Annotated in this window: 82 protein-coding genes, 3 pseudogenes and 1 riboswitch (1 of these 86 only partly in view); of the genes and pseudogenes, 62 read left to right on the forward strand and 23 right to left on the reverse strand. The window is 37.0% G+C overall.

All coding sequences use genetic code 11. The annotated features are described in order from the left end of the window. Positions 1-463: 463 nt before the first annotated feature. The 7 genes from B2C77_RS06510 (at position 464) to B2C77_RS06540 (ending at position 7,168) form a co-directional block, all read left to right on the forward strand. Positions 464-1,297, forward strand: a complete 834-nt coding sequence (locus B2C77_RS06510; RefSeq protein WP_077702895.1) for a MurR/RpiR family transcriptional regulator — start codon at positions 464-466, stop codon at positions 1,295-1,297. 15 nt (positions 1,298-1,312) lie between these two features. Beyond that, positions 1,313-2,047 (forward strand): MBL fold metallo-hydrolase, encoded by a 735-nt coding sequence (locus B2C77_RS06515; protein ID WP_077702896.1) that lies wholly within the window; start codon positions 1,313-1,315, stop codon positions 2,045-2,047. Between the two features lie 13 nt (positions 2,048-2,060). Next, entirely contained in the window at positions 2,061-3,602 is a 1,542-nt protein-coding gene (locus B2C77_RS06520) for an ABC transporter substrate-binding protein (protein WP_077702897.1), read from the forward strand. Positions 3,603-3,627: 25 nt separating this feature from the next. After that, the gene (locus B2C77_RS06525; protein ID WP_176087288.1) at positions 3,628-4,572 is read left to right on the forward strand and encodes an ABC transporter permease; all 945 of its coding nucleotides are present in this window, start codon (positions 3,628-3,630) and stop codon (positions 4,570-4,572) included. Between the two features lie 64 nt (positions 4,573-4,636). Beyond that, positions 4,637-5,383, forward strand: a complete 747-nt coding sequence (locus B2C77_RS06530; RefSeq protein WP_077706847.1) for an ABC transporter permease — start codon at positions 4,637-4,639, stop codon at positions 5,381-5,383. 10 nt (positions 5,384-5,393) lie between these two features. Next, positions 5,394-6,374 (forward strand): ABC transporter ATP-binding protein, encoded by a 981-nt coding sequence (locus tag B2C77_RS06535; RefSeq protein WP_254843948.1) that lies wholly within the window; start codon positions 5,394-5,396, stop codon positions 6,372-6,374. Beyond that, positions 6,371-7,168, forward strand: coding sequence for an ATP-binding cassette domain-containing protein (locus B2C77_RS06540; protein WP_077702899.1), 798 nt, complete (start codon positions 6,371-6,373; stop codon positions 7,166-7,168). The genes B2C77_RS06535 and B2C77_RS06540 overlap by 4 nt, the downstream gene beginning before the upstream one ends. A 306-nt stretch (positions 7,169-7,474) precedes the next feature. Here B2C77_RS06540 and B2C77_RS06545 read toward each other — a convergent pair whose 3' ends face one another. From B2C77_RS06545 to B2C77_RS06560, 4 genes are all read right to left on the reverse strand, one after another. Beyond that, on the reverse strand, positions 7,475-8,677 hold the full coding sequence (locus B2C77_RS06545) for an MFS transporter (RefSeq protein ID WP_141130697.1): 1,203 nt from the start codon (positions 8,675-8,677) through the stop codon (positions 7,475-7,477). A 351-nt stretch (positions 8,678-9,028) separates the two neighbouring features. Continuing rightward, complete coding sequence (locus tag B2C77_RS06550; protein WP_077702901.1) at positions 9,029-15,085, reverse strand: lamin tail domain-containing protein; 6,057 nt, start codon at positions 15,083-15,085, stop codon at positions 9,029-9,031. A gap of 356 nt (positions 15,086-15,441) precedes the next feature. Continuing rightward, positions 15,442-17,040 (reverse strand): aspartate:alanine exchanger family transporter, encoded by a 1,599-nt coding sequence (locus tag B2C77_RS06555; RefSeq protein WP_077702902.1) that lies wholly within the window; start codon positions 17,038-17,040, stop codon positions 15,442-15,444. 517 nt (positions 17,041-17,557) lie between these two features. Further along, entirely contained in the window at positions 17,558-18,679 is a 1,122-nt protein-coding gene (locus tag B2C77_RS06560; RefSeq protein ID WP_077702903.1) for a M20 peptidase aminoacylase family protein, read from the reverse strand. A gap of 312 nt (positions 18,680-18,991) precedes the next feature. Here B2C77_RS06560 and B2C77_RS06565 point away from each other — a divergent pair, with 312 nt between their 5' ends. The 3 genes from B2C77_RS06565 to ltrA all read left to right on the forward strand — a co-directional run bounded on the left by B2C77_RS06565 (position 18,992) and on the right by ltrA (position 23,754). After that, positions 18,992-20,410, forward strand: coding sequence for a YfcC family protein (locus B2C77_RS06565; RefSeq protein WP_077702904.1), 1,419 nt, complete (start codon positions 18,992-18,994; stop codon positions 20,408-20,410). Positions 20,411-20,777: 367 nt separating this feature from the next. Next, a complete protein-coding gene (gene menC / locus B2C77_RS06570; RefSeq protein WP_077702905.1) occupies positions 20,778-21,887 on the forward strand; it encodes an o-succinylbenzoate synthase in 1,110 nt (369 codons plus the stop codon). Positions 21,888-22,365: 478 nt separating this feature from the next. Further along, positions 22,366-23,754, forward strand: a complete 1,389-nt coding sequence (gene ltrA / locus B2C77_RS06575; protein WP_077701832.1) for a group II intron reverse transcriptase/maturase — start codon at positions 22,366-22,368, stop codon at positions 23,752-23,754. Positions 23,755-24,150: 396 nt separating this feature from the next. On the opposite strand, the gene B2C77_RS06580 is transcribed toward ltrA, so the two are convergent. Further along, the gene (locus B2C77_RS06580; protein WP_077702906.1) at positions 24,151-25,749 is read right to left on the reverse strand and encodes an aspartate:alanine exchanger family transporter; all 1,599 of its coding nucleotides are present in this window, start codon (positions 25,747-25,749) and stop codon (positions 24,151-24,153) included. A 432-nt stretch (positions 25,750-26,181) separates the two neighbouring features. Here B2C77_RS06580 and B2C77_RS06585 point away from each other — a divergent pair, with 432 nt between their 5' ends. From B2C77_RS06585 to B2C77_RS06600, 4 genes are all read left to right on the forward strand, one after another. Beyond that, positions 26,182-27,273, forward strand: coding sequence for a nitric oxide synthase oxygenase (locus B2C77_RS06585; RefSeq protein ID WP_077702907.1), 1,092 nt, complete (start codon positions 26,182-26,184; stop codon positions 27,271-27,273). Between the two features lie 253 nt (positions 27,274-27,526). After that, positions 27,527-28,372 carry a glucose PTS transporter transcription antiterminator GlcT gene (gene glcT / locus B2C77_RS06590; RefSeq protein WP_077702908.1) on the forward strand — a complete coding sequence of 282 codons (846 nt, stop codon included), beginning with the start codon at positions 27,527-27,529 and terminating at the stop codon, positions 28,370-28,372. Between the two features lie 365 nt (positions 28,373-28,737). After that, complete coding sequence (ptsG, locus tag B2C77_RS06595) at positions 28,738-30,786, forward strand: glucose-specific PTS transporter subunit IIBC (protein WP_077702909.1); 2,049 nt, start codon at positions 28,738-28,740, stop codon at positions 30,784-30,786. Between the two features lie 380 nt (positions 30,787-31,166). After that, positions 31,167-32,465 (forward strand): family 4 glycosyl hydrolase, encoded by a 1,299-nt coding sequence (locus B2C77_RS06600; RefSeq protein WP_077702910.1) that lies wholly within the window; start codon positions 31,167-31,169, stop codon positions 32,463-32,465. A gap of 441 nt (positions 32,466-32,906) precedes the next feature. On the opposite strand, the gene B2C77_RS06605 is transcribed toward B2C77_RS06600, so the two are convergent. Then, positions 32,907-34,301, reverse strand: a complete 1,395-nt coding sequence (locus B2C77_RS06605; protein WP_077702911.1) for an NAD-dependent succinate-semialdehyde dehydrogenase — start codon at positions 34,299-34,301, stop codon at positions 32,907-32,909. 262 nt (positions 34,302-34,563) lie between these two features. On the opposite strand from B2C77_RS06605, the gene B2C77_RS06610 reads away from it, so the two are divergent. The 12 genes from B2C77_RS06610 to htpG all read left to right on the forward strand — a co-directional run bounded on the left by B2C77_RS06610 (position 34,564) and on the right by htpG (position 51,952). Continuing rightward, positions 34,564-34,878 (forward strand): PTS sugar transporter subunit IIB, encoded by a 315-nt coding sequence (locus tag B2C77_RS06610; protein WP_073005838.1) that lies wholly within the window; start codon positions 34,564-34,566, stop codon positions 34,876-34,878. Between the two features lie 16 nt (positions 34,879-34,894). Further along, positions 34,895-36,181 (forward strand): PTS cellobiose transporter subunit IIC, encoded by a 1,287-nt coding sequence (celB, locus tag B2C77_RS06615; RefSeq protein ID WP_077702912.1) that lies wholly within the window; start codon positions 34,895-34,897, stop codon positions 36,179-36,181. A gap of 25 nt (positions 36,182-36,206) precedes the next feature. After that, the gene (locus B2C77_RS06620) at positions 36,207-36,512 is read left to right on the forward strand and encodes a PTS sugar transporter subunit IIA (RefSeq protein WP_077702913.1); all 306 of its coding nucleotides are present in this window, start codon (positions 36,207-36,209) and stop codon (positions 36,510-36,512) included. A 16-nt stretch (positions 36,513-36,528) separates the two neighbouring features. Then, positions 36,529-37,911: a glycoside hydrolase family 1 protein gene (locus B2C77_RS06625; RefSeq protein ID WP_077702914.1), complete on the forward strand. Its 1,383-nt coding sequence runs from the start codon at positions 36,529-36,531 to the stop codon at positions 37,909-37,911. A gap of 430 nt (positions 37,912-38,341) precedes the next feature. Next, the gene (locus B2C77_RS06630) at positions 38,342-40,282 is read left to right on the forward strand and encodes a BglG family transcription antiterminator (RefSeq protein WP_141130698.1); all 1,941 of its coding nucleotides are present in this window, start codon (positions 38,342-38,344) and stop codon (positions 40,280-40,282) included. A gap of 288 nt (positions 40,283-40,570) precedes the next feature. Continuing rightward, on the forward strand, positions 40,571-42,481 hold the full coding sequence (locus B2C77_RS06635; protein WP_077702915.1) for a BglG family transcription antiterminator: 1,911 nt from the start codon (positions 40,571-40,573) through the stop codon (positions 42,479-42,481). A gap of 318 nt (positions 42,482-42,799) precedes the next feature. Next, positions 42,800-44,719, forward strand: coding sequence for a PTS fructose transporter subunit IIABC (locus B2C77_RS06640; protein WP_077702916.1), 1,920 nt, complete (start codon positions 42,800-42,802; stop codon positions 44,717-44,719). A gap of 557 nt (positions 44,720-45,276) precedes the next feature. Next, positions 45,277-46,233, forward strand: coding sequence for a mannose-6-phosphate isomerase, class I (gene manA / locus B2C77_RS06645; protein WP_077706849.1), 957 nt, complete (start codon positions 45,277-45,279; stop codon positions 46,231-46,233). An 871-nt stretch (positions 46,234-47,104) separates the two neighbouring features. Next, positions 47,105-47,932 (forward strand): aldo/keto reductase, encoded by an 828-nt coding sequence (locus tag B2C77_RS06650; RefSeq protein WP_141130699.1) that lies wholly within the window; start codon positions 47,105-47,107, stop codon positions 47,930-47,932. Positions 47,933-48,092: 160 nt separating this feature from the next. Continuing rightward, positions 48,093-48,362, forward strand: coding sequence for a hypothetical protein (locus B2C77_RS06655; RefSeq protein ID WP_077702917.1), 270 nt, complete (start codon positions 48,093-48,095; stop codon positions 48,360-48,362). 623 nt (positions 48,363-48,985) lie between these two features. After that, positions 48,986-49,924, forward strand: coding sequence for a nucleoside hydrolase (locus B2C77_RS06660; protein ID WP_077702918.1), 939 nt, complete (start codon positions 48,986-48,988; stop codon positions 49,922-49,924). 150 nt (positions 49,925-50,074) lie between these two features. After that, entirely contained in the window at positions 50,075-51,952 is a 1,878-nt protein-coding gene (gene htpG, locus B2C77_RS06665) for a molecular chaperone HtpG (protein WP_077702919.1), read from the forward strand. A gap of 449 nt (positions 51,953-52,401) precedes the next feature. Here htpG and B2C77_RS06670 read toward each other — a convergent pair whose 3' ends face one another. The 4 genes from B2C77_RS06670 to B2C77_RS06685 form a co-directional block, all read right to left on the reverse strand. Next, positions 52,402-53,397, reverse strand: a complete 996-nt coding sequence (locus B2C77_RS06670; protein WP_077702920.1) for an aliphatic sulfonate ABC transporter substrate-binding protein — start codon at positions 53,395-53,397, stop codon at positions 52,402-52,404. Positions 53,398-53,467: 70 nt separating this feature from the next. Continuing rightward, positions 53,468-54,232: an ABC transporter permease gene (locus B2C77_RS06675; protein WP_077702921.1), complete on the reverse strand. Its 765-nt coding sequence runs from the start codon at positions 54,230-54,232 to the stop codon at positions 53,468-53,470. Continuing rightward, positions 54,213-55,007, reverse strand: coding sequence for an ABC transporter ATP-binding protein (locus tag B2C77_RS06680; RefSeq protein WP_077702922.1), 795 nt, complete (start codon positions 55,005-55,007; stop codon positions 54,213-54,215). Before B2C77_RS06680 ends, B2C77_RS06675 begins: the two co-directional genes overlap by 20 nt. Before the next feature lie 366 nt (positions 55,008-55,373). Then, positions 55,374-56,468, reverse strand: coding sequence for a branched-chain amino acid aminotransferase (locus B2C77_RS06685; RefSeq protein ID WP_077702923.1), 1,095 nt, complete (start codon positions 56,466-56,468; stop codon positions 55,374-55,376). A 147-nt stretch (positions 56,469-56,615) separates the two neighbouring features. Between B2C77_RS06685 and B2C77_RS06690 the strand changes: the two genes are divergently transcribed. Beyond that, positions 56,616-57,428, forward strand: a complete 813-nt coding sequence (locus B2C77_RS06690) for an HAD family hydrolase (RefSeq protein ID WP_077702924.1) — start codon at positions 56,616-56,618, stop codon at positions 57,426-57,428. A 70-nt stretch (positions 57,429-57,498) separates the two neighbouring features. Here B2C77_RS06690 and B2C77_RS06695 read toward each other — a convergent pair whose 3' ends face one another. The 4 genes from B2C77_RS06695 to B2C77_RS06710 all read right to left on the reverse strand — a co-directional run bounded on the left by B2C77_RS06695 (position 57,499) and on the right by B2C77_RS06710 (position 62,986). Further along, positions 57,499-58,200 carry a hypothetical protein gene (locus tag B2C77_RS06695; protein ID WP_077702925.1) on the reverse strand — a complete coding sequence of 234 codons (702 nt, stop codon included), beginning with the start codon at positions 58,198-58,200 and terminating at the stop codon, positions 57,499-57,501. Positions 58,201-58,336: 136 nt separating this feature from the next. Next, entirely contained in the window at positions 58,337-59,767 is a 1,431-nt protein-coding gene (nhaC, locus tag B2C77_RS06700; RefSeq protein WP_077702926.1) for a Na+/H+ antiporter NhaC, read from the reverse strand. 313 nt (positions 59,768-60,080) lie between these two features. Next, on the reverse strand, positions 60,081-61,667 hold the full coding sequence (gene serA, locus B2C77_RS06705) for a phosphoglycerate dehydrogenase (protein ID WP_077702927.1): 1,587 nt from the start codon (positions 61,665-61,667) through the stop codon (positions 60,081-60,083). Between the two features lie 164 nt (positions 61,668-61,831). Then, a complete protein-coding gene (locus B2C77_RS06710) occupies positions 61,832-62,986 on the reverse strand; it encodes a pyridoxal-phosphate-dependent aminotransferase family protein (protein ID WP_077702928.1) in 1,155 nt (384 codons plus the stop codon). Positions 62,987-63,434: 448 nt separating this feature from the next. Between B2C77_RS06710 and B2C77_RS06715 the strand changes: the two genes are divergently transcribed. From B2C77_RS06715 to sspL, 4 genes are all read left to right on the forward strand, one after another. Then, positions 63,435-64,196 carry an HAD-IIB family hydrolase gene (locus B2C77_RS06715; RefSeq protein ID WP_077702929.1) on the forward strand — a complete coding sequence of 254 codons (762 nt, stop codon included), beginning with the start codon at positions 63,435-63,437 and terminating at the stop codon, positions 64,194-64,196. 113 nt (positions 64,197-64,309) lie between these two features. Continuing rightward, complete coding sequence (locus B2C77_RS06720) at positions 64,310-65,008, forward strand: CBS domain-containing protein (RefSeq protein WP_077702930.1); 699 nt, start codon at positions 64,310-64,312, stop codon at positions 65,006-65,008. A 221-nt stretch (positions 65,009-65,229) separates the two neighbouring features. Further along, on the forward strand, positions 65,230-65,865 hold the full coding sequence (locus B2C77_RS06725; RefSeq protein ID WP_077702931.1) for a 3'-5' exonuclease: 636 nt from the start codon (positions 65,230-65,232) through the stop codon (positions 65,863-65,865). Between the two features lie 79 nt (positions 65,866-65,944). Beyond that, positions 65,945-66,085: a small, acid-soluble spore protein L gene (gene sspL, locus B2C77_RS06730; protein ID WP_073005888.1), complete on the forward strand. Its 141-nt coding sequence runs from the start codon at positions 65,945-65,947 to the stop codon at positions 66,083-66,085. A 510-nt stretch (positions 66,086-66,595) separates the two neighbouring features. On the opposite strand, the gene B2C77_RS06740 is transcribed toward sspL, so the two are convergent. Next, positions 66,596-68,152, reverse strand: a complete 1,557-nt coding sequence (locus tag B2C77_RS06740) for a helix-turn-helix domain-containing protein (RefSeq protein ID WP_077702932.1) — start codon at positions 68,150-68,152, stop codon at positions 66,596-66,598. Between the two features lie 258 nt (positions 68,153-68,410). Between B2C77_RS06740 and B2C77_RS06745 the strand changes: the two genes are divergently transcribed. From B2C77_RS06745 to B2C77_RS06790, 10 genes are all read left to right on the forward strand, one after another. Further along, positions 68,411-69,736, forward strand: coding sequence for a YjiH family protein (locus B2C77_RS06745; protein ID WP_077702933.1), 1,326 nt, complete (start codon positions 68,411-68,413; stop codon positions 69,734-69,736). 79 nt (positions 69,737-69,815) lie between these two features. Next, positions 69,816-70,964, forward strand: coding sequence for a CaiB/BaiF CoA transferase family protein (locus tag B2C77_RS06750; RefSeq protein WP_077702934.1), 1,149 nt, complete (start codon positions 69,816-69,818; stop codon positions 70,962-70,964). Continuing rightward, positions 70,961-72,097 (forward strand): acyl-CoA dehydrogenase family protein, encoded by a 1,137-nt coding sequence (locus tag B2C77_RS06755; RefSeq protein ID WP_077702935.1) that lies wholly within the window; start codon positions 70,961-70,963, stop codon positions 72,095-72,097. Before B2C77_RS06750 ends, B2C77_RS06755 begins: the two co-directional genes overlap by 4 nt. Positions 72,098-72,129: 32 nt before the next feature. Beyond that, on the forward strand, positions 72,130-73,800 hold the full coding sequence (gene hutU, locus B2C77_RS06760) for a urocanate hydratase (RefSeq protein ID WP_077702936.1): 1,671 nt from the start codon (positions 72,130-72,132) through the stop codon (positions 73,798-73,800). 205 nt (positions 73,801-74,005) lie between these two features. Then, positions 74,006-74,968 (forward strand): formimidoylglutamase, encoded by a 963-nt coding sequence (hutG, locus tag B2C77_RS06765; protein WP_077702937.1) that lies wholly within the window; start codon positions 74,006-74,008, stop codon positions 74,966-74,968. Positions 74,969-74,981: 13 nt separating this feature from the next. Further along, positions 74,982-76,262: an imidazolonepropionase gene (gene hutI, locus B2C77_RS06770; protein WP_077702938.1), complete on the forward strand. Its 1,281-nt coding sequence runs from the start codon at positions 74,982-74,984 to the stop codon at positions 76,260-76,262. Positions 76,263-76,420: 158 nt separating this feature from the next. Beyond that, positions 76,421-76,858 carry a histidine utilization transcription antiterminator HutP gene (gene hutP, locus B2C77_RS06775; protein ID WP_077702939.1) on the forward strand — a complete coding sequence of 146 codons (438 nt, stop codon included), beginning with the start codon at positions 76,421-76,423 and terminating at the stop codon, positions 76,856-76,858. A gap of 244 nt (positions 76,859-77,102) precedes the next feature. Then, positions 77,103-78,584: a histidine ammonia-lyase gene (gene hutH / locus B2C77_RS06780; RefSeq protein ID WP_077702940.1), complete on the forward strand. Its 1,482-nt coding sequence runs from the start codon at positions 77,103-77,105 to the stop codon at positions 78,582-78,584. Positions 78,585-79,042: 458 nt separating this feature from the next. Continuing rightward, on the forward strand, positions 79,043-80,026 hold the full coding sequence (locus B2C77_RS06785) for an NAD(P)H-dependent flavin oxidoreductase (protein ID WP_077702941.1): 984 nt from the start codon (positions 79,043-79,045) through the stop codon (positions 80,024-80,026). Between the two features lie 149 nt (positions 80,027-80,175). Next, entirely contained in the window at positions 80,176-81,765 is a 1,590-nt protein-coding gene (locus tag B2C77_RS06790) for a long-chain-fatty-acid--CoA ligase (protein ID WP_077702942.1), read from the forward strand. 368 nt (positions 81,766-82,133) lie between these two features. Here the strand turns inward: B2C77_RS06790 and gltC are convergent, their stop codons facing one another. Continuing rightward, positions 82,134-83,039, reverse strand: coding sequence for a glutamate biosynthesis transcriptional regulator GltC (gene gltC / locus B2C77_RS06795; protein WP_077702943.1), 906 nt, complete (start codon positions 83,037-83,039; stop codon positions 82,134-82,136). 328 nt (positions 83,040-83,367) lie between these two features. Here gltC and gdhA point away from each other — a divergent pair, with 328 nt between their 5' ends. Then, on the forward strand, positions 83,368-84,750 hold the full coding sequence (gene gdhA / locus B2C77_RS06800) for an NADP-specific glutamate dehydrogenase (RefSeq protein WP_077702944.1): 1,383 nt from the start codon (positions 83,368-83,370) through the stop codon (positions 84,748-84,750). 358 nt (positions 84,751-85,108) lie between these two features. Then, positions 85,109-85,462, forward strand: coding sequence for a M20/M25/M40 family metallo-hydrolase (locus B2C77_RS06805; protein ID WP_077702945.1), 354 nt, complete (start codon positions 85,109-85,111; stop codon positions 85,460-85,462). 147 nt (positions 85,463-85,609) lie between these two features. Here B2C77_RS06805 and B2C77_RS06810 read toward each other — a convergent pair whose 3' ends face one another. After that, the gene (locus B2C77_RS06810; RefSeq protein ID WP_164085489.1) at positions 85,610-86,377 is read right to left on the reverse strand and encodes a tyrosine-protein phosphatase; all 768 of its coding nucleotides are present in this window, start codon (positions 86,375-86,377) and stop codon (positions 85,610-85,612) included. Positions 86,378-86,844: 467 nt separating this feature from the next. Between B2C77_RS06810 and B2C77_RS06815 the strand changes: the two genes are divergently transcribed. Next, on the forward strand, positions 86,845-88,602 hold the full coding sequence (locus tag B2C77_RS06815) for a sigma 54-interacting transcriptional regulator (RefSeq protein WP_254843949.1): 1,758 nt from the start codon (positions 86,845-86,847) through the stop codon (positions 88,600-88,602). A gap of 59 nt (positions 88,603-88,661) precedes the next feature. Beyond that, complete coding sequence (locus tag B2C77_RS06820) at positions 88,662-89,153, forward strand: GNAT family N-acetyltransferase (protein WP_077702947.1); 492 nt, start codon at positions 88,662-88,664, stop codon at positions 89,151-89,153. Positions 89,154-89,479: 326 nt separating this feature from the next. On the opposite strand, the gene B2C77_RS06825 is transcribed toward B2C77_RS06820, so the two are convergent. Then, complete coding sequence (locus tag B2C77_RS06825; protein WP_077702325.1) at positions 89,480-90,595, reverse strand: IS4 family transposase; 1,116 nt, start codon at positions 90,593-90,595, stop codon at positions 89,480-89,482. A 426-nt stretch (positions 90,596-91,021) separates the two neighbouring features. Between B2C77_RS06825 and B2C77_RS06830 the strand changes: the two genes are divergently transcribed. The 3 genes from B2C77_RS06830 to B2C77_RS06840 all read left to right on the forward strand — a co-directional run bounded on the left by B2C77_RS06830 (position 91,022) and on the right by B2C77_RS06840 (position 95,151). Then, positions 91,022-92,686, forward strand: coding sequence for an acyl-CoA dehydrogenase family protein (locus tag B2C77_RS06830; RefSeq protein ID WP_077702948.1), 1,665 nt, complete (start codon positions 91,022-91,024; stop codon positions 92,684-92,686). 111 nt (positions 92,687-92,797) lie between these two features. Next, positions 92,798-93,694 (forward strand): NAD(P)-dependent oxidoreductase, encoded by an 897-nt coding sequence (locus tag B2C77_RS06835; protein WP_077702949.1) that lies wholly within the window; start codon positions 92,798-92,800, stop codon positions 93,692-93,694. After that, the gene (locus B2C77_RS06840) at positions 93,691-95,151 is read left to right on the forward strand and encodes a CoA-acylating methylmalonate-semialdehyde dehydrogenase (RefSeq protein ID WP_077702950.1); all 1,461 of its coding nucleotides are present in this window, start codon (positions 93,691-93,693) and stop codon (positions 95,149-95,151) included. Before B2C77_RS06835 ends, B2C77_RS06840 begins: the two co-directional genes overlap by 4 nt. Before the next feature lie 58 nt (positions 95,152-95,209). On the opposite strand, the gene B2C77_RS06845 is transcribed toward B2C77_RS06840, so the two are convergent. The 4 genes from B2C77_RS06845 to B2C77_RS06860 form a co-directional block, all read right to left on the reverse strand. Beyond that, on the reverse strand, positions 95,210-96,244 hold the full coding sequence (locus tag B2C77_RS06845; RefSeq protein WP_077702951.1) for an enoyl-CoA hydratase/isomerase family protein: 1,035 nt from the start codon (positions 96,242-96,244) through the stop codon (positions 95,210-95,212). Between the two features lie 21 nt (positions 96,245-96,265). Next, positions 96,266-97,051, reverse strand: coding sequence for an enoyl-CoA hydratase-related protein (locus B2C77_RS06850; protein WP_077702952.1), 786 nt, complete (start codon positions 97,049-97,051; stop codon positions 96,266-96,268). Between the two features lie 354 nt (positions 97,052-97,405). Continuing rightward, positions 97,406-97,612, reverse strand: coding sequence for a YkvS family protein (locus tag B2C77_RS06855; RefSeq protein WP_073005924.1), 207 nt, complete (start codon positions 97,610-97,612; stop codon positions 97,406-97,408). A gap of 39 nt (positions 97,613-97,651) precedes the next feature. Next, the gene (locus B2C77_RS06860) at positions 97,652-98,098 is read right to left on the reverse strand and encodes a MerR family transcriptional regulator (RefSeq protein WP_176087289.1); all 447 of its coding nucleotides are present in this window, start codon (positions 98,096-98,098) and stop codon (positions 97,652-97,654) included. A gap of 788 nt (positions 98,099-98,886) precedes the next feature. Here B2C77_RS06860 and B2C77_RS06865 point away from each other — a divergent pair. From B2C77_RS06865 to B2C77_RS06900, 8 genes and pseudogenes are all read left to right on the forward strand, one after another. Next, positions 98,887-99,801 carry a hydroxymethylglutaryl-CoA lyase gene (locus B2C77_RS06865; RefSeq protein ID WP_077702954.1) on the forward strand — a complete coding sequence of 305 codons (915 nt, stop codon included), beginning with the start codon at positions 98,887-98,889 and terminating at the stop codon, positions 99,799-99,801. Positions 99,802-99,846: 45 nt separating this feature from the next. Further along, positions 99,847-100,236: pseudogene (locus tag B2C77_RS06870) on the forward strand (RidA family protein). A 379-nt stretch (positions 100,237-100,615) separates the two neighbouring features. Beyond that, positions 100,616-100,819 (forward strand): annotated as a pseudogene (locus tag B2C77_RS06875) (PTS transporter subunit IIBC); the annotation flags it as partial. Positions 100,820-100,957: 138 nt separating this feature from the next. After that, entirely contained in the window at positions 100,958-102,073 is a 1,116-nt protein-coding gene (locus B2C77_RS06880) for an IS4 family transposase (protein WP_077702955.1), read from the forward strand. Positions 102,074-102,214: 141 nt separating this feature from the next. Next, positions 102,215-103,660, forward strand: a pseudogene (locus tag B2C77_RS06885) (PTS transporter subunit IIBC); the annotation flags it as partial. After that, positions 103,657-104,445 (forward strand): endonuclease/exonuclease/phosphatase family protein, encoded by a 789-nt coding sequence (locus B2C77_RS06890; RefSeq protein WP_077702957.1) that lies wholly within the window; start codon positions 103,657-103,659, stop codon positions 104,443-104,445. The pseudogene B2C77_RS06885 and the gene B2C77_RS06890, both read left to right, overlap by 4 nt. A gap of 76 nt (positions 104,446-104,521) precedes the next feature. Further along, positions 104,522-106,189 (forward strand): glycoside hydrolase family 13 protein, encoded by a 1,668-nt coding sequence (locus tag B2C77_RS06895; protein ID WP_077702958.1) that lies wholly within the window; start codon positions 104,522-104,524, stop codon positions 106,187-106,189. Positions 106,190-107,042: 853 nt separating this feature from the next. Beyond that, positions 107,043-107,588, forward strand: coding sequence for a helix-turn-helix domain-containing protein (locus B2C77_RS06900; RefSeq protein WP_303046195.1), 546 nt, complete (start codon positions 107,043-107,045; stop codon positions 107,586-107,588). Positions 107,589-107,965: 377 nt separating this feature from the next. Here B2C77_RS06900 and B2C77_RS06905 read toward each other — a convergent pair whose 3' ends face one another. Beyond that, a complete protein-coding gene (locus tag B2C77_RS06905) occupies positions 107,966-108,514 on the reverse strand; it encodes a helix-turn-helix domain-containing protein (RefSeq protein WP_077702960.1) in 549 nt (182 codons plus the stop codon). Positions 108,515-108,881: 367 nt separating this feature from the next. Between B2C77_RS06905 and pruA the strand changes: the two genes are divergently transcribed. The 6 genes from pruA to B2C77_RS06935 all read left to right on the forward strand — a co-directional run. Then, entirely contained in the window at positions 108,882-110,429 is a 1,548-nt protein-coding gene (gene pruA, locus B2C77_RS06910; RefSeq protein WP_077702961.1) for an L-glutamate gamma-semialdehyde dehydrogenase, read from the forward strand. Positions 110,430-110,702: 273 nt separating this feature from the next. Further along, positions 110,703-111,620: a proline dehydrogenase family protein gene (locus tag B2C77_RS06915; RefSeq protein WP_077702962.1), complete on the forward strand. Its 918-nt coding sequence runs from the start codon at positions 110,703-110,705 to the stop codon at positions 111,618-111,620. A 17-nt stretch (positions 111,621-111,637) separates the two neighbouring features. Next, a complete protein-coding gene (locus B2C77_RS06920) occupies positions 111,638-112,624 on the forward strand; it encodes an ornithine cyclodeaminase family protein (protein WP_077702963.1) in 987 nt (328 codons plus the stop codon). Between the two features lie 162 nt (positions 112,625-112,786). Next, positions 112,787-113,155, forward strand: coding sequence for a VOC family protein (locus B2C77_RS06925; protein ID WP_077702964.1), 369 nt, complete (start codon positions 112,787-112,789; stop codon positions 113,153-113,155). A gap of 78 nt (positions 113,156-113,233) precedes the next feature. Further along, positions 113,234-113,335: riboswitch (purine riboswitch) on the forward strand. 287 nt (positions 113,336-113,622) lie between these two features. Then, on the forward strand, positions 113,623-114,204 hold the full coding sequence (locus tag B2C77_RS06930) for a xanthine phosphoribosyltransferase (RefSeq protein WP_077702965.1): 582 nt from the start codon (positions 113,623-113,625) through the stop codon (positions 114,202-114,204). 1 nt (position 114,205) lies between these two features. After that, positions 114,206-115,343: the 5' portion of a nucleobase:cation symporter-2 family protein gene (locus B2C77_RS06935; RefSeq protein WP_077702966.1), read on the forward strand. Its footprint extends 155 nt past the window's final position; 1,138 of the gene's 1,293 nt are visible here — the first part of the coding sequence; it begins with the start codon at positions 114,206-114,208; the stop codon falls past the right edge of the window.

Here is a 115,343-nt window from a genome sequence, read left to right on the forward strand (position 1 = left end):
CATTGCTTATTAATCCAAATCGATGATGAAGGAAATGCTCCGAAAAATGATGCTATGATACCTTTCCGCCTTTTACCCACAATATAAATGTTATGTGTTATACTATTCAAAAAAGTTGTGGAAGGTTGTTTCCGTTGGATGGATAAAGATATGTGCAAAAAGGTTTTACCAGGAGGAATAACAGGGATACGCCGTATTTGATAAGCAGCGGTAACCAAACTATATGTGAAAGGAATCACCCATCTATTTCTTGCACTATAGAATAAAAGTCTGCTTCGAAAAAAAGTGTTTTAAGTTTTTAAAAACATGGAAGATGTATGCTGGGTAAGTCTAAATGGGATAACATTGGCACACTCTCTTGCGTAAGGCTTTGCACTGTAGAAAAGTATGATACGATAAACGGTCGTTTTCGTCTTAAAGACCTGGTTAACAAGCCAAGTTTTTCCTAAAGGAGCGAGCATGATTGAATAAGTTAATAAACGAAAAATATGAACAATTAAGTGAAGCACAACGAAAGGTCGCTCGTTACATAGTAGAAAATATGGAAGAAGTTGTTGTCTTATCAGCACAAAGAATTGCTTCTTTGTCAGACGTAAGTGAAGCTACAGTTCATCGATTTGCTAAGACACTAGGATATTTTAGTTTTGTTGAACTAAAACAGGACATACATGCAACATTGCGTAAGAACCAACGAGCGCTGAATAATTTCATTACTACAACTGCTGAAAAACCAGATTCTTGGTTAGAAAAACATTTCTTGCAAGAAGCAGACAATATTGTTCGTACAAGTAAAGCAATAAAGGAGCGCGACATTCAAGACGTAGCTAACACACTGCTGCATGCTAATCATATATGGATAGCTGGTTGGCGATTGGGATTATCGATAACTACTTATATGCGATTTGTTTTTTCTTATATGCTTGGAAATACGACGTTAATTCCCCAAGGAGAACTCGCTGAATATAGTGCACATTTTAAAAAAACAGACGTCCTTATCGGAAGTGTATTTCCGCGTTATGATCATAAAACAGTACAAATTATAAAAAAGGCAAAAGAGAAACATGTTCAAACAATTATTTTGACGGACTCGCCTTTATGCCCTGCTTGTAAACATGCGGATATAACTTTGCTTGCGAAAACAAAGTCAAAAGGCTTTTTAGATTCGTATACAGCCGCATTATCTATATGTCAGGCAATTGTAAATGAACTTTCCCATATTGGAGGGGAGCGTGTGAAAGAAAATATAAAGCAAATTGAAAAGAGTTATCCAGACTTTCTAGAAAAAAGCGAATCTTGATAGGAGTGGATGAAAATGAAATTACATACAGTCGGATATTGGGGCGCCTATCCAAACGTGAACGAAGCGACTTCATGTTATTACGTTGAGGATGAACAAACAAAAATTTTACTAGATTGTGGTAGTGGCGCTCTTTCTAAGTTGCAAAATGTAATGGAGTTACAGGATTTAGATGCCGTTTTTATAAGTCATACTCATACCGATCATATGGCGGATATTTACAGTTTGGAATATGCCATGCTTATTTTACAACAACTAGGAAAAAGAAAAGAGCCGTTAGATGTTTATGTATACGCAGAAAATAGGAGTGATCTATCGTTTGAATTTCCTCATGTATTACGTGTTCATCCAATTCACCTAACTGAATCGGTGGTTATAGGTTCACTACAGCTTACTTTTTCAGAAAATGTTCATGAGGTTCCGTGCTGTGCTATGAAGGTAATGAATCAGCAAGGACATGCCTTCATATATTCTGCAGACACAGGTTATACAGAAAAACTCATTCAGTTTGCTCAAAATGTGGATACATTATTGATTGAATGTAGTTTTTATGCTGAACAACAAGGATTAGTAAAAGGGCATTTAGCGAGCTATGAAGTAGCTGACATTGCTAAAAAAGCAAACGTAGCTACCATTATTCTTACGCATTTCCCGCACTATGGTAATATTCAACAACTAAAAGAGGAAGTGACGTCAAAAACAGATCAAGTTGTTCATCTTGCAAAGGAAGGTTTTACCATCACTATATAACGGAGGATTTGATATGAAAAAAAGTAATTTCAAAGCTTTTTTGTTATTATGTGCTGTTTTACTTGCTCTTATAGCTTGTTCCAATGCAAATTCTACTCCAACGAATGAGCAAGAAGTAAACGCCAAGGAAAATAAAGCAGGCGGTACGGTTCGTATAGCAATGAGTACGGAAGTGGATCATTTAGATCCGTATCAATCTGCTGCAACAGATACGATGTCGATGATGGACAATGTATATGATGGTTTATTAGACACAGATGAGTCTGGTGAACTGGTGCCTGCTATCGCAGAATCCTACGATATTTCCGAAAATGGGCGCGTATATACATTTAAATTAAAGGAAAATGTTATGTTTCACGATGGGTCTGAATTAACTGCAGAAGATGTGAAATATTCTTATGAAAAGTTAGCAGGGTTAAGCGGTGACGAGCCAATTTCATCCCAATTTGAAGTAATTGAAAAGGTGGAGACTCCCTCTGATTTTGAAGTCGTCATTACATTAAAAGAAACAAATTCGGCTTTTCTAGCAGCAAATATTCGACCGATTTTACCTGCTGATTATGATAATCATAGCGAAAAACCTATTGGAGCTGGTCCGTTTAAATTTGCAGAATATAAAGTAGGACAAGAGCTGCGCTTAGTGAAATACGAAGACTACTATGATGAAGAAAAAGTACCGAAACTGGATGAAGTGCAGTTTAAAATCATGCCTGATCCAGAATCAGCAATACTAGCGTTGCGATCTGGAGAAATTGATGTCATTCCAGGTATATCTGCTCAAGGCAAAGAGCAATTAGGCGATACCATTGAAACGATAGCTGCCCCACAAAACATGGTACAGTTAATGGCTTTAAACAACCAAGTAGAACCGTTAAATGATCTTCGTGTACGTAAAGCAATTAACTTAGTTATTGATAAAGATATGATTATCGATATGGTAGCTGAAGGAGATGGTGTTAAACTAGGATCAAATTTTAGTCCATCCATGGAATTATATTACCAGGAAGGATTAGAAGATACGTATCAACCTCATCTTGATGAAGCGAAAAAGCTATTGAAGGAAGCAGGATACAAAGATGGGTTTAATTTAGAATTGACGGTGCCATCTGATTATCAATTTCATGTAGATACAGCGCAAGTTATTACAGAACAATTAGGGCAAGTCGGTATTCAAGTAGATATCAAACGCATTGAATTTAGTACTTGGTTGGAAAAAGTCTATAATCAAGCGCAATATGAAAGTACTATTATCGGGTTTACTGGAAAACTAGATCCTTATGAAATTTTACGAAGGTATGTAAGTGACTACAATAATAACTTTGTTCAATTTGAAAATAAGGAATACGATGCACTTATCAAGGAGGCACTTGCGGCTACGGATGAAAAAGCGTTAGCTAATATATATAAACAAGCTCAAACACTCCTGACAGAAAAAGCAGCTTCCGTATTTATTATGGATCCTTATCGTACAGTTGCGATGAAGAAAGGGTTACAAGGATGGAAAATGTATCCGATTCAAAAATTTAATTTAGAAGATTTATATTATACGGAATAACTGTCACGTAAAGGGGATAACTGTTGTGAGGTTTTACTTATATAAATTGTCTATGTTCGGTTTAACATTATTTATCGTTTCCCTCATAATTTTCTTTGTTTTTCAGTTATTGCCAGGTAATCCAGCCCAAATTATCCTTGGGTTGGATGCTGATGAACAACAAATTCATTATTTAGAGCAGGAATTAGGACTGAATAAATCAGCAATCGAAAGATACATCGATTGGATGGCCGGTATATTTCAAGGGGACTTAGGGGAATCTTTGCGTTACCAAGTACCTGTCAGTGACGTGCTTGCCGAACGTATTCCCGTGACGACATCCATAGCGATATTTTCCATGGTGTTAACAGTTATTGTTGGAATACCCTTAGGAATTTTAATTGCTAGAATGAATGGGAAGAGAATTGCTGTTTTTTTATCGATGTTTACACAATTAGGCATTTCCATTCCTTCTTTCTGGTTTGGGTTTATGCTCATTTTATTGTTTTCCGTGACGTTAAATTGGGTAACCTCATTTGAGTACGTAGCGTGGTCAGAAGATTTCTTTGGAGCGCTTCAGGCGCATTTGTTGCCATCGCTAGCTATTGCTATTTCGAATATCGCTGTGGTCATTCGTTATTTAAGAAATACCATATTAGATCAAAGCAAAATGGATTATGTGCGAACTGCAACATGTAAAGGATTATCAGAGCGAGCTGTACTATATAGGCATGTATTAAGAAACGCATTTATTCCTATCATTACGATTATTGGTTTAATTACTGCAGATACATTAGGTGGCAGCATTATCATTGAAAATGTCTTTGCCCTTCCTGGACTAGGGAGTTTACTTATACAATCTATTACGTCAAGAGACTTTCCTTTGGTGCAATCCATGGTACTGTACATAGCTATTATTGTATTAGTCATTAATTTTGTCGTCGATCTTTTATATAAATTTATCGATCCAAGAATAAGGCAAAAGAGGTGATCTGTGATTGAGGAATCGACTCCCCTTTTATATTGGTTTAACTTTTGTAGGATTGCTATTTGTTATGATGTTGATTGGCGTGTTTTATACACCCTATGACCCTAACGCGATTGATGCAACAAATCGACTTGCCTCACCGTCAGCTACCCACTTATTTGGCACAGACAATTTTGGCAGAGATATTTTTAGTCGTGTCATGGAAGGAACCAAGACCGCCTTTTTCATCGGAACTACTGCTGTATCTATCGGTTTATTTTTTGGCTTTCTATTCGGTGCTTTTGCTGGATACTTTGGTGGCTGGATAGACGAGATAACGATGCGTTTTATTGATGCTATGCTAGCCTTTCCTGGGATATTATTAGCAATTATGCTAGTTGCTGTCTTTGAACCAGGCATGAAAAATACGGTAATTGCACTTGGTGTTATGAGTGTTCCTGCATTTGCACGAATTATTCGTAGTACCTTTATTCAGTACAAATCGTATGATTTTGTAAAGGCTAGTATAGCAAAAGGTGGAAGTGCATTGCATATTATGATGAAGCATATTCTTCCAAATGCGTTATCACCAATATTCGTAGCAGCAAGTTTAAGCTTTTCAGGTTCTGTATTAGCGGAATCTGGTTTAAGTTATTTAGGCTTAGGAGTGCAGCCTCCTGATCCAAGCTGGGGAAGAATGTTAAAAGAAGCACAGCCTTATATCGCTACTGCTCCGTGGTATGTCATCATTGTGGGAATAGTTATTACGGTGCTTGTTTTAGGCTTTAATTTATTAAGTGATGGGATGCGTGACATCCATGATAAAAGAGCATAGGAGGGGAAAAGTGAATCAAGCTACCTTAGCAGTTCATGAACTCGATATAACTTTCCACCTTCCTGAAGGTGAATTTTACGCTTTACATAATATTTCTTTTGAAATATTTCCAAATGAAGTAGTTGGCATTGTAGGGGAGTCTGGCTGTGGGAAAAGTCTAACTGCAAAAGCCATTATGGGAACATTACCACAAAATGCGAGCATTACACGTGGAAACATGATTTTTCAGGATCGTCTGCTTCATCAGTTGTTAGATAAGGATTGGCAACGTTTAAGAGGGAATGAAATAACGATGATTTTTCAAGAAGCCATGACTTCTCTAAATCCTGTGTTAACCATTGGAAAGCAAGTTTCTGAAGTATTAAAGAAGCACACAGCTCTTTCAAAAAAAGAAAGAAAGCAACAAGTAATGAAAACATGGGAGGAAGTGGGCTTACCTAGAGCAGAAGCATTATGGAAAGCGTATCCGCACCAGCTTTCAGGAGGGATGCGTCAGCGCGTTGTTATAGCTATGGCAGTTATTGGCCAGCCGCAATTAATTATTGCAGATGAACCGACAACGGCTTTAGATGTAACCACGCAAGCTCAAATATTAGATTTATTTCAATCCATTAAACAAAATTACAAAAATGCTTTGTTATTTATTTCCCATGATTGGGGTGTCATAAGTAGCCTTTGTGATCGGGTGATGGTGATGTACGCAGGAAGAATTGTAGAACAAGGCGATGTAGATAAGCTTATGAATGAACCGAAACATCCTTATACGAAAAGCCTCCTCCAAGCTATTCCTAATGCATCCAAGCGGGGACAACGATTATATACAATTCCAGGAAACGTACCAAGTTTACAAGAGAGAAAAACAGGTTGTCCATTTTATGAGCGCTGTCCGTTAAAAATGAAACAATGTGAAGCAGTTTTTCCAGATACATATACATTTGCACGGCAAACGGTCGCTTGTCATTTATTTGCTAAAGAAGGTGAGCACCATTGAAACAGCCGCTTATAGAAGTAGAAAACCTAAAAAAATTTTATGACCAAAAGCGGGGGAAGTTTTGGGAACAAGCTTTGTATATGAAAGCTGTTAATGGTATATCGTTTACTTTATATGAGGGTGAATCATTCGGATTAGTAGGTGAGAGTGGTAGTGGCAAGTCCACGACTGGTCAATTACTTGTGCAGTTAATACAGCAAACAGAAGGGAAGATTTATTTTAAAGGACAGGATGTATCATCATTCTCTGCTAGACAGTTAAAAGCTTGGAGAAAAGAAGTGCAAATTGTTTTTCAAGATCCATTTTCTTCATTGAATCCGAAGAAAACTGTCCAATGGACGTTAGATGAGCCGCTAGCACTTCATAAAATGGGAAATAAAGCGACCCGCTATAAAAAGATCGTTCAAACATTAGATGACGTCGGTTTAGACAAATCTTATTTATCACGCTATCCTCATGAGCTTAGTGGTGGACAAAGGCAAAGGGTAGCAATTGCGGCTGCCATTATTCTCGAACCTCAATTTATTGTCATTGATGAAGGTGTTTCTGCATTAGATGTTTCTGTGCAAGCACAAATTTTAAATCTACTGAAAGATTTACAACATCAATATCAACTAACCTATTTTTTTATTTCCCATGATTTACATGTTGTGCAATATTTTTGCGATCGCATTGCTGTGATGTATTCAGGAGAAATTGTCGAAATAGGAGAAACAGAAGCAATTATTCAATCGCAGCAGCATCCGTATTCTAAATCTTTATTCACGATAGTAGATCATCATGGCAGTGCATAACACTAGCCCCTATCATAAAAGTGTTTTCTAGCTTTTTGCGGATTTTTAAGTATAGAATTTCTGGGGTTATAATCAAAGTAAAAGAAGGTGTTCCATCGCCATAGACAAGTTTTCTAATACTATAGGAAAGTTATGAAAGTAAAAGTTTAAAGGTTTATAGTATCAGAAAAACGACAGTGTATTTTCGCCATAAGACTTGGCGAAAAGCCAATTTTTTCCCATGTATTTTAAAATTATGGCTGTACATCCAATTTTTTAAATCACGTTAGGGAACCAAACAGTGTGCACGGTTGGTTCCCTAAATCTTTACGAGCTAATTCTTTCACGTTTACGGTGTATAAATGGGGTTCTTTTACCTAAATAATAACGAAATAGCAATATGACTGCCAAAACGATTACCGCATTTAGTAAGTAAAGGTTAGAAAATCCGAAATAAGAAATAATGATGCCCCAAACAAATGATCCGAGAGCCATTCCACCATCGTATAAAATAAAAAATGTACTCGTTGCATGCGCACTTCTATGTTTAGGTGCTGCCTGAACAGCCATTGTTTGAAAGCTAGGTAATAATGTTCCGAATCCTAAGCCAATAAGCGCTGCGGATGTTAATAGCATCCAACTTGAATGCGTTATGCTTAGAGCGATAAGCCCAAGTGAAAAAATGAATAAACATGGTATGATCACATATTTAGGCCCTTTAACATCAAAGGTTCTTCCTAAATAAGGTCTAGAGGTGATCATGACAGCTGCAAAAACAACAAAGAAGTACCCGGCTGTAGATGTAAGTCCTAATACATTACTATAGACAGATATAAAGGACATAACACTAGAATAAGCTAAAGCTATTAGACTACAAATGAATGCTATAGGAAGCGCACGTGTTTCTATAAAATCATGTACCGTCCATTTCTGTTTTTCCTGAACATTCGATTTAACACCTGTTTCATCGATTTGTATCATGGTGGCATGAATGATTGTGACGAGCATGATAATGCCTAATAGGAGAAATAGCTGTTGAAAACTTGTATATTGTAGTACAGTTAAGCCAATAAAAGGCCCAACAACAACAGCCAAATTCATTGCCATAGCAAAATACCCTAATCCAGCCCCACGGCGTGAAGCAGGAATAATATCAGCAGCAATGGCACCTGTTGCTGTAGTGACAACCCCAAATGCTAGTCCATGTAAGAAACGAACGATTAATAGAGGAATAAAAGATTCAATAAACATGTAAAGAAAAGTAATAGCGACAAACATAACAACACTTAAAATAAGTCCTCGCTTTTTTCCTGTTTTTTGCAATAGTAATGCAGAAAAAGGTCTTATAATAATGGCGGCAATTAACATGGAAGTAACTACGAGACCAGCCTCAGCTTCATTTCCATGTAAATTTTGCACAACAAAAATAGGTAATGTAGTTAAAAGTGTATAAAAAGAAATGAAAATTAAGAATTGTGTTAATGAAATACTAATAAAATCTTTTGTCCAAATCTTTGGTTGATGACTCAATATCTATCTCTCCTTATCTTAATAAAAAACTAGGGGGAGTGAGCGTGAAATGAAAAGGGAAGAAAAGCTTGAACAGTGAGGTTAAACAACACCGCTAGCAGTAGAAGGTAATGTATGGAGAAAAACAAAAAGAAGCAACATTTGTTACTTCTATCCATTTAGAATAAAGACACACTTGATCTATTCTATCGTTTCACAACTGTTTTGTAAACAGGATGGTCAATTCGGTGTACAATAAATCAACTTTACTAATGCTATGATTATGGAAAAAGTTAATCAAGCATACGAAGTGGAAATTTATTCAGTGAGGAGTGATTAAACTCCCCACTGATTGGAGATTCCATTTACGTCTTATTCATTTAGTGCCTGCCCTTTTTTTCGATAAAGAAGAATGAGCCATATGCTTGAACCTAATAGTAATAGCGTTATTCCAATAAATAGAGCGTTAAACATATTTGTTGCTGTGTTTGGTAAGGAGGATCCTGCTTGATGAGGCTTTGACGTATTTTCAATCGATGGCATTCTATCGTCAAACTGATGTTTATTTCTTCCCTCTTGATTATCCTCCGAGCTTGGTTGTTGAATGGATGGTTTTCCGTTGCCTTTTTCTCCTGTATTGAAAGCATTCTCATCGGCGTTTTGATCGTTTTGGTCCATGTATCCACCATTGGTTTTATCTTCTCCAGAGGGCTGTTCCGGATCTGTTGGGGAAGTAGGATTATCCGGTTCTTCAGGTACTATAATTTCCCCATCGATGGTTAAAAACCTCCAAATATCGGATCGTGTTTTACCGCCGTATTGGTCGGAAGCTACGGTATGCCAGAAGTATTCGCTATTTGGATCTAATCCTTCCCAAACGATCGCTGCTTTTTCACCACTAGGGACATCTTTTACAGAACCAATTTTTTCATCTGTATACACATTTACTTCTACATAATCTGTAGCCACTCGCTTCGTTTGTGCCGACATATCAAAATCAAACGAAAATGTATCTTTTCCAGGGTATTCCTCTGGGTCATAGTAGTTGTAATCATCTAGATATGGTGAATAAGTCTCTACATCAATTTGATTTGTATCCATATTAAAGTTCAATATCCGTAAATATCCTTGTCCGCCTTCTGGCCCACCTTGGTAGTCTGCTAACATTTGATAAACGGTCCGATCCGTAATCCCATCTCCATTATCATCAATGTCATCTATTAATGTTTGAGCATTATGGTAATGACCGGATAATACAGCGAATACATTCTCATTTGGAATAACAACTTCTTCAAACAATTGATCGCCAGTAGGGCTTCTGCTTCCAGTAGCTAATAAATATTCATGCACATTAAGGATAGCTTTGCGATTTGGATGTGCTTGTAACACTTTATTTAACCATTCAATTCCATCCTCTTCAATCCCCCAGCCAAGATGAACCATAATAAAATCAATTCCATTCACAGACATCAGATCATAGTGGCCGCGGTTGTCTTTAAATGAACCACCATAAAATTGTTTGTCTTTAAAACGGTCTTCACCAAAGAAACGTCCATAATAACTGTAATCACGACTTTTGTTGTTTACATCATGGTTGCCAGCAACAACGCCGTAAGGGATATTAGCCTTATCTAGTATATTCATTGACCGGTTAGCTACATCCCATTGTTCTAGATCGTCGTAAACATCTACTAGATCACCTGAATGAAAGACATACTCTATATTTAAAGCTTCTTTATTCTCTGCAATCCATTCTGTTTGTCTTTCATAAATATGTGGATAACTTTCTGAATAGTATTGGGTGTCCGCCATCCAAACAAAGCTGAAGTTTTCTCCAAGGTCAGCAATTTGATCTTGAACAATAACACTAACTTTTTGGTCTTGCATATACTCTGTTCCTTTTACAGAGCCGATGAGTTCAAACGGATCTGTGCCAGCAATGGTGGATACAAGCGCATCCCACTTGCTTGTCGCATAGTTCCAAGCATACATCGTTACTTTTCGCCCTTCTAAGGAAGAACCATCCCAAACAATTTCTATTTCGTCGTTTGCATCTACTTGTTCATCAACCGTAACGTCAAAACGATGATATGGAAATTGGTAATCAGAGGTCGTATCTATTTGATTGCCATCGATTGTCTGTAAATGCTTCAGCTGTTTTTTTGTTAATCTTTCTTCGCCCTCTGGTAAATAACTTTGCGGCGGTTCTGTTTCTACAGCATTTTGTGAAATGGTGATATTTGGATCATCTGCTGTATACTGGTAGGATTGATAAAAATCAACATCCATGGCATCGTTGGTTGGGTCATGTACGGTAACAGATAAGTTGGCACTTGTGCTATCAGAATTATTCCCTAACCAATTAGGTAGCAGCGGGTGTTCTTCGTCTACGTAAAATGTTACTTTCTTTTCTGTTTGGTTATTTGCTGTATCCGTAGCTTGAAAACTGAGCTCATGTTTCCCAGGCTCTAACAGGGAAGAAGAGGTATTATACGGTAAGGATATATGATCTCCATCTAACTGAGCAGTTATAGATTCAACGTTGCTTGTTGCATCTTTGGCATCAGCGTCAATGGTAAAAGCTCCTTTATATGTTTCACCATTTTTTATAGAAGGCGTGATCGTTGGAGCAGTATTATCTGTAATCACCTGTTTGGTTACTTTTTCATTCTTTAAAACCGTTTTTATTTCATGCTTTCCATCGTCCACTTTGGTTGTATCGAAAACATAAGCTGTCGATGCAAATGCCCTTTCATCCAATGTGAAAGTGAAATCATAGACAGGCTTTTTGCCTGAGCTATCGCCAATGGAGTAATCTTGATTCGGTTTACTGTACGCTGGGTCGTAAATCGTCGTCCCATCGGAAAGCACGAGGCGAATATTTTTAATTGTGAAATCATCTCGGTTCTCTTGAGATGTTGCATCAAAAGGGCTGACTTTATTACCTGCTCGAATGGAGATCGTGTTTTCTCCTTGTTTTAATTTATCAGCAGAAACTGGGACGGTAATCGTAGTAAATTTTGTATGTGTATCATCAAATATGTGGAGTATTTCATCTCTCATAGTCACCCCATTTTTAAAGTGAATATTTGTCTCACGTACATCAAACGCGAAATAAGCGTCCGCTTCCATCGCTTTAAATGTATCTGTTACTTGCTTTTGATCAACAAATAAGCTCGGTTCTACTTCTGTATTGTCAGCGGTAGCTTTTATGACTTTTTTCCCAGAAATAAATTCATTATCTTGTATATTAAGTCTTAGCCCTTCTTGCAGTGTTGGGTTATCAATGGAAACAGTGCTTATAGGAGAAGTAGTTTTGTTTACTCCATCACTCGCTGTAAAGTAATATTCTAATGTATCTTTTCCGATTAACTCTGGCTCATAAATGATATGCTCATAACGGTTAGTTGCTTGTGTCTCCAAATTCGCCTTTCTAAACTCTCCCCCATCTGTACGATAATGAACAGATACGCTTTTGACGTCTGCATTATCGGTAATGGTGGCAGATAATGTAAAAGGCTGTTCCGATGTAATTTCTTTTTTCTTGGTTGTATTTTTAATGACAGGTTTTTCCGTATCTTTAGGAAAGACAACTTTCTTTCTAGGAACTTGTTCTGTTAATACTTCACCTGGTGTAGCATCCCATTCGCCTGCACTTATTTTAGCAGTATGCAAGCCGCCATCTGTCGGGAAACGGTAGAAAATACCTTTATCCGCTGTTGTATCATCAACATCAACTACATCGTTATACGTGGAGTAAGAAAGTTCTTTTCCAGTTTTCGTAGCAACGATGAGTGACCGTTTACTCCCGTTGGCCATTCCATTGTTATACATTTTAAACAAATTTTTACCTTCTGTTAAATGGGACCCATAGTTTGCATTGAAATCGGCTGCAGTTTTTTCTTTATTGCCGTGGTTGATGATCCAAAAAACAACTGTTTCGCCCGGTGGAATGATCACTGTGTCCTTCTCGTTTGGATTCCAAAGTAAATCGTTACCTGCGTCTGTGTTCGGATAGCGATAACGGATCGTATAGTCTTTAAAGTCAATTGCTTCTGTTGTATTGTTATAAACTTCGATAAATTCATAGGCATCAGCACTATTGCTATTCGTCGTATCAGGAGTTATTTCTGTAATGAACAGAGGTGGAACTTGTTGATAGTCTATCTCCTTCGTTGGTAGCTGATAAGAATGAACATCTGTTTTTGTCTCGCCGGCCTCATTGGATGCAGTGAAGTAGTACTTGATGCTGTCACTCCAAATCTCCTCAAGTGGGATAGTTATTGAATAGGTATTTGAACCGTCCTCAGAAGCTTGCGCTTGCCATGTTTGATATGTCGCTTCAGCACTTTGCAAGATAGAAAGACTAGCTCCTAATATTGGTTTGTCTGATTTAATCTCTATTTGAGCGGTTATTCTTTCCTCATCCATGGAAAGTTCTGGCTTGCCAAAAATAGGCTTTTTCGCAGTGTCAGCCACTATGACAGGTTTTTTTGGAACTTGTCCAGGCAGGATAGACAATGGCGTCATCGCTTGTCCTAAACCAGTTTTTATCATGCTTGTCCCTTGATTCGGATAACGGTAAACAATTCCTTGGTTTGGAGATGTATCATCCTTTTCCGTATCATTATACGTAGCGGATACGATTTCGTTGTTAAATTTATCAGCAACGACTAAAGTGCGTTCTCCGCTATTAGCCATGCCAGCATTGTGAATTTCGGTTACATGACTTTCTGGCATATGTAAGCCATACTGTTCATTAAAGTCAGCTAAAGTTAAACGTTGGTTACCTTCATTTTTAATCCATACAACAAAGCTTTCCTGGGGTTTGATTTCTTTATTATCACTTATACCCCATATTTGATCAGGCATATCATCTGGATATTGATAGAATAATTGGTAATCATTCATGTTAATCGTTTGATTTGTATTGTTATAGATTTCAATGAATTCATAGGCATCTTTTTGATTTACGTTTGTCGTGTCGGGAGTAATTTCTGTAATTAACAATGGGGGTATTGTTTGTGTATCATCCGTATCAGTTTGTTTGATCGTAACATGTATAGGCTCCTGTTCAGGATAGGGTATGCTTGTACCATCTTTCGTTTGAGCAACAATTTGATAGTAAAAGTTTGGTGACCACAGTTTTTCTTTAGGAACTGTAACGGAATAGGTAGTGGCATCTTTATCTTTCGTGAATGGCAATTCCTCCATTTCCATTTTATTTGCAGTCTGGAACTGAAGGTTAAGCTCGGTTACTTCATCGGTTAAAGTTGCTGTAATTGTAAGGTCATCTGTAGCTGTCGCATCATAAATGGCTTCATGTTGGATGAACGAATCTGTTGTAACGTTCTTTTCATTTTTCTTGTTATCTAATTCTGTATCTTTTGATTGCTTTTTCTTTTCTTTCGTCACCACGTCTTCATTGGTATTTTTTTCTTTAGAGCTTTCGGGTTGTTCTGCTTTTACTTCCATTCTTTCAGCTGGAACTTGTCCAGGGAAAATCTCACCTGGGTTCGCTTCTGTTGTAAGTCCGCCACCCCGCCCTGTTTTTTGGTCTGTGTAATAGAAAAGCTGCCCTGCCATATTCTCTGTGAAGTGAACATTTCCTTCTGTTACAACTTCATTGGTGCTGTTTTCTATGAATGATAGTTTATTGATAGTGGAAGGAAGTAAAGTTTTATTTACAGCGGTTACTTGTTGTTTATTTGGTTGCATTTCATAGAAGCTATGAAACGTATTCATATCTGCTTCTTCGTTAGCAAACCAAATAATATGACTTTTTCCTGATGCGATCAATAAAGATTGTTCAAAAGAAATTTTTTGGTTCTCTACTTGTAATGAATAATCTTTTACATCAATGGGGTGTGATGAATGGTTGAAAATTTCGATAAAGGGTTGTTCACCAAACCCTACTTCTGTAATCATTATTTTAGGCAGTGCTTGTACATTCGTACTAGTTTGCGATTGTATTGGAACAGTATATGGATCTGTTTTTCCTTGGTCTGTTGCTGACTTTCCCTCAAACCAATACGTTATATGGTCAGACCAAGTTGCTGATTTGGGAATAGCACCAGTGTATTCACCATTGTCTTCTTTTTTCATGTCAATTTCAATCGGTTTAGAAACCTTTGTAGATTGATAAAACAAGCTTACTTTCTCTGCGTGAGGTGCAGTTACTAATAATGAATGCTGTTGCAGACGTTGCATCACTTTAGGTGCAACATGCTGCATAATCAATGTATCATTATTCATAGTTTCAATATCTTGATTTGGTAATTCTTGCTGTTTTTCCTCTTTAGTTTTTGTTGCTTGTTTAGGGGTGGAAACAGTGGCATAAGCAACCGATGTTGGTTGTAAGAAATTGGCGATTATTATTACGATCGCCGTCAATGCTGCTAAAAGCGTGCGAAACTTCTTGTTTTGCATTTTTTATCCTCCCTTTGCATGTATATGTCTAAGTATACGGGAGCAGTTGTTAATAATTGGTTAAAGTAGTGTAAAGATTTACTATAAATATGTGATTTATCACCAATCTCTATGGCTATTGCTTTAGTTATAACTTAGAATTCTATCCTACTCTATAATTTAAACAAAACAAACATAAATACGACTATCGTTTTTACTAGTACTATAGGAAAGCATAAAAGTATAAAGGTGTATAGTATAAGAAAAACTACGCCTTTCGCCAAGTCCTATGGCGAAAGGCGTAAATGCAAGCTAACATATAAGTGCTACGTTCTTTATTAAAATGGCAGAAGATCAAGTTCATTGATGAGCATGAATTACAGAAAAAACATCATTAATTGTGTTGAAATAGCAACAAAAATCAGTGAAAATGGGTAAGCAGCAGCGTAGGCAATAACGGCATCATCGGAATCTATCACTTGATTTAATGCACCTAAAGCAGGAGTGCTCGTCCTACCGCCGCACAGTGAACCAAGTGAGTGCACAATGCTAAGCTTAAATAGTTTTTTTGCTACTAAATAACCGATAAAGAGTGGCACAAGCGTGATGATCGTTCCTCCAACCGCAAGCTTCACTCCTTCTGTTTGTATCACATTTACAAGTCCCTGTCCCGCTGTTGTTCCAGCACCTGCTAGAAATAATACAAGACCTAATTCTCGAATGACATGGTTTGCTGGGGCATAATAACGTACATGTATGGGTCCAATGTTACCGAAATGCCCAACAATCAAAGCAACAAAAAGTGGCCCGCCAGCTATTCCTAGTTTAATTGTTCCTAACCCTGGAATGAAAATGGGGAGCATACCAACAATGATTCCTAATAATAGTGTTATACTGATCGAGAAAATGTGTACATTGGTGACGGCTGGGTTTTTTCGCGAAAATAGTTTTTCAACTTGGTTCAAACGATTTTCCGTGCTTACAATGGTTAAAACATCACCTCGGAGCAAGCGCATCGTAGGATGTTGCTTTAATTCTAGTCCTTCACGTTCAATTCTAGTTACGGTGGCACCATATTTTTTTCTCAATTTTAATTCCTTCATGCTTTTTCCAATAACGGACTCGTCTTCTACAGTGATTTTTTTAAACCGTATATTATCTGGGTTTTCTAGTTGCGTGGTTACTTTTTGTCCGACATAAGTACCAAAAGATTTCAGTTCATCTTCTTCTCCAACAGTAACAAGGTTGTCCCCCATAAGTACAGGAGTATCGCTGAGAGCAATCATCGTATGTCCGTTGCGAATAATTCTGCTAATTACGACATCCTTTTTACTAATCGCAAGCTCTTTTAAGGTTCTTCTATGAAGTTTTGGATTGGTTACTTTAAATGACATCACTTCAGGTGAATGTTCATCTTTAATTGGATTTTTTGATGCCTCTAAATCTTTCATTAAGTCGACTTTACTAAAACGAGGCAAAAGCTGAACAAATAAAATGATTGCTAGCACACCGAAAGGGTACCCAATTCCATAACCGACAGAAGCGATGGAATCATTTGTTGCTTGTAATGCTGCAGCTAAACCAGGAGTACTTGTTAATGCTCCGGTCATTAATCCAATGCTTAGCGCTGCTTCAAGATCAAATGTTTTTGCAACTATAATGGTAGTGATGACTGCACTGGTAACAATACATAAAGAGATACTACAAAATATAATTCCATTAGAACGGATCATTCTGAAAAATCGTGGGCCAGCCTGTAAACCGATAGCTACTATAAATAAGCTCAAACCTAGGTTTTGTACAATTGGCGATACGTTATATCCAAAATGTCCAAAAATCATAGCAACAAGTAAAACTCCGGCAGAACCGAAGCTTAGTCCTTTTAATTTAAGTTGGCCAAGAAAAGAGCCAATTAGTAAAATGGCAAAAACTAAAATAAGTTGTTCGTCTAGTAAATCGTGAAGTAATGTTTCCATTTTCCTCTCCTCTTTCTTTCATAGTATCTATTTTACTACAACGAAAGAAAAAATCTTGTTCTTGGGAAGATTGTTCAAAAATTTTTCAAGCTTTGAATGATTGAAAAACATTGTAATCGCTTTAATATCCTGTTCCAACCATTTTTAAAATATATTACTGAAAGGTGGGTGAGAATCTATGAAATTTATCAGTTGTTGAATGAAGGGGAAAGAGGTAAAAATGTATAGTAAAAGGAATTTTTCAACTTTTAAATGCATTGTGTAACCTCGAAGTTGTAACAAAAGTATTCAGAACAAAGAAAAACATGAACGAGTAGAAGTAGTTCATGCCTCTAAAATGCTCTGCAAAACATGTTGCTTTTCGTAAGTGGTTGGATAGCCCCTCGTGCAGGCACAATGTAGGGGCTCACCAATGCCTTCTTATTACAGTGTCTACGTCTATTTCCTCTGCACACCTTTAGAACGTACAACTTGAGATATAATGAAAATGGAAACCAAACTTTTAATAGAAAATGCTCTAGAATTCATAAACTTGTCGAACTGCTTCCGTTAGAATTTCAACACCGTTGATGAGTGCATCAGAATTAAATGTCATTTGTGGGTGATGTAATCCTGGCGTTAAATCACAACCGAGACCTAGCATAGTCGCTTTTAATTCTGGCTTCTTCATCGTATAGAAGTGAAAATCATCTCCTCCAGGAGTAATTAAAGGGGGCTGAACGGCTTCTTGCCCTAACACATTGGTAATTGCAGTTGTCATTATAGATGTTGCTTCCTTATTTGTTTTGGCTGCAGCAATGCCATGGTTCTCCATAATGTCTATCTTAATTGGGTAAAGATGTTGTATTGAATCAAAAATGGCTCCTACTTGCTTATCTAGCTCATCCATCGCTTCGTTCGTTTGTGCCCGCATGTCGATTGCAAAGGTAGCACTTCCAGGTATAATGTTGGTGCTCTTACTACCAGCTTGGAAGTTCGTCATTTTTACAGAATGGGGGACGGTTGGATCTAAATGAATCTTACTCAGTAATTGTACAATTTGTGCACCAACTTCAATCGCATTCGTATTTAAGTGCGGTCTTGCCCCATGTGCGTCTACACCAATAATCTTCGCTTTGTATGTTTTACATGCTCCATGCACAATAACTGGAGCTGCATCGTGCATCGGTGTCTCTTGTTTTGGTCGTAAATGGACGCCAAATAAATAATCGACATCTTCTACAACACCTTTTTCTACTAATTTTAATGCGCCAGTTCCTGTTTCTTCTGCAGGTTGAAAAATAAACTTTATCGCTACCTTGTCTTGAAGACTGGGGCTTTGTTTTATTTTCCATAACACCCCTAATACCATAGCCATATGTGCGTCATGTCCACAAGAATGATTGGCTTGAAATGTGCCATCTACCTCTTGCCAAAGTGCGTCGATATCAGCTCGAATGGCTACCACTGGTAAATCTTTTTCAAAGTTTCCAAATCGCCCAATAACCCCTGTGTGATCTGTGAATGTATGCACATCACACCCTGCTTTTTGAAGAATGTACTTGATATAGTTGGTCGTTTCTTTCTCTTCCCAACTAATTTCTGCATGGTTATGTAAATGATGGAACGTGCCTTTTATCTTTTGTTCTAAGCTAGTCATGAGAGGTAATCTCCTTTCCTGTTTATAAAGTGTTGTAAGTCTTCCACTTTAAGAATTGAAAGAGATGGGTTGAAAAATCAAAGTCAGCTAACAGCATCTCCATTCCTTTTTTGTAAGAGGGGTGTAGGTCATACCCATAAAATACGAAACAATTAGGGGAGAATGAAAGACTGCCCTAATTGATATTCACTTTACAAGAGTGGAAGTTTAAAAAGTTTTTAAACTATTATTTTAATTTAGTATTGAAATAAATTATATGCTTTATTATAATATCATGCAAGTTAATAAAATTTAGAAAGATCGGAGGAGATTATGAAAAATTCATCAGGATTCACACAAAAAGACAAGAAGAAGCTAGGCTTGCCAGATGCTTATGTTATTTTATTTATGATTTTAGTGCTAGCTGCTATTGCCACGTATATTATCCCAGCGGGGAGTTTTGAGCGGGAAACAGTGGATGACAAAACGATAGTAGTGCCTGATAGTTATCAACAAGCCGAGCAAGAGCCAGCTTCATTTATGGATTTATTTGTATCTATTCAACAGGGAATGATTGATTCAGCAGGACTTATCTTCTTAGTACTTATCATTGGTGGTGCTTTTGGAGTTATTGAGTATACAGGAGCTATCGATGCACTTATTATGAAGACAATTAATAAAACGAAGAATAAGGAATATTTACTGATTATTCTCGTTAGTACGTTATTTTCGATATTTGGAGCATTAGGAATTATAGTAAATGCTGTCATTGCATTTATACCAATTGGGATTATCCTAGCGCGTTCTATGAAATTAGACGCTATTGTTGGCGTGTCCATTATATATTTGGGAGCTTATGCAGGGTTTAACACAGCATTTCTTGATCCGTTAACAACAGGGATGGCTCAGGAAATTGCTCAAGTTCCTCTTTTCTCAGGTATTAGCTATCGAATCCTCATTTATGTAACTGTACTTGGATCTACGATTGGCTATATTTGGTGGTATGCGAATCGAATTAAAAAAGATCCAACCAAAAGTGTATTAGGAGACAACCCATTTCCAAAATCAGAAGAAAAAGCTTTCGAAAGTATTCCTGCACAACTTACCACTGTTCATAAGTTAGTATTAACATGGCTAGCGGTTGGCATAGCTATTTATGTGTTTGGTGTCTTTCAGTATGATTGGTCGCTAAACCAAATGGCCGCTATGTTTATCGTTATTGCAATAGGAACAGCTTTTCTTGCTAGAATGCATCCTAATGAACTCGTTACACAATTTTTTAATGGTTGCCGTGGTTTAGTATATGGAGCATTAATTATTGGAATGGCTCGTTCTATCGTTGTTGTTTTAGAAAACGGTCAAATTTTGGATACGATTGTCCAAGGGATGGCTACAATCATGGACCCATTCTCCAGTGCATTAGGCGCAAATATGATGTTTTTAGCTAATTTTTTGTTTAACATCATCGTTTCCTCTGGAAGTGGACAAGCAGTAATTGTCATGCCTATTATGACCCCTTTAGCAGATATGATGGAAATTCCAAGACAAGTAGCCGTTCAAGCATATAAAATGGGGGATGGATTTTCAAACGTCCTTACACCTATATCAGGAATTTTAATGGCTACCTTAGCAATAGCGGGTGTTTCCTGGGTGAAGTGGGTTAAATTTATTATACCTTTAGTAATTATTTGGTTCATTATCGGTATTGTCTACTTAACTGTTGCAGTATTTATTGGTTGGGGGCCTGTATAGGCTTTACGTGTACCAATATTGCCAAAATCATGAATGAATGGAAGAGAAAGAATATATGTGTAAAATATTTCTTGGTGAGGAAAGCCACGGAGATGAAAATGATTTCGATGTTTCGCTGTTGTGGATTTCCTTGCCCTATGGGAAAGCGTAGTGTTTTTCCGCAGCGGTCATTAGCTACATTTCGCTTAGCTGGAAATATTGAGGTTGCAAAAATGTCGAGAAAAACTTGACATATATGAAAGGATTTGCTGAAAGCATCCTGTAATTATACATGATACTATGTAAACAGGAACCTAAATTTTTCCGAAAGGCTAATAAAGTCCCAATGGTAATTTGTTTTAATAAAGATAAAAGGAGTAGATGACTAGTGGATATTTCAGAAATTATTTTATATCAATTGAAAATGAAAATGAAACACCCATTTACAACAAGCTTTGGTACTGAGCAAGATCGTGATTTTTTATTAGTAGAGGTGAAAGATGCTAGTGGTCGATCTGGCTGGGGCGAAGGTGTAGCTTCCGAACGTCCGTTGTATAGTGAAGAATTTACGCAACAAAGCTGGATGATGCTTGAACAGTTTCTCATTCCAGAGGCAATGAAACAAGAGATAAGCCACCCAAACGATTTACAACATACGTTTAAACCGTATAAAGGCAATTATATGGCTAAATCAGCTTTGGAAGGTGCTATGTGGGATTTGTATGCAAAACAGCAAGAAAAGTCTTTATCTTCCATGCTAGGTGGAATCAAAAAGCAAATCGAAGTGGGGATTAGTTTAGGAATCGAGGAAAATATTGAAGAATTATTAGCGAATATTCAGGAAAAAGTGGCTGAAGGTTATAAACGAATTAAAATAAAAATTAAGCCTGGTAAAGATGTGGATGTAGTACGAGAAGTACGTAAGCATTTTCCAGATATTCCTTTAATGGTAGATGCAAACTCTGCTTATACACTGGATGATATTGACACGTTGAAAGCTTTGGATACGTTCCATTTAATGATGATCGAGCAGCCGCTTGCAGCAGATGATATCCTTGACCATGCTACGTTACAAAAAGAAATTGAAACACCAGTGTGTCTAGATGAAAGCATCCATTCTTATGAAGATGCTCGGAAAGCAATTGCTTTAGGAAGTTGCAAAATAATTAATTTAAAAATCGGTCGTGTAGGCGGATTGACCGAATCAAAACGAATTCATGACCTATGTGAACAAGCAGGGATACCCTTATGGTGTGGGGGGATGTTAGAGTCTGGTGTTGGACGCGCACACAATATTGCTATTGCTTCGCTAGCCAACTTTACACTTCCGGGAGACACAGCGTCTTCTTCTAGATATTGGGAAAAAGATATTATTAATCCGGATGTAGTGGCAGAAGACGGTGTCTTAACAGTAAATGATGCGCCAGGAATTGGTTATAAAGTTTTAAAAGATGAGGTTGAAAAGCATACGATAAGAAAGAAACAGTTTAAAAAGTAATAGAAAAAATCAGTGGAGGTTGCTTTTGTCTCCACTGATTTTTAGGTGCGCCCTGCATGGGCGAAAACTTGGTGGTGAAAGTCCACTACAGGCATGGCAGTAGGAACTGTTAGCGAAAGACAAGGTGGCTATCGCGAGGTAGTGGCTGAAGGAAGTCGGACGCAAACTCCTGAACTGACGAACAGAAACTAGATAGAAGGCTGAATTAGGTCGGATAAGGTTGCCTAACAAACTGAAGTCCAATACTGCCCGAAACCTATACAGTAAATCTAGCAGTTACATGGGAGGAAAGTTTTCGCTCTTACCGGGGGAGGTCTTGTGAGGGTGCAGTGGGAGTTGAATGATAACAAACCAGCACAACCAAGACGATGACGTCTTGGTGAATCACAAGAAGTCAGCAGAGGTCATAGTAATGTTACTTGACGAAACATGAAGGACCGAACAATAGTCGTTTTGAAAGCTCTAGGAGGTGTGTAAGGTGCGACAACTGCAGAAAACAGGAGAATCTGGCTATCGGCAGAGAGATAGTGTGGAACATGAAGGGTATGTCGAAGCGCATAGTGGCTTACATGGTGAAAAGAACAATCAAAATGGTGTATCCAATCTGTTTGAAAGAATCCTGTCAAGGAACAATCTCAATCAAGCTTACCTTCAAGTCGTCAGAAATAAGGGGGCAGCCGGTGTAGACGGTATGACGTGCGACCAACTACTTCCATACTTGAAGGAACATAAAGAGGAACTATTACTCCAGTTATATCAAGAAAAATACAAACCGCAACCCGTCCTGCGGGTTGAAATCCCGAAACCAGACGGTGGAAAGAGAAAACTGGGGATTCCGACAGTCATCGACCGGATGCTTCAACAAGCGATTAACCAAGTGCTCCAACCAATATTTGAACCAAAGTTCTCCGATAATAGTTTTGGGTTTCGTCCAAAACGTAGTGCACATCAAGCCATCATACGGGCAAAGTCATACTACGAACAAGGGTACAAATATGTGGTGGATTTGGATATGAAATCCTACTTCGATACGGTAAATCATGACAAACTGATGTATTTCGTGGAAAAACAGATAGATGATAAGCGCGTGCTTCGCTTGGTAAGACAGTATTTATTGAGTGGAATTATGATAAACGGTATCTTTGAGAAATCGGAAGAAGGAACGCCGCAAGGTGGAAACTTATCGCCGTTACTCAGTAATATTTATCTGAATGAATTAGACCAACGATTAGAAAAGCGTGGTCACAGATTCGTCCGCTATGCGGACGACTGTAATATCTATGTGAAAAGCAGGAGAGCAGGATATCGGGTAATGGATAATATAACGAACTTTCTTGAGAAGGATCTGAGTTTAACTGTTAACCGAGAAAAGAGTGCGGTTGGAAGTCCTTTGAAACGTAAGTTTCTTGGCTTCTGCTTATTAGCTACGAAGAAGGGTGTCAAAATTCGTCCGCATAATAAAGCGAAAGTGACCGTCAAAAGGAAACTCAAGCGGATCACCAAACGCAATCGTGGACGACATCTCGAAGTGATTCTTAAAGAAATCCAACAACTTATGACAGGTTGGATAAACTACTATGGCATAGGGGAAATGAAAGGATTTATAAAGAATCTCAATGGATGGTTGAAGCGAAGAATTAGACAATATCTCTGGAAGCAGTGGAAAAACCCACGCACAAAAAGGAAAAATCTAATTCGCTTAGGTATCGATAAACATAAAGCTTATGAATGGTCGAATACAAGAAAGGGCTACTGGGTTATATCCAGTAGTTATGTACTCCATCGTTCATTAACAGATAAAGAACTGGCATCGAGAGGATATAAAGACATCGCTCTACAATACCAGTTCGTACACTCAAACTATTGAACCGCCGTATACCGAACGGTACGTACGGTGGTGTGAGAGGGGCGTAAAGTTACTTAACTTTTCCCTCTACTCGATTAGCTCAAGCGTATTACTTTAATACTTCTTACGAAAAAAGACATAGGTAATGTTATCACCCATGTAGACTTTTTACATCTTCTAATTAGTAAAGTAGGAGTCTTATAAAAGTGCTTGGTTGCATTTAAATAAACTACATTAAGCTTTTCGTCATTAAGAATGGAAGATAAGCCAAGTATGATCATCATCACTTTTCTCATGGGAATTTGCGGTCATTCAAGTTTTCTATAAACGTGAACTTTGTTTTAACATGTTAACAGATGATGATCATTTGTGAAAAAATGTACAAATAGAGGTTGCAATATCTTGGTCCCTATTTTTTTAGAAGAAAACTAACACAAATTGAGCGGCAACCGTACCAAAAATAAGTGAAAAAGGATAAGCCGCAGCATAAGCAATGGCTGGTTCTTCAGAATCTATTTGTAAATTTAAAGCACCGAGTCCAGGCGTACATGTTCTACCACCACATAAAGTACCTAGAGAGTAGACAACGCCGAACTTGAACAGTTTTCTTGCTGCAAAATATCCGCATAAGATGGACACAGTCGTTATAATAGTTCCACTAACAACTAATACGACACCTTGCTTTTGGATCACATCAATTAAACCTTGGCCTGCTGTTGTTCCAGCGCCTGCCAAAAATAAGACAAGACCTAATTCGCTTATAACGTGAATAGCTGGACCGTAATATCGTACATGGATGGGACCGAGTTTTCCAAAGTGCCCAATGATTAAAGCAACAATTAAAGGGCCTCCTGCTAGCCCAAGTTGCATCGTTCCTAATCCTGGTATAGGAATTGGAAGCATTCCAACTAAAATACCGACTAAAAGCGTGACACTGATGGATAGGATGTGAATATTTGTTACAGATAGTTTTTTACGAGAAAAGAATTTTTCTATTTCTTCTAATCGATTTTCACTACTTACCATCGTTAAAACGTCTCCACGAAGTAAAGGAGTATTTGGATTTTGATTTAGCTCGATTCCATCTCGTTCAATTCTGGTTACGGTTGCCCCATAATCTCTCCTCAGTCTAAGTTCTTTCATATTCTTACCAACTAAATCTTCATCCTCAACCGTAATCTTCCGTAATTGTATATTATCAGGGTTATCCATCGTTGCATTGACTGGTTCACCAACATGTTCTCCAAAAGCTTTCAGTTCATCAGCTTCACCAACGGAAACGAGGTAATCTCCTAATAAAATAGTAGTGTCGTGAAGTGCAATCATGGTATGAACTCCTCGGATAATCCGGCTGATTACGACCGAATTACGACTAAAACCGAGCTCGCGTAATGTTTTTTTATGCAATTTTGGGTTCGTTACTTTAAATGTCATTACTTCTGGCGAGTGTTCTGTTTTTATCGGGCTGTTTGTTTTTTCTAAATCTTTGGCAAGATTTATCTTCCCAATACGCGGTAAAAGCTGAACGAATAGTATAATAGCAAGCACGCCGAATGGATAGGCAATCCCATAACCAACAGATGCCATCGGGTCATTGGTTGCTTGCAGGGCTGCTGCTAAGCCTGAGGTATTTGTTAATGCTCCTGTTAATAACCCAATAGCTAGTGCTGTTGGCAGGTCGAAAATTTTAGCAACAACAACAGAAGTTACAGCTGCACTAATGACGATAAATAGAGAAATGAGACAAAAAACGATACCATTAGAACGCATCATACGGAAAAAACGCGGCCCCGCCTGTAGACCGACAGCAACTATGAATAAGCTAAGTCCCAAATTTTGTACTGCTGTTGATACTTGATAGCCAAAATGTCCAAAAAGCATCGCAATTACTAAAACGCCAGCTGATCCTAGACAGATGCCTTTCATTTTTATTTGTCCTAATAATGATCCTAAAAACAAAATAACAAAGACTAAAATAAGCTGTTCATTAAGTAAATCGTGTAGTAAATCTTCCATTTTAATCTCCCTCTTTTATTCTACCCAATCTATCTTACTACATCTAGATTGAAAAAACGAAAGAACTGATAAACGTTATTAATTTTTTACAATACAGTAGAAATCATTCTCGTTCACATAGAGCGAGTGACTATTTATCTTATAAATAAAACAAAGGCTTTTGCCATGTTTTCTCACGAACTCACGTGGCGACGCTACATCATCACCAACAAAAGTATATATTTTAAAAGTTTTATAGTAAAGGAAAACTACAGTTTCCGTTATAAGGTTTCGGAAAAGCCAAGTTTTTCTAAAGAGTAATGGGGTGATGATTATGTGAAAGGAAAATAAATTATAAATTAGAACATTGCACCAGTTGTTGAAAGTTTGTCACACATGAAGGAAAATGGCTTTGATAAACTATAAAAGAGTTCAAACATCGGAGGATAATATATGCATTATAATCAAAAGCAACTATGGGCAGAAGCTGTACACTTTTTGCAACTGTATCACAATGAATGTGGATTAGAAAAAGAGCTTGAATACCGACTACAAGAGGTACAACGTGAAATGGAACAAACAGGCACTTATGAGCATACGTATGGGGAATTAACCTACGGGGCGAAAGTAGCTTGGAGAAATTCTAACCGTTGTATTGGTAGGTTGTTTTGGGAGCGTATGGAAGTTATTGATGCGCGTTCTGTGAACAAAAGCCAACATGTTTTTGAAAAGTTATTGCATCACATTCGTTACGCTGGAAACAGCGGGAAAATTCGACCGTTAATTACGATATTTTCACCAACAAAAAATGGACATGCTCCAGTAAAAATATGGAACCATCAGTTGCTTCGCTACGCTGGTTACCAATCAGAGAATGGAGTGATAGGTGATCCTAATTCGATTACTTTTACACAGCAATGTCAAAAACTTGGCTGGAAAGGGGAGGGAACTCCTTTTGATTTGCTCCCATTAGTCATCCAAGTTGATGATGGGGAACTAGAGTGGATGGAGATTCCTAGCGATATTGTTTTAGAAATTCCCATCCAACATCCAACGGAAGATATTTTTGCTCAGCAAGAAGTAAAATGGTATGGTGTACCAATTATTTCTGATATGTGCTTGGAAATAGGTGGTATAAGTTATCATGCTGCCCCGTTTAACGGATGGTACATGGGAACTGAAATTGGGGCGAGAAACCTTGCTGATGAGAACCGTTATAATTTATTACCTTTAGTGGCGAAACAGTTGGGGTTAAACACAAAGCATTTAAATACATTATGGAAAGATCGCGCTTTAGTTGAATTAAACATTGCGGTTTTAGAGTCATTTAAACAAGCAGGGGTTTCCATTGTTGATCATCATACAGCAGCTAAACAATTTGCCGTATTTGAAAAGAATGAACAAAAACAAGGTAGAACAGTTACTGGTAAATGGTCATGGCTTATTCCTCCATTGTCACCAGCAACTACACATATTTTTCATAAGCCATTTGATAATACAGTGCATAAACCAAATTTTTTCTATTCAAAACATAATCAGGGTTGATTGCAAATTATAGAGGTTTTAACACTACTTTTATCAATTATCCAATAGCTATATGCAGAAAGCTTATTAAATTAGCACAACTGCTGAAGATATATTAACATATGCTTTTTCTGCGGTGGTCATTTCAAGCCTTAAGCTGTAAGAGATTCAATCTACTTGCAATATTTCTAGCTAATCGTGCATAATGTTTCCTGTAGTAACAACAAGTTATCATTGTACGTATTGTCAATACTGCTTTAAGGAGATAAACATTTTGAACACGTTTACGGTTAAGAAATCACTAAATAATAACGTCCTCATTGCTTTGGATAATCAACAAAATGAAGTCGTCTTGATTGGTAATGGAATTGGTTTTCATTATAAGAAAAAAGACATTATCCATAAAGAGCAAATAGAAAAGCTGTTTGTATTACGTGATGAACAGGCGCAGGCGCAATATAAGCAATTGCTTCCAAACATAGATCATACATTGTTGGATTCCATTGTTAAAGCGGTAGAATTAATTCAGAAACGATCACATGTTATGTTGAATGAATCCGTTCATGTGGCTCTAACTGATCATGTGTTGTTTGCTTACCATCGTATGCTAAAAAGTTTGGAAATAAAAAATCCTTTTCTTGCCGAAACAAAAGCATTATATCCTTTTGAGTATGAGATCGCCTCAGAAATTGTTGAAGACATGAATCATAGGTTAAATATTCATCTTCCTGAAGGGGAAATTGGCTTTATTGCTTTACATGTACACAGTGCCATATCGAATAAAGCTCTCTCCGATATTAATAAATACTCCCAATTGGTTACACAATTTGTCGATATTATTGAAGAACAATTGAAAATTAAAGTGGACAGAGGCGGGATAGAATACGTACGCCTTGTTCGGCATGTACGCTATACGATCGAACGCGTGTTAAAAGGGGAAACAGTAGATGAACCAGTTAAGATAGCTTCCCTCTTGAAAAAGGAATACCCAACATGTTATAATCTAGCGTGGAAATTGATTAAAATGATGCAACAAACATTAAAGCAACCTGTATATGAAGCGGAAGCGGTGTATTTAACGATGCACTTGCAACGCCTCTATCAAAAACATGACTCATAATACATTTTCCGTGTTACTGATACGATCAGGCATGAGTGGAAAGATTATGAAATAGGACAGTAGGGCACACGTATAGCCTACTGCTTGTTTCTGATCTCTACTCATGCCTTTTTTGTTCTCTGAAGTATAAATTTTTTAGGGTTTATCGTATAAGAAAAATGATGACGTTCGAGTGTTATAAATACTTTGGCGAAAAGCTGCGTTTTTCTAAAGTTTATAGTGTGAAGTAAAATGAAGGATTTCTTCATGATACTTGCTAATAAGTCATGTTTTTTTCATTTTTCTTATAGATTTTGGGAAGGATAAATGTTAAAGAAAGCTTCTCGAAATTTTAATGTTTGTTGTTGCATAAAGGAGGAAAAAAGATGTTTAAGAAAGCTTTTGGTGTTTTACAAAAAGTTGGTAAAGCACTTATGCTTCCAGTCGCGTTATTACCGGCTGCTGGTTTATTGCTTGGATTTGGTAATGCTGCCCAGCAAGAGACGATGTTAGGATACTTACCGTTTCTAAAAGCGGATTGGATTCAATTAGTTGCTACTGTTATGGAAGATGCCGGTGGAATTATTTTTAGTAACTTGGCGCTTATCTTTGCGATTGGTGTAGCAATCGGTTTAGCGAGTGATGGAGCAGCTGGTTTAGCAGCTCTTGTAGGTTATTTAGTCTTAAACCAAGTGATGGGTTCTTGGATCGATGTTACCCCAGAAATGATCGAATCAGACCCTGGATTTGCTTCTGTATTAGGGATTCCTACGTTACAAACAGGCGTGTTTGGAGGTATCATTGTAGGTTTGATTGCCGCGTTTTGTTATAATCGCTATCACAATATTGAAATGCCCGCTTTTCTTGGTTTCTTTGCTGGAAAGCGATTTGTACCAATTGTTACGGCCGCGTTCTCATTTCTTGCAGGTATTGCGCTATTATTTGTTTGGCCACCTGTGCAAGATGCGATGAATAGTGCATCCTATTGGTTAATTGAGGAAGGAACATATTTAGCTGTTTTCTTCTTTGGATTTGTAAAAAGATTACTTATTCCATTTGGATTGCACCATATTTTCCATGCACCGTTTTGGTATGAATTTGGTTCGTATACTACCGTAGCAGGTGATTTAGTTCGTGGAGATATGACTATTTTCTTTGCCCAGTTAAAAGATGGGGTAGAAATTACAGCTGGTAACTTTATGGTAGGGGAATTTCCAGTTATGATGTTCGGTTTACCAGCAGCAGCATTAGCTATGTATCACACAGCACGACCAGAAAAGAAAAAGATAGTTGCTGGTTTGTTAGGTTCTGCAGCATTAACATCCTTTTTAACAGGGATTACAGAGCCGCTCGAATTTTCATTTATGTTTGTTTCGCCGCTATTATTTCTCTTACATGCGGTTTTAGATGGACTTTCATTCGTACTAATGACGTTCTTTAGTGTTAATGTCGGCTATACATTCTCCGGTGGTGCGATTGACTTTGTATTATTTGGAATTTTACCGAATAAGGAACCGTGGTGGATCACCATCCTATTAGGATTAGCATTTGCTGTTATTTACTACGTCATTTTCCGCTTTTTCATTCAGAAGTTTAACTTAATGACTCCAGGTAGGGAGAAAGTAGAAGAGGAAGAGGAAAGTAATAGTGGACAAACTGGTGAGCTTGCTTATGATGTATTAGAAGCAATGGGTGGTCAAGAAAATATTGCGCATTTAGATGCATGCATTACACGTTTACGCGTATCCGTTAATTCAATTAAAAATGTCGATAAAGAAAGATTGAAGAAGCTAGGGGCTTCAGGTGTATTGGAAGTTGGCGACAACATCCAAGCCATTTTTGGTCCACGTTCCGAAACGATTAAAGGACAAATGCAAGATATTATGTCTGGTAAAACACCACGTCCTGTGGAAACAGATCAAGAAGAAGAAGTTCAGCAACAGATTGAAGAAGTCACCCCAGAGGCAATACAAAATGAAGCTGAAACAGAAGCAATTGTTTCACCAATGAAAGGGGATCTATTGCCAATTACAGAAGTTCCTGATCAAGTATTTTCTGGAAAAATGATGGGTGATGGTTTTGCAATTGTACCAGAAGACGGACTAGTTGTTTCGCCTGTAAATGGGAAAGTGGTAAATGTTTTCCCAACTAAACACGCCATTGGTTTACAGTCAGATGGTGGAAAAGAAATTCTTATTCATGTTGGTATTGATACGGTTAATTTAAAAGGAGACGGCTTTGAAATGCTCATTGAAGAAGGAGATAAAGTCGAAGCAGGACAACCACTGCTTAAAGCAGATCTGTCCTTTATTCAAAGTAAAGGAATGCCGGTTATCACACCGATTGTATTTACCAACCTCAAAGAGGGACAACAAGTATCACTTGAGAAGAGTGGAAAAGTAGAAAGTAAAGAAGAAAACATTATTACATTGTAATAAAAAAGCTAGTTAGGGTTCTGCCTTGACTAGCTTTTCTTATTACGCTATTGAAAAACATAAAATTCAGAGCAAATGGAAGGCTATTGCCAAACCTTTATGGCAGTAGCCTTTGTTTGGCTAAGAGAGCAAGCAGACTTAACTACTAAAATGACATCCTCTATCATATACTTTTTAATACGTACGATAAAGTGAAATTTTAATTAGTTGCAGTTTTTCAATCTGCTGCTGATTGTTCAGCTCAATGCTATGACGTAAAGGCTTATAAATGACTTTATGCTGTTATCTTTTATCTTTTGTTTAATGTCCAAGCTAACATTTTCACATTCTTGAAGAAGTGGTACAGCATTTTATATTCGTGATAAAGGAGGATACAACTCATGACCACCTTGAATATTGCTATTCTTGGAGGAGGTTCAACATCTACGCCACAGTTAATAAGTCAATTTATCCAACACGAGGAAGCATTACCTATAAAAAAGATATACCTTGTTGATATTTTAGCAGGGAGAGAACGTTTATCTATCATTGCATCTTTCGTTAGACGTATGATAGAACAGGAAAATAGTAACATAGAAATAATTGAAACGCTCAATAGGCGAGAGGCATTGAAGCAGGCTGATTTTATTATTAATCAAATCAGAGTAGGTGGCTTGGATATGCGTCAAGCAGATGAAACGTTATGTTTAGAGTATGGTATCATAGCAGAGGAAGCTTCAGGTCCGGTTGGATTTATGAATGCTTTAAGAACGATACCTATTATGCTTGATATTTGTGAAGATATTGAAGAATTAGCACCAGATGCTTGGTTACTTAATTTGACGAATCCTTGCAGTATAATCACAGAAGCGATAGATAAGCATACGAATGTGAAAGTTATTGGTATCAATGATGGGCCAATGGCTTTTCGTAATCAATTTGCAAAGGCGTACGGTGTTGTCAAGAATGATATAAGTATGCAACTAATAGGGACAAGTCAATTGTTATGGGTTACGGATTTATATGTTCGTGGAAAATCAAAAATAACAGATGCCATACTTTATAAAAAGTTGCATAGTAGAAGGCAACGACAAGATATTACTGTTGATGCATATTTTTTACAAACATATGGCGTCATTGGTTGCGAATATCAGCCTTATTATTATCAGGCTGACCAAATTTTAGCAAAGCAATTAGATGTGTTTAAACAAGGTGTGCTTCCATCTGATTTTGAACTGGAAGAACGCAAGCAATTATTATCTCTATATGAACATGCAAAAACAGCTACGTTACCAAATGGAGTGGGAGATAGGCGAGGTGCAGCAGCTTTAGAAGGGGTGCTCGAGGTTATCCAAACAATCCATTATGATTTAAAGCGCATTTTACCAGTAAATATTAGAAATAATGGAGCAGTAGAAGGCTTACGGAACGATGCTTGTGTCCAGGTAAATAGTGTAGTAGAAAGACATGGGATTACACCAATCCAAGTACCTGAAATCTTACCGCATGTTCACGGATTATTACAATATATGAAAGCTTATGAATCACTGACTGTGGAAGCAGGAATATCCAAAAACATCGGGGTAGCCATTCAGGCGATGACCATGCATCCATTTGTGCCATCTGCGGAAATAGCTCATAAGCTGCTTCAAGATATGTTTATTGTAAATGAAGCTTATGTTCAACCGGTCATTTATTAACTCGAAGCAAGAGGGGTGACGTGTATGCATCGTAATTATTTTACAATGTATACTTTAAATAGTAGGAAAAGGGAAGCCTTCTATAGAACAGGAGGTTTCCCTTTTGCTTCACTATAGAAAAGTATAAAATTCTACAGCTTCCGCCATAAAGACTTGACGGTAAGTTAAGCTTTTCTAATATGAAAAGAAAGTATAAAATTTGTTGCTTTGGAATACCGATTTAACGGAATAGCCACGTCCGGCTTAAGCGCCCAGAAACTAGGCGACTTCCCGAATTGCCCTACGATAAGTCATCATCGGTCGTGCTAAATAGGAAGGCCGACTAAAAACGGGCTTGTCTTAGTGCGTCGGCATACCCCTGTTTTAGTGGCATAATTCCTAAAACTTTAGTTGATTCGCTCCATTCACTACGTTGCTAAACTGGCGCCCCGAGCCTTTGTTTTACAATAGATTTCCAATCGATACGTATTTGGTTTCTAAGTAAGGTTCAATACCTTCCAGTCCACCTTCACGACCAAGCCCACTCTCCTTCATCCCACCAAATGGGGCGTGAGCGGCAGATGGTCCGCCGTCGTTCCAGCCAACAATGCCATAATCTAAATGCTCATACAAATAAGTACCAGTACGGTAATCATTTGTAAAAAAGTAGGCAGCTAAACCAAATGGCGTATCGTTAGCAAGGCGTACAGCTTCCTCGATATTTGTAAAAGTAGTTATAGGAGCTACTGGACCAAATGTTTCCTCATGCATAATTGTCATATCCGCTGTTACTTCATTAAGTATGGTTGGGTATACAAAATAATATCCTTTCTCATGGTCTGCTTCAAATGTATCTCCTAACAATACTTTAGCACCTTTTTGCTTAGCATCATCAATATGTTCTTTAATTTTGTTATAGCCTTGTTCATTAATGATTGGTCCAATATCAATATTATCATGAAGTCCATTGCCAACAGTTAAATGTTTGGCACGTTGTACAAAAGCTGCTGCAAACTGATCTACAATGTCTTCGTGAACGATAATTCGGTTTGCACACACGCATGTTTGTCCAGCATTACGAAATTTTGAGATGATCGTTTGTTCAGCTGCAAATTCAATATCCGCATCTTTAGCAACAATCAATGGCGCATGCCCACCAAGCTCCATGGTGACATGCTTGACCGTGTTTGCACTTCCTTTAATTAAGTTTTTCCCTACAGCAGTGGAACCTGTAAAGGTAATTTTACGCACATAGTTACTTTCTGTAAATAATGCGCCAATCATTTTCCCAGAACCGACGACATATTGAATAGCGTCTTCTGGGATACCTGCCTTATGAGCTAATTCAATTATTCGAATGCCTGTTAGCGGTGTTTCAGAAGCAGGTTTGACAATAAAAGTACACCCAGAAGCTAGTGCTGGTGCTGCTTTTCTTGTCATCATGGCTGCGGGGAAATTCCAAGGTGTAATAGCAGCTACTAGACCAACAGGCTCTTTACGAACGAGGATTCGTTTTGATTCGGTGTTTGCTGGAATTGTTCGCCCGTAAATTCGCTTTGCTTCTTCTGCATACCAATCAATATAACTTGCCGCATATTCTATCTCACCATAAGATTCCTTTAGTGGCTTTCCGTTTTCCTTCGTCATCAGTTTAGCAAGTTCATCCTTATGCTCTCTGATTTGTATTGCCCAATGTTGCAGTAATTCTGACCGTTTATGTGCATGTATGCTTGCCCAAGTTGGAAAGAATGCGTACCCCTTATAAAGCGCTTTCTTTACTTCCTCACTAGGCCAGGCACTTAATTCTTCCAGTATCTCTCCAGTAGCCGGGTTTGTAACGGTGATTTTGTTAGCCAAATAGAAAACCCCTTTCTTATCAGTTTAAATATAATCTCTATTTTAGTATATTCCTTGATTCATCGGAAAGAAAACATATCATATCGAAAAGGTTTAAAAATTATTGTAAGTCATTTTATGCATAAAAAAGTGGTTGCGTTTTCATGAAAAGTAACCGTTTCCGTCTTTAAAAGGAAAAAGTCTATGTTTAGTTATCCACTTGCTTAACTTAAACTAAAGAAAGCAAGAGAAATAAATCAGAAATTTTTAGGAGGAAACAAAAATGAAACATATTTTACTTGCGTGTTCAGCAGGAATGTCAACGAGCCTTTTGGTTTCCAAAATGAAAGAAGTAGCAGAAGAAAAGGGGATAGATGTGAAGATTTGGGCAGTTGCTCAAGATAAAGTAACGAAAGATATTGAACAAGCAGACGTGTTATTAATTGGTCCACAAATGCGTTTTTTAAAGAAAAAATTAGCCAAACTCGCGGATGAAGTAAATGTACATCTTGATGTTATTGATCCAACTGCTTATGGAAGAATTGATGGCGAAGCAGTCTTAAATAGAGCACTCGAACTAATGGAAGAAGCTAACTAATGGGGGGTGTTGAAAAATGAATAAATTTATGGAAATGCTTGAAAATGTATTATTACCAATTGCTGATAAATTAAATAACAACCGTTATCTAACCGCTCTTCGTGATGGATTCATGGTTGCTTTACCATTAATCATCTTTGGTTCCATTTTTGTTGTTATTGCGAACCTACCATTCCTCGATCGCGTTATAAGTGAGGATGCGTTTGCTGCTTATCAAAGTGCTTTAGGTCCTGCATCAGCAGCAACGTTAAGTATTATGGGAATGTTTGTCATTATTGGGATTGGATACAAATTGACCGAGCATTACGAAAATGAAGCTATTTATGGCGGGGTAGTTGCATTAACTGCATTTTTAATTCTGACACCGCAAGTACTTGAAGGACTGACGGGAGTTATTCCAACGGCAAGTTTAGGTGCGCAAGGTATGTTTTTAGGAATTTTTACTGCATTTATAGCAGCGGAACTTTACAATTTCTTTGTTAGAAAAGATTGGACGATTAAGATGCCAGCTGGTGTTCCCCAAGCAGTATCAAGGTCATTTAGTGCATTAATTCCAATTACATTAACATTGTCATTTTTCCTAATTATTCGAATTATTTTTAGCTACACGGGCTTTGACACAGTACAGAACTTTATTTATACAATTATTCAACAACCATTAACTCAACTCGGTAGTGGGTTGCCAGCAACTATTGTAGCTGTTTTATTAATTCAGGTATTTTGGTTTTTCGGATTACATGGACAGATTATTGTTAACTCAGTTTTTGATCCGATATGGTACACGTTAAATGAGCAAAACCTATCGGCTTTCCAAGCAGGAACGGAATTACCGAATATCGTTACAAAACAATTTATCGATTCATTTATTGTTGGAATGGGTGGATCGGGAATGACGTTAGCAGTTATAATCCTCATCTTTATTATTGGTAGAAGCAGACAAATGAAAGAGTTGGGTAAACTTGGGGCGCCAGCAGGGATATTTAATGTGAATGAGCCAATTATCTTTGGTTTACCAATTATTATGAATCCGCTTATCATTATTCCGTGGTTACTTGCTCCAGTAGTGGTTACCATTATTACGTATTTTGCTATGGCGACCGGGCTTGTTCCACCACCAGCTGGAGTTATTGTTCCGTGGACAACTCCTGTTGTATTAAATGGTTTTTTAGCTACAGGAAACGCTTGGCAAGGCGGGTTGTTGCAAGCAGTCAACTTAGTTGTTGTTATGATGATTTGGTGGCCATTTTTGAAGATTATGGACAAGAGTTATTACGAGAAAGAAAAAGCAGCAAAGAAAAGTTAATGAGTAAATGGACGAGGTGAGAAATATGGATCAAACAACTGAAATTGCTTTTCAAATTATTTTACATGCTGGTAATGGAAAATCTAGTGTGATGGAAGCAATCCAAGAAGCGAAAATAGGGAATTTTAATAAAGCAGATCAATTAGTTGAAGAAGCAGCAGAAGAACTTGGAAAAGCACATGAATATCAAACGAAATTATTACACAATGAAGCTCGAGGAGAAGGAAACATTATTAACGTTATGCTCATTCACTCACAAGACCATTTAATGACTTCTATGACGATGAGGGATTTAGCAATCGAAATTATTGAGATTTATCGTAATAAATAGTTGAGGAGGTATTGCATTGACAGTAGAATATAAATTTCCAGCAAATTTTTGGTGGGGAAGTGCAACGTCTGCTACGCAAATAGAAGGTGCAGCAGAAAAAGATGGGAAAGCGAAAAACATCTGGGATTATTGGTATGAAACCGAACCGAATCGTTTTTTTGACCAAGTAGGTCCAGCGAGAGCATCTGATTTTTATCAACGATATAAGGAAGATATTCAATTAATGAAACAGATTGGACATAATAGTTTTCGTCTATCTATTTCATGGTCCCGTTTAATGCCGAACGGACAAATGAATGAACAAGCGGTAGAATTTTATAATGGTGTGATTAATGAATTAATAGACAATGATATCGAGCCATTCGTTAATCTATTTCACTTTGATATGCCACTTGCTTACCAACAATTTGGTGGATGGGAAAATCGCGAAGTTGTAGATAGCTATCAATCTTATGCGGAGATGTGTTTCAAACTTTTTGGTGATCGAGTGAAAAAATGGTTTACATTCAATGAGCCGATTGTCCCTGTTGAAGGTGGGTATCTGTACGATTTTCATTATCCTAATATTGTGGATGCTCAAAAAGCGGTGCAAGTAGCATACCATACGATGATTGCTAACGCAAAAGTAATTAAGGCTTTTCGTAAGCTAAATGATCCACATAGTCAAATTGGAATTATATTAAATTTAACACCATCTTATCCAAGAAGCAGTAACCCAGTTGATCTACGTGCTTCAAAAATAGCAGATCTATTTTTTAACCGTAGTTTCTTGGATCCAGCTGTATTAGGTGAATATCCTGATGAGCTAATTGCCATCCTAAAAGAACATGGTCAGTTACCGCAAACAAAACAGGGTGATAAAGAACTACTAAAAAACAATACGGTAGATATTTTAGGAATTAATTATTACCAGCCACGTCGTGTGAAAGCAAAAGAATATTTACCTAATCCATACGCTCCATTTATGCCTGATATGTTTTTTGATCTTTATGAAATGCCAGGTAGAAAAATGAACCCGCATCGTGGATGGGAAATATACGAAAAAGGTATTTACGATATCTTAATGAATTTAAAGGAAAACTATGGTAATATATCGTCGTTTATTTCTGAAAATGGCATGGGCGTTCAGAATGAAGAGCGATTTATAAAAGAGGGTCAAATTCAAGATGAATACCGCATTGAATTTATTCGGGAACATTTAAAATGGGTACATCGAGCTGTGCAAGAAAAATGCAATGTGAAAGGGTATCATTTATGGACATTTATGGATAACTGGTCTTGGATGAATGCCTACAAAAATCGCTATGGATTTTATTCTGTGGACTTAAATACGATGGGGCGGAAACCGAAAAAGAGTGCAGAATGGTTTAAAGAAGTGTCTCTAAACAATGGTTTTTAGCATTTAGATACCCATCCACACGTCCACATGGTGTGGATGGGGTAGAACAAAGGCTTAGGGAGCCCGTTTAGCAACGTAGCGACTGGAACGAATCAACTAAAATAAAGGAATCATGCCACTAAAACAGCGGTATGCCGACGTGGGGGCGGCAAGCCCGTTTTTAGTCGGCCTTCCTCTTAGTTACGAACCGATGATGACTTACTTAGCTTAGGGCAATGGAGTGAAGTAGTCTAGTTGCTGGGCGCTGGAGCCGGACGTGGCTTATTTGGTTATGGTGTTATACACAAGCCTCTAAGTTTATACTTTCTTATCTTTTAAAAAAGAAGATATAGATTTAAATAAAGTTATTTGAAAAAATAAGAAAAGAGAATTTCGTTGTCTATATTGTCCTGTCCCCTTGATTTTAAAGAGAATAATGAGGAGAATTTAGATGCTTACAACTAGGATGCGAATGATATTAAAAAAATTAATGCTTGTTGATTCTCCGTTGACAGGGAAATTTTTGGCTCAGTTAAATAAGGTTACAGCAAGAACGACGAGAGAAGATATAAAAAAACTGGATTCATTAATACGTCAATATGGAGCCAAGGTAGAAGCTGTTGTGTCAAAAGGTTATCAGCTGACTATTTTTGATGAAGAAAAGTTTCGCGATTTTTTGCATACAATCGTTCATCTGGAAGATCAAAAAAATAGGTCTATCTCACAATTACCTGAAGACAGAGAGATACAAATTATTCGTCGGTTATTAGTAACGAAAGGTTATGTGAAGCTAGAGCAATTAGCTGATGAACTGTATGTTAGTAAATCTACTGTGCAAAATGATTTAAAACAAGTAAAGGAGCGGCTAAAGCTTTATTCGATTCAGATTCATGCAAGACCAAACTATGGTCTTAAATTACAAGGTGACGAATTGAAATTACGCTTTTGTATGGCTGAATACATTGTTGATCGAACACATAGACATGGTGAGCACCCTCATCACCCTGCAATCCCATCCATACGTAAGGAAGACTTTGTTGCCATTGACAACATTATTATGGAACAAATAAAACAGAATCATATTAGTATGTCGGATGTAGCGATTCAGAATTTGCTCATTCATATATTAATTGCTTATGAACGAATAAAAGACGGCAAATATATAACATTGCAGTCTAGTGAATTGGAACAAATTGTTAATCAATCGGAATATGAAGTAGCTAAACGCATTGTTCAGAACGTAGAAAGGCATTTACACATACAGTTTCCTCATTCAGAAACAGCCTATATCGCCATTCACTTATTGGGAACAAAAATGATCGCTCCACTTGAACAGGCAGGCGGATTGGAAGAAAACTTAGTTGCACCTGATATTTTGCCAATTATTATGCAGATGCTAAAAAAAATAGATGAAGAGTATCATTTAGGGATTCAACATGATAAAGAACTGATAGTCGCTTTGGGGTTACATCTCAAGCCTGCTATTAATCGGTATAAATATGGTATGAACATTCGAAATCCATTATTAGCAGATATTAAAAAAAGCTATCCATTAGCTTTTGAATCAGCCGTTCTAGGCGGTATAATTATTGAAAAAATGACAGGCAGTGAATTTGATGAAAACGAGATCGGGTATATTTCTTTGCATATCGGTGCGGCAATGGAGCGGAAAAATTTCCACACGGGACCAAAGCGTTGCTTAATTGTATGCGCATCAGGGTTTGGTACAGCACAATTAATATATTATAAAGTAAAAACGGAATTTAGAGATGCTGTTGAAGTGATTGGTGTTATTGAATTGTATAAGTTAAAGGACTATCAACTAAGTAATATAGACTTTATTATTAGTTCTGTAGCAATTGATCAAGACATAGGCATACCTGTAATTCGAGTTAATGCTATATTAGAAAAATCAGACATGGAAAACATTACATCATTTATTCATGATCAAGAATCGATTAGAACCTATTTTCAGCCACAGCTCGTATTTTTGCAACAAGATTTGAAGAATAGGGATGAGATACTTCACTATTTATATCAGCAAATAAACCAGATGGGATTAGTACCAAATAGTTATTTAGAACACATTTATGAACGAGAGGAAATTGCTGCCACGTCATATGGTAACTTAGTTGCTATTCCTCACCCTGTCATGCCTCAATCCAAGAAAACTTTTTTAACGGTTTGCACATTAAAAAGGGCAGTGGATTGGGGAGGTAAACCTGTTCAATTTATTTGTTTATTAAATGTACAAAAAGATAGTAAAGAAGATCTGCAAGGAATGTACGATTTATTAGGAACGATCGTTAACTCAGAAAAAATCGTCCAACGTTTAATTCAAGCAACAGATTACTATGACTTTATCCGTGTTTTAGATGAATATCGTAATTGACGAGTTTATGATCCTCAAAAGCTAAATATTTTGCATGCTACCCCTTATTTCTTGATAATGAGGGGGTTTTTATGCTATCGGGAAAAACTGTGGTTTTCTACTGAATTGGCAACAAGCCAAGTTTTTAAAATATTATTTTTATTTGTGATTAGTCGAACGAAGTTATACATATGGAGAAATTGTTATGATACAGTATACTAGAGTGTGTGCTCAGTAAAGACAGTTATATAAGTTAAGTTTTCCTGTGTGCATACTGTACACAAACTATGTTAACAAGGAGGGGCTAAGATGAATGCTAGACAGAGAAAGATTATAGAAGTTCTATTATCTTATGGCAACCGTCCAATTTTAGTCAATGATCTTGCTAAACAACTTGATTGTTCAGAAAAAACAGTTCGTAATGATTTACGAACAATTGATGTTTATCTGCAAAACTACTCTTCTGCATGTTTAATTCGAAAACCTGGAACTGGTATTTATTTAGAAATAAATAAACGAGATAAGCAAAACTTGTTTCATGCACTTTTTCGTGAAAATAAATCATCGTATCAACGGCTTATGGAAATAGCTTATCGTTTATTAACTGATAAAAACCCACTCACGTTGCAACAGCTTAGTATGGATCACTATGTCCATCATACTGCTATAAAGAGTGATCTTGAAACGATTCAGCAGTGGTTTGAAAGTTTTGGATTGGTTATTGAATCAAGGCAAAAGCTAGGTCATTACTTAAAAGGGGAAGAATTAAACAAACGAATGGCTTTGGCACATATAGAGGAAATTGCGAATCAACAAGCAACGTTTTTAAAAAATGTATTTGCGCCCTTTGAAATTGCTACAGTAAGACAAATACTAGACCAAATGATAGAAAAATGGAAAATTCCCATGACAAGTCATGCGCTAGATAATTTAGTTGTCCATATACTTGTTATGGTACAACGTACAAAGCAGGCTAACCCAATCATAATTGATAAGCATCGTTTATCCATAAATGATACGAACGAGTATCGAGCGGCTGCTTGGTGTTTAGATCAGCTTGAACACAAATTTGGGATTACGTTAGCTCATGACGAGACGATATATTTAACTTGGCATTTACGTGGGAGTAAAAAATATTCGCTACATACATCCACGGAAGAAGAAATTACACACCAAGTATTATCGACAATGATCGAGACGATGCAACAGTTGACGCATGTATCCTTTCATGAAGATGAACAACTAATCAATGGACTTATGATTCATTTAGAAGCTGTTACCAATCGTTTGGTGTATGGATTTCCAATTAGTAATCCATTGTTACAGGACATAAAAAAGATGTACCCGTATATGCTGAGTATGGTGACGCTGTCTTTAGAGAAGGTGAGTGAGAAATTTCCATTTGATATACCTGAGGAAGAAGCAGCTTATATAGTTCTGCATTTTCAAGCTTCCATAGAAAGGTTAGATGCTGAAAATTATGCAGTACCTCGAGTGTTAATTGTTTGTGATATGGGAATAGGGATGTCTAGATTACTGCAAGCAAAAGTGGAAAAACAGTATCAAGAAATGAAAATTGTAGGAACTGTTGGGAAGGGAGAAGTGCAACGTTTTATAAAGCGAGAACAAGTGCATTTAATTATATCGACTACGCCTATAGAAAAAATTAATATCCCAACGATTATTATTTCTCCGCTTTTAGAAGCAACTGATAAAGAAAAATTGCAACGATTTCTGAAGAAAAAAGCGGGTCGTTCTTCTGTTTTGGCTACCAGTCCTCAAGTTTTACATGATTTTATGGAAGAAGAATTACTGTTTCTAAATATTAATCCTCAACATCGTTTTCAAGTAGTTGAGATGCTAGGAAATACGTTATACAAACAAGGTAAAGTAGAGAAATCATATGTCCACCAAGCGCTTTTGCGTGAAAGGAAGTCAGCTACAGCAATTGGTGGTGGCATAGCTATTCCACATGGAGATCCGACACTTGTTATTGCTTCCACGATTGCCATTGCTGTTTTAACCGAGCCGTTGGAGTGGGGAAAAGAAGAGGTGTCAATTGTGTTTATGTTGGCTTTAGCGAATGAAAAAGCGAATCCAATTAAAGCAATTATTCATAAGCTATCATCACTATCAAACGACCCAATGACAGTAAGAGATTTATTAAATGCTACTGATAAGCAAACATTCTTACGTGTGTTGACAGAAAAAGAGTGGTAAGTAACGGTTCGTCGTGCTTTTTTATTTCCACTATAGGAAAGTATGAAATTTTAAGGTTTATAAGAAAAACTACAGCTTTCGCATAAGATAAGACTTGGCAACAAGCCAAGTTTTTCTAATAAGAGTTGAAGGTAAGCTACGTTTTCTTTAATGCGAATGGAAAAAAACAACCGTCTAGAAACATTGAAATATTAATAAAATATTATTACCATAGTTCCGGAAAGAATAAAGAATATATTGTAGGTAAAGCTACTGTATACTAAGTTTGTAAGCAATTATAAATCATAAATGTAAAATAGATGAGTAGGAGGCGTAATGATGAAAATAGTTGCTGTTACAGCGTGTCCGGTAGGAATTGCTCATACGTATATGGCGGCTGAAAACTTACAAAAAGCTGGTGAGAAACTAGGTGTTGACATAAAAGTCGAAACACAAGGTTCTATTGGTGTAGAGAATGCATTGACGGATGAGGATATTGAAGAAGCAGATGGTGTAATTATAGCGAGTGATAAAGAAGTCACGAAGGAACGTTTTATTGGAAAAAGGTTAATTGCTACTGGAGTACAGGAAGGGATAAAACGTCCAGAAGAATTAATAAACCGATTTGCCACCGAAGATGTACCTGTTTATCAAGCTGATTTAATGTCCGCAAACGACGTGAAAAAAAAGAAAAAAGAGAAAGAAAACCCCATATATCGACATTTGATGAGTGGAGTTTCCTATATGATTCCTTTTATTGTAGTTGGTGGATTGCTGATAGCTCTTGCACTAACTTTAGGTGGTGAACAAACACCAGGAGGAATTGTTATTCCTGAAGATTCGTTTTGGAAAAAGGTAGAAGAAATTGGCGCGGCATCCTTTAGCTTTATGGTGCCTATATTGGCAGGTTTTATCGCTGTTAGTATTGCTGACCGTCCAGGCTTAGCTCCCGGAATTATTGGTGGGTTTATCGCTGCAAATGGTAGCTTTTATGGAAGTGAAGCAGGTGCAGGTTTTATTGGCGGTATTATTGCAGGTTTTCTTGCGGGTTATATTACATTAGCTATTAAGAAGATTAAAGTGCCACAAGCCATTCAACCTGTAATGCCAATTATTTTTATACCAATCTTAGCAACTTTAGCAGTTGGGTTATTATTTGTTTATGTTGTTGGTGCGCCAGTAGCACAAGTGTTTGAATCGTTAACGGCATGGCTAGAAGGGATGCAAGGAGCAAGTTCTATACTGCTCGCTCTAATTTTAGGGGCTATGATTTCCATAGATATGGGTGGTCCTTTTAATAAAGTAGCCTTCTTATTTGGTTCAGCCATGATTGCAGAAGGAAATTATGAAATTATGGGACCAATTGCTGTTGCTATCTGTATTCCACCTTTAGGAATGGGACTAGCAACGTTTATGAATAAACGTAAATATCAGCCCGCAGAGCAACAAGCAGGAAAAGCAAGTTTCACTATGGGACTATTTGGCATAACGGAAGGAGCGATTCCTTTTGCTGCGCAAGATCCATTGCGAGTTATTCCAAGTATTATGATTGGTTCCATGACCAGTTCTGTCATTGCGATGATTGGGAATGTGGGTGATCGAGTAGCTCACGGTGGTCCTATTGTCGCTGTACTAGGAGCAGTAGATAATGTGCTTATGTTCTTTGTAGCTGCCATCATCGGTACGATTGTTACGGCTTTCATGGTTAACTTTCTTAAAAAAGATGTATCAGGAACGCACAAGGGAAATAATGCATCACCTAAACGAGCGGAAGAAGATGCTTCATCTAAAACGACTGAGATCACGAAATTAACGGATATTGTAACGAACGATTTAATTCATTTAGATCTTCAAGGAAATACAAAAGAAGAAGTATTAGATGAGTTAATAGCTAGTATGAAACAAGCAGGAGTAGTACTTGACGCAGAAGCATATAAGCAAGTTGTCATCGCTCGAGAGCATGAAGGGACGACAGGAATGGGGATGAGCATTGCTATCCCACATGGAAAATCCGAAGCAGTAAAAGAACCGGCTGTAGCTTTTGGTATGCATCGCGCCGGAGTTGATTGGGAAAGTTTAGACGGAAACCCTGCTAAATTAATATTCATGATTGCCGTGCCTACAGAGAGGGCTGGAGACGATCATTTAAAAATATTACAAATGCTTTCAAGGAAATTAATGGATGACAATTACAGAGAAAAATTACTTCATGTAACAACAAAAGATGAAGCGCATCGATTATTAATGGAAATTCAATAAAATGAAATTACAATAAGTTGTTTTTTTTATCCCAGGCTGCTTGTTCGTAGCCAAAAAAATTATTATGGGGAAAGCCACATTTTTTGTATGAGAAATCTCTGTAAGTGCTTTTCATAGTACATGGTGGCTTTCCCAATTGAGTTATGGTTTTTTCTTATACGATAACCACTAAAATTTGATGACTTCCAAATAGTACATGGGGTTACCTAAAGGCTATGAAATAAGGTATGTAGTAGGTGCTGGCATCTCGCATTTCAACGGGTCTAACGCGCAAATTCTGTTCCTGAAATGAGAGTTTTTACAGCTCATAATATGGCGATAAACATGAACGCGGCTTCCGTTTATACTATAAGAAAAACGACAGCTTTCACCATAAGACTTGGCGCCAAAGCAAGTTTTTCTAATGAGCGAGAGGTGAGATTTAAGCTCATTCCTTTTCTTTGGTATAATAATGTCGTTCAAGCTATCACATGAGCACAATTCGTGAAGAAAAATGGGGTGCATCATTGAAGTTTGAGATGCTTTTCAACTATGTTCGTACAATTGGAGGAATGAATGTGTATCAAGAACCGATCTTTTTAAAACCTGTATTTCAAGAGAGAATATGGGGTGGAGGAAAGTTAAAGTCAATGTTTCAGTATGCTATTCCATCAAATCAAACTGGGGAAGCGTGGGTTATTTCTGCTCATCCTCATGGACCAAGTGAAATAATAAACGGCCCCCTTGCTGGTCAAACATTAGCAGATGCGTGGAATAACCATCGTGAATTATTTAACAAAGAATCTAATCGTAGTGAAGCATACCCGTTATTGGTGAAAATACTAGATGCAGATGATAATTTATCTGTACAAGTACATCCTGATGATACGTACGCAAGAAAGGTAGAAAAACAGCCGTATGGTAAAACAGAATGCTGGTACGTTTTACAAGCAGACTCGGGTTCGGAACTTATTTTAGGACACCATGCCAAAACAAAAGAAGAGCTAGCCAAGATGATGGATGAAGGAAAGTGGGACCAACTATTACAACGAATTCCTGTAAAAGCAGGTGATTTTGTTTACGTACCTAGTGGCACTATTCATGCGATAGGTAAAGGTATTGTTATACTAGAAACGCAGCAAAGTTCAGATATTACGTATCGAGTCTATGATTATGATCGCACAGATAGTCATGGAAATACACGAGAATTACATTTGGAGAAAGCAAAAGAAGTTACAAATATTCCCCACCGAGCTTCTGTATTTGATCAGAAACAGAGTCAAATAGATGATTTGCAAATAAAGCAATTGGTTAAAGAACATTATTTCACCGTCTACCACTGGAGAATAAATGGACAAGTAACAAAACAGTTAGACGCTGATTTTCTTCAATGTAGCGTAATCTCTGGGAAAGCAGAAATTGAAATAAATGAGCAGTCATTCGCCATACAAAAAGGTGATCATTTTATTTTGCCACATGGAATTACCACTTATCGCTTGGCAGGGGATGCTGAATTAATCGTTTCGCATACGTGAAGTCTATATGATGCCTTATCAGTTAGCACATTGTGAATAACGATTTTTTCTATTGCGTTCACTGTATCATTCATCCGTTTTGCCAACCACGGATTTTAATGTAAATTCAAGATGTATAATTCCAATTCGCCTGTATCAAAATAGTAAAAAACGAATAGCAGGTTGGTGATTGAAAATGGTATACAGGCGATTTTTTTACATTTGTAGTATCACTTTATTTTGTACTATTTCTTTTGGCTGGTTGGACAGACCGAACCATTCTTATGCAGCTATTTTGCATGAATGGAAGCAAGAAAGCTCAGATATTAATTACATACATACGGGTAGTCATGAATTTACGTACTGGAAGAATTTTATGAGACATAAACGTACGTGTCATATATCACAAAAAATAAAAACAACCGTATATTATTGTGATTTACACAATCACACAAAATCAAAAACCGTTCATGTAGAAACTGTACATAGTGAACAACATTCATAAGTGAGTTATTCATAATATAAATATTGTGTTTTTTTGTGTTTAGCAAAACACGTGTTGTCGCAATTTTCATGGCGAAAAAACGCTGTTGTTTTGCTTTTACCGCAACATTTTATACTCCCCTATAGCAAAAAGACTCTCTTATAGAAAACCTTACCTAAAAAAGTAGAGAAGATTTTAGTTATTGATGTGCTCGAAAATATACTTTTTTTCATCCAAGCAGGATGTTCTGTATTTTCCATGTTAAACGTTGGAAATTGCTGTTCAACTGCTCTACAACAATAAAAAAATAATTACATTTTATTTAACGGATGTAGGATGGGGTCTCCTGATTGAACGATCGTTTTCTTTGTGCTAATAATTGAAGTAGTCAAAGGGGAGGGATGTTACGTGATTACACATTTACAAGATACTGTCTTATTAAATAATGGAGTAGAAATGCCTGGTTTGGGCTTAGGCGTCTACAAAGTTGAAGATGGAAAAACGGTTCAAACTGCAGTCCAAGCAGCATTGGAGACAGGCTACCGTATGATAGACACTGCCTCTTTTTATGACAATGAAGTAGGTGTTGGGGAAGCTATTAAGCAGTCAAATCTTCCCCGTGAAGAGTTATTTGTTACAACAAAGGTATGGAATGACGAACAAGGATACGCAAAGACGAAGGAAGCTTTTGAAAAGAGCTTGCAAAGGCTTGGCTTGGACTATATAGATCTCTATTTAATTCACTGGCCAGTAAAAGGGATGTATGTAGAGACTTGGAAAGCTATGGAAGAACTGTATGAAAGCGGTCAAGTCCGTGCGATTGGAGTTAGCAATTTTCACCAACAGCATGTAGAAAATTTGTTAGCTAATAGTAAAATAGTTCCTGCTATCAACCAAGTTGAATATCACCCCCATTTAACACAGGAGCCGTTGTATGCGTTTTGCAAACAACAAGGTATCCAGTTAGAGGCATGGTCCCCTTTAAAACGAGGGCGACTAATGGACGAGCCGTATTTACTAAGCTTAGCTCAAAAATATGAAAAGACTGTAGCCCAAGTTATTTTGCGTTGGGATATTCAAAACGAAGTAATAACGATTCCGAAATCAACGAATCCCAGACGAATTAAAGAAAATGCTGCTATTTTTGATTTTTCATTAACTGAAAAAGAAATGCAAGAAATTAGCTGTTTAAATCAAAATGAACGAAGTGGAACAAACCCAGATAGTTACGATTAACAATGATGTCTACGGTTTCTCTCCTTATTCTACTTGTCAGCTCTAAAATCAGGCTTATTCCATTGTAAACGTATGAAAATAAACGATTTGGGAAAAACAATACATATATTGCTACTAGCATCGCAAAGCAAATATGTTACTATACGTTTGGAGGTATACAATGGAAAAGCAAATGCTTCACCAACAATTAGAGTTGGCTACACAGCAATTTACAGACGCTTACGAGCTTATCCAACAGGCTAAAACAAGTGGAAATGAGGAAGAGTTGATGCAAGCACAAAACCAGCTGTTACAGGTGGACCACTTATTGAAACAAACACAGTATCAAGCAGGACAAGATGCTTTAGACAACCCGCAATTTCAACAAACCTTTGAAAAGTTGCATAATGCAAGACAAGAAATTGAAACGTATCGACAAAATCACCAATAAAGTGAATGTACAAGCCGTGGTGGGGCCTTTCCCTCACGGCTTGTACATGTTTTTAGGGAATCTTGACTCAGCACCAGAAAATGCTATCATATATTTCCTTCTTCTTTTTTTGCAATCTATCAAACATTTCGCTAGGCTATGGCCTACATTTCCATTTTTATAACAGGTTGCTGTACTGTTATTACCCACTTGTCTTACAGTACTAAATCCCCTTTTTCGTAAGAGGTCTTTATCCCCCTTGGGCTACTAAACCTTCGTGTGAGATAAAAGAAAAGCCCCACAGAGATTTATTTTAATGTTGGAGTGGTTTGTAGAGTATGTATAAAAAAACAGGCTAGCAAACGATAGAGCTAGTTGTTATATTTTCCACCAGGTGAAGTGGAAATTGATATTACAAATATAGCTACAGTTGATACTGTTAAGCAAGCGTAGTGTTTTTCTATATTGGTCTCTAGTTTCAACTGTTGTATTAAAAAAATGTGAAAATATAGATGTTATAACTATGTAGAAAAAACTTGACACACATCTCTCTACTATATCATTTGTAAAGAATTGAAAAACTTGAGACAATGAGTTGTATACATATCGGAAATGGGTTAATTTGAGGAGGGCATTTACACAGAATGAAGAAAAAAGTATACATGAACCACGATGGTGGAGTCGATGATTTAGTATCGTTATTTTTATTATTGCAAATGGAAGATGTTGATCTAGTAGGTGTTAGCGTCATCCCAGCAGACTGTTATTTGGAACCCGCAATATATGCAAGTCGCAAAATAATTGATCGGTTTGGGCAAGGAAAAGAGATAGAAGTAGCAGCTTCTACTTCACGTGGAAAAAACCCATTTCCCAAAGATTGGCGCATGCATGCTTTTTATGTAGATGCACTACCAATACTCAATGAGCATTTACCAATCCAAACGAAGGAAGCAGAATTACCAGCACATCAACACCTTATTCAAACTTTAAGAAATAGTAATGAACGAGTGACATTATTATTCGTCGGTCCATTAACGGATTTGGCAAGAGCATTGGAAGAAGCACCAGATATTGAGGAAAAGATTGAAAAACTCGTTTGGATGGGTGGCACGTTTTTATCGAATGGAAATGTAGAAGAGCCTGAACACGATGGAACAGCTGAGTGGAACGCATTTTGGGACCCAGAAGCTGCAAGAATAGTCTGGGATAGTGAGATTACTATTGATTTAGTAGCATTAGAAAGCACGAATAATGTGCCACTAACGGTAGATGTTCGTAATAAATGGGCGAAAGAAAGAGAAGATATAGGAATAGACTTTTTAGGACAATGTTATGCAATGGTGCCCCCACTTGTCCACTTTCAAACGAATTCAACATATTTTCTATGGGATGTACTTACAACAGCAACGATAGGAAATTCAAATGTAATTAAAAGGAAAATCGTTCGATGTTTCGTTCATCCTGATGGAAAAAGTCAGGGACGAACAGAACTGAATAAACAAGGGCGTGAAGTAAACCTTGTCTATGAAGTGAATCGGGAACAATTTTTTTCCTATATAACAGATCTCGCTAGACAAAAGTAGTGTAGTTATATCGCCAATTCTTTAGAGAGTCTAAAATGTACTATTTTATACTTTTTTATCGTGTTGAAAATAGAATACATGCATCATGATTGACATGAAATATCATTTATGGTATTTAAAAATATGAGTTTAAGTAGAGGAGAGGATCTTATGGCAAAACAGCAATTTAAAGCGGAATCCAAACGTTTGTTAGAATTAATGATTAATTCCATTTATTCGCAGCGTGAAGTGTTTTTACGAGAATTAATTTCCAATGCAAGTGATGCGATGGATAAAATGTATTACCGTAGCTTAACAGATGAAAATTTAACTTTTAATCAAGAAGATTATTATATTAAACTTATCCCAAACAAAGAAGATCGTACTTTGCAAGTTATTGATACGGGAATTGGCATGACGAAAGACGAACTAGAAACAAACTTAGGAACAATAGCAAAAAGTGGTTCATTTGCTTTTAAAAATGACACGGAACTAAAAGATGGCCGTGATATTATTGGGCAATTTGGTGTTGGTTTTTACGCAGCATTTATGGTGGCAGATAAAGTAACGGTGATTACGAAATCAGTGGATAGCGACCAAGCATACCAGTGGGAATCAACAGGGACAGATGGTTATACTATTACACCGGCCGATAAAGAAAGCGTAGGCACAGAAATTATTGTAAAGATGAAGGAAAACGAAGAGGAAGACTCGTTTGATACATTTTTAGACGAGCATCAATTACAACAAATTATTAAAAAGTATTCGGATTTCATTCGTTATCCAATTAAAATGGATGTTACAAAGAGCAAGCCGAAAGAGGAAGAAAGTGAAGAATACGTAGATTATGTAGAAGAAGAAACGATTAATAGTATGATCCCAATCTGGAAAAAGAATAAAAGTGAATTAACAGAAGACGATTACACGAATTTTTACCAAGAAAAAAGATATGGTTTCGATAAACCGTTAAAATCAATGCATATTAATGTGGATGGTACAGTTCGCTATAATGCTATTTTATTCATTCCAGAAAATGCACCATTTGATTATTATTCGCCAGAATTTGAAAAAGGACTCGAACTTTATTCCAACGGTGTATTAATTATGGATAAGTGTGCAGATCTTCTACCAGATTATTTTAGCTTTGTTAAAGGTATGGTAGATTCAGAAGATTTGTCTTTAAATATTTCACGAGAAATGTTACAGCATGACAGACAGTTGAAAGTGATTGCAAAAAACATGACGAAAAAAATTAAAACACAACTACAGCACCTATTACGTGATGATCGTGAAAAGTATGAAACATTTTATCAAGCCTTTGGCAGACAGCTGAAATTTGGTGTATATAATGACTTTGGTGCGAATAAAGAAACACTGCAGGATTTGCTTATGTTCTATTCATCAAAGGAAAAGAAATTAGTCACGCTGGATGAATATGTACAACGTATGCCAGAAGACCAGTCGTATATTTATTATGCTGCTGGTGAATCTATTGATCGCATTGAAAAATTACCACAAACGGAGATGGTAGCAGATAAAGGGTATGAAATTTTATATTTCACCGAAGAAGTAGATGAATTTGCAATTAAAATGATGCGAGAATATAAAGAGAAAGAATTTAAATCTGTATCTAGTGGCGATCTTGGTTTAGAGGATGACACAAAAGATGAAGCAGATGAAGAGATACAAGAAGAAAATAAAGCATTGTTTACGGCCATGAAGGAACATCTAGGAGATAAAGTAAAAGATGTCCGAGCTTCTAAACGTTTGAAATCACACCCTGTATGCTTAACAGCTGAGGGCGAAATTTCTTTGGAAATGGAAAAAGTAATTAATGCAATGCCGAATAATCAACAAATAAAGGCTGAAAAGATATTAGAAATTAACGTAAATCATGACGTATTCCAAACATTAAAGTCTCATAAAGAGGATAAGGAAAAAATAGGTTTATATACAAACCTATTGTATAATCAGGCGTTATTAATTGAAGGTATACCTGTAAACGACCCTGTTGAATTTACGAATGATATTTGTAAAGTCATGGTTTAAGGAACGAAGGCTCGGAGTGCCCGTTTAGCAACCAACGTAGCGACTGGAACGAATTTAGAAATCATGCCACTAAAACAGGAGTATGCCGATGCCAGGCGGCAACCTCGTCTTTAGTCGGTCTTCCTTATTAGGGACGAACCGATGATGACTTAGCTTAGGATGATTTCGTGAAGTCGCCTAGTTGCTGGGCGATGGAGCCGGATGTAGCTATTCGGTTATTTCCTTATCCCACTAGCACCTCATTTTATACTTCCTTATTTTATAAGAAAAGCCAGACGCCAATCTTCCAAACATGGGAATGCGTCTGGCTGATTTTTTTTGCACTGTAGAGATTTCACTCTGGCAAGACATCTTGTCTCGTAATTAGTGAACTACCAACGTGAAGAAAAATCGGTTCTGGTGTGGAAAAAACTTTATATACGCACCGATTTTTTCTAAAAGACTATTCGTTACTGTAAAAATTGTGTATCTACTAACCCTTTCAGATTTGGTTTGTCTTTGAGAAACTCTAAATCATAGGAAGCATTAGAAAAATCCTGTAGTACATCGCTATCCACTTCGGATGTGAAATCAATACGCTTCCACGCCTTATCAATGACTTGTTTGGACAGCTTTTGTTCCGTAATGTCTGCAATCTTTTTAATAGCAATCGTTTTGGCTTTCTCAGGATTATCTTGAATAAACGCTGTTGCTTGCTGATGTGCGTTCACCATATGTTGCACGAGCTCTTGATTGTTTTTGGCTAAATCTTGAGAAGTTACATATACTGCAGCAGGCAATATTTCTCCCCAAGCGACTTCAGGTGTGTCGATCAACACTTTTCCGCTTCCTTCTGCTTCAATTACAGATGCCCAAGGTTCTGGCACTGTAGCAACATCAATCTTCTCAGAGATAAACATACTGTGATAAGTTGCAGGCTTTCCAGTCACATGTTTCATTTTTCCTTGGACTCGATCAGATGTTAGATTATATTCTTTCTTCATCTGAGCTTCAAATTGTACATTATGCGTACAACCAACTCGTGGAGAAATAAACGTCTTATTTGCTAAATCTTTCGGGCTTTCAATCCCTGCTTTATTGCGAGCCATAATGACAGTGCCACCAGTCGATCCTCCTGCTACAATGTTAATCTTTGCCCCGCTAGCAAAGTGGTTCATTGCGGGGCCAGGACCAACAAGACCTCCTTCAATTTCACCAGTTTCTAATGCAGTCATAAATGCAGAACCATCAGGAAAATATTGATATTCAACTTTTATACCGTTTGGCATCTCGGATTCATACATTTTTTCTTCTTCTGCGACCATTCCTGCAACATGATTAATATTGGGAAAGTAACCAATGGTTATTTTTTCTTTATTGTCAGCATCCTTATTTCCTTTAGCACAACCTGCTAACACCGCAATGAAAACAATAAATAAATATAAAAACAGTTTTCTCTTTCTCATTTTCGTCATCCTTTCTAAATACATATTTGAACTAGCATGTAAGGATAGGGAATCGGCAAAGTTTATTTTCCTATTGTTTTAATAAGCCCCAGCGTTTCATGACATTACGTTCAATTTTAGAAAAGATGCCATGATCTACAGTTGCTCCTATAACACCAATAACTATAATGATTGCAATGACTTGATCCATCCGAGCATAATCTTGCGCATATCTTAGTGAATAGCCTAACCCAGGGCCATTACTTAATAATTCTCCTGCCATTAATGCACGCCAGCTAAAGGCCCATGCAAGCCTAATACCCGTCATATAATATGGCGTGCCAGCAGGCATTTCAACTCTGTAAAAAAGTTGCAACCCACTAATCCCCATCGTTTTTGCTGCACGTATTAATGGAGGGGAAATGTTTTGAATGGCTGATCTTACTTGAAGCGCCATGACAAAAGTTCCTCCTAGCACAACTACGAATACAACAGAAAACTCGGTAAAACCAAACAACATAATCGCAAGTGGCACCCAAACAATACTTGGTATACTTTGCATTCCTATCAAATACATTCCTACTGTTTCATTGGCAACTTTTGACTTGCCAAGAATAAGCCCAATAACAGTTCCTAAGAATAATGCTGTGGTCATTCCAAGTAGAAGGTGCTTAAAGCTTGCTCCCAAAGCAAATAAAAAATCGCCGTTCATAAATCCGTTATATAGGGCATGAGCTACAGCTTTAGGGGAAGGAAATACGATTGCTTCAAAAATACCTACCGTGTGAACCAATTGCCAAATAGTTATAAGGAAAACCAAAAATAGTAGTTGCTTGCTAAGCATTTTGAATTTCATTTGACCATTCATCCTTTAATGCTTTATTCCATTCATCTTTTAAAAGCTTTCTAATCTTTTTCTCCAAAATAATGATTTGTTCATCTTCTCGTTTACGTGGCCTGTTTAGATTGATATTTACATCACTTATTATTCGTCCGGGATTGGTTCCCATGACTATGACTCTGTCAGAAAGGATGAGTGCTTCCTTAATGCTATGCGTTACAAACAATATCGTTTGCTTCTTTTTCTGCCAAATATCAAGCAATCTGTCTTGAAGGTTCTCTCTTGTTTGCTCATCTAAAGCGGCAAACGGTTCATCCATTAATAATATTTTTGGATTCATTGCTAAGGCACGAGCAATGGCTACTCGCTGTTGCATCCCACCTGAAAGTTCATGAATATAATGATGTTGAAATTTATCTAGCTGAACTAACTGTAGAAAATAAGCAACTTGCTCTTCTGCTTCCCTCTTTTTGAACCGTTTTTTAATTGGAAATAAGATGTTTTCTTTCACGTTGAGCCATGGAAGTAAGGAAGGTTGCTGGAACACCATTCCTCGATCTGGCCCAGGGCCGCTGATAGGTTCGCGGTTTAGCTTTATCGTTCCTTCTGTTGTCTCCTCCAGACCAGCAATCATAGAAAGTAAAGTCGACTTCCCACAACCAGATGGGCCAAGTATAGAGACGAATTGATTTTCATTTATACTTATCATCACATCTGAAAAAACGGGGAAATGTACTTGTTGTTTGTCATCCCAAAAGGATTTATTTACATGTTCGATTTCTAAAAGCAAAGATGAAAACCTCCTTGGCAACATAAAGTTTATTATTCCTATAATAAAAGTAGGAATTATTGAGGTTATTATACGCAAACAATGGTGGTTTCGTCAACGAAAATCACAAAAATAGTACAATTAAATAAATATGTAGCCGATTGATTAAGATAGTTAGCATAGCAAAAGCCGAACAATTAAATAAAATTGCTCGGCTTATTAGCGGTGCTATTAGAAAATTAAATTTTAAGATTTACCGTATAAGAAAGATGATAGCTTGTGTTAAAAAACTTGTCGATAAGCCAAGTTTTTCTTAACCTTTATCATACCTTAACGATTATTGCATATGCATTTACTACACAATAGAAGTGGTTTAAAATAATACACTTACTGTTTTATAGCATATGCTTCGCTAACTTTTTCCACCCAATCAAATGGATCTACCTCTTTACCGTATTGAATGTTCGTCAGTGTTGTATATAATGATTTAGCTAATTCACCTGTTTTCCCATTGTTAATGATTAAATCTTTACCTTCCCAACTTAGTTGACCAATTGGTGAGATAACTGCTGCTGTTCCTGTGCCGAAAGCTTCTTCCAATTCTCCATCAAGATATGCTTGATATAACTCTTCCATTGACAGCTTTTCTTCCATAACAGGAATATTCCAGTGTTTCAATAACTGAATAACAGAATTACGCGTAACTCCTTCTAGAATACTTCCATTTAGTATAGGAGTATAGACATTTCCATTTATTCTAAAGAATACATTCATACTTCCAACTTCTTCAATATATTTCTTTTCCACTCCATCAAGCCAAAGTACTTGAGCAAATCCTTTTTGGGAGCATATTTCTTGTGCCTTTAGGCTCGAAGCGTAGTTTCCGCCTGTTTTTGCTTCCCCAGTACCACCTTTCACTGCTCGCACGTACTGGTTTTCCACAGCAATTTTCACGGGGTTAATGCCTTCTTTATAATAAGCTCCCACTGGTGATAAAATGATTACGAACTTGTATTGATGGGAAGGTGCCACGCCAATATAAGGTTCTGTTGAAATAATGAATGGGCGAATATAAAGCGATGTTCCTTCTGCAGTTGGTATCCACTCTTTATCTAAATAGATTAATTGTTTTAGAGCTTCCAGTATAAACGCTTCATCAATCGCAGGAATACATAAGCGATCATTGGATTTGTTTAATCGCTGCAAATTCTTTTCCGGACGAAATAATTGAATTTCTCCTTCAGGCGTTTGATATGCCTTTAATCCTTCAAAAACGGATTGGCCATAATGAAAAATCATTGCTGATGGGTCAATCGTTAAAGGTTGATAAGGGACAATGCGAGCATCGTGCCAACCCAAAGGCTCAGAATAATCCATGACAAACATGTGATCGGTAAATATTCTCCCGAATTCTAGTTGGTCTGTTTGAGGTTTTTCCTTCTTGACTGCACAATGGTTAACTTTAACTGTCCATTCTTCCATGATACTATCCCCTTAGCTGTAAAATTTTATTAACTATATTAGTCTATATTTTCAATAAAATCAACCCTAAATACTTACTTTTTCTATTTTTCGTAAAATGTTGTATACTTTACATTATTGTATGTAAGGCTAAAAGGAGATGTATGGATGGTTAAAGCAATTATTTTTGATTTGGACGATACACTCTTATGGGATAAGAAAAGTGTTGCTGAATCTTTTCGGGCAACCTGTAATATGGCGAGAGATGTGTATCCGCAAATTGATCTCGAGCGTTTAGAGCAGAATGTGAGAACAGAAGCACGTGCCTTGTATGCGTCTTTTCCGACGTATGCATTTACACAAATGATTGGGATTAATCCTTTTGAGGGGCTTTGGGGAGACTTTGATGATGGCGGAAGAGAGTTTGACAAATTAAAGCAAATTGCCCCTGAATACCGAAAATCAGCCTGGAAACGGGGGTTAGAAAAGACTGGGGTCTTAGATGAACAATTAGGGGAAACGTTGGCGGAAGCATTTCCTAAGGTGAGAAAACAGAAACCGATTGTATTTTCTAGTACATTTAAAGTGTTAGACGCATTACGTGCAGATTATAAATTAGGTTTATTAACAAATGGTTCACCGAGTTTACAACAAACGAAACTTGATATGACCCCTCAGCTGACGCCTTACTTTGATGAAATCGTTGTTTCAGGCGCATTTGGGAGTGGGAAGCCTGATCCAGCCATTTTTCAACATATGCTTGAAAAATTAGAGGTAGATCCATTCGAAGCTTTAATGGTTGGTGATAATTTAACTACAGATATAGTAGGGGCCTTCAAAAGTGAGATGGCTTCTATATGGATAAATTGGAATAATATAGACAGTAACGGTTGCCCCACTTTTGAAGTAGATGACTTATTACAAGTATTAGATGTTGTTTATAACAGGCTTGGGAAAGCAAAAGGCACTTTCAAAATTTGAAAAAATTTTAGGGTTAGCTTATAAGCAAAAGGAAGGCTGTCGCCAAATAATTGGCGATAAGCCAAGTTTTTTATTTAATGAAGCATACCCAATACATCTGTTCTTTTTCTTGTAGCGAAATTCCCCTGTATCCTTTCTTAATCAATTGCTGTTGTTTTGTAATATCTTGTATGTTTACTGCCTGTTTGTCACTATAAAATGGAGTATCATCGGTTGTATGCAAATCACGAAATAGGATGTAGCGTAATTTACCATTGTATTTTTCTTTAAGCGAACAAATAGCCATCCTTAAAGCAAGTTTGTCTTTTAAGCTAGCAATATTTAATGGAGCAACAGTCGTAGCTACATAGCGGAAGGATTGCTGATCAATTTGATCAAATAATAATCTCCCCATGTAGGTTTGCAGCCGATTGCCTCGAAACGCAGGATGAACATTTGATATTTCCGAATAAAGCATTTTTTTACGTTGATATTCGTTTAGCCGGAGGTCTATTCCTAAATGTTCGGGATCATTCATTTTGGGAATGAGCATAGCACGAAATGCAATTAACTTGTTATTAACAAAGACCCCAATGATAGAACCATAGCCTCCTAAAATAGATTTATATTCCTCTGCTGTTAAGGGTTGAAGAAAATCTGGCACTTCCAAGGCATTTTTAACCATTGTCTGCAAATGTAAGATCTCATGTATATCTTCTTTATGTAAAAAACGAACGAAAAATGCTTGACCATGCAAAGGTAATTTCCCTGTAGTAATAATCGATGTATGCATGCAATCCCCTTCTTTTATTTAGATTTTTTGTTTACTTGATTAAAAAGTATAAATCTTTAAATATTTATAGTGTAAGCATAACGACGGCGTTTTGTCGCCATAAAAGCTTAATGATAGCTAAAGTTGGTTTAAAGGCTTACATTGATTTTTTTCTAATCAATGTCGTCTGCTGAGAGCGATCTGTTTTTTCAATTTTTGTAATGGTGAACCCAGTATAGGCATAAATCAAGGCAATAATTGGTACGGTGAAATTTAAAATAGCATAAGGTGCATAACTAAAGGCATGCACCTCTAGAGTTGTGTAGATGAAGACCCCACAAGTATTCCAAGGAATAAAGACAGAAGTTAGTGTTCCACCATCCTCTAGAGATCTTGATAAGTTCTTCGAATGTAAGCCTTTCTTTTTATATACGGTAGCAAACATTCTAGATGGAACGACAATGGAAATATACTGCTCAGAACATGTTGCATTCGTTAAAAAAGCTGCTCCTAATGTAGATGCAATTAAATTCCCAGTTGATTTTATGAATTTTAATAGTTGATCCATCATCGCTTTTAGCATCCCCGAATATTCCATGATCCCTCCAAAAGTCATAGCGACAATGGTCATCGACACGGTATACATCATAGACATCAGTCCACCGCGATTAAATAATTCAGCAACCATTTCGTTGCTTGTATCTATCGTGTAGCCATTTTGCAACACTTGTAGCGCATAGGATGGGTCGTCTCCTTGCACGAATATTTGCGAGAAAAAGCCCATAACGATTCCGGTTGCGATAGCAGGAACAGCGGGTACTTTGAACATAACCAGTACGATGACAAGTAGTGGTATAAGCAAAAGATATGGAGACATGACAAAATTCGCCTGCATGTCTAAGATGGTTTGCGTAATTCTTTCATTCTCAATGGCATCTTTTCCGAAGTCTCTTCCTATGTAAGTAAAAACGAGTAAAGAAATGATTAAACTTGGTACTGTTGTATATAGCATATGTTTAATATGAACGAATAAATCTGTATTTGTCAAACCTGAAGCTAGATTCGTAGTGTCTGATAAAGGAGACATTTTATCTCCAAAATAAGAGCCTGAAATAACTGCACCTGCAACTATAGGAGCTGGGATTCCCATACTCATTCCTATTCCCATGCCAGCAACCCCAATCGTTCCCATTGTTGCCCAAGAGCTGCCAACGGTTAAAGCTACAATAGCGCATATAATTGTAATCGTTACCAAAAAAATAGATGGTGAAATGATCTTTAAGCCGTAATAAATCATGGTGGCAACAATACCACCACCAATCCAAGCACCAATAGTTAATCCAACAAGCATAATAATGATAATGGCCGGTAGTGCTAATCGTATGCCGCGAAACATCATCTCTTCTATTTCTTTCCATGAATAGCCTTGTTTCCAAGCTACAAGCGCGGCTGTTCCTGTGCCAATAATGAGTGGCAAGTGGGGTTCTCCTTGAAAAGCCACAATGGTTAGTATCATGGAAGTAATCATCACACAAAGAGGTGTAAGCGCCCACCAAACGCTAATATCTTTTTTAGATATTTCGGTCATGCAAAAGCTCCTTTCTGTAAAAAATAAAATAGTAAAATTCATTTTAATTAGAAATGAAAGAATTGTCAATTTATTGTTTCTTAGTTTACAAACGTTGAGGGTGTTCTGTTGGGGGCTATTCATTGGTGAGTCATATGAAAATAGGTTAAAAAACAATCTTTGGTAGGAGTTTTTTCGTGCTAGGTAAGGGGGAGAATACGAACAGTGAACGTTTCTCATGGTACAACAAAAGCCAAACAACTAGCATTTAATTGTTCGGCTTTTGTTATATAGTAGTTGCTGATCTTCAACATGAGCGCAAAAATATAATGTGTTATAAATCGATAGAAATAGCTTTATGAATTTCTTCAAGCTGTTCTAAAGCTTCTAATTCTATCTTTTCTATATGTCTGTCTACTGTCATAACCATAATGGCATTTCCACCAACATCGGCACGATCTACTTGCATGGTTGCAATGTTTATCTCTTTTGTAGCTAGCAGGCTGCCCATTTTACCAATAACGCCTGGTTGGTCTTGATGGTGGATAACTAAAAGATGTCCTTTTGGAGTTACATCAACACTATAAGGATCTACTTTAACAATTCTAGGGCCTAATCCATTAAGCAGTGTACCGGCAACGCTTTTCTTTTCAGATTTAGTTACTATTTCTACACGCATTAAGTTTGTAAAGCCTTGCGTGGAAGAAGTCATGTTTTCATGAATAGTTAAGCCTCTTTTTTCTGCGAGGTAAAGGGCATTTACATCATTTACGTGATCACCTAAATGGCGAGCTAGCAGTCCTTTCACTGCATTCCTCGTGATTGGACCAATCTTTGTTTTAGCCACATCCCCAGAATAATAAAGGTTAATTTCTTGAATTGGTTCATTTGCTAAATGAATAAGAAATTGGCCAAGCTTTTCAGCTAAGAGGAAATATGGCTTAATTTCTGTTAAGGCTTCTCGCGGAATAGAAGGGAGATTTACAGGATTATGAACAGCCTCTCCACGCATGAAGCGAATGATATCTTCACTAACATCTATCGCAACACTTTCTTGTGCTTCTACCGTACTTGCGCCTAAATGAGGAGTAGCAATTATTTCAGGTAATTCTAATAAACGGTGTTCATAAAATGGCTCTTCTTCAAATACATCGAGAGCAGCTCCAGCAACTTTTTTATTTTGGATGGCATCATACAGTGCCGCTTCATCAATGATTCCACCTCGAGCACAATTAATAATGTAAACACCGTCCTTCATTGCTTCGAAGGCTTGTTGATTTAAAAGATATCGCGTTTCCTTTAATAATGGCGTGTGAATGGTAATGAAATCCGCTTGCGCATAAACATTTTCAAGGGAACCTTTTTTAATACCTAATTTACTTGCTTGTTCTTCTGTTAAAAACGGGTCGTATGCGATTATACGCATCCGTTGTCCTTTCGCTCGGTAGGCGACTTCTGCTCCGATACGACCAAATCCAATGATGCCTAATGTCTTATTTTTTAGCTCTTTGCCAATATATTTTTTCCGATCCCATTGTTTGTTTTTTAAAGATAAATATGCTTGTGGAATTTTTCTAGATAAAGCCATCATCATTGCCATTGTATGTTCAGCTGCTGAATTTGTATTACCATTCGGTGCGTTTACAACAATGATTCCTTGCTCTGTTGCAGCATCTAGATCAATATTATCAACCCCCACACCAGCTCTGCCAATGATTTTTAAATGGGTTGCTTTCGCAATGAGTGCACGCGTTACTTGTGTTTGACTTCTAACTATTAAGGCGTCATATTCTGAAATTCGTTCAAACAGTTCCGTATTTGTCCATTCTGTTCCAATATCTAATTGAATCTCTTCTGTTTCTAATAAAGGGGTAATTCCTTCTTGGCTTAAAGGATCAGCAATTAATACTCTAAATCCCATCTTTCGTCTTCCTCCCAGTGTAATTCGTTTTATTATATATAGAATTGTTTGTTTTACAGCAATAGAATCTATGAGGCAACGTACATATCCCCAGATAAATTTATTATATGGTACAATATATTTTTTTTATTTTAGAAAGGATGAAATTTATTTACAATTTGTCATCAACCCTTCATTTTCAAATAGGCAGCTTGGGCAGCTTGTACGCCTGTTCCAAGCTCTACGTGTTTACCAATTTGTTGTAAACCAATTTCGATAATGCTTATTACTTGTAACACATCAGCAGGGGAACAGTAGCCCATATGTCCAATTCGAAAAATTTGTCCTTTTAAATGTTGCTGTCCTCCCGCTAAAGTTAAACCAAAATCGTTTTTAACGATCTTTCGTAAGTCTTCAGATGCAAAATCTCCTGGTTTTACAGCAGTAACTGTTGGGGAAGCATTTTTATCCGATGTAAGCAATGGAATGGATAAAGCTTTAAATGCTTCCCGAGTCATATTCTTCATCATCTCATGGCGATGGAAAATATTTTCTAATCCTTCTTCCTCCACGAGGGTAAGGGCTTGTTTTAAGCCTTGTAGTAAGGATACTGCTGGTGTGAAGGGGGTCGAATCTTCTTGAAGTTTAAGACGATACCTGCGCATATCTAAATAAAATCTAGCATGTGGATTTTTTTCAATAACGTCCCAGGCACGTTTGCTTGCAGCTATAAAAGCTAGTCCTGCAGGGAGCATCATTGCTTTTTGCGATCCGGTTACAACGACATCTAATCCCCATTCATCCATTTTTGTTTCTGTTCCCCCAATACAAGAGACGCCGTCAACGATAAATAGTGCTTCCGATTCATTGTGCACGACTTCTGCAAGTTGCTTAATTGGATTTAATACGGCTGTAGAAGTTTCACAGAAAGTCGCAAACACTGCTTTAACATTGGGATGTTGTTGCAGTAAAGATGCTAATTGTTTCGGGTCAGCTGCTTCCCCCCAAGGGACCAAATATTTATGGGCTTCAATGTGATACTCATCACAAATTTTTGTAAAACGTTCACCAAATGCGCCTGTGACAATTACAAGCACTTCTTCTTCCGGTTGTACGGTATTTACGACTGCTGTTTCTAATGCTGCGGTACCACTTGCAGTATAAATAAGTACATCCTCTTTTGTACCAAAGATAGGTTTTAATTTTTCCTTCACAATCTTTAACAGTTCTTTCATTTCTTGTCCTCGGTGTCCAAACATAGGCTGTGCCATTGCACGTTCTACACTAGGTGGAATTGGTGTTGGGCCAGGAATTCTAAGTAGATGTTGATCGGGTTGCATGATTATCTCCTTTCAAACTAGTTGCTTTATTTTGATATTTTTTCTGAATAATAGTTAACAGCATAGCAGAACTTTATATATTGTCAATAAATTTAAGCTATTTGTTTTAAATTTTTTGACTGTAGATAAGTATAAAATTATAGGATTCTTTACACTATAGAAAAGGATAAAAATTTAGGGGTATACCTTACTATGAGTAAAATGAAGGCTTCTACTCGAATGAATTGTCAATAGATCTTTCGTTTTTCTAAAAAGCTTCATGAACCCTTTGTCATAAAGAATGGTGACAGCTAATTTTTTCTTATACTATAACCCTTAAAACTTTTATACTTGCCTATAGTGTAAGAATAGAGCGTCGCTAATTAGATTAGCTAACTATTTTTTGTTTTCGTTCCTGAAAAATAGTTTATAATGGAAAGTATAGATGATAACTTAGCGAGGTGTAACCATGAAGTTTGTGTTTGATTTAGACGGAACGATATGTTTCAACGGTAAACCACTTTCAAATACGATTGTCCAATGTTTAAAACAGTTAAATAAAAATGACGTTATCTTTGCATCGGCTAGACCAATCAGGGATATGCTTCCAGTGCTTCCTAAAGATTTTCATTCTTATACGCTCATTGGTGGAAATGGTTCACTGATTTATCAAGATAATAAGCTATTACACGCCCAAACATTTACCAATCAACAGCTGCGTGTCATTTTAAAGCTAGTTGAGGAGCAGGAAGCGACTTTCTTAATGGATAGTGATTGGGACTATGTGTATACAGGCCCAAAGGATCATCCGATTGTACACAATCTGGACCAAGGAAAATTAGCTCAACATGTAGCCGTTGATCAACTTTCCTCTGTAGTAAAAATATTATTCATTACGATGAAGGATTACGAAATTTTATTCACTCAATTACAGCACTTGGACATAACTGTTCACGAACATCGTAATGAACAACTTATTGACGTAAGCCCAAGAAATATTGATAAGTGGAGTGCGTTACAAGTATTAGGTATAAAGCCGAAAAGTTATATAGCTTTTGGCAATGATGCGAATGATATCTCCATGTTCCAACATGCTGCACAGGCAATTATGATTGACTATCACGATCAATTGTCACGATTTGCTGATGAGCACGTTTCTTACCAAGAAGATGGAGAAAAAGCAATTGTGGAAAAAATCCAATCCATCTATTATGAAACCGTGTATATTTAGTATGGTGCTTCATGCAAGTAGCTTTGGAGTTGGAATATCGTACAGCTTTGTAATTTGTTGCAGCACGTATACAATAAAAGGAAAGTTGATATCAAATATGAGGAGAAAGATATATGTACAAAAACTCAGATCGATTCTTAACTTCTTTTAATCGAATTGAAAAAATGCTCCGTTCTTTCATGATACATAAAAAGGATGTAAGCTTTTCTAAAACAGTAAAAATTCTGCGGAATTCAAATGCATTAGTGAGCCAATACAGTGATGATTTGCTTGAGTTTGCGGAGCTTAGAAATGCAATCGTGCATAATAAAGTGGATATGACTTATGCCATAGCTGAACCACATGATGAAATTGTTGAAAGAATTGAATGGATTGAAGAGGAGCTAAGAAAGCCTAAACTCGTTATTCCTACGTTTCAAAAGTATGTATATTGTTTTCAAAGTAATGATGAATTAAATAAATTGTTAAAGGTTATTCATGAAAAAAGATTGTCCAAATTTCCCATTTATGAAGGTAAAGTGTACCGAGGTTTGCTTACCCAAAAAGGAATTACAAATTGGTTGGCGAGCATAGATCAACGAGGTGAAATGTTAAAAAGTAGCTATCACTTAAAAGATATTTTTCCTTTTGAAAACAATGAGAATTCGAGGTTTATTGCTCAGGATACCACTTTGTATGGGGCAATTGAAATGTTTAAAGAACATACAAGTAGGGGCAAGCGATTAGAAGCCTTGCTCATCACTTCGAATGGTGAACCTTCAGCCGAATTATTAGGTATTATTACAGCGTGGGATATTTTGGAGATTTCATAGTTTGAAATAGCTTGAAGCGTTATGTAGCTTGTCTGTAGATGGCATGATCAATGAAATGATTGGCTATGCTATAGTAATATCATAACTAAGATAAATCATGTCGGCATAGTAACTGTTGCGAGCTTAGTAAAGGCATGTGATCTCCAATCTACCCGCTTATTAATAGTTCTTTTAAATGGATTATAAATAAATTTTAGTTTAAGATAAATAGTTTAAGTTTAATGATTAAGGTGGATTCTAATATGACTCTAGTATCAATTGATTTTGAAACTGCTAACGAAAAACGGACAAGTCCTTGTGCAGTTGGCATCGTTGTATCAGATGGGACACAAATAGTGGATGAGTACTATAGTTTGATAAATCCGCTTACAGATTTTCGAGCAATGAACATACGAATACATGGTATTACGCCAGAACATGTTCGTTATGCTCCAACTTTTACAGATGTTTGGCCAGTCCTTTCTACATACTTACAGCAAGGTATGGTTATTGCTCATAATGCGAGCTTTGATATGAGTGTTCTAAGAAATACATTAGATCGTTTTGGGTTAACATACCCTGACTTGAATTATCTATGTACAGTTATGCTTGCAAAACAAATATGGCCACAGCTACATAATCATAAATTGGATACATTGGCTACCTTCCATCAAATCCCTTTTGAACATCATCATGCTTTAGAAGATGCCCGTGTTGCAGCAAAACTTTTTTCTAAATCTTTAAATGAAAGTAAACAGCATACAATAGAAGGCTTATTAGCTATGTATCATATACAAAGTGGTAAGATTTTTCATCATGGGTATCATGCACCAAAGAAAAAGAAAATGCGTCAATATAAACAGATTTTTCTTACTTAAATCCCCTTTGTATAAAATAAAGATAACTGCATAGGAAGTTGCTGCTTGGATCACACTATTGTAGTAGGAGGTGTGATCCGTGAAAGAAGAGCAACATGCATATCGTTCTAAGCGTGCTCAAAGTAGTGTCAATCCCCAAGGTCTGTCTGAAGATAAAAAAGATCATCGTCCAAAAACGCAACTAGAAGATAGGGCGAAAAAGAAAAATACGAAGATCTAATAGTAGATAAATTGCAGAGCTATTGATTCCTAATCTAAGCATCTGTGAACAGCTTTTGAAAAATAAGTGTAATTTTTGTGGTTCAATTAATCATCCGTTGCTTTTTTCATTGATTTTTTTGTTAGCGGTGGTATAATAAATTTACAAGCTGCAATGTACGTATTTTATTTAGTTTTAACCTCTAATGAATGAATAGGGAGTTTTATATCGAAGCTTTAATGTCGTGCCGTCTTCGAGCGGAAGACAGGACAGTTTCTGCAAACACCCACTTAGCGAAGTGGTGGTTTAAAACTTTTTATTACAAAATACGGCAATTGTGGCCTGTAAGATAAATAATACGACCGACCAGTTCTTTTATTGGAACTGGTCGTTTTTAATTGTCTAGGAAATTATAAAATTTAGCAGCTGTGGATAAACTTACTAAGTTATTTAGCCACGTCCGGCTCCAGCGCCCAGCAACTAGGCGACTTCACGAAATCGCCCTACGATAAGTCATCATCGGTTCGTTCCTCACCGTGATTCCTTTATCTCAGTTGATTCGTTCCAGTCGCTACGTTGCTGAACGGGCGCTTGCGCCTTTGTTCTTGGCTGCGTTTGATGTGACCTTCTATATTCTTTTGGTGATGTATTGTTGAATTGCTTAAAAACTCTGGAAAAGTAATTTTGGTCTTTAAAGCCAACAGAAATGCTAATGTTATAAATGGTTTCATTCGTATGGAGTAAAAGTTTTTTCGCACTATTTATTCTGAATTCAGTTACAATTTTTTTGAATGGTTTATTCTCCATCGAAAGTAAATGACTTAAGTAATTGGGGCTGATTTCTAGGTAATTCGCTAGATCTTCTAGGCGAAGATTTACATTATTAAAATGATGTTCTAAATACAAAAGCGATCTTTCTAAATAATTAAATTCTCGCTTTTGCTTTTGAACTTGAGCATGTTTGATGACAGTGATGCAAAATAGAATGAATTCTTGCACAATTGTGTACAGAACTGGATGATTTAAAATGATTTGAAACGTATGGTGGTACGCTTCTTCCACAACTTCTATTTTAGATAATTTACAGTTATTAATAAACCGTCGCACCTGTGCAAGAACACTTGTAAGTTGAATTCGGACAATCTCTGGTTCGGGATAATTGTTAAACGGTCTTGTAAACGTTTGATATAAATAATCTTTAATACTCTCAATATCTCCTTTTTCTAAGCTCTCCATCCAAAATCTCTGTTCATCAGAAGTTAAAAAAGGATCGAAAGATGAGAAAGTGTAAACTTGATCAACTACAAATACCTGATTAAACCCTTTGTAAAATCTCATGTTAAGCACAGTTTTTGTCACTACATAGGCTTGATGTAGATCAATAATATCCATCTCGTTTTTATAAATAGCGATATTTATGTTGAAGTCAAATGCTTCTCTCCATAACTGCATTATTTTTGAGACTTCGAATTTGATGTTCTCCGTTGTATACGGATACCTTACATACGCTAAACAAACAATTCGGTTATGCAGTGGGTAAAGTTCAATTTTAAATGGTGGGCTATTATTGTATAACCATGCAAATAAATCCTGTATGTGTGCTTGCTTTTCTGGTTCTATCAGCAAAAAAATGGGCTGAACAGGGTCTGATAAAGAAGTTTTTAAAAATAAGGAATGGTATATTTCGTGACTTCTTGAAATGTATTCCATAGGCTGACTGCTGTGCTCTATTTTTGTTGCGTTTGTTAGTGCTTTTTTTAATAGTGTAAGGTTAAGTGGTTTGACAAGTAGTGATTTGCTTTGCAGTTCAATAGCTTGCGAGGCTCTTTCAAAGACAGGCTCTGCTGTTGTTGTAATTAAGCTTTTGGAATACCTGCGAATGTTCGTAGCAAAAGCTGCAAAATTAGTAGGAGAAAGCAATTCCAGTTCGAGTATGACGACATGCGGTTTTCCTTTGCTTAAAAGCATATTTGCTTGTTTGATATTCCTTGCATGAAGAATATGCTCAAATGGCAGCTGGTTGGAACGAATAAACCATTCCAATCCAGTTCTTTCCGTTTCATCTCGATCAATAATTAAAATATCCATAATCTAGACCCTTCCCTTAACGTATTGAACATCTTAATTAGGCTGTAGTATAAGATTGGAGACATGCCTAGTTTTTCTGCTTTCAATAAAAAATCCTAACTATAAAATAGTATTGCTACAAAGGAATTGCTATATCGAATTGAGTAATAAAAATATGCTAAAGTTCGTAAAAAAATCTCTTTTTTAATGATATCAGAAAAAATATAATAAAGAAAATAATAAAAATGTAAGCGCATTATTAGTTCTGGGGGTTAAGCAATGGAAAAAACAAAAATTCGAGAGGAGCAATCGTTATCGGATAAAAGAGCCGCTTGGAAGTTTGTGCTATTCAGTTTGTTTGGGATCATTTCTTTCTTTGTTCCCGTACCAATTGGAGGAGAATCATCAATTTTACTCGACCATATTGTAAGTGGAATTAAAACCACCCTCCCCATGTTTGTCATACATAGTTATACTGTTCTCATTCTTTTTCTTGGTGCTGTCTATCCAATAGCTAATAAGACATGGAGAGATAGTTTTATTAATGTAATCCTTACTTTATTTAAAGTTGTTGGATTTGTTTTTGGAACCATGCTTGTATGGAACGTTGGGCCAGCTTGGCTCTTTCATCCTGATCTCGGGCCATTTTTATTACAACAATTAATCATACCTGTTGGTATTTTAATACCCATAGGATCTATGTTTTTAGCATTACTTGTTAACTATGGATTTTTAGAGTTCGTTGGCGTATTTATGCAAGCAATTATGCGCCCTGTTTTTAAAACTCCAGGACGCTCAGCAATTGATGCAGTTGCATCGTTTGTCGGTAGTTATTCGATAGGTTTATTAGTAACAAATCGAGTCTTTAATCAGGGTAAATACACAATTCGAGAGGCTTCCATTATTGCTACTGGCTTTTCTACAGTTTCTGTTACGTTCATGATAGTTATTGCAAATACGTTAAATCTAATGGATTTTTGGAACTTGTACTTTTGGATGTCTTTAATCATAACGTTTGTTGTAACAGCTATTACAGTAAGAATTTGGCCCTTAAGCAGGATAAAGAATACGTACATTAGCGGAAAAGGAAATCCTGAAACGATCATCAAAAAGAATCGATTATATCATGGATGGAAAGAAGGCATTTATGCGGCAAATCGAGCTCCTAGTATATTTTCTAGTGTAGTTGCGCATTTAAAAGAAGGATTAATGATGACAATGAATACACTCCCTTCCATAATGTCTGTAGGTCTACTTGGTTTAGTACTTGCCTATTATACACCACTATTTGATTGGTTGGCTTATATTTTTGTTCCAATTACATGGCTCTTACAAGCACCTGAAGCTCTATTAACTGCGAAAGCTGCTGCTATTTCCATTTCGGAGATATTTTTACCATCTTTACTTGTGGTGGAAGCTGAGCTTGCAACTAGATTTATAGTTGCTGTGCTTTCCGTATCATCCATTTTATTTTTTTCAGCAGTAATCCCTGTCATTATTTCAACGGATATACCAATACCGATATCTAAGATGATTATTATATGGTTTCAGAGAGTTGTGCTAACGTTATTTATCATCATACCAATAGCAAAGTTAATTTTTTGAAAAAGAGTAGTTTTAAGAAAAAGCTTTTTTACACTATAGGAGTTTTTCTAAATTTAAATAGAAGGGTGACGGTTTTACTGTGAAACCATTAGAGGGGATAAAAGTGTTAGATTTTACAAGGGTTTTAGCTGGTCCATTTGCTACAAAAATACTAGCAGATTTTGGTGCTGAAGTTATAAAAATAGAAAGAACAGGGCATGGAGACGATACACGTTCTTTTGGACCATTTCAAAATGGGTTAAGTGGCTATTTTGTTTATTTAAATACTGGAAAAAAGAGCGTTGAACTAAACTTAAAAGACCCTGACTCTATTTGTTTATTAAAGGAAATGGTGAAAGATGTAGATGTCGTAATTGAAAATTTTAGACCTGGAATTATGCGCAAATTTAATTTAGATTACGCATCTCTAAAAGCTATGAAACCAAATATTATTTATGCTTCTATTTCCGGTTTTGGACAAGAAGGCGTCTGGAGTAATAAGCCTGCCTATGATCTTATTGCACAAGCCGCGGGAGGCATAATGAGTATTAATGGTTATCCTGATTCACCACCAACACGTGTTGGTGCTTCCTTAGGAGATACTAGTGCTGGTTTAAATGCAGCGATTGGGATCACTACTGCTTTATTTCATAGAGAGCGAACGGGGGAAGGGCAGCATATTGATGTGGCGATGGTAGACTCGATATATGCATTATTGGAGAGTAATGTGATGCGGTATACAGTAGATGAAAATGTTCCACAACGAATTGGAAATCGGCACCCGATAAGTGCACCGTTCGATATATATCAATCAAAAGAAGGATATTTAGCTATTGCTATTGCTAATGAATCATTGTTTGAAAGATTTACTACATTAATTCATCGGGAAGATATGCTAGAGGATGAACGTTTTCGTACAGATAACAACAGACAGAAATACCAAGAGTTATTAAAAGCCGAAATAGAAAATTGGTTACGTCCATACACTGCAACAGAGGCAGCAGCTTTACTTGAACAAGGGGGGGTACCTTGTTCTGTTATACACGACATAAAAGATATTTCTGAAAGTGCCTATATAAAAGAGAGAAATATGCTTGTAGATGTGAATCAATTAGAACATGGTTTGTTTAAAATACCTGGAAATCCTATTAAGTTATCAAGCTTAAAACAAACGAATATTCAGCCAGCCCCAGAGCTTGGAGAGCATACAGAAGCTATACTTGAAAAATATAAGGAGATGATGAAATGAATTTTGGGTATACGGAGGAACAAATCAGTATTCGAAGCATGGTTCGTGATTATGCGAAAAATGTATTGACGCCCCGAGCAAAAGAATGGGATGAGAAAAATGCATTCCCTTTGGAGCACGTAAAGTCTATGGGGGAACTTGGATTGTTAGGGATAGCATACCCAGAAGAATTTGGCGGTGTAGGTGCTGACTCTATAACGGAAGCAATAGCAGTTGAAGAAATAACATACGGCTGTGCTGCAACTGGTTCTATATTAACAGCCCATTACTTAGGAATTGATGGTTTATTCTTAGCAGGGAGTGTTGAACAAAAAAGAGAGTACTTAATCCCTGGTTGTAAAGGTGAAAAGCTCTTTGCATTTGGGTTAACAGAACCGATTGGGGGAACAGATGTAGGTTCCATGAAAACGACAGCCGTAAAAGATGGCGATGATTATGTTTTAAACGGTATGAAACATTTTATTACTAATGGTAAATATGCTGATATTATTATTGTTTATGCGAAAACGGATACATCAAAAGGAAATAAAGGCATTAGTGCTTTTATAGTAGAAAACGGAACAGAAGGCCTCTCGTTTGGAGTAGGGGATGACAAAATGGGGATTAGGGGAGCTACCACAGATGAAGTGATTTTTGAAAACTGTCGTATACCAAAAGAAAACCTTCTAGGAGAAGAGGGAGATGGTTTTAAGCTTGCTATGCAAGTTGTGGATAGGGGAAGGATTGGCATTGCGGCGATGGCTGTAGGTTTATCACAAGCTGCTTTAGATGCAGCAGTTCAATATGCTAAAGAAAGGCCAGCATTTGGCAACCCCATTGCGGAATATCAAGGTTTGCAGTGGATGATGGCTGAAATGAAAGCTGATTTAGAAGTATCTCGTATGTACACGTATTACGCAGCTTCATTAAAGGATGGTGGGGGAAGAATTTCTCAGGAAGCAGCTATTGCAAAATTAATAACGTCTGAAGCGAGTCAAAGAATTGTGCATAAAGCAGTTCAAATTCATGGCGGTTATGGATACATGAAGGAGTTTCCAGTAGAAAGATATTATCGCGATCAACGAATATTAGAGATATTTGAAGGCACGTCTCAAATACAAAAAATTGTTATCGCTAGTCACTTATTAAAATAATTACTTCATAAAGAATATAAAGGGGAGATTTAATGATGAATACAAATCAAGTCATTAAGGCACCTACGGGGTCAGAATTAACATGTAAAGGTTGGCAGCAAGAAGCAGCAATGAGGATGTTAATGAATAATTTAGACCCACAAGTAGCAGAAAATCCAGATGAATTAGTTGTCTATGGTGGGATAGGCAAAGCAGCAAGGAATTGGGAATCTTTCCATAAAATAATTGCTACGTTGAAAAAGCTGGAAAACGATGAGACACTAATTGTACAATCAGGGAAGCCTGTAGCTGTATTTAAAACACATGACCATGCACCTCGTGTATTAATCGCCAACTCAAATATCGTGCCCAGTTGGGCAAATTGGAATCACTTTTATAAATTGGAAAGTGAAGGCCTTATGATGTATGGGCAAATGACAGCTGGTAGCTGGATATATATTGGAGCACAAGGCATTTTACAAGGAACTTATTTGAGCTTTGTAGAAGCTGGCAAAAAAGCGTTTGGATCAACAGATCTATCCGGAAGACTTATTTTAACAGGTGGCATGGGAGGTATGAGTGGTGCGCAACCATTAGCAGGGAAAATGGCTGGAGCGGTTACGCTTGTAGTCGAAGTAGAAAGAAAACGAATTGAACGCAAAATAAATGAGGGCTATTGTGATTACTTGGTTACCGACATAGACGAGGCTTTACAGCTAGTGAATAAATATCGCCAAAAAAGGGAAGCCGTTTCCATTGGTCTTGTTGGTAATTGTGCTGATGTATTTCCAGCTATTTATGAAAAGGGAATCGTCCCAGACATTGTAACAGATCAAACGAGCGCGCATGACCCAATAAATGGATATATACCAAATGGAATGTGTTTCGAACAAGCTTTGGTATTAAGAAAGAAGGATCCTAAAGCTTATGAAGAAAAGGCAAAAGCTACTATGGGTGTTCATGTTCAGGCAATGTTGGATTTTCAAGCATCTGGTTCTGAAGTGTTTGATTATGGCAATAATATTCGAGCTTATGCGAAAGAAACGGGAGTGGAAAATGCTTTTGATTTTCCTGGCTTTGTTCCTGCTTATATCCGTCCGCTATTTTGTGAAGGGAAAGGGCCATTTCGTTGGGCAGCCCTTTCAGGTGATCCAGAGGATATTTACCGTACGGACCGTCTAGTTAAAGAAATGTTTGCTGAAGATGAGTCTCTTGTAAAGTGGATAAATATGGCGCAAAAAATGATACAATGGCAAGGGCTTCCTTCTCGCATCTGCTGGCTCGGATATGGAGATCGTCATCGTTTTGCATTAGAAGTTAACAAGTTGGTTGCTACAGGGGAAATGAAAGCTCCTATTGTATTCGGTCGTGATCATCTTGATTCAGGGTCGGTAGCTTCTCCAAATCGAGAGACAGAAGGGATGAAAGATGGAAGTGATGCCGTATCTGATTGGCCAATATTGAATGCACTCCTTAATACTGCTGGTGGTGCTAGTTGGGTTAGCGTACATCATGGTGGTGGAGTGGGTATGGGATATTCACAGCATGCGGGTCAAGTTATCGTAGCAGATGGCACGAAAGAAGCAGCTGAAAAAATAAAGCGGGTTTTAATCACCGATCCTGGCATGGGAGTAGCAAGGCATGTGGACGCTGGATATGATATTGCTATTGAAACAGCAAAAGAGAAAGGAATTTACATTCCGATGATGGATTCCGAAGTATAGTCGAAGAACATGAACTGTTGAGGCTTTCCTTTTTATACAAATTATAAGGTTTATCGTATAAAAAAACGACAGCGTTTTTCCGCCATAAGACTTGGCGACAACCCAAATTTTTCTAATCATGATAAGTGTTCTTCCATAGAAAAATAAAGGCTTTTCGTATAGAACAATAGCTTTTGCCATAAAGATTGTGAAAGGTGGTAGGAACATGTACTCGATGACAGAAAAACAATGGTGGTCTGGGAGGGTAGATCATGCAACAGATCCAGCTTACTTTCGGTTTCACCAAGCTATTCAATTGAAAGACATTGCATCACGTAAACGAGATAATGATTTAAAGGGATCCATAGCTTTGATTGGATTTTCTTCTGATGAGGGTGTTCGCAGGAACAAAGGTCGAGTCGGTGCGGCAAAAGCGCCATATGAAATTAGATCTGTACTGGCAAATTTAGCTTACCATTTAGAAAAATTGTCTATATTTGACGTAGGGAATGTAAGTTGTATACATCAACAATTAGAAGAATCACAAGAAGAATTAGGGAAATACATGCATTATTTACTACAAGCACAATCCACACCAATCATACTTGGAGGAGGACATGAAACATTATATGGACATTATCTTGGTGCACGTCAATATGTCAATCAAACAACAAAATTGGGGATAATCAATATTGATGCGCATTTTGATTTACGAAATGATTTTCTGCCAACTTCAGGTACGATGTTTAAACAGATATTGGAGCAAGATAAGTTTGCGGGGTATTTATGTTTAGGTATTCAAAAATGGGGAAACACGCAAGCTCTTTTTCAAGAAGCAGCTCAGTATCAAAGTAATTATATTTTAGCTGAGGACGTAGCCAATGATAGCCAAACTATAAAATTGATAGACGATTTTACGAAACAGCATGATTATATTATCTTTACTTTATGTATGGACGCGGTGGAAGCAACTGCAGCTCCAGGTGTGAGCGCTCCATCTCCGCTTGGGTTAGAGCCTAAAATAGTTAGAGACTTGATACGGTATATAGTAGCCAAACCGAATTTGCTTAGTATGGATATTTCCGAGGTAAACCCTGTTGTTGATGAAAATAATAAAACAGTAAAATTAGCTGCTTATTTCATTGCAGATGCTATGCAATCCATGCAAAATAGAAAAAATATGCTATGAAGGGGCGTTAAACATGTCAAACTCTATATTTGTGAAAAATGCAGCGCAGGTAATTACGATGCAAGGTCATACAGATAAACCAGCTAAAAAAGAAGCGATGCAGCAATTAAGCATTGTTGAGAATGGGAGTGTGTTAGCTCAAGACGGAGAAATTATAGCAGTAGGTACGGAAGCAGAAATAAAAAACAATTATCCAGACGTAGTTAGAAATGCGAAAGAAATTCATGCAACAGGAAAAATTGTCACACCTGGACTTATTGATCCACATACACATCTTGTGCATGCTGGAACGAGAGAAAATGAGTATGCGATGCGTTTAAAAGGAAAGACGTATATGGATATTATGCATGCAGGTGGCGGAATTCATGCAACGACAGAAGCGACGCAAAAAGCAGGTTTTGAACAACTTTATCAAACGTCAAAAAAAAGGTTAGATACGTTTCTATTACATGGTGTGACAACAGTTGAAGCGAAAAGTGGCTATGGTCTTACAACAGAGCACGAATTAAAGCAATTGGAAGTAGCGCAGCAGTTAAATAAGGACCATGTCATTGATATTGTATCTACATTTATGGGGGCGCATGCAATTCCAATTGCGGAAAAAGACCAGCCAGAAAAATTTGTCGATAAAGTGATTGATGAAATGCTCCCAGAAGTAGCCAAGCGAAATTTAGCAGTTTTTAACGATGTATTTTGTGAGCGAGGTGTATTCACGCCTGAACAATCCAAACGAATTTTAGAAGCAGGAAAGCAATATGGTCTCATCCCCAAAATTCATGCTGATGAAATAGAGCCATATGGTGGAGCGGAGTTAGCAGCGGAAGTAGGTGCTATTTCTGCTGATCATTTGTTAAAAGCTTCTGAAATAGGAATGACTAAAATGGCAGAAAACGATGTCGTTGGCGTCCTTCTTCCTGGCACTGCTTTTTTCCTAATGGCGGCATTTGCAGACGCTCGGAAGATGATTGATAATGGAGTTGCTGTTGCATTATCAACGGATGCTAATCCAGGGTCTTCTCCAACATTATCATTGCAATTCATTATGAATTTAGGTTGTTTAAAGATGGGGATGACACCAGAAGAAGTGCTTATGGCAACAACAATAAATGCTGCTCACGCTATTAACTGTGCAAAAGAGGTTGGTAGTTTAGAAGTTGGTAAAAAAGCAGATATAACGATTTTTGATGTACCTAACTACTTAACATTATCCTATCAGTATGGGATGAATCATGTAGATACAGTGATTAAAAATGGGGAAATTGTTGTGGAAGAGAGACATTTAGCGTATTACTAAGTAAATGGAAATGATGAGAATGTACGATTTTGTTAATAGTATAAAAAATTATATTACGTTTCGTTTTCACAATCTTGACGAAATTATTGGAGAACGCATATACTGAAGATAGCTATTAGTTATTAGAAAAGATGTCAGCTTAGGGGTATGTATTGATCATGAATAACCATTTGCGTATTGGCAAGATTGCGACTTTACATGTCATGCTGGATGAGGAAGAACGTACTTACTTCTCATCTGCTTTTGAAACCGTGCAGATTTGTGAGGGGAAAGTAGGGTCAATGGAATTACAGAAGGTTATTTCCTCTGTAGAAACCGCTGTTAAACGGAGTGGAATGATTGAAGAAAAGCTGTACCGTGAAACGCATGCATTATATCATGCTATATTGGAAGCGCTTGAAGGTGTGACGCGAGGGCAGTGGGCGCTTGGAGAGATGATGCGAACGGTTGGTTTGCGCTTTGCTGTCGTACGCGGAAAGCCGTACGAGCTTGAACAAGAAGGCGAGTGGATAGCGGTAGCCTTTTATGGGACAATTGGAGCGCCCATAAGAGGGCTGGAACACGAAGCAATTGGCTTAGGAATTAATCATATATAATCATTACCTATAGTCGTTAGCTAAGTAGGAGGTGATGATGGCTAGCTTTATCTGCCATTATTACCTCTTTTTTGTTGTACTATAAGAAATCTTAAGAGCTAGAGGGTTATAAACTTCGGCTTTCTTCATAAAAAAGGGAAAAAAGCCAAGTTTCTCTTATGCTATCAACAAGTTTTGGGATGAGGGAAAACCCCACTACTTGAAGATACACTTTAACAAAGACATTTCAAAAGGGGGAGTACGTATGGTGGAATTAACAGGTCATTCATTAACGGTCGATGAAGTGAGGCGTGTTTGCGTTAATATGGAAGATATATCTATATGCAAAGAAAGCATGGAAAAAGTTAAAGCAAGTCGTAATAGCGTCGATCAAATAGTAGCAAATCAGGAAACAGTTTACGGTATAAATACAGGATTTGGGAAACTTAGTGATGTTATCATTAATAATGATAACGTAAGCGATTTACAATTGAACCTAATTCGTTCGCACGCTTGTGGAGTCGGCGAGCCTTTTTCTGAAACAATTTCTCGGGCTATGCTATTACTACGACTAAATGCTCTAGTGAAAGGTTTTTCTGGTGTTAGGCCAACATTGGTACACTTACTAGCTGATCTGATTAACAAACAAGTTCATCCAGTTATTCCGCAACAAGGATCATTAGGGGCTTCTGGTGATTTAGCTCCACTTGCGCATGTAGCTTTAGTGTTGATAGGAGAAGGCAACGTTTTTGGTAAGAACGGCGAAATAAGATCTACAGAAACTGTTTTCTCAGAAAAAGAAATAGTCCCAATCACGTTACAGTCTAAGGAAGGGCTTGCGTTAATTAATGGAACGCAAGCAATGGTGGCAGTAGGTATCATGAATTATATTGAAACGGAAAAACTAGCGTTTGATAGTGAATGGATTGCAGCAATGACGATGGAAGGACTTGAAGGTATTATCGATGCATTTCATCCAGCCGTTCATGAAGTGCGGGGTTACCCTCAACAGATAGCTGTAGCAGAGCGAATGAGGGAGTGGTTTAAAGGAAGCAAGTTAATCACACGTCAAGGTGAAAAACGAGTACAGGATGCGTATTCATTACGGTGCATTCCACAAGTTCATGGAGCTTCATGGCAGGCATTGGATTATGTGAAAGAGAAGTTAGAGATAGAAATAAATGCAGCCACAGATAATCCGTTAATTTTAAATGATGGAAAGTTGATCGTTTCAGGCGGGAATTTTCACGGGCAGCCAATTGCTTTAGCAATGGATTTTTTGAAAATTGCAGTTGCTGAGTTAGCAAATATTTCTGAGCGTAGGGTGGAAAGGTTAGTTAACCCGCAGTTAAATGATTTGCCAGCTTTCCTTAGCCCGTCACCAGGACTCGAATCAGGAGCTATGATTATGCAATATGTTGCTGCCTCCTTAGTATCAGAAAACAAGACGCTGGCGCATCCAGCTAGTGTGGACTCTATTCCGTCTTCTGCTAATCAGGAAGATCATGTAAGTATGGGGACCATCGGAGCTAGACATGCAAAAATAATTATTGATAATACGCGAAAAGTTATTACTATAGAATGTATTTGTGCTCTTGAAGCTGTAGAATATAGGGGAGTTGATAAGATGGCTCCAAAGATAAGAGGAAAATGGGAGGAACATAGGGGAATTGTTCCAAGGATTACTAAAGATCGTGTATTTTCTGAAGATATAGAAAGGTTATCCGATACACTACGAAGCTATTAAATAATTATAAATGCTACATTTGTTGCTACGTAGATATGTTTTTAATACTGTAGGAAGCATAAAATTTTTAGCGTTTATAGTTTAAGAAAAACTATAGCATTCGCCATATGAATTGCCAATAAGCCAAGTTTTTTTAAGGTAGTACTGTAGAATAACTGGAGTCCGCATGTATTTCGCTGAAGTTTCTCTATGAAAACTAAAAAAATTTAAGGTTAATCGTATAAGAAATACTGGCTACCTCCATAAGCTTTAGCGATATACCAATTTTAAAAATGGAATGTTTCCTCAAGGCAAGAGGTTCCTATTTCATAAAAAGCCTTGACAATGAATGGAAAAATTATTAGAATTATCAGTAATTATACGTTGGGTTTAGTGATCGTAGTAATTTTGCTAGATGTGCAACTGAAAGCGATTACTCTAGGTGGAGGATCTAAATATAGACAAAGGGGTAGTTAAAAATGAAGACTAACGAAGCAATTCAAGAAATGAAAGCGTCTATGCGTTTGCCAATTGTTATGGCACCAATGTTTTTAGTTTCTAGTCCTAAAATGGTTACAGAAGCTTGTGCAGCAGGAATTGTAGGGACATTTCCTGCATTAAATGCAAGAACAAAAGAAATATTGGAGCATTGGATGGAACAAATTACTAACGAGTTAGAGGAGATGAAAAAAGATAATCCAAATAAAAAAATTGCTCCGTGGGGAATAAATTTTATAACGCATCGTTCTAATAAGCGTTATACGGAGGATTTACAATTAATAGAAAAATATAAACCACCAATTGTCATTACTTCTTTAGGTGATCCTAGTCCAGTTGTGAAAATTGCTCATGAATATGGTGGAATTGTTTTTTCAGATGTCATTGATATCAAATTTGCTAAAAAAGCAATAGCAAAAGGAGCAGATGGACTTGTTTTAGTAGCAAGTGGTGCAGGTGGTCACGCAGGGCAGCTAAATCCGATATCATTTCTGCATGAGGTTCGTTCTTTCTTTTTAGGTCCGGTTATCTTAGCTGGCGGAATGTCAAAAGGAGAGGATATTCTAGCTTCTGAAGTACTTGGAGCAGATTTTGTTTATATGGGGACGCGATTTATCCCGTCAAAAGAAAGTGAAGCTTCTCAAGATTATAAGCAAATGATTGTTGATTCTGCTATTGAAGATATTATTTATACGGATGCTTTTAGTGGGGTACATGCTAATTACCTTATCCCGAGTATTACAAAAGCAGGGTTAGACCCAACTAACTTAAAACCGAAGCAGGAAATCGATTTTAATAAGCTGCAAACGGAGGCAAAAGCATGGAAAGATATTTGGGGTGCTGGACAAGGAATTGGTCCTATTAAAGAGATTCAAACTATTTCAGAAATTGTGGATGAGCTAGAAACCTCCTATGAAAAAGGAATACGAAATATAAAACAACGAAATGCTGTATACATGAAATAATCTTTTCTACTAGATTTTACAATTTGTTAAGAAACTCGTGCACGTACCGACTAATGCTTTATCCATAGAGATGTCGTATCCGTAGTTTCTGTTCGTTTACGACATCTATTGTGAAGAAGATAAAAATTACATACAAAGGGGCAGGTTGTATGCATTATCCACTAACACCAATTGATTGGAAACGAAGAGCAATTAAATATTATCCCAACAAAGTGGCAGTTATTGATGAAGAAAAAACATTTACGTATGCGCAATTTGGAGAAAGAACAGATCGACTATCACAAGCGTTAATCAATGCGGGAATCCATGAAGGAGATCACATAGCTGTTATGTTACCGAATACACATTATATGCTGGAATGTTTTTATGGGATATGTCAAACGGGGGCGGTTATGGTTCCGTTAAATTATCGTATTTCACCTGAAGACATGGCGTATATTATTAATCATAGCGATGCTAAATTACTCATTGTTGATGCAGCATTCACTTCCTCTATTAAAGAGATTCAATCTGAATTGAATCTGAATGATATTGTTGTTGTCGAGGTACCTGGTTATGATAATCAAATAGAGGGAATAGATTATGAACATTTCATTCAATACGTTGAGCCCACTTCATTTTCACCACTTCACTTAGATGAAAATCAACTTTTAACCATTAATTATACAAGTGGTACAACATCTAAGCCTAAAGGAGTGATGCAAACACATCGTAGCAATTATATGAATGCCGCAGATTTTATGTTTCATTTAGGGGTAAAGCACGAAGACGTTTATCTCCACACACTTCCCATGTTTCATGTGAATGGCTGGGGCGGTGTCTGGGCGATTACGGCTGTCGGTGGTGTACATGTATGTTTACGAAAAGTTGATCCAAAGGTCATTTTAGATTTATTTGAAAAACACCAAATAACGCTGTTATGTGGCGCTCCAATTGTGATTAATATGCTTGTAAACGAGCCAAAAGTAAACGAGGTTTCAATTAATGTAAAATCACGAATGGCTACAGCAGGTTCTCCACCAGCAGCAGCGTTAATCCAACAAGCGCAAGATTTGCTTGGCTTGGATATCTTACATGTGTATGGTTTGACAGAAACATCCCCATTCATTTTATACAATGAGTGGAAATCTTCATTCAACCAATTATCTCTTGAAGAACAATCCGCTTTAAAAGCGAGGCAAGGTGTAGAAATGGTTTTTAATGGAGAAACAAAAGTAGTCGATCAAGATGGCGAAGAAGTTGCATGGAACGGGGAAGAACTTGGAGAAATTGTAACTAGAGGCAATGTTGTTATGGAAGGCTATTATAAAGATGAGGAGCGAACCAAAGAGGTGTTCAAGGACGGTTGGTTTCATACAGGTGATTTAGCTGTAACGCATCCTGATGGCTATATAGAAATACGTGACCGAGCTAAAGATGTTATTATCTCTGGTGGTGAGAATATTTCTTCTACGGAAATTGAAGGTGTTTTATATCGTCATCCTGCCGTATTAGAAACAGCTGTTATCGCTGTTCCACATGATAAATGGGGAGAGGTACCACTAGCAATTATTATTTTGAAGAAAAACGCTACCGTTACTGAAGAAGATATTATTACGTATTGTCGTGACAATATGGCACATTTTAAAGCACCAAAAAAAGTAGCATTTGTTAAAGAATTGCCTAAAACAGCTACAGGAAAATTACAGAAATTTCGTTTGCGTCAAATGTATTGGGATAGTGAACGGCTGGTAAATTAATACGATGAAGCGTCTTCGTTTACCAAGATAGAAAATGATTGCAGTAAGCACATCTATCCTAAAGGAATAACAATTACTTTTGCAATAAATATTTTGCAATCCGCAACGCTTTCTATAAATGATTGTTCATCTGTGGGGGCTTTTTTCATCCCCCACTTCACATGCTCCAATTCTTGGAGCAGTAGTCTTACAGCACTTTAATATTTTTTAGAAAAACGTTGCTTGTTGGCAAGTCTTATGGAAAAAAACGCTGTCGTTTTTCCTATACTATAAACCTTTAAACTTTCCTATAGTATAATAAAAAAGCTTTACAACAGCCTTCCGTTAACAATAAATTTCTTGTCGGGAGGCTACTTTTGTAGGCATAACTAATGACTAAAGTAGTTTATTCTAGAAAAAAATTGCAATAAAAAGTCATAAAAGATCGCTTCAGTTGGTAATAATTGTCGATGGGAAGGGGTAATCACACCAACTGTTCGAGTAATATCGTTTTCAGCTAACGGAATGGCAACCGTAGAGCGTGGTGTATTATCAATTAACGTGACTTCTGGCATAAGCGCAATGCCAAGTCCTGCTGATACCAACCCCTTTAAAGCATCTGTGTCGTCTCCTTCAAAGCCAATAATAGGAGCAAAACCTTTGGTGTAACATGCTTCCTCAACCAGATTACGTAATACAAACCCTTCTGGCAAAACAATAAAAGGATCATCCTTTAGCTCCCTGAGACGAATGGAACTTCTATCTGCAAGTGGGTGGTGAAGGGGTAGTAATGCTACAATTCTTTCAGTAAATAATGCTTTTCGTTGAAATTTGTTATTTTCTTTAGGCAACGGACCAAGCAAAGCTAAATTAAAATCTCCATCTGTAAGCCCATGCATTAATTCAGGATAAAGTGCTTGCTTCAGGTTGAATTTTGCTTCTGGATATTCTGTTCGAAAGGCATGAATAACGGTAGGTAACATATAAGCAGCGAGACTAATTGGATAGGCGACGCGAATCGTACCTTTTTTGGGGTCTACATATTCTTCTACTTCCCTACTGGCATGATCAATAACGTTCATTGCCTGCTTCATCCGTTCGAAAAAGATTTTTCCTATAGGGGTTAACTTTATTTTTCTGTTTTCTCTAATGAATAAATCAGCCCCTAACTCAGATTCTAAATTGGCAATTTGTCTACTTACAGAAGATTGGGCAACATGTAGCGCAGTCGCGGCTTCTGTAACATGTTCTCTGGAAGCTACTTCCATGAAATAACGAATTTGCCTGAGTTCCATTTTGCCTCATTCTCCTTATTAATGCGTAAAACGCATTGATTTTATCGTTTCTTTATATTGATTCGATACTTTGTTTAATTATAGAATATTCCTTATAAGGAAATCTACTATTTTTGCACGATAGAAGCCAAGTTTTTCTGAAACGTTAAGAAACCATCATGGCATTCAAAGAGTTAGCGTCTTTCATGAACAAGTGTTTGCAGACAAGTTTTTATACGAAACTAAAACATCTTTAAGATTGTTAGCAAAAATGATAATTTTCACCATTTAAACTTGGCGATAGGCCATATCTTTCTAAAACATTATGACGGATAAGGGAATGACTTGAATGAAAACAGTTGACAAAATGGAATTTACGTACATGCAAAAAGCGAAAGAATATGTAGAAACTGTATACGAAACGGTGAAAATGCGTAACCCTCATCAAGAAGAATTTCAGCAAGCAGTAAAAGAAGTCTTAGCTTCCTTAACCCCAGTTTTGGCAAAGCATCCAGAATATATGAAACAGTCTATTCTTGAACGTATTGTAGAACCAGAGAGAATGGTTTCGTTTCGTGTACCTTGGATCGATGATGAAGGCAATGTTCAGGTAAACCGTGGGTACCGTGTCCAATTTAATAGTGCTCTTGGTCCTTATAAAGGTGGAATTCGTTTTCATCCTACGGTAAACGATAGTATTATTAAGTTTTTAGGTTTTGAACAAATTTTTAAGAACGCTTTAACTGGTCAGCCAATTGGTGGAGCAAAAGGAGGGGCGGACTTTGATCCTAAAGGAAAGTCTGATACTGAGATTATGCGCTTTACACAAAGTTTTATGACAGAACTTAGTAATTATATTGGACCAGATCAAGACGTACCTGCTGGAGATATCGGTGTTGGCCAAAGAGAGATTGGCTATATGTTTGGTCAGTATAAAAAAATGCGCGGAGGCTATCAGGCTGGTGTGTTGACCGGAAAAGGAGTAGGATATGGCGGTAGTTTAGCCCGTAAAGAAGCAACTGGGTATGGGACAGTTTATTTCTTGGACGCTATGCTTAAGGATAATGGCTTAAGCATTTCAGGGAGTAAAGCGGTTGTCTCTGGCTCAGGAAATGTTTCCATTTATGCAATGGAAAAATTAACCCAATTAGGTGCAAAGGTAATTGCTTGCAGTGATTCAGATGGTTGTATTTATGATGAACAAGGTATAAATTTGGCAACAGTAAAACATCTAAAAGAAGAAGGAAATTGCCGAATTCGTGATTATCTCAACGCCCATCCTAAAGCAACCTTTTATGAAGGGTGTACAGAAATTTGGTCTATCCCTTGTGATATTGCTTTACCATGCGCGACACAAAATGAAATTAATGAGCAAGCTGCTAAACAACTCGTTTCCAATGGAGTGAAAGCAGTAGGCGAAGGTGCAAATATGCCATCCACTTTAGAGGCGGTAGAAGTTTTCATGAATAACCAAATTTTATTTGCTCCTGCTAAAGCAGCAAATGCTGGTGGTGTAGCTGTATCTGCGTTGGAGATGGCGCAAAATAGTGCACGAATTGCATGGAGTTTTGATGAAGTGGATGAAAAATTACACCATATTATGCATACGATCTACAAAGCTTCAACGGAAGCGGCAGAGGAATATGGTGAGCCAAGAAACCTAGTTATCGGTGCGAATATTGCTGGTTTCAAGAGAGTTTCTGCTGCTATGATTTCACAAGGCGTCATTTAAATGAAAGAGTAACAAAATGCAGTGTACTATTAATACATTATTCGAGTTAATTTCTCTCTTGTAGCAAAACGAACGAAGTAATTTGCTACTTAAATAGAACATACTATTTCAAGGACCTAATTATTGGGTCCTTGTTCCTTTATAAGATAAGGGTTGATAATTTTTCTTGTTGACTGTATAAATGCATATTAATCTTTCTTTGTAATAGCCCAATTAGTTTTTGCTACTTTGCGCAGACTTATTTACGTTCATTTAAATAATCGCTCATTTTCTTTATAAATAAAATTTATACAAAGTAAATGTTCGGAAAAAAATGAATTTAATATAAGAGCAAACGCGAACATTTATTGAAGCAGAAATGGAACGCACAATAAAAGCTTCTTGCGACATGTTTCATGCTGATTATGAAATTACGTTTACTCGAGGATATCCTACTCTCGTAAACCACCCACAAGAAACAGAATTTGTTGCCAACATAGCTAAACAAGTTCCTGGGATTAAAGAAGTAACCGAAACGCCACCAATAATGGGTGGAGAAGATTTTTCTTATTACTTACAACATGTAAACGGTGCATTCTTTTTTACAGGAGCTAGTAATTCTAGCTGGGCTATGGCATACCCGCACCATCATCCAAAATTTGATATAGATGAGCGCGCTTTATTGCATGCAGCCAAAATATTAGGAGCTGCTACGTTACAATATATGGATTAAGTAGGGAGAAAAGGATAAGCGAGGGAGCTCCCTTCATTTTTCACTTTTGTATAGTAGGAAACGCGGCTTATAGTATCGCTCCCACAATACTTCCCTATAGTGCAAAAAAGACCAAAGGAGTATAGACCTCTTTGGCCTTTACGGTTATTATTCAACGAGTAGAGCTGCTTGTAGGGTTTTTACATCTGACTTGCTTAAACCGATACCTTCATTAATATATTGGTCCACGGAACCAAATTTGCTCTCCACTTCATCAAAAAAGGCTTGTAAATATTCTCGCCTTGCCTCCAGCATTGCTTGCATAAAAGCTTGATTTACTTGGATAGATTCAGGTTGTAAATTTGCACGTAAGATATCAAGGAAGTTGTTTGTATATAAGTAATCTGCAAAGATGAGCTCTTGGGGGACATCTAGCGCATACAAAGTTAATGCTGCCATGACACCAGTTCTATCTTTTCCTGCCATACAATGAAATAATAGAGGCGATGTAGGATCACTAAGCAAGGTTGAAAAAAAAGCTTTATATACGTTTGTGTTTTTAGATACTTCTCGATAAAGCTTTTCTAATATTTTTCCTGGTTCTTGTGAATGATCGACGAATTTTTGTAAATCTTTAGGTTGTCGTACCATCTCCCTATCTATTTCTATTAAGGGCAAATGCTTTATGGCGACTCCTGAAAAGGAAGGCGTAGGGTAGTTTTTTACTTCGTCACTTCCTCGAAGGTCAAATATCGTCTTTAGGCCAGTTTGATTAATTTTTTCCATATCGTTCTTTGTGATATGTTGGAGATTACCTGAACGATATAGTATTCCATTTTTAACCTTTTTTCCTGAGAGGGTTTCATAACCACCTAAGTCACGAAAATTAAAACTTCCTTCTAAGTCAATCGTTCGTACTGGGATTTTTTTCACCATACGTACTCTCCCTGCCTCTCCGATAAATAATTTGTTTGTTAAAATTTTGATTTTGAACATGTGTCTATACTTGTATTGTCTGGGTGAATCATATAAAAGTCAAGGAGAGAGGAAGAATGAAAGTGCGTGGGGAAAAGATATTCCCCACGTAAGGTAGTTGTTGATTAGTTATCTGGAGGGCGATTGCGCTTGTATTTGTTTTCCTGTTTCATATCATTTAGTTCTTGCTTACTTTTGTTTTTTGTTTTTGTCTTATCTTTAGCCATCGTGTAACCTCCTTTCCCATTAATGTGCTTCAAATGAAATAAATCATGTAACTATTATCCGTTTGCGGTGTGGTAACGCTAATGCTATAATTCAGAAAAATGCATTATTTGAATTGGGTATATTTTTGCTCATTTCTTTAAAAGTAAAACCAGAAAAATATATCAATGTATTGTTGTTAAAATGACTGGGGGAGAGATAAGTTGAAAGAGGATTTTTTTGTTGAGCAGTGGATGGACACTAAAGCCCTATCTATTTCTCCATCTACGCCTCTTGAAGTAGCATTTACTACGTTATGTAATCACGCTATTACTACTATACCGGTTGTAGCTGAAGGATGTATGCAAGGTGTTGTGTCAAGTTATGATGTATGGAAGTATATAAAAATAAAGGGTCAAAAAGAGTTAGTAGCTTCCATTATGAATAAGCATTATGCCACCGCTTTTATAGGCTCGTCGATGCATGATATTTATCAAACGCCTGCTTACGTCATTGATGGTAATACAGAAGAATTGCTTGGACAAATAACGGCAAAGGAGTTACTTGCTTTTCAAAAGTATATGCATCATGAGTTAACCCAAATAGACAATCTTATGCATTGGTATGAATTAATTTTTGATACGGCATATGAAGGATTGACGGTTGTTGATGATCAAGGGGTTATTCAGTTGTTTAATCAAGCATACAGCCGGTATGTTGGAGTAGCTAAAGAAGAGGCTTTAGGGAAGAAGGCAGATGACATCATCGAAAATACGAGATTACCTGTTGTGTTAAAAACAGGTATTCCAGAACGTAGTCAGGCCCATCGGTTACAAGGGCAAAATTTAGTCGTTCATCGAATTCCAATATGGAAAGATAATAAAATTATTGGCGCAGCCGGCATCCTTGTATATGAGGGAGTGTCGGAAATTTATGAAGTAATACAAAAGATGGATCAATTGGATAAAAATACACGTGTGGAAAATGCAACAACGGTATTAGAAAGTTCAACACTAGAAGTGGTTAAATTTGAGAATATTTTAGGTGATAGTAAAGCGCTTACTGAAGCGAAAAAAATGGCTCGAAAAGCTGCTGATTCAAGTGCGGCTGTATTATTAACAGGAGAAAGTGGGGTAGGTAAAGAGCAGTTTGCAAAAGCAATTCACGATGCGAGTGCTGCTAAAAATGGGCGGTTTATTAGCGTGAATTGTGCGGCTATTCCAGATGGATTAATGGAGTCTGAATTGTTTGGTTATGCAAAAGGCGCATTTACTGGTGCACATCGAGATGGGAAACCAGGAAAGTTTGAATTGGCACATGACGGTACAATCTTTCTTGATGAAATTGGCGATATGCCTTTCAACATGCAAGCAAAAATTTTACGTGTGTTACAAGAAAAGAAAGTGGAACGAGTAGGAGATAGAAAAGCTGTAGGCGTGAACTTTCGTTTAATTACGGCAACGAATCAAAATTTGCAACAAATGGTCAAGGATGGGAAATTTCGCGAAGATTTATACTACCGGCTCTATGTTATTCCTATTGAGATACCGCCGTTACGAGAACGGTTGGAGGATTTACCTACTTTAATTGCCTATCAATTACAGCAGTTAGCGAAGAGTTATAAACAAGGAGAAAAAACCTTTGATCAACATGTATTGCAATGGATGAAACAGCACCATTGGCCTGGAAATGTGCGTGAGTTAATGAATATAATAGAAAGACTATATGTGTTAACAGATGGGAACCACATAACATTTAATCATTTGCCTGCTTCGGTAAGGGAGACTTTTTTTCAAACGTATTACCCATACAATCATCGAAAGGACGAACTTTTAGAAGAGGCTACAAAACAAGAAAAAGAAATGATTACGCAAACATTAAAACAAGTGCAAGGAAATAAAACAAAGGCTGCTGAAAAATTAGGTATGTCAAGGGCTACGCTCTACAATAAGTTGGCTCGTTATAAATTAAACAATTTTTAACAGATGACTGGTAAGGTAGTTCAAAGTCTATTTGTAAGGTGGATAAATAGGAGGTGCGAATGACTATATCTATTGTAAAACCGCAATTGGTACATGTAGATGATATAGCAAGAATTTGTGCAGAAGGTTGGAAACAAACAGTAGCTGGAATATTAAGCGAAAAATACCAAAAACAAAATATAGCCTATTGGTACAACCCGGGAAAAGTTGCTCAGGATGTACAAGCTGGTTTGTATTCTTATATAGCGTTAGTTAGCATGAAAGTGGTTGGCGTTATTGGTGGGGCAATGAAAGATGGCTCGACTGAAATCTATGTTCTTTACGTAGATAGTTTGTATCGCTATTTGGGAATTGGCAGTAAATTGCTCGCAGCATTAACGGAACAACAAGTAGCTGAGGGAGCGAAAGAGCAGTGGGTATCGGTTCAAGAAGGAAATCAATTAGGAATTCCTTTTTATGAAGCAAGAGGTTTTATCTATAAGCAGAAAAATATGACGGAAACGGAAACAAGTGAGAGACAGGTATCGCTTCGATATTACCGAAAAATTTAATCGGAGTTTACTATAAAGCAATGCTCCCCAGAAACGGGCTGAACTAATCGTTGCAATCCCTTTTTCGTTTAGAGTTGATACCCTTGAGGTCTTGCTGAACACTAATCAAACGATGGTATTTTTCATCATAAACAATAAGCCAAGTTATTTAAAGAATAAGTTTTTGAAGTGTAAAAAATCACTAGCATTGCATAAATATGGTTTGAAAATTCAGTAAGCATCTTTGCAGGATTTTTTGCCAAAAAGACAAAGGCTAAACAAAGGTGGTTTGTCCATTTGGAAAAATTATACAATTAAACTATTAGCAACAGCGACACTGTATGTATTTACGGAATAGATCTATCGTCAAATCTGCGAATCCAGATGTACGCAGGTTTCCACAGCGCTTTATTTAACCAGCGGCTAATTCGGAGTAAGGACTTCTTACTCCTCATCTCTAACTGGATAAGTACATGTAAACAGTAAGCAATGAGCGCAAGGAAGATTTGATTTTGAATGGCAGTTTCGCTCATGCCATAAAAGTGTTTGATCTCTACATGCTGTTTGAGCCATTTGAAAAATAGCTCTATGGCCCACCGTTGACGGTAAATTTCACTAATCTCTTCGGAATTTAGATCGAAACGGTTAGTAATTAATCGTAGAATGTTTCCCTTTGTATCCACTACTTCAAGTAGGCGGAATACATTCTCTGTACGATTTTGCGTCGAACCGATGTAAACCATCTTGTCGGATAAAACCGTAGAATCTTTAGGTATAGAAAATGATTCTACTTCACGAGTGATGGCGTTTTTCTTCAGTCTTGATACGAAAAAATAGCCTTCATCTGTCATTCGATCAAATCGTTCATAATCAACGTATCCACGGTCAAACACATACATGGCTTCTTTGTCGTCTACGAGAACTTCCAGTTGATTTCTGTCATGTTCTTTGGCTGTTGTAATCACTGCTTTTTCAGGATAGACGGTATCTTTATTCATAAATATAAGTCGTAAATGTAGCTTAACTCCTGCTTTTGTTTTACGGAACTTTGCCCACTTATGATTCGTTAAGTTTAATGGAAGCGTGCTAGAATCAATGATTTTCAATGGCATGTATTTCCCGTTTTTAAATTGGATACCTTTTATTTTGTAAACAAGGTCCAAGAATAAATGGGAAAGGATCATTGGATTCATTTCATTATTCTTCCTTGATAGCTGAGATGTACTAATCGATTCAAACCCCAGTGCTTTCTGAAGTCCATCATCTATTAGGGCATCGCTCATTTCTTCCAAGCTCTCGAATCCTTGCAGTTGGGCAAGTAACATGAGCTTTATATACCCGGCAGTTGTTAGCTTTTTTGTGTAGTAATCTTGTTTATTTTCTTCTACTTGTTCAAATAGTTTTTTCGTATTTATAGGTGAAACCCATTTACCAAATGATGATTTTAGTGTATTCTTGTCCATACGGATTATCCTTTACTTTTGGATTTGGACAGGAACCACCTGTACTTCCATTGTAAAGGATTTTTTTGTATCATGAACACGTAATTATTGAACATTTTTAGTATTTTGAATCATCAGGTTTAATTAATGCAATGCTAGTGGTAAAAAATGTATCATTGTTTAAACAGTTAGACAGTTGTTCCATCGTTTGTTCATTCTATTCCCGGTTATCTAACACCACTAGATGGAACCAACTATAGACTTTTTGGTATAGAAACTTGACGATAAAACTTCTCTAGTCTTACTAAAATTTCAATTTTCACCTTTTGACAAATCTTAAAGATGAGTGTTTAAAGAAAAAGTCGCATTGTTCGGTCTGATTTTTATTTTTGTAATTTTATGATTTGGCATGTAATTTGCAATAAGAAACGGAAAGGGGGATAGGTAATGGAAAAGGTAAACTTTCATGATAAGGATTCTATATTTCCAAATAAACAGTGGGTTCTTAAGAAAGATTCCACGAATCCTTTTGCGGAGGAAGAGGAACTGCTTATAGGGATGATCGAAAAGTTTGTAGCAGAGCAAGTAATGCCAAATTTAGATAAGTTGGAAGCGCATGATTATGAAGTTGCTCGTGAATTGTTTCGAGCGACTGGTGAATTAGGGCTGTTAGGTGCGGAAGTTCCTGAAGCTTATGGTGGTTTAGAAATGGGAAAGCGTACGGCTGGAATTATTGCTGAAAAAATGGGTTTTGGCGGATCATTTAGTGTATCTTTCAATATTCATACAGGCGTAGGTACGTTACCTTTTGTATATTTTGGGACTGAAAAACAAAAAACCAGATATCTACCGAAGTTAGTTTCCGGTGAATGGGTTGGTGCCTATGCATTAACAGAACCAGATGCTGGGTCTGATGCATTATCTGCTAAGACGACAGCTAAAAAGGCAGTAGATGGTTCAGGCTGGACATTAAATGGAGAAAAGCAATGGATAACGAATGCACATATAGCTCAAGTATATGTAGTGTTTGCTAATACTTCAGATGGCATTACTGCTTTTGTTGTTGAGCGTGACCAGCCAGGTGTATCCGTAGGACCTGAGGAAAAGAAGTTAGGCATTAAGGGTTCTTCAACGGCGACTTTAATTTTAGAGGATGTTCGTTTGAAAGAAGAAGATATACTAGGTGAAGTTGGGAAAGGGCATAAAATTGCGCTGAATATTTTAAATCTAGCACGATTAAAGCTAGCTTTTGCTAATATTGGAACTTCCAAACAAGCGTTACGCCTCGCCGTAGAATACGGAAAAGAACGTAAGCAGTTTAAACAGCCAATCATTCACTTTGGAATGGTGCAAGAGAAATTAGCTAATATGGCGCTTGAAATATATGGAGCAGAAAGTGCAGCCTATTACACAGTGAATAGGTTAGACGAAATGGAGCAAGACAACAAAGGGGATATATTGGAAAGGTTATCGGATTATGCAATGGCTTGCTCCATTAATAAGGTGAAAGCTTCTGAAACGCTTGATTATGTCATCGACGAAGCTGTGCAAATCCATGGCGGATATGGGTATATGCAAGAATATGAGGTAGAGCGTATATATCGAGATGCGAGAATAAATCGAATTTTTGAAGGAACAAATGAAATTAATCGATTAACAATTGCTAAGGCGTTTTTAAAGCAGTATACAAAAGACTCATCTGTCATTTTATCCGTCGAGAAGGAAGAGAATATATTTATTCGCTATGCGAATCAACTATTAAGAACGGTTTTGAATGCGCTTTCCGAAACAGGTGAACTTCCACAGCTCGATCAATTTTATTTACATCGAATAGCTCTTATATTAGAAGATATTTATCTTATGCAAGCTACTGAGATCAAGGCTATGTTGGAGAAAGATTCACTATATACCAATTTAGCTGATGTCTTTTGTGAGGAAGCTTACCAACGAGTTGAAAAGCATACAATCGTTTTACTTGCTTCTATTTCAGAAGAAAATGAAACATACGAAGAGCGAATAAGGGAGGTACGTTCGTTACCTGTGCTATACACAAATATTATTGCAAAGAAACAGACCATTGCAAAAGAAATGATTAACCGTAATGGATTTTAAATGTTTTAGCAAGGAATGTCGAAGTATTACCTTAAAATATCGTATGGATCGTATGCGAAGTAGTAATGGAAAATAATTTCGTTACGTACAATGGGAACAAGGAGGAAGAATATGAAACGAATTGGGTTTATCGGCTTAGGAAATATGGGATTGCCAATGGCGATTGGTTTAGTAAAAGAAGGATATACCGTTACTGGATATGACATTAATGAACAGGCAGTCCTTTCATTGAAAGAGCAAGGAGGAGCAATTGCGACAACTATTGGGCAAATTCTCGTTTCTAGTGATGCCATTTTAACAAGTCTTCCATCGGTGAAAGCTGTCGAGGAAGTATATTTAGCTGCCGATGGATTAATTGAACAAGGGGATAAAACGAAAATACTTGTCGATACGAGCACCGTTTCTCCCGAATTGAACCAAATCATAGATCAAGCCTGTGCAGAGAAAGAAATTCCTTTTCTTGCTTCTCCCGTAAGTGGTGGTGTCATCGGTGCAGAACAGCAAACGTTAACCGTAATGGCGGGAGGAAGAAAAGCTATCTTTGAGCGTGTATTACCAATTTTTGAAGTGATTGGTGGCAATATTTTTCATGTTAATGAACAAATTGATAGCGGTACAACGGTGAAACTAATTAATAATTTGCTAATTGGATTTTATACAGCAGGTGTCAGTGAAGCTTTGCATATTGCTACGAAGAAAAATATTAATTTAGATGACTTATATTCTATGTTAAGTGTGAGTTACGGGCAAAGTCGTATTTATGAACGAAACTATAAGGCGTTTATTGCCAACAATGATTATGAACCTGGTTTTTCTTTGAAATTATTGCGTAAAGATTTAGAGTTTGCTATGGAAGCAGCAGAAAACACGCAATTAGATTTACCAATTAGCAAAACGTTATTATCTTTATATCAACAAGTGGAAAAAGAAGGATATGGAGATCAGGATATGGCTGTTCTTTATGAACGGGTAAAGGAACAGTCGGCTAAAAAGGAGGCTGAAAAATGATATCGCAAGAAGTAAAAGTGATGAAAAATTACATTGGAAATAGCTGGGTGACTTCATCTGGTGTAGAAAAACATGATATACCTAACCCAGCAACAGGTGAAATCATTGCCCAAGTTGTGCTATCAACGGAGGAGGACGTCGATCAAGCGGTAGCAGCAGCTAAAAATGCTTATAAGGATTGGGCGAATGTCCCTATTCCAAACCGTGCGCGTTATTTATTTAATTATTTGCATTTATTAAAAGAGCATAAAGAAAGTTTGGCAAAAATTATTACATTGGAAAATGGGAAATCGTTAAGAGATGCAAGGGGAGAAGTGCAACGCGGAATAGAAGTAGTCGAATTAGCAACATCTGCTCCGAATTTAATGATGGGTGATGCATTGCCACAAATCGCAAGTGGCATAGATGGGTCTATCTGGCGTTATCCATTAGGGGTAGTGGCAGGAATCACACCATTTAATTTTCCGATGATGGTTCCGCTATGGATGTACCCGCTAGCTATCGCTTGTGGAAATACATTTGTTTTAAAGACGTCTGAACGCACCCCGATTTTGGCAGAACGGTTAGTTGAATTATTTTATGAAGCAGGTTTCCCTGAAGGTGTACTTAACCTCGTTCACGGAGGGAAAGAGGTTGTAAATCGGGTGTTGAAGCATCCGGATATTGAGGCAATTTCTTTTGTAGGATCAGAGCCAGTAGCTAAGCATGTATATCAGACAGGTACGGCGCACGGGAAACGGGTGCAAGCATTAGCAGGTGCGAAAAATCATGCTATCGTCATGCCTGATTGTAATTTAGAAAAAACAGTCCAAGGTGTCATTGGTGCTGCGTTTGGAAGCAGTGGAGAGCGTTGCATGGCCTGTTCGGTTGTCGCTGTTGTCGATGAGGTAGCAGATGCATTTTTGCATTTATTAACGGAAGAAACAAAAAAATTAAAGGCTGGAGATGGATTAGATGATTCAACATTTGTTGGTCCACTTATCAGGCAGTCTCACAAAGATAAAGTAGTTGGCTATATTGATCAAGGAGTAGAGGAAGGGGCTGAACTACTCATAGATGGAAGAACCATTGAAGAAGAAACGCCAGATGGCTACTATGTCGGTGCGACTATTTTTGATCATGTTACACCAGATATGAAGATTTGGCAGGATGAGATTTTTGCTCCTGTGTTAAGTGTAGTGAGAGTGAAGGATTTACAAGAAGGGATAGCGCTTACGAATAAATCGAGATTTGCAAATGGAGCGGTCATTTATACGTCAAGCGGAAAACATGCGCAAACGTTCCGTGACCAAATTGATGCAGGAATGGTCGGTGTGAACGTAAATGTTCCAGCTCCGATGGCATTTTTTGCTTTCGCAGGAAATAAAGCTTCTTTTTATGGTGATTTAGGAACGAACGGAAAAGACGGAGTGCAATTCTATACAAGAAAGAAAGTAGTAACGGAGCGTTGGTTCTAGGTTATTTAAAAACAGCCGAACAATTTAACCTATTGTTCGGCTGTTTTGACATCGTTTTTTACTGAAAAAACGATTCTACGACAGATTGAGAGACGTCGGATAATTGTTTGTATTGATAGATTGGCTGTTTATCTTTGTCAATGACGACGGAACGTACCCCTTCATAAAAATCATTTGTTTTCAAGAAATTTTTAGCAATAATCAGATCGGTTTCCAAACATTCTGTTAAAGTTTGGTTCTCTCCACGAATTAGCTGCTCTAAAGTAACTTTTAGAGAAATAGGTGATTTAGAGAGAATCGTATTTTTTGTTTCTGTCGCAAATGGACTGTCATCTGACGCGAGAGAAGCAACAATTTCTTCTACTGTTTGATGTGCGAAATGACGGTTAACTTTCTCTTGATGCTGCGCCAAATTACTTTCACATTCTAATTTAGTTTCGAAGCTTTTTATCAATTGAGTTAATTTTTGTTCTGTTTCTTGCAGCCAATTTATATCATAAACTGCTTTGATTAGTGGTTCTATCTGAGATGTTGATAGATGGTAATCAGCAGCATTAGCATATAGAATGTCTGCACCTTTTATAATATCCGATGTTAGTGCCAAATACCGTCCAATGTAGCCAGGGGCTTGATTAAGGAAGTATGCAGCACCGACATCTGGGAAAAAGCTAATGTTCATTTCAGGCATCGCCCATTTTGTTTTTTCTGTTATGATACGATGGCTAGCTCCGTAAGAGAGTCCAACGCCACCTCCCATGACAACACCATCGAGCAATACAATTATTGGCTTTGGGAAATTAGCGACGAAATTATCCGTTGCGTATTCAATTTCAAAAAATTCCATTGCTTTTTCAAACGTTTCCTCGTTTTCTTTTGCTTGATATAATGTTTTTATATCTCCACCAGCACAAAATCCTTTTTGTCCTTCACTATTTAAAATAATTAATTGCACATCAGAATCATTTTCCCATTCTAGCAATCTATCATAAATTGGCGAAAGCATACCTTCTGTTAACGAATTAATTGCTTTTGGTCTATTTAATGTAATTGTTGCAATGCCATGTTCTTTCTTGGAAAATAAAACATCGCTCATCTTCCTATGACCTCCTATGTATTATTGGTGGCGAAAATTGGGTTTGCGTTTTTCGACAAAAGCCTGAACGCCTTCTTTAGCATCTTCTGTTAGGAATAATTCACCAAAGATTTCCTTTTCTCTCTGTAATCCATCAGAAAAAGATTTCTGTGCCCCCTGAACGACGCTTTCAACAGCTCTTGTAACACTTTGCATACTATTTCCTTCTACAAAAGAACGGGCAATCGTCTTCGCTGTTGACATTAGCTCGTCACTAGAAACTTTTGCTTGAACAATACCTAGCTCTAGTGCTTTATCACTGTCTATATGTTTTCCGGTAAGAATTAATTCTAACGCAGTGGCTACGCTAGTAATTCGCGAAAGACGTTGTGTTCCGCCGAACGATGGCACAAGTCCAAGTTTTACTTCAGGTAAGCCAATTGTTGCTTTTTCAGATGCAATTCGGAAGTGGCAGCCCATTGCTACTTCTAAACCTCCGCCAAGTGCTGGTCCATTTATTGCTGCAATTACCGGTTTTGTCATAAATTCCAATTCATTGCATAAATCCTGTCCCGCTTTAGACATATCAATTCCTTTTTGATAATCTCCCATTGCTGGTACAAACTCTTTAATATTAGCCCCAGCAGCAAAAAATTTGCCTGCTCCAGTTAAAATAATAGCATGTACATTGGAATCGTCTTGAAATTGTTTTAAAATGGTACGTAATTCCGTAATCATTGTTGATGATAGGGCGTTAGCTGGTGGTGAATCTAAGGCCAAGATAGCGATATTTTCTTCATAAGTTACTGTAACGTGATTAAATTCCATAGTAAGTTCCTCCTTCAATTTCATCAACAGTCCTGTTTCTTAATTAAAGCAAATCCTATGCCAAAGTTTACAAAGCGTATAAAAACAGAGAAGAATGTAGCTAATATAGTTAATTGCAAAGCTTTAATTCCTTTTTTAAACATAGGGTAAGCAAACAAAAAATCATGTATAACTGTCTACACAATTATACATGATTTAAAAGCAATTCTACAAATTACTATTCAACTTGCCATTTGTAAGGTGTCTGCATTTTAAACGTTAATTAAGTACATGTATCATGCCGCATTTTATCACGACATAGATGTTATAAGGTACTGCATTTTAGACATTGAACGGGAAAGAAAACGATAAATGTTAACCAATAACACGGTAATTTTTATGAGCTACAACAGTAGTAGAATAACCGTTGTTTAACTCAGCCAAATTCTGTGCTTTTGAAATATCGACAATGATACTTTGCTTACAGCTTGAAGGTAGTACTTTTCCTTGTAAAAGTACATCCTCTCTTTTAAATTCGATAATATCACCTGGCTTAGCTGTTTTTGTATCAGGTTTAAACATAGTATTTCCTCCTTTTAAACAGAATTGATGGAAAAAAGGTCATTGAATTTGTTTGCTATGGAGTAGCTGTATTTGTTTTTTTAGTGTTTCTAATTCTCGTGTTTGTTCTTTATACTTGTGTTCTAACGCATGAAATGATTCGGTAAGTTGATTCATGTTCGTTACGGTCAAACCAATGGTTTGCATCATACAACGAATCGTTTCTTTGTCTTCTGTCTGATAAACAGTTGATGCTGATTTATTTTCTATGCTTGTGAATTCAGATAGTAATAAATTTTCAATCTCTGTAAAACTATACTGCTCTTGTTTACATTGTTTAATGTATTTTAGAACATCAATTGCTTCAGGAAGATAGTAATTTTCATCCTCTTCCTGTGCTTTAGGTACATACATGGCAAATTGTTCTATCCATGTTGCCAGAATGGATGGTGGAACACCTACAATATGTGATAATCCTTGAAGGCTAAGTAATTCCACTACTGTCACCACTTTCTTGTTTGTCCAAACACTTATTTCATACAGTTGTGTTATTTAACAAGGCTTGTTTGAAATCTATCTTACCCTTGTCAAAAATTATGAACTTTACGATCTATCATAATGGATGGAGACGGTAGTATTATGTGAAAAATGTGGAATAAATAAGTAATTTTCTTTGGAATGTCTAGAAAAAGGTGATAGCTGTCATTGCTTAGGTTTGTATTGGGTGATTTTTTCGACTGAGATATCGTGTGTTAACGCTTTTGCTCATTATGAGAGTAAAAAAAAGTATAAGATTTCTTTGGTTTATAGTATGAAGCAAAACGATGCCGTTTTATTCAGCAGAGGTGATTGCTAAGTTTTTATGACAACGTTTTTCGTGTTGAGTTTGCATGCACCGAGTCGCTATTACAACTTCTTGACATAAGCTAATTCCTCTAAAAACTTGAAGTAATTTTATCATGAAAAGATATTTCTGAAAAGAAGAAAAATGAACATATGAATTTTTACGAATAGTATACGTTGCGACATGTCTTTAAAAAGTTACATCATAAAATGGGTTGACGGTACCTAAATTTTTGTAATATACTTTATTCAACAATGTTGAATAAAAATAAACATAATCGAATACATGTGAATCTTATATTGGAAAATAACAACATCGTCGTAATCTCATATTATGGATTGAAAGCGCATTCTAAATTAGCTTTGTATGTACTTATTAATAAATTTTTAAAGTACACAGGCATGAACCATTGTTTTGACTACTATTGGAAGATTAAGAGAGGGGGAGAAAAGTGAATTATCCTGACTATATTTGGCTTAAAGAAGTAGGACCAAGAGATGGGCTACAAAATGAGGAAGCGTTTATTGAGACGGACGATAAGGTTAAATGGATCAATATGTTGTCTGAGTCTGGGATTGATGAGATTGAATATTCTTCATTTGTTCATCCAAAATGGATCCCACAGCTGAGGGATGCTCGAGAAGTAGGGAGAAAAATAAAACGAAATAAGAACGTCTTTTATTCCGCGCTTGTGCCAAATCTAAAAGGTTTAGAGCATGCATTAGAAGTGGGGATTGATGGAGCATCCATATTTATGTCTGTAAGTGAAACACATAATAAAAAAAATATTAATAAATCTATTTCAGAAACGTATCCAGTATTGTATGAAGTAATCAAAGAAGCAAAGCAAGCCAATAAATATGTGACTGGTTATGTGTCAACGGTTTTCGATTGTCCTTATGAAGGTAAAGTGGACCCTGAACATGTTATTCGTGTATGTAATCAGCTAATGGAAGATGGTGTAGACGCAATTTCATTAGGAGATACAATTGGAACAGCAGTCCCTTCACAAGTTGAAGCCCTCTTAGAACGGATGTTGACTGAGTTTAGCTCGGAGCAGTTAATCATGCATTTTCATGATACAAGAGGGATGGCGATAGCGAATATTTTAACATCTCTACGATATGGAATCACTCGTTTTGATAGTTCTGTAGGAGGGTTAGGTGGTTGTCCATACGCAAGAGGAGCGGCAGGAAATGTGGCAACAAATGATGTACTTTATTTGTTGCACGGTCTAGGTATAAAAACAGGCATTAAAGAAGATAAAATGCAACAAGCGGCTTTATTTATTCAAGATAAAATTGGCAAGAAATTACCAAGTAAAACAGTAGCTTCACAAGCAAACGATTATAAAAAGACAGTATAAAGCTTTTTCTAACGAAACGGTATGATATTACTAGGAATGATTGTTTTGAAAAACGCTAGAAATCCAAAAAATGTTCATCTACCTGTAGCTCCCTATGTGCATCAAATCGAAATTTCAAACCCAATGAGGTGGTTAACTATTTCTGAGCAATTAGGTATGGGTGTAGATGGAAATGTTCCAGAAAGTCCATTAGAGCAAATGGAATTGGCGTTTCAAAATATAGATAATAATTTAGTTGCAGCTAATATGGAAATAAAAGATAATACGAAATTAGTATTTTACCTTAGTTGAAAATATAGATGCAGAAGCTCGAAAAAAGTGATTAGTGATTTTCTTGGTGATCATTTGCCATGTACTACGATAGTGTATGTAGTAGCTTTATCAGCTCCGCGATTTAAAGTTGAAATAGATGCTTGGGCGTGCAAAGAAGGATAACTTTCATATGAAACTAGAAGTTATGAGTTTAATATGAAATATTTCTATGTTTTGTTTCACTATAGAAAATACACATTTTAGTATAAGCAAAAACGAAGGCTATCGTCATAAAGTTTGGCGACTAGGCCTTCGTTTTTCTAATGCCATGCCCCGCTGCAATTAGTAAAAAAGTAATTTATTTGGTATTGACCGAATTTGTTTTATCTTATATGATGTTAATGTACTTCGCGCAATCGTTTGCGCTATATGCTAAAATGTTATTGGATTATTCATTATTTTGTTTCGAATACGTTGTATATTTTAGTATATACAGAATATTATATAAAAGAAAACGATTGCACATTATGTTTTTTTATTACGATAGAGAAAGGGAGAAAGCATGAAGAATATAATTTCATTTGATTTTTGGCAGAAGTTAGGAAAGGCTTTACTCGTTGTAGTGGCTGTTATGCCTGCAGCTGGAATCATGATTTCTTTAGGAAAAGTTTTAGGCATAACTGGGGATATTTCTTTTATCCTTGCAGCTGGACGAGTAATGGAAGATATAGGTTGGGCAATTATAAATAATTTACATATATTATTTCACTAGCGTTGCATTAATTAAATCTGATGATTAAAAATACTAAAAATGTTCAAAAATTAGTGTTCATACAACAAAAAAATCCTTTACAATGGAAGTACAGGTGGTTCCTGTCCAAATCCAAAAGTAAAGGATAACTGCATGGACAAGAATACACTAAAATCATCATTTGGTAAATGGGTTTCACCTATAAATACGAAAAAACTATATGAACAAGTAGAAGAAAATAAACAAGATTACTACACAAAAAAACTGACAACGGAAGCGTATATAAAGTTGCTGTTGCTTGCTCAATTACAAGGATTTGAGAGCTTGGAAGAGATGAGCGATGCACTAATAGATGGTGAACTTCAGAAAGTATTGGGGTTTGAATCGATTAGCCCATCGCAACCTTCAAGGAAGAACAATGAAATGAATCCAGCCATCCTTTCCCATTTATTCTTTGATCTTGCATACAAAATCAAAGGTCTCCAATTTAAAAATGGGAAATACATGCCATTAAAAATCATTGATTCTAGCACGCTTCCATTAAACTTAACGAATCATAAGTGGGCGAAATTCCGTAAAACAAAAGCAGGAGTTAAGCTACATTTACGACTTGTATTTATGGATAAGGGCACCGTCTATCCTGAAAAAACTGTGATTACAACAGCCAAAGAACATGACAGAAATCAACTGGAAGTTCTCGTAGATGACAAAGAAGCCATGTATGTGTTTGACCGTGGATATGTTGACTATGAACGATTTGACCGAATGACGGATGAAGGCTACTTTTTCGTGTCCAGACTAAAGAAAAACGCCGTCATTCGTGAAGTAGAATCATTTTCTGTACCTAAAGATGCTACAGCTTTATCCGACAAGATGGTTTACATCGGTTCGACGCAAAATCGCACAGAGAATGTATTCCGTCTACTTGAAGTAGTGGATACAAAGGGGAACATTTTGCGATTAATTACTAACCGTTTCGATCTAAATTCCGAAGAGATTAGTGAAATTTACCGTCAACGGTGGGCCATAGAGCTATTTTTCAAATGGCTCAAACAGCATGTAGAGATCAAACACTTTTATGGTATGAGCGAAACTGCCATTCAAAATCAAATCTTCCTTGCGCTCATTGCTTACTGTTTACATGTACTTATCCAGTTAGAGATGAGGAGTAAGAAGTCCTTACTCCGAATTAGCCGCTGGTTAAATAAAGTGCTGTGGAAACCTGCGTACATCTGGATCCGCAGATTTGACGATAGATCTATTCCGTAAATACATACACTGTCGTTGTTGCTAACAGTTTAATTGTATAATTTTTCCAAATGGACAGCCCACCTTTGCTTAGGTAATGTCTTATTGGCAAAAAATCTTGTGCAAATGATTACTGAATTTTCAAACTAATTTTATGCAACGCTAGTGATATTATTTGCAGTTGCTATTGGTGGTGCTTGGGCAAAAGAGAGAGCTGGTGGAGCTTTTGCTGCACTTCTCGCCTTTATTCTAATTAACCGAATTACAGGTTCTGTTTTTGGTGTAACAAATGACATGTTTACCGATGCAAAAGCTACCGTACGTTCTTTATTTGGAAGCGACCTCATAGTAGCTAATTACTTTACAACCGTATTAGGTGCTCCAGCGTTAAATATGGGAGTATTTATTGGTATTATTTCCGGGTTTGTGGGGGCGATCATTTATAACAAATACTATAATTACAGCAAGTTACCACAAGCATTATCTTTTTTTAATGGGAAAAGATTCGTCCCGTTTGTAGTGATTCTTTGGTCTGTTATCATCGCGCTTGTGATGTCAGTCGTATGGCCTTTTATTCAAGGATTAATTAATGACTTCGGAGTGTGGTTAGCGAATTCAAAAGATGCTGCACCATTCTTAGCTCCTTTTACGATGGGAATGCTTGAACGGTTATTGCTTCCGTTTGGATTACATCATATGTTAACTGTTCCAATTAATTATACGGAATTAGGTGGCACCTATACCGTTTTAACAGGTGCGACAGCAGGTGAAATCGTAGCTGGGCAAGATCCACTATGGTTAGCTTGGGTATCTGACTTAGTAAATTTAAAAGCTAATGGTGACACAACAGCTTATCATCAATTAATGCAAGATGTAACACCAGCAAGGTTTAAAATGGGACAAATGATTTTATCCACCGCTGTGTTAATGGGAGCAGCTTTAGCAATGTATCGTAATGTGGATAAAGACAAACGTGTAACATATAAATCGATGTTCTTTTCAGCAGGTATAGCTGTATTTATTACTGGTGTAACAGAGCCACTTGAATTTATGTTTATGTTTGCGGCTCCATTACTTTACTTTGTTTATGCTATCGTAGCAGGGCTGAGCTTTGCTATTGTTGATTTGATTCATTTACGTTTACATTCGTTTGGGTTAGTTGAGTTTTTTACCAGGTTACCAATGGCTTTAAATGCAGGGCTTTTAGGAGATGTTATCAACTTTGTACTCACTTGTATGGTGTTCTTCGTGTTAAGTTACTTTCTGTTTTACTTTTTCATTAAAAAAATGAATTTAGCAACGCCAGGCCGAGCTGGTAATTATTCAGATGATGAAATGGAAAAAGGCGGAGCTGTTCAAGGAGATGAAGAGGTAGTCGCTATTGTAAACATGTTAGGTGGGAAAGAAAACATTGATGAGGTAGATGCATGTATGACCAGATTACGTGTGTCGTTGAAAGATGTAGAACAAGTAGCGCCAGAAGCAGTTTGGAAAAAAACAGGTGCTATGGGGTTAGTAGTTAGAGGGACAGGTATTCAAGCAATATATGGCCCGAAAGCAGATGTGTTGAAATCGAAAGTGATTGATTATCTGGAGGATAGATCGTGAGGCTGTTAACGTTAAATTGCCATTCTTGGCTAGAAGATTCGCAACTAGATAAGCTCTCCATTCTAGCAGAAGCAATTCATAATCAATCCTATGACGTTATTGCGTTGCAGGAAGTGAATCAAACCATTACTGCAAAAAAAGTGAGCGAGAACTTGAAAGCAGATAACTTTATTCTATTGCTACAAAATGAATTACAAGCATTAGGGTCAACGTATGAATTCATTTGGGACTATGCACATCTTGCTTATGATCGATTTGAAGAAGGAGTTGCTTTATTAACAAAGCATAAGGTAGTAAATAGACAAGCATTCTTTGTGAGTGAAAGTGAAGATACAAGCTATTGGAAGGCTCGAAAAGTGGTTGGCATGACAATAGATATAAACGGAAAAGAAGTGGACTTTTATTCCTGTCATATGGGCTGGTGGAACGATAATGCAGAGCCTTTTAAAAGGCAAATGGATCGACTAGTCCAGTCCGTCCCTAAGGATCGGCTCCATTTCTTAGTAGGTGACTTTAATAATGAAGCATCATTAGAAAATGAAGGATATGATTATGTTCAAGATTTAGGTTATTTTGACACTTATCATTTAGCTAAAGAAAGAGACTTAGGCGTTACAGTTTGTGGTGATATTGCTGGTTGGCAAGATAGTCTTACGAATAAACGGATTGATTATATTTTCTCTTCCGCAAAGGTTGAAGTCATTCGTTCGCAAGTGATTTTTAATGGAATGAATTTGCCCATTATTTCTGACCATTATGGCGTAGATGTCACCATCAATATATAAAGGGAATTTGCCGAAATAACAAATAATTTTGATTATGAAGTAGAAATATAGAAAAGGTAAGAAGGAGAAGACAGCAATGAGAAGAATTTGGTGGAAAGAAGCAACTGCTTATCAAGTTTATCCACGTAGCTTTATGGATTCAAATGGGGATGGCATTGGCGATATACCCGGTGTCATTCAAAGGCTCGATTATTTAAAGGATTTGGGAATTGATGTCATTTGGCTAAGCCCCGTTTATCAATCACCCAATGATGATAATGGGTATGATATTAGTGATTATCAAGCAATCATGCCTGAGTTTGGAACGATGGAAGATTTTGATCAATTAGTAGCTGAAGTTCATCAGCGTGGAATGAAATTGATTATGGACTTAGTAATTAACCATACATCTGATGAGCATCCGTGGTTTATTGAATCAAAATCATCAACAGATAATCCATACCGAGATTATTATATTTGGCATGCAGGAAAAAATGGGAAAGAGCCAAATAATTGGGCTTCTATTTTTGGTGGATCTGCATGGGAATATGATAAACAAACAAAAGCCTATTATTTACATGTTTTTTCAAAAAAGCAACCTGATTTAAATTGGGAAAATCCTACTGTACGTAAAAGTTTATATAATATGGTGAACTGGTGGTTAGATAAAGGCATTGATGGCTTTCGTGTAGATGCTATTTCACATATTAAAAAAGCGCCTGGTTTTCCTGATCTGCCGAATCCAGATAATAAAAAGTATGTGCCGTCTTTTGCAGGTCACATGAACCAAGCTGGTATTCATACTTTTTTAGAAGAATTGAAAAAGGAGACCTTTTCCAACTATGATATTATGACTGTCGGTGAAGCAAATGGGGTTACCATCGATGATGCTCACTTATGGGTTGGTGAAGAGCAAGGTAAATTTAATATGGTGTTTCAATTTGAACATTTGGATTTGTGGGGGAAAAGCGTTACAGGTGGCTTAGATGTGCACGCTTTAAAACAAAAATTGACAAAATGGCAAAAGGGATTAGAGGGAAATGGATGGAATGCTTTATTTTTAGAAAATCACGATCAACCTCGCTCTGTATCGACGTGGGGTGATGATGAAGTTTACTGGGAAGAATCTGCCAAATGTCTTGCCACACTTTACTTTTTAATGCAGGGGACGCCTTTTATATACCAAGGTCAAGAAATTGGTATGACAAATGTTCAATTTGATTCTATTGACGATTATAATGATGTATCTATTAAAAATATGTATGCGGAAGAACTGGAAAATGGAAAAAGTCATGAGGAAATCATGGGAATTATTTGGAAAAATGGTCGTGATAACTCGAGAACCCCAATGCAATGGAATAATCAAGCCAACGCTGGTTTTACAACGGGGACGCCGTGGTTGAAGATAAATCCAAATTATAAACAAATTAATGTGGAACAGCAACAAACAGACGGTAACTCCATCTACCATTATTATCGTAACATGGTTCAGATAAGAAAAGAAAACGATGTATTCATCTATGGACGTTATGAGCTTATTTTGGAAGATCATGACCAAATCTATGCATATACGAGAACGTTGGATAATCAACAAATGCTTGTATTAACAAATCTATTTGCTGAGAAAACTACCTTTAAATTACCAAAAACGATTACATCTAAAGAAAGGAAACTGCTTTTATCTAATTATAAAGTTGACGCGTCTGGATCGTTGGAACAGATAACTTTAAAACCGTATGAAGCTAGAGTGTATGAATTAATTTGAGTACGCTAAAAGAAAGTTAAGTGACACCGCACGTAGTTTAGCGGATCGCTTAATTTTCTTTTTTTGTACTATAAGACAGCGAAGAGCTTTCGATAAGATGCTGCTTTTTTCAGTTAGGTTCTTGGTTTGAAGAACGTGATAGAAAAGAGCAGGACAGTAAGCAATAGCGTGGTAGTTGTTAGATTTTCTAGTACAAATAAACGACAGTTGATACTGTTAGGCTAGCGGAGGAAGAGCACAGAGAAAATGAACAGTCCTTTTCTTCGGGCGACGTTTCGCAGGGTTAGCTTTGCTTGTACTATGGAGAAACGCAGTGGGAAGCCCCTGCCGGGAAAAAAGCGAACTGCTTTCTTTTGTGGAGGCTGAGCTTGGTTCCTAGTAGTTGTAGTGTTTTTCCGCAGTTGTCACTATCTACATTACGCTTGTGCTTTTTATAAAACAATTGTTGTATTAACGCCAGTAATAGTGTATATAATAGAGTGAAAAATATAGAGGTTATAATTAGTTGAGAAAAGCTTGACATATACAAATATTTGACGGCAATTTTCTTCTATTCTATGATTAAATATATTTATGTACCCTTTATTCCAATAGAAAATTTACAAAAAGACTATCGCAAAATTTGAAAGAATGCGGGCTGAACAAATCTTATTGGAGATGACAGTACCTACATACCTAGTTTGTTCACAAGTCTTAGGTATTTTAGGGCTTATACATAACCCAAGCTTTTCTAAGACTACGAACAATTAGTGGGAGATAAAAGAACATCTTTAATAATGGAAGATCCACTAATAAAGTATGAGAAAAGAAAGGTTATACATGGAAGGAGCGAGCTGCTATAAATCTGAATAACATTGGAGCAAAAATAAAGCAAATGCGTTTACGTGCAAGGAAAACGCAACAACAGGTCGCGGATGAATGTGATATATCCAAAAGTTTACTGTCAAAAATAGAAAACGGACAGACAGCTTCAGCAATTGCTACTTTATCTAAAATAAGTGAAGCGTTAAACGTGCCACTATCATGGCTTTTAGATGACCAAGAAGATCGTGATCTGGTATTACTCCCTTCTAGTAAACGGCAATTTAAAGTTGGGGACGACAATATGGGGTATTCCTATGAATTGTTGGCGAACCGTTCTCCATTCACAGGCGTTGAACCGACAATTGTATATGTTACGCCGAGGGATATGAATGTAAGGGAAGAGTCTTATACCCATTCTCAAGATGAATTCATCTATGTATTGGAAGGTGCGATTCATTTGCGTTATGAAGGTAGAAAACATTATATGGAACAAGGGGATAGCGCTTATTTTAAAGGGGATAAACCTCATTTATTTATTCCAGTCAATAATGAACCTGCACGTGTACTAACTATTTTTATTGATAATCAATTGTAAATCCAGTCAAACTTCCATCCGTGGCGTTTTTTTACTATAGGAAGGTTTATAGTTATAAGAAAATTTGCTTTCGCTATAAATATTTAGCGATAAAACAAGTTGATCTAAACCTTCCACGGATGGTTTGAACTGGATATTTTAGGCAGTAGGATCCGTTTGTACGAAGGTTCTAAGTAGTAAAAAAATAGCCGACAAAAGTAGGAAGCTACCACTAGTAGTGAAAGTGTTGTCCTGCATAAAGTGGATGATAACCGGACGAAATGTAAATAAAGCAACGCTCCTATCAAATTCTCCGACGCCCCCGTTTTTTACACGATAGGAAAGTAAAACGAAGACCATAAAAATTTGTCGATATGCCGCCGATTTTTTCCATAGAACTAATCATTTGTCGAAATGCATAAAAATTTAATGGGTTTATCTGTCTTATTAAACCAATAATGTGGTTTAGAAGAGTCAAGAAATACACAATCATATGGGTGTAAAACATTCACATAATTATCTACTTCAATAGTTAAGGTGCCTTCTAGGACAAACAAAAATTCCTGTCCCTTATGAGAAAAGTTGTTACCACGATTTGCACCAGGGTCGAGAATAATTAAATTTGGAATAAACGCGGGATCTTTCATGTCTCCTGATAAATTCTTATAAATAAATCTATTTTCCGTCAAGTTTGCTGTGTCTACAGTATTTCTAGTAATTGTAGAACGCGAGTCATCATCCTCTTCCGAGAAAAAATAGCTCGGATTTACATCAAGTGATTCTGAAATTTTTTTAAGTGACTCTAAAGTAGCAGAGGTTTTTCCGTGCTCTAATTGTGATAAGAAGCTAATCGATAGCCCTGTTTCCTCAGAGATGTTTTTTAACGTTAATTTTTTTCTCTTTCGCAGCTTGTTTACTCTTTTTCCTATATGTGTTGTCTGTCTCATCGTTTGCCCTCCTCCACACCATTTCTTATAAGATATATCTTTTAATTTAGAGAATAAAAGCGTTTTTATACCAATGAAAGGTATATATAAACACTTTATTTATAAAAATGAGCGTTCTTACCTAAGAATCAGTTGACGAAAAAGATGAAACTATCTTATAATTTAGTTAACCATAATTTAAGTAATACTTAAATAGTTTCGCGTTAAATTGTGTGAAAATTACTATCGTTTGCAATTTAGTATGTGTTCAAATGCAGTTTTGCTGAAGGGGGATGCGGCGCTTTAATAGTTAAATTATGGTTGAACAAATTGCAATATTTGAAAACGCTTCCTGTAGAGTGGCGAAAATATTGAAGGAGGTTTTTGTATGGTAGTAGCTTACAAACATGAACCATTTACAGATTTTACAGTTGAAGAAAATAGGCAGGAAATGGTAAAAGCCTTGGAAAAAGTTGAAAAAGATCTTGGAAAAGAATATCCGTTAATTATTGGTGGAGAGAGAATTACGACAGAAGAAAAAATTATCTCTGTAAACCCTGCAAATAAAGATGAAGTTGTTGGTTATGTTTCCAAAGCAAATCAAGCGTTAGCAGAAAAAGCAATGCAAACAGCAGATGAAACATTTGCATCGTGGCGTAAATCAGATCCAAAGTTTCGCTCTGATTTGTTATTTCGTGCAGCTGCCATTATTCGTCGCAGAAAGCACGAATTTACTGCACACTTAGTGAAAGAAGGTGGCAAACCTTGGAAGGAAGCAGATGCTGATACCGCGGAAGCGATTGACTTTTTGGAATACTATGGAAGGCAAATGCTTACATTAAAAGACGGCATTAAAATAAATAGTCGTCCTATTGAACATAATCAATTTCACTACATCCCACTCGGTGTTGGTGTTGTTATCTCACCTTGGAACTTCTTATTTGCCATTATGGCAGGTACAACTGCTGCTGCTATGGTAACTGGGAATACAGTGTTGCTAAAGCCAGCTAGTGCTACACCTGTAATCGCTTATAAATTTATGGAAGTGCTCGAAGAAGCGGGTCTTCCAGCTGGTGTCATCAATTTTATTCCTGGGTCAGGCAAAGACGTTGGGGATTATTTAGTGGATCATCCGCGAACACGTTTTGTAAGCTTTACAGGCTCTCGTGAAGTTGGGACCCGTATTTTTGAACGAGCTGCTGTTGTACATGAAGGTCAAAAGTGGCTGAAGCGAACAATTATTGAAATGGGTGGAAAAGATACCATCGTCGTCGATCGTGAAGCTGATTTAGAATTGGCTGCCCAGTCCATTGTTCAATCTGCTTTTGGTTTCTCTGGACAAAAATGTTCTGCTTGTTCTCGTGCTGTTATTCATGAGGACGTGTATGAAGAAGTGAAAACCCGTGTTGTAGAGTTAACAGAGGCGTTAACGGTAGGTGACCCAGTAGACTATACAAATTATATGGGGCCGGTTATTGACCAAGCCGCATATGATAAAATAATGGGGTATATTGATATTGGTAAGCAGGAAGGAGAGCTTATCGCAGGTGGTGAAGGTGATGATAGCAAAGGTTGGTTTATAAAGCCAACTGTATTCGCCGATGTAGATTCGAAAGGTCGGATTATGCAAGAAGAGATATTCGGTCCTGTTGTCGGTCTTACGAAAGCTAAAGATTTTACGGAAGCAATTGAAATTGCAAATAATACCGAGTATGGTCTGACTGGTGCTGTTATTACAAACAATCGTGCTCATCTTGAACAAGCGAGAGAGGATTTTCATGTTGGAAACCTTTACTTTAATCGCGGCTGCACAGCAGCAATTGTAGGTTATCAACCATTCGGTGGATTTAATATGTCTGGAACGGATTCCAAAGCAGGAGGGCCGGACTACTTGATACACCACATGCAAGGTAAAACAACTTCAGAAATGTTTTAATTACTTAAAGTAAATAGGGCATTCTTGCCAAATTGAATAGTCACATCTCCCTCTGTTTGTGCATAACGACAGAGGGAGATAGTTTAATTACAATATAATAAGGCAATTGACGCTATCTCGTTATTAGAAAAACTTGGTTTATCTCCAGTCTCTCTATGGCGAAAAATGCTGCCGTTTTTCTTATACGATAAAGCCTAAAATTTTATACTTCCCTATAGTACAAAATAAAATGATAGCAACCAAAGCTTAGAGATAGCCGGGAGGGGAAAGTTCATGGAACAAATAATGCGAAATTTCTTTTTGTTTCTATCTAATAATAAAACTTTAACAAAAGTAGCAAAAAAATATGGCTTTCGTTTTGGAGCTTCACGTTTTGTCGCAGGGGTAAATATTCAAGAAGCTGCACAAAAAATAAAGGCTTTAAATGAAAAAGGTTTTGTTGTCACTGTAGACCACCTAGGGGAGTTTATAGATAGTGAATCAGAGGCTAAACAGTCTGCGGAGGAATGTGTCAAAGCAATTGAAGCAATTGCTAAAGAAGGCTTACAATCCGAATTATCTTTAAAGCTTACTTCACTTGGGTTAGATATATCTCATGAGCTTGTGATGGAGAATATGCACAAAATATTACAAGCAGGTAAAGAAAATGATGTTATTGTTACGATAGATATGGAAGACTATGCACGATTAGAGAAAACGTTACATATTTTTACGAGTCTTAAACAGGAATATGATAATGTAGGAACTGTATTGCAAGCCTATTTATACCGAGTAGAAGAAGATTTAGAAGCATTAAATCCATATAACCCATACTTGCGATTAGTAAAGGGGGCATATAAGGAATCAGAAAAAGTTGCTTTTCCTAATAAATCAGATGTAGATAAGAATTATAAAAAAGTGATTAAGCAGAACTTGTTAAATGGTAATTACACGGCAGTAGCTACTCATGATGATGAGATCATTACTTATACAAAAGAACTGGAACAAACATATCAAATTTCCAAAGAGCAGTTTGAGTTTCAAATGCTTTATGGAATTCGACTTGAGCTTCAGAAGCAATTACTAAAAGAAGGGTACAAAGTACGTGTATATATGCCTTATGGCTCTGATTGGTTCGGCTATAATATGCGAAGATTAGCTGAAAGGCCTGCTAATGTGGCTTTCGTAATAAAAGGAATTTTTAAGAAATAAGCGGAAAGGAATCCTATATGCTAATTTTATCGGAAAAAGAAATACGAGAAAATTATTTCATGCTTGATGCAATAAAAGATTTGAAGCAAGAGTTGCAAGCAAAAAATAATGCAATGATTAAAAATCCGCATCGGACAGTTATACATCTTCCAACGTACAATGGCTCCAATTTATATAGGCCAAGTGCGGATGTATCGTCAGATATTGCTTCTGTTAAAGTAGTAAGTATTTTTCCGGATAATCCAAACCAACAAAAACCGACTACCCAGGGTGTATTAATGCTGACAAATGCTACCGATGGAGAACATATTTGTTTCATGAATGCATCTTTTTTAACAAGATTACGTACCGGTGCTTTAAGTGCTATTGCTACAGATAAGTTAGCTCGTGCGAACGCCAAAGTATTGGGAGTGATCGGAACGGGATCGATGGCTTTTGAACAAGTACTTGGTATATTAGCTGTTAGGGATATAGAAGAAATTATCTTATATAATCGTACATTAGAAAAAGCTTTCGCATTTAAGGAAAAATTAATCGAATGGGGAGTAAATAACTCCATACAAGTAGTACAAACTGTCAAATCTGTCATGAAATCTGCTGATATTGTTAACTGTAGCACGAGATCTAATACACCGGTGTTTGCTGGTGAAGATATTCAGCCAGGCACACATATTAACGGGGTAGGTTCCTTTCTTCCTACAATGAGAGAGGTAGATGTAAAAACAATTAAAAGAGCTGATCAAATCGTAGTAGACGATTTGGATAGTGCAAAAGAAGAAGCGGGAGAACTGATTTATGCTGCTAGTCAAAGTAATTGGGATTTTTCCAAGGTGTTTGCGGAATTAAATGAACTGATTCGACAGGAGCATATTATTCGCCCATCTGATGAGGCAATCACTTTTTTTAAATCCGTTGGTACGGCTTACTTTGACTTAGCTGTAGCAAGGGGTATTTATGCGAAAGCTCTTTCGATTGGCTTTGGAAAAACAGTTGATTTTGCTTGAATCGTACGTTGAAAAGAAGTGGAGTTCGCTTTTTTTTTCGGAAAGTAACTTTTAATAACATTAAAAACAAACATCATAATTAGTCATGATATCATGTGATAATCAAACGGTATTAGCAAGCGATGCCATTTCCCCTTATACTAAAAACAGGGAGGGGATAAGATGGTATTTTATTATGAAAAATTGGATCATGTTCAATTAACAGCACCAAAAGATGAGGAACAAACAGCAAAGGCATTTTACGTCCATATCCTGGGATTTAAAGAAATTAATAAACCAAAGACATTACAAAAAAATGGCGGGATTTGGCTACAATCAGGTGATGTTCATATACATATTGGTGTGGAAGAACCGTTTATGCCAGCGAAAAAAGCACATCCTGCTATTTACGTAAAACATTTAGAAAAGTTAAAACGATATTTACAAGAGCACGATGTAGCTTATTTGGAAGACGAGCGATTGCCAAATTATAAACGTTTCTACGTTAGCGATCCATTTGGAAATCGGCTAGAGTTTTTGGAGAAAAGTTAGAAAAATATCAGAAAAATAGTAATGTTAGTTTTATTTATTTGCGGGTTGTTTATTTACGGTGACGTGCTATACTGATTACATTCAAATAAATACGATTTTCATATAATAGCAGGGATAAGGCTTGCGAGTTTCTACCGGTTTACCGTAAATGAACCGACTATGAAAATAACTGATATAGATTGTATTTTACACTGTAAGAAAAGTGTTCGCATTTCGCCATCACGTGAAGTCTTCTTATGCAAAATACGATCGTTTCTCTTTTAACTCGAAAATCAGTTTCCGTTCATAGTTAGGTTGACGGAAGCGAATTTTCGAGTTTTTTGCATAATAAGAAAATATGCAGGTTTACCGTATAGCCATCCCTTTCCTAATTGGACTTATTTAACTGCATAAAAGCTTCATTGAAGTCCACCTTTTAAAAATGAGAATCTTGTATGCATATTGACATGGAAAGGAAGTTTAACATCATGGAGCGTTTAAAACAGATCATTTTAGCAAAAGGAAAAGTATTATCCAATACAGTTTTAAAGGTGGATGCTTTTTTAAATCATCAAATTGACCCATCCTTAATGGAAGAGATTGGAAAAGAATTTGCAGATCGATTTGCAGATGCTGGTATAACGAAAATATTGACTTTGGAATCTTCAGGAATTGCTCCTGCCGTGATGGCGGGCTTAGTTTTAAAGGTGCCTGTTGTGTTTGCAAGAAAACGTAAATCCCTAACATTAACGGAGCACCTTTATTCTGCGCAAGTCCATTCTTTCACGAAGCAGGAAACAAATGAAATTTCAATTTCGCAATCGTTTATAACTCAGGACGATACAGTTCTAATTATTGATGATTTCTTAGCAAATGGACAAGCGGTATTTGGTTTGATTGATATTTTAAAGCAAGCTAAAGCAACGATTGCTGGGATAGGTATTGTAATTGAAAAAAGTTTTCAAGACGGTGGAAAATCCATTCGTAACGCTGGTTATCGAGTGGAGTCCCTTGCCAGAATAGCACATTTATCAGACGGAAATGTCACCTTTTTAGAGGAGGAAAACTAACATGAAGAATGCTGCTTTAGGGCTACAACATTTATTAGCAATGTATGCAGGGGCTATTTTAGTACCACTTATTGTTGGTGATGCACTTGGCTTAACGTCAGCTCAACTAACGTATCTTGTTGCTATTGATATTTTAATGTGTGGTGTAGCGACTATATTACAGGTTTTAAGAAATCGATTCTTTGGAATTGGCTTACCTGTCGTTTTGGGTTGTACTTTTACTGCGGTAGGTCCAATGATAGCAATTGGCTCTAGTTATGGAGTGACTGCTATATATGGAGCTATTCTTGTATCTGGGCTTTTTGTCATTGCTGTAAGCGGGATATTTGGTAAATTGGTGAAATTCTTTCCTCCAGTTGTAACAGGTTCTGTTGTAACGATTATTGGAATTACGCTTATTCCTGTAGCTATAAATAATATGGGGGGCGGGCAAGGAGCAAGTGACTTTGGCTCATTAGTAAACATAAGTTTATCTTTTGGGACGCTATTATTTATTATTATATTATATCGATTTGCTAAAGGATTTATGAAATCTATTGCTATTTTAGTAGGTTTAATTATTGGAACATTAGCGGCTGGTATGATGGGTTTAGTTGATTTTCAAGCTGTTCGAGAAGCTTCCTATCTTCATTTACCGCACCCCTTTTATTTTGGCACACCAACATTTGAATGGTCTGCTATTTTAACGATGATATTAGTCGCGATCGTTTCATTAGTAGAATCCACAGGTGTATATTTTGCTTTGGGGGATATAACAGATCAAAAACTCAAAGGGAAGGACTTGGCAAACGGTTACAGAGCGGAAGGATTAGCCATTTTATTGGGAGGCTTTTTTAACGCCTTTCCATACACCGCTTTTTCTCAAAATGTCGGTTTGTTGCAAATGACTGGTGTGAAAAAGAAAAGCATTATTTTTATTACTGGTGTCATGCTTATAACGCTTGGTTTCATTCCTAAAATTGCCGCTTTAACGACAATTATTCCAACTCCTGTATTAGGTGGTGCGATGATTGCCATGTTTGGTATGGTAATTTCCCAAGGAATTAAAATGCTTGGTCCTGTCATTATGAAATCATCGGAAAATGCGATGATTGTGGCATGTTCTGTAGGAATGGGGCTAGGTGTAACTGTTGTACCTG

The organism is Virgibacillus dokdonensis (assembly GCF_900166595.1).
In the GTDB taxonomy this organism is placed as follows: Bacteria; Bacillota; Bacilli; order Bacillales; family Amphibacillaceae; genus Virgibacillus; species Virgibacillus dokdonensis.

Excerpts from the sequence above, each read along its gene's own strand:
- B2C77_RS06515 (WP_077702896.1), top strand. The coding sequence starts at position 1,313 with ATGAAATTACATACAGTCGGATATTGGGGCGCCTATCCAAACGTGAAC.
- B2C77_RS06520 (WP_077702897.1), top strand. The coding sequence starts at position 2,061 with ATGAAAAAAAGTAATTTCAAAGCTTTTTTGTTATTATGTGCTGTTTTA.
- B2C77_RS06530 (WP_077706847.1), top strand. The coding sequence starts at position 4,637 with ATGATGTTGATTGGCGTGTTTTATACACCCTATGACCCTAACGCGATT.
- B2C77_RS06550 (WP_077702901.1), bottom strand. The coding sequence starts at position 15,085 with ATGCAAAACAAGAAGTTTCGCACGCTTTTAGCAGCATTGACGGCGATC.
- B2C77_RS06555 (WP_077702902.1), bottom strand. The coding sequence starts at position 17,040 with ATGGAAACATTACTTCACGATTTACTAGACGAACAACTTATTTTAGTT.
- B2C77_RS06560 (WP_077702903.1), bottom strand. The coding sequence starts at position 18,679 with ATGACTAGCTTAGAACAAAAGATAAAAGGCACGTTCCATCATTTACAT.
- B2C77_RS06565 (WP_077702904.1), top strand. The coding sequence starts at position 18,992 with ATGAAAAATTCATCAGGATTCACACAAAAAGACAAGAAGAAGCTAGGC.
- B2C77_RS06580 (WP_077702906.1), bottom strand. The coding sequence starts at position 25,749 with ATGGAAGATTTACTACACGATTTACTTAATGAACAGCTTATTTTAGTC.
- B2C77_RS06585 (WP_077702907.1), top strand. The coding sequence starts at position 26,182 with ATGCATTATAATCAAAAGCAACTATGGGCAGAAGCTGTACACTTTTTG.
- ptsG (WP_077702909.1), top strand. The coding sequence starts at position 28,738 with ATGTTTAAGAAAGCTTTTGGTGTTTTACAAAAAGTTGGTAAAGCACTT.
- B2C77_RS06600 (WP_077702910.1), top strand. The coding sequence starts at position 31,167 with ATGACCACCTTGAATATTGCTATTCTTGGAGGAGGTTCAACATCTACG.
- B2C77_RS06610 (WP_073005838.1), top strand. The coding sequence starts at position 34,564 with ATGAAACATATTTTACTTGCGTGTTCAGCAGGAATGTCAACGAGCCTT.
- celB (WP_077702912.1), top strand. The coding sequence starts at position 34,895 with ATGAATAAATTTATGGAAATGCTTGAAAATGTATTATTACCAATTGCT.
- B2C77_RS06620 (WP_077702913.1), top strand. The coding sequence starts at position 36,207 with ATGGATCAAACAACTGAAATTGCTTTTCAAATTATTTTACATGCTGGT.
- B2C77_RS06630 (WP_141130698.1), top strand. The coding sequence starts at position 38,342 with ATGCTTACAACTAGGATGCGAATGATATTAAAAAAATTAATGCTTGTT.
- B2C77_RS06635 (WP_077702915.1), top strand. The coding sequence starts at position 40,571 with ATGAATGCTAGACAGAGAAAGATTATAGAAGTTCTATTATCTTATGGC.
- B2C77_RS06640 (WP_077702916.1), top strand. The coding sequence starts at position 42,800 with ATGAAAATAGTTGCTGTTACAGCGTGTCCGGTAGGAATTGCTCATACG.
- B2C77_RS06655 (WP_077702917.1), top strand. The coding sequence starts at position 48,093 with ATGGAAAAGCAAATGCTTCACCAACAATTAGAGTTGGCTACACAGCAA.
- B2C77_RS06660 (WP_077702918.1), top strand. The coding sequence starts at position 48,986 with ATGAAGAAAAAAGTATACATGAACCACGATGGTGGAGTCGATGATTTA.
- htpG (WP_077702919.1), top strand. The coding sequence starts at position 50,075 with ATGGCAAAACAGCAATTTAAAGCGGAATCCAAACGTTTGTTAGAATTA.
- B2C77_RS06670 (WP_077702920.1), bottom strand. The coding sequence starts at position 53,397 with ATGAGAAAGAGAAAACTGTTTTTATATTTATTTATTGTTTTCATTGCG.
- B2C77_RS06675 (WP_077702921.1), bottom strand. The coding sequence starts at position 54,232 with ATGAAATTCAAAATGCTTAGCAAGCAACTACTATTTTTGGTTTTCCTT.
- B2C77_RS06685 (WP_077702923.1), bottom strand. The coding sequence starts at position 56,468 with ATGGAAGAATGGACAGTTAAAGTTAACCATTGTGCAGTCAAGAAGGAA.
- B2C77_RS06690 (WP_077702924.1), top strand. The coding sequence starts at position 56,616 with ATGGTTAAAGCAATTATTTTTGATTTGGACGATACACTCTTATGGGAT.
- B2C77_RS06695 (WP_077702925.1), bottom strand. The coding sequence starts at position 58,200 with ATGCATACATCGATTATTACTACAGGGAAATTACCTTTGCATGGTCAA.
- nhaC (WP_077702926.1), bottom strand. The coding sequence starts at position 59,767 with ATGACCGAAATATCTAAAAAAGATATTAGCGTTTGGTGGGCGCTTACA.
- serA (WP_077702927.1), bottom strand. The coding sequence starts at position 61,667 with ATGGGATTTAGAGTATTAATTGCTGATCCTTTAAGCCAAGAAGGAATT.
- B2C77_RS06710 (WP_077702928.1), bottom strand. The coding sequence starts at position 62,986 with ATGCAACCCGATCAACATCTACTTAGAATTCCTGGCCCAACACCAATT.
- B2C77_RS06715 (WP_077702929.1), top strand. The coding sequence starts at position 63,435 with ATGAAGTTTGTGTTTGATTTAGACGGAACGATATGTTTCAACGGTAAA.
- B2C77_RS06720 (WP_077702930.1), top strand. The coding sequence starts at position 64,310 with ATGTACAAAAACTCAGATCGATTCTTAACTTCTTTTAATCGAATTGAA.
- B2C77_RS06725 (WP_077702931.1), top strand. The coding sequence starts at position 65,230 with ATGATTAAGGTGGATTCTAATATGACTCTAGTATCAATTGATTTTGAA.
- B2C77_RS06740 (WP_077702932.1), bottom strand. The coding sequence starts at position 68,152 with ATGGATATTTTAATTATTGATCGAGATGAAACGGAAAGAACTGGATTG.
- B2C77_RS06745 (WP_077702933.1), top strand. The coding sequence starts at position 68,411 with ATGGAAAAAACAAAAATTCGAGAGGAGCAATCGTTATCGGATAAAAGA.
- B2C77_RS06755 (WP_077702935.1), top strand. The coding sequence starts at position 70,961 with ATGAATTTTGGGTATACGGAGGAACAAATCAGTATTCGAAGCATGGTT.
- hutU (WP_077702936.1), top strand. The coding sequence starts at position 72,130 with ATGATGAATACAAATCAAGTCATTAAGGCACCTACGGGGTCAGAATTA.
- hutG (WP_077702937.1), top strand. The coding sequence starts at position 74,006 with ATGTACTCGATGACAGAAAAACAATGGTGGTCTGGGAGGGTAGATCAT.
- hutI (WP_077702938.1), top strand. The coding sequence starts at position 74,982 with ATGTCAAACTCTATATTTGTGAAAAATGCAGCGCAGGTAATTACGATG.
- hutP (WP_077702939.1), top strand. The coding sequence starts at position 76,421 with ATGAATAACCATTTGCGTATTGGCAAGATTGCGACTTTACATGTCATG.
- hutH (WP_077702940.1), top strand. The coding sequence starts at position 77,103 with ATGGTGGAATTAACAGGTCATTCATTAACGGTCGATGAAGTGAGGCGT.
- B2C77_RS06785 (WP_077702941.1), top strand. The coding sequence starts at position 79,043 with ATGAAGACTAACGAAGCAATTCAAGAAATGAAAGCGTCTATGCGTTTG.
- B2C77_RS06790 (WP_077702942.1), top strand. The coding sequence starts at position 80,176 with ATGCATTATCCACTAACACCAATTGATTGGAAACGAAGAGCAATTAAA.
- gltC (WP_077702943.1), bottom strand. The coding sequence starts at position 83,039 with ATGGAACTCAGGCAAATTCGTTATTTCATGGAAGTAGCTTCCAGAGAA.
- gdhA (WP_077702944.1), top strand. The coding sequence starts at position 83,368 with ATGAAAACAGTTGACAAAATGGAATTTACGTACATGCAAAAAGCGAAA.
- B2C77_RS06805 (WP_077702945.1), top strand. The coding sequence starts at position 85,109 with ATGGAACGCACAATAAAAGCTTCTTGCGACATGTTTCATGCTGATTAT.
- B2C77_RS06810 (WP_164085489.1), bottom strand. The coding sequence starts at position 86,377 with ATGGTGAAAAAAATCCCAGTACGAACGATTGACTTAGAAGGAAGTTTT.
- B2C77_RS06820 (WP_077702947.1), top strand. The coding sequence starts at position 88,662 with ATGACTATATCTATTGTAAAACCGCAATTGGTACATGTAGATGATATA.
- B2C77_RS06825 (WP_077702325.1), bottom strand. The coding sequence starts at position 90,595 with ATGGACAAGAATACACTAAAATCATCATTTGGTAAATGGGTTTCACCT.
- B2C77_RS06830 (WP_077702948.1), top strand. The coding sequence starts at position 91,022 with ATGGAAAAGGTAAACTTTCATGATAAGGATTCTATATTTCCAAATAAA.
- B2C77_RS06835 (WP_077702949.1), top strand. The coding sequence starts at position 92,798 with ATGAAACGAATTGGGTTTATCGGCTTAGGAAATATGGGATTGCCAATG.
- B2C77_RS06840 (WP_077702950.1), top strand. The coding sequence starts at position 93,691 with ATGATATCGCAAGAAGTAAAAGTGATGAAAAATTACATTGGAAATAGC.
- B2C77_RS06845 (WP_077702951.1), bottom strand. The coding sequence starts at position 96,244 with ATGAGCGATGTTTTATTTTCCAAGAAAGAACATGGCATTGCAACAATT.
- B2C77_RS06850 (WP_077702952.1), bottom strand. The coding sequence starts at position 97,051 with ATGGAATTTAATCACGTTACAGTAACTTATGAAGAAAATATCGCTATC.
- B2C77_RS06855 (WP_073005924.1), bottom strand. The coding sequence starts at position 97,612 with ATGTTTAAACCTGATACAAAAACAGCTAAGCCAGGTGATATTATCGAA.
- B2C77_RS06880 (WP_077702955.1), top strand. The coding sequence starts at position 100,958 with ATGGACAAGAATACACTAAAATCATCATTTGGTAAATGGGTTTCACCT.
- B2C77_RS06895 (WP_077702958.1), top strand. The coding sequence starts at position 104,522 with ATGAGAAGAATTTGGTGGAAAGAAGCAACTGCTTATCAAGTTTATCCA.
- B2C77_RS06905 (WP_077702960.1), bottom strand. The coding sequence starts at position 108,514 with ATGAGACAGACAACACATATAGGAAAAAGAGTAAACAAGCTGCGAAAG.
- pruA (WP_077702961.1), top strand. The coding sequence starts at position 108,882 with ATGGTAGTAGCTTACAAACATGAACCATTTACAGATTTTACAGTTGAA.
- B2C77_RS06915 (WP_077702962.1), top strand. The coding sequence starts at position 110,703 with ATGGAACAAATAATGCGAAATTTCTTTTTGTTTCTATCTAATAATAAA.
- B2C77_RS06920 (WP_077702963.1), top strand. The coding sequence starts at position 111,638 with ATGCTAATTTTATCGGAAAAAGAAATACGAGAAAATTATTTCATGCTT.
- B2C77_RS06925 (WP_077702964.1), top strand. The coding sequence starts at position 112,787 with ATGGTATTTTATTATGAAAAATTGGATCATGTTCAATTAACAGCACCA.
- B2C77_RS06930 (WP_077702965.1), top strand. The coding sequence starts at position 113,623 with ATGGAGCGTTTAAAACAGATCATTTTAGCAAAAGGAAAAGTATTATCC.